At 70.3% G+C, this 111896-nt stretch carries 117 protein-coding genes and 1 tRNA gene (2 of these 118 cut by a window edge); 76 read left to right on the forward strand and 42 right to left on the reverse strand.

Annotated elements, in window-relative coordinates:
- Positions 1–223, forward strand: partial view of a ferritin-like domain-containing protein gene (locus tag ACI2L3_RS22970; protein WP_404754243.1) — the end only. The gene continues 884 nt to the left of window position 1, outside the view; 223 of the gene's 1107 nt are visible here — the last part of the coding sequence; the start codon falls outside the window, past its left edge; the stop codon is at positions 221–223.
- A 14-nt stretch (positions 224–237) separates the two neighbouring features.
- On the opposite strand, the gene ACI2L3_RS22975 is transcribed toward ACI2L3_RS22970, so the two are convergent.
- From ACI2L3_RS22975 to ACI2L3_RS23005, 7 genes are all read right to left on the reverse strand, one after another.
- Complete coding sequence (locus ACI2L3_RS22975; protein ID WP_404754244.1) at positions 238–1698, reverse strand: penicillin-binding transpeptidase domain-containing protein; 1461 nt, start codon at positions 1696–1698, stop codon at positions 238–240.
- The gene (locus ACI2L3_RS22980; RefSeq protein ID WP_404754245.1) at positions 1695–3068 is read right to left on the reverse strand and encodes an FtsW/RodA/SpoVE family cell cycle protein; all 1374 of its coding nucleotides are present in this window, start codon (positions 3066–3068) and stop codon (positions 1695–1697) included. The genes ACI2L3_RS22975 and ACI2L3_RS22980 overlap by 4 nt, the downstream gene beginning before the upstream one ends.
- Positions 3069–3142: 74 nt before the next feature.
- On the reverse strand, positions 3143–3628 hold the full coding sequence (locus tag ACI2L3_RS22985; protein ID WP_404754246.1) for an SH3 domain-containing protein: 486 nt from the start codon (positions 3626–3628) through the stop codon (positions 3143–3145).
- A 131-nt stretch (positions 3629–3759) separates the two neighbouring features.
- Positions 3760–5067: an ATP-binding protein gene (locus tag ACI2L3_RS22990; RefSeq protein ID WP_404754247.1), complete on the reverse strand. Its 1308-nt coding sequence runs from the start codon at positions 5065–5067 to the stop codon at positions 3760–3762.
- Complete coding sequence (locus tag ACI2L3_RS22995) at positions 5064–5846, reverse strand: hypothetical protein (protein WP_404754248.1); 783 nt, start codon at positions 5844–5846, stop codon at positions 5064–5066. Before ACI2L3_RS22995 ends, ACI2L3_RS22990 begins: the two co-directional genes overlap by 4 nt.
- On the reverse strand, positions 5843–6019 hold the full coding sequence (locus tag ACI2L3_RS23000) for a hypothetical protein (RefSeq protein WP_404754249.1): 177 nt from the start codon (positions 6017–6019) through the stop codon (positions 5843–5845). The genes ACI2L3_RS22995 and ACI2L3_RS23000 overlap by 4 nt, the downstream gene beginning before the upstream one ends.
- Before the next feature lie 35 nt (positions 6020–6054).
- Positions 6055–6585 carry a hypothetical protein gene (locus ACI2L3_RS23005; protein ID WP_404754250.1) on the reverse strand — a complete coding sequence of 177 codons (531 nt, stop codon included), beginning with the start codon at positions 6583–6585 and terminating at the stop codon, positions 6055–6057.
- 291 nt (positions 6586–6876) lie between these two features.
- On the opposite strand from ACI2L3_RS23005, the gene ACI2L3_RS23010 reads away from it, so the two are divergent.
- On the forward strand, positions 6877–7686 hold the full coding sequence (locus ACI2L3_RS23010; RefSeq protein WP_404754251.1) for a nuclease-related domain-containing protein: 810 nt from the start codon (positions 6877–6879) through the stop codon (positions 7684–7686).
- Positions 7687–7710: 24 nt separating this feature from the next.
- On the opposite strand, the gene ACI2L3_RS23015 is transcribed toward ACI2L3_RS23010, so the two are convergent.
- Both ACI2L3_RS23015 and ligD read right to left on the reverse strand, forming a co-directional pair.
- Positions 7711–8139, reverse strand: coding sequence for a nuclear transport factor 2 family protein (locus tag ACI2L3_RS23015; protein WP_404754252.1), 429 nt, complete (start codon positions 8137–8139; stop codon positions 7711–7713).
- Positions 8140–8261: 122 nt separating this feature from the next.
- A complete protein-coding gene (gene ligD / locus ACI2L3_RS23020) occupies positions 8262–9149 on the reverse strand; it encodes a non-homologous end-joining DNA ligase (RefSeq protein WP_404754253.1) in 888 nt (295 codons plus the stop codon).
- A gap of 100 nt (positions 9150–9249) precedes the next feature.
- On the opposite strand from ligD, the gene ACI2L3_RS23025 reads away from it, so the two are divergent.
- On the forward strand, positions 9250–10377 hold the full coding sequence (locus ACI2L3_RS23025; protein WP_404754254.1) for a Ku protein: 1128 nt from the start codon (positions 9250–9252) through the stop codon (positions 10375–10377).
- A 13-nt stretch (positions 10378–10390) separates the two neighbouring features.
- Here ACI2L3_RS23025 and ACI2L3_RS23030 read toward each other — a convergent pair whose 3' ends face one another.
- The 5 genes from ACI2L3_RS23030 to ACI2L3_RS23050 all read right to left on the reverse strand — a co-directional run bounded on the left by ACI2L3_RS23030 (position 10391) and on the right by ACI2L3_RS23050 (position 13674).
- Positions 10391–11152 carry a thioesterase II family protein gene (locus ACI2L3_RS23030; protein ID WP_404754255.1) on the reverse strand — a complete coding sequence of 254 codons (762 nt, stop codon included), beginning with the start codon at positions 11150–11152 and terminating at the stop codon, positions 10391–10393.
- A gap of 94 nt (positions 11153–11246) precedes the next feature.
- Entirely contained in the window at positions 11247–11870 is a 624-nt protein-coding gene (locus tag ACI2L3_RS23035; protein WP_404754256.1) for a YceI family protein, read from the reverse strand.
- Positions 11871–12226: 356 nt separating this feature from the next.
- Positions 12227–12901 (reverse strand): hypothetical protein, encoded by a 675-nt coding sequence (locus ACI2L3_RS23040; RefSeq protein ID WP_404754257.1) that lies wholly within the window; start codon positions 12899–12901, stop codon positions 12227–12229.
- Between the two features lie 99 nt (positions 12902–13000).
- Positions 13001–13414 (reverse strand): type II toxin-antitoxin system VapC family toxin, encoded by a 414-nt coding sequence (locus ACI2L3_RS23045; RefSeq protein WP_404754258.1) that lies wholly within the window; start codon positions 13412–13414, stop codon positions 13001–13003.
- Positions 13411–13674, reverse strand: coding sequence for a CopG family transcriptional regulator (locus ACI2L3_RS23050; RefSeq protein WP_404754259.1), 264 nt, complete (start codon positions 13672–13674; stop codon positions 13411–13413). The genes ACI2L3_RS23045 and ACI2L3_RS23050 overlap by 4 nt, the downstream gene beginning before the upstream one ends.
- Before the next feature lie 710 nt (positions 13675–14384).
- Between ACI2L3_RS23050 and ACI2L3_RS23055 the strand changes: the two genes are divergently transcribed.
- The 3 genes from ACI2L3_RS23055 (at position 14385) to ACI2L3_RS23065 (ending at position 16545) form a co-directional block, all read left to right on the forward strand.
- Positions 14385–14837 (forward strand): GntR family transcriptional regulator, encoded by a 453-nt coding sequence (locus ACI2L3_RS23055; RefSeq protein ID WP_404754260.1) that lies wholly within the window; start codon positions 14385–14387, stop codon positions 14835–14837.
- Positions 14834–15736 (forward strand): phosphotransferase family protein, encoded by a 903-nt coding sequence (locus ACI2L3_RS23060; RefSeq protein ID WP_404754261.1) that lies wholly within the window; start codon positions 14834–14836, stop codon positions 15734–15736. Before ACI2L3_RS23055 ends, ACI2L3_RS23060 begins: the two co-directional genes overlap by 4 nt.
- Before the next feature lie 323 nt (positions 15737–16059).
- Complete coding sequence (locus ACI2L3_RS23065) at positions 16060–16545, forward strand: hypothetical protein (protein ID WP_404754262.1); 486 nt, start codon at positions 16060–16062, stop codon at positions 16543–16545.
- Positions 16546–16550: 5 nt separating this feature from the next.
- Here the strand turns inward: ACI2L3_RS23065 and ACI2L3_RS23070 are convergent, their stop codons facing one another.
- Positions 16551–17930, reverse strand: coding sequence for a hypothetical protein (locus ACI2L3_RS23070; protein WP_404754263.1), 1380 nt, complete (start codon positions 17928–17930; stop codon positions 16551–16553).
- Positions 17931–18568: 638 nt separating this feature from the next.
- Between ACI2L3_RS23070 and ACI2L3_RS23075 the strand changes: the two genes are divergently transcribed.
- The 21 genes from ACI2L3_RS23075 to ACI2L3_RS23175 all read left to right on the forward strand — a co-directional run bounded on the left by ACI2L3_RS23075 (position 18569) and on the right by ACI2L3_RS23175 (position 32818).
- Complete coding sequence (locus ACI2L3_RS23075; protein WP_404754264.1) at positions 18569–19333, forward strand: DUF4097 family beta strand repeat-containing protein; 765 nt, start codon at positions 18569–18571, stop codon at positions 19331–19333.
- A 106-nt stretch (positions 19334–19439) separates the two neighbouring features.
- On the forward strand, positions 19440–19562 hold the full coding sequence (locus tag ACI2L3_RS23080; RefSeq protein WP_404754265.1) for a hypothetical protein: 123 nt from the start codon (positions 19440–19442) through the stop codon (positions 19560–19562).
- 92 nt (positions 19563–19654) lie between these two features.
- On the forward strand, positions 19655–19885 hold the full coding sequence (locus tag ACI2L3_RS23085; RefSeq protein WP_404754266.1) for a hypothetical protein: 231 nt from the start codon (positions 19655–19657) through the stop codon (positions 19883–19885).
- Positions 19886–20042: 157 nt separating this feature from the next.
- Positions 20043–20336 (forward strand): hypothetical protein, encoded by a 294-nt coding sequence (locus ACI2L3_RS23090; protein WP_404754267.1) that lies wholly within the window; start codon positions 20043–20045, stop codon positions 20334–20336.
- Positions 20333–20533 carry a hypothetical protein gene (locus ACI2L3_RS23095; RefSeq protein ID WP_404754268.1) on the forward strand — a complete coding sequence of 67 codons (201 nt, stop codon included), beginning with the start codon at positions 20333–20335 and terminating at the stop codon, positions 20531–20533. Before ACI2L3_RS23090 ends, ACI2L3_RS23095 begins: the two co-directional genes overlap by 4 nt.
- Positions 20530–21531 (forward strand): DUF2637 domain-containing protein, encoded by a 1002-nt coding sequence (locus ACI2L3_RS23100; protein ID WP_404754269.1) that lies wholly within the window; start codon positions 20530–20532, stop codon positions 21529–21531. The genes ACI2L3_RS23095 and ACI2L3_RS23100 overlap by 4 nt, the downstream gene beginning before the upstream one ends.
- Positions 21528–22181, forward strand: coding sequence for a GGDEF domain-containing protein (locus ACI2L3_RS23105; protein WP_404754270.1), 654 nt, complete (start codon positions 21528–21530; stop codon positions 22179–22181). The genes ACI2L3_RS23100 and ACI2L3_RS23105 overlap by 4 nt, the downstream gene beginning before the upstream one ends.
- Positions 22178–22510 carry a hypothetical protein gene (locus ACI2L3_RS23110; protein WP_404754271.1) on the forward strand — a complete coding sequence of 111 codons (333 nt, stop codon included), beginning with the start codon at positions 22178–22180 and terminating at the stop codon, positions 22508–22510. Before ACI2L3_RS23105 ends, ACI2L3_RS23110 begins: the two co-directional genes overlap by 4 nt.
- A 29-nt stretch (positions 22511–22539) precedes the next feature.
- Positions 22540–24027 carry a DNA cytosine methyltransferase gene (locus ACI2L3_RS23115; RefSeq protein WP_404754272.1) on the forward strand — a complete coding sequence of 496 codons (1488 nt, stop codon included), beginning with the start codon at positions 22540–22542 and terminating at the stop codon, positions 24025–24027.
- Positions 24028–24196: 169 nt separating this feature from the next.
- The gene (locus tag ACI2L3_RS23120) at positions 24197–26452 is read left to right on the forward strand and encodes a cell division protein FtsK (RefSeq protein WP_404754273.1); all 2256 of its coding nucleotides are present in this window, start codon (positions 24197–24199) and stop codon (positions 26450–26452) included.
- A 141-nt stretch (positions 26453–26593) separates the two neighbouring features.
- Positions 26594–26845, forward strand: a complete 252-nt coding sequence (locus ACI2L3_RS23125; RefSeq protein WP_404754274.1) for a hypothetical protein — start codon at positions 26594–26596, stop codon at positions 26843–26845.
- Positions 26846–27007: 162 nt separating this feature from the next.
- The gene (locus ACI2L3_RS23130; RefSeq protein ID WP_404754275.1) at positions 27008–27196 is read left to right on the forward strand and encodes a hypothetical protein; all 189 of its coding nucleotides are present in this window, start codon (positions 27008–27010) and stop codon (positions 27194–27196) included.
- Positions 27197–27213: 17 nt separating this feature from the next.
- Positions 27214–27414, forward strand: a complete 201-nt coding sequence (locus ACI2L3_RS23135; protein ID WP_404754276.1) for a hypothetical protein — start codon at positions 27214–27216, stop codon at positions 27412–27414.
- Positions 27411–27689, forward strand: coding sequence for a hypothetical protein (locus ACI2L3_RS23140; protein ID WP_404754277.1), 279 nt, complete (start codon positions 27411–27413; stop codon positions 27687–27689). The genes ACI2L3_RS23135 and ACI2L3_RS23140 overlap by 4 nt, the downstream gene beginning before the upstream one ends.
- Positions 27686–28015, forward strand: a complete 330-nt coding sequence (locus ACI2L3_RS23145) for a MazG-like family protein (RefSeq protein ID WP_404754278.1) — start codon at positions 27686–27688, stop codon at positions 28013–28015. Before ACI2L3_RS23140 ends, ACI2L3_RS23145 begins: the two co-directional genes overlap by 4 nt.
- Positions 28016–28018: 3 nt before the next feature.
- Complete coding sequence (locus tag ACI2L3_RS23150) at positions 28019–28528, forward strand: hypothetical protein (protein ID WP_404754279.1); 510 nt, start codon at positions 28019–28021, stop codon at positions 28526–28528.
- A 5-nt stretch (positions 28529–28533) separates the two neighbouring features.
- Positions 28534–29031: a single-stranded DNA-binding protein gene (locus ACI2L3_RS23155; protein ID WP_404754280.1), complete on the forward strand. Its 498-nt coding sequence runs from the start codon at positions 28534–28536 to the stop codon at positions 29029–29031.
- Positions 29032–29117: 86 nt separating this feature from the next.
- The gene (locus tag ACI2L3_RS23160; protein ID WP_404754281.1) at positions 29118–30017 is read left to right on the forward strand and encodes a bifunctional DNA primase/polymerase; all 900 of its coding nucleotides are present in this window, start codon (positions 29118–29120) and stop codon (positions 30015–30017) included.
- Positions 30014–31180, forward strand: a complete 1167-nt coding sequence (locus tag ACI2L3_RS23165) for an AAA family ATPase (RefSeq protein ID WP_404754282.1) — start codon at positions 30014–30016, stop codon at positions 31178–31180. Before ACI2L3_RS23160 ends, ACI2L3_RS23165 begins: the two co-directional genes overlap by 4 nt.
- Positions 31164–31355 (forward strand): helix-turn-helix transcriptional regulator, encoded by a 192-nt coding sequence (locus tag ACI2L3_RS23170; protein ID WP_404754388.1) that lies wholly within the window; start codon positions 31164–31166, stop codon positions 31353–31355. The genes ACI2L3_RS23165 and ACI2L3_RS23170 overlap by 17 nt, the downstream gene beginning before the upstream one ends.
- The gene (locus tag ACI2L3_RS23175; RefSeq protein WP_404754283.1) at positions 31352–32818 is read left to right on the forward strand and encodes a tyrosine-type recombinase/integrase; all 1467 of its coding nucleotides are present in this window, start codon (positions 31352–31354) and stop codon (positions 32816–32818) included. Before ACI2L3_RS23170 ends, ACI2L3_RS23175 begins: the two co-directional genes overlap by 4 nt.
- 40 nt (positions 32819–32858) lie before the next feature.
- Here the strand turns inward: ACI2L3_RS23175 and ACI2L3_RS23180 are convergent, their stop codons facing one another.
- Positions 32859–33941 carry a hypothetical protein gene (locus ACI2L3_RS23180; RefSeq protein ID WP_404754284.1) on the reverse strand — a complete coding sequence of 361 codons (1083 nt, stop codon included), beginning with the start codon at positions 33939–33941 and terminating at the stop codon, positions 32859–32861.
- A gap of 225 nt (positions 33942–34166) precedes the next feature.
- Positions 34167–34238: transfer RNA gene (locus ACI2L3_RS23185), tRNA-Arg, on the reverse strand.
- A gap of 201 nt (positions 34239–34439) precedes the next feature.
- Here ACI2L3_RS23185 and ACI2L3_RS23190 point away from each other — a divergent pair.
- From ACI2L3_RS23190 to ACI2L3_RS23310, 25 genes are all read left to right on the forward strand, one after another.
- The gene (locus ACI2L3_RS23190) at positions 34440–34982 is read left to right on the forward strand and encodes a response regulator (RefSeq protein ID WP_404754285.1); all 543 of its coding nucleotides are present in this window, start codon (positions 34440–34442) and stop codon (positions 34980–34982) included.
- A gap of 328 nt (positions 34983–35310) precedes the next feature.
- Positions 35311–36501 carry an ArgS-related anticodon-binding protein NrtL gene (nrtL, locus tag ACI2L3_RS23195; protein WP_404754286.1) on the forward strand — a complete coding sequence of 397 codons (1191 nt, stop codon included), beginning with the start codon at positions 35311–35313 and terminating at the stop codon, positions 36499–36501.
- A gap of 26 nt (positions 36502–36527) precedes the next feature.
- Complete coding sequence (gene lysA, locus ACI2L3_RS23200; protein WP_404754287.1) at positions 36528–37919, forward strand: diaminopimelate decarboxylase; 1392 nt, start codon at positions 36528–36530, stop codon at positions 37917–37919.
- A gap of 103 nt (positions 37920–38022) precedes the next feature.
- Positions 38023–39315, forward strand: coding sequence for a homoserine dehydrogenase (locus ACI2L3_RS23205; protein ID WP_404754288.1), 1293 nt, complete (start codon positions 38023–38025; stop codon positions 39313–39315).
- Positions 39316–39321: 6 nt separating this feature from the next.
- Entirely contained in the window at positions 39322–40380 is a 1059-nt protein-coding gene (gene thrC, locus ACI2L3_RS23210) for a threonine synthase (RefSeq protein WP_404754289.1), read from the forward strand.
- Between the two features lie 249 nt (positions 40381–40629).
- The gene (gene thrB / locus ACI2L3_RS23215; RefSeq protein ID WP_404754290.1) at positions 40630–41547 is read left to right on the forward strand and encodes a homoserine kinase; all 918 of its coding nucleotides are present in this window, start codon (positions 40630–40632) and stop codon (positions 41545–41547) included.
- 395 nt (positions 41548–41942) lie between these two features.
- Complete coding sequence (rho, locus tag ACI2L3_RS23220) at positions 41943–44021, forward strand: transcription termination factor Rho (protein WP_404754291.1); 2079 nt, start codon at positions 41943–41945, stop codon at positions 44019–44021.
- Positions 44022–44342: 321 nt separating this feature from the next.
- Positions 44343–45455, forward strand: coding sequence for an LCP family protein (locus ACI2L3_RS23225; protein ID WP_404754292.1), 1113 nt, complete (start codon positions 44343–44345; stop codon positions 45453–45455).
- A gap of 157 nt (positions 45456–45612) precedes the next feature.
- Complete coding sequence (gene rpmE / locus ACI2L3_RS23230) at positions 45613–45834, forward strand: 50S ribosomal protein L31 (RefSeq protein WP_404754293.1); 222 nt, start codon at positions 45613–45615, stop codon at positions 45832–45834.
- A 128-nt stretch (positions 45835–45962) separates the two neighbouring features.
- Complete coding sequence (prfA, locus tag ACI2L3_RS23235) at positions 45963–47039, forward strand: peptide chain release factor 1 (RefSeq protein WP_404754294.1); 1077 nt, start codon at positions 45963–45965, stop codon at positions 47037–47039.
- Positions 47040–47074: 35 nt separating this feature from the next.
- Entirely contained in the window at positions 47075–47920 is an 846-nt protein-coding gene (gene prmC, locus ACI2L3_RS23240) for a peptide chain release factor N(5)-glutamine methyltransferase (RefSeq protein WP_404754295.1), read from the forward strand.
- A gap of 46 nt (positions 47921–47966) precedes the next feature.
- Positions 47967–48614: an L-threonylcarbamoyladenylate synthase gene (locus ACI2L3_RS23245; RefSeq protein ID WP_362990246.1), complete on the forward strand. Its 648-nt coding sequence runs from the start codon at positions 47967–47969 to the stop codon at positions 48612–48614.
- A complete protein-coding gene (locus tag ACI2L3_RS23250; protein WP_404754296.1) occupies positions 48611–49264 on the forward strand; it encodes a protein-tyrosine-phosphatase in 654 nt (217 codons plus the stop codon). The genes ACI2L3_RS23245 and ACI2L3_RS23250 overlap by 4 nt, the downstream gene beginning before the upstream one ends.
- 50 nt (positions 49265–49314) lie before the next feature.
- Positions 49315–50595 carry a serine hydroxymethyltransferase gene (gene glyA, locus ACI2L3_RS23255; RefSeq protein ID WP_404754297.1) on the forward strand — a complete coding sequence of 427 codons (1281 nt, stop codon included), beginning with the start codon at positions 49315–49317 and terminating at the stop codon, positions 50593–50595.
- A 127-nt stretch (positions 50596–50722) separates the two neighbouring features.
- Positions 50723–52033, forward strand: coding sequence for an MraY family glycosyltransferase (locus ACI2L3_RS23260; RefSeq protein ID WP_404754298.1), 1311 nt, complete (start codon positions 50723–50725; stop codon positions 52031–52033).
- 261 nt (positions 52034–52294) lie between these two features.
- Positions 52295–52744, forward strand: a complete 450-nt coding sequence (locus tag ACI2L3_RS23265; protein WP_404754299.1) for a hypothetical protein — start codon at positions 52295–52297, stop codon at positions 52742–52744.
- A gap of 276 nt (positions 52745–53020) precedes the next feature.
- Positions 53021–53791 carry a F0F1 ATP synthase subunit A gene (atpB, locus tag ACI2L3_RS23270; RefSeq protein ID WP_404754389.1) on the forward strand — a complete coding sequence of 257 codons (771 nt, stop codon included), beginning with the start codon at positions 53021–53023 and terminating at the stop codon, positions 53789–53791.
- A gap of 74 nt (positions 53792–53865) precedes the next feature.
- Positions 53866–54105, forward strand: coding sequence for an ATP synthase F0 subunit C (gene atpE / locus ACI2L3_RS23275; protein WP_055564408.1), 240 nt, complete (start codon positions 53866–53868; stop codon positions 54103–54105).
- A 38-nt stretch (positions 54106–54143) separates the two neighbouring features.
- Complete coding sequence (locus ACI2L3_RS23280) at positions 54144–54692, forward strand: F0F1 ATP synthase subunit B (RefSeq protein WP_404754300.1); 549 nt, start codon at positions 54144–54146, stop codon at positions 54690–54692.
- Positions 54689–55513 carry a F0F1 ATP synthase subunit delta gene (locus tag ACI2L3_RS23285; RefSeq protein WP_404754301.1) on the forward strand — a complete coding sequence of 275 codons (825 nt, stop codon included), beginning with the start codon at positions 54689–54691 and terminating at the stop codon, positions 55511–55513. The genes ACI2L3_RS23280 and ACI2L3_RS23285 overlap by 4 nt, the downstream gene beginning before the upstream one ends.
- A gap of 111 nt (positions 55514–55624) precedes the next feature.
- On the forward strand, positions 55625–57217 hold the full coding sequence (gene atpA, locus ACI2L3_RS23290; RefSeq protein ID WP_404754302.1) for a F0F1 ATP synthase subunit alpha: 1593 nt from the start codon (positions 55625–55627) through the stop codon (positions 57215–57217).
- A 20-nt stretch (positions 57218–57237) separates the two neighbouring features.
- Positions 57238–58158 carry a F0F1 ATP synthase subunit gamma gene (locus tag ACI2L3_RS23295; protein WP_362990264.1) on the forward strand — a complete coding sequence of 307 codons (921 nt, stop codon included), beginning with the start codon at positions 57238–57240 and terminating at the stop codon, positions 58156–58158.
- Entirely contained in the window at positions 58158–59600 is a 1443-nt protein-coding gene (atpD, locus tag ACI2L3_RS23300) for a F0F1 ATP synthase subunit beta (RefSeq protein ID WP_362990266.1), read from the forward strand. The genes ACI2L3_RS23295 and atpD overlap by 1 nt, the downstream gene beginning before the upstream one ends.
- Positions 59601–59730: 130 nt before the next feature.
- Positions 59731–60105, forward strand: a complete 375-nt coding sequence (locus ACI2L3_RS23305; protein WP_150172272.1) for a F0F1 ATP synthase subunit epsilon — start codon at positions 59731–59733, stop codon at positions 60103–60105.
- A gap of 144 nt (positions 60106–60249) precedes the next feature.
- Positions 60250–60699 (forward strand): DUF2550 domain-containing protein, encoded by a 450-nt coding sequence (locus ACI2L3_RS23310; RefSeq protein ID WP_398301239.1) that lies wholly within the window; start codon positions 60250–60252, stop codon positions 60697–60699.
- A gap of 72 nt (positions 60700–60771) precedes the next feature.
- On the opposite strand, the gene ACI2L3_RS23315 is transcribed toward ACI2L3_RS23310, so the two are convergent.
- The 3 genes from ACI2L3_RS23315 to ACI2L3_RS23325 all read right to left on the reverse strand — a co-directional run bounded on the left by ACI2L3_RS23315 (position 60772) and on the right by ACI2L3_RS23325 (position 64682).
- Positions 60772–62631 carry a glycosyl hydrolase family 18 protein gene (locus tag ACI2L3_RS23315; RefSeq protein WP_404754390.1) on the reverse strand — a complete coding sequence of 620 codons (1860 nt, stop codon included), beginning with the start codon at positions 62629–62631 and terminating at the stop codon, positions 60772–60774.
- A 213-nt stretch (positions 62632–62844) separates the two neighbouring features.
- A complete protein-coding gene (locus ACI2L3_RS23320) occupies positions 62845–63495 on the reverse strand; it encodes a response regulator (protein WP_404754303.1) in 651 nt (216 codons plus the stop codon).
- A complete protein-coding gene (locus ACI2L3_RS23325; RefSeq protein ID WP_404754304.1) occupies positions 63492–64682 on the reverse strand; it encodes a sensor histidine kinase in 1191 nt (396 codons plus the stop codon). Before ACI2L3_RS23325 ends, ACI2L3_RS23320 begins: the two co-directional genes overlap by 4 nt.
- A 165-nt stretch (positions 64683–64847) precedes the next feature.
- Between ACI2L3_RS23325 and ACI2L3_RS23330 the strand changes: the two genes are divergently transcribed.
- Entirely contained in the window at positions 64848–65426 is a 579-nt protein-coding gene (locus ACI2L3_RS23330; protein WP_404754305.1) for a hypothetical protein, read from the forward strand.
- 268 nt (positions 65427–65694) lie between these two features.
- Here ACI2L3_RS23330 and ACI2L3_RS23335 read toward each other — a convergent pair whose 3' ends face one another.
- From ACI2L3_RS23335 to ACI2L3_RS23345, 3 genes are read right to left on the reverse strand one after another with little or no spacing between them, the layout of a single operon-like run.
- Positions 65695–66267 (reverse strand): cob(I)yrinic acid a,c-diamide adenosyltransferase, encoded by a 573-nt coding sequence (locus ACI2L3_RS23335; RefSeq protein ID WP_404754306.1) that lies wholly within the window; start codon positions 66265–66267, stop codon positions 65695–65697.
- Positions 66268–66280: 13 nt separating this feature from the next.
- Positions 66281–67036, reverse strand: coding sequence for an ABC transporter permease (locus ACI2L3_RS23340; protein WP_404754307.1), 756 nt, complete (start codon positions 67034–67036; stop codon positions 66281–66283).
- A 27-nt stretch (positions 67037–67063) separates the two neighbouring features.
- A complete protein-coding gene (locus ACI2L3_RS23345; RefSeq protein WP_404754308.1) occupies positions 67064–67846 on the reverse strand; it encodes an ATP-binding cassette domain-containing protein in 783 nt (260 codons plus the stop codon).
- Positions 67847–67934: 88 nt separating this feature from the next.
- Here ACI2L3_RS23345 and ACI2L3_RS23350 point away from each other — a divergent pair, with 88 nt between their 5' ends.
- The 4 genes from ACI2L3_RS23350 (at position 67935) to ACI2L3_RS23365 (ending at position 72828) form a co-directional block, all read left to right on the forward strand.
- Complete coding sequence (locus tag ACI2L3_RS23350; protein ID WP_404754309.1) at positions 67935–68576, forward strand: TetR/AcrR family transcriptional regulator; 642 nt, start codon at positions 67935–67937, stop codon at positions 68574–68576.
- Positions 68577–68790: 214 nt separating this feature from the next.
- Entirely contained in the window at positions 68791–69639 is an 849-nt protein-coding gene (locus tag ACI2L3_RS23355) for a 3-hydroxyacyl-CoA dehydrogenase family protein (protein ID WP_404754310.1), read from the forward strand.
- A gap of 196 nt (positions 69640–69835) precedes the next feature.
- A complete protein-coding gene (locus ACI2L3_RS23360; RefSeq protein ID WP_030792181.1) occupies positions 69836–70159 on the forward strand; it encodes an STAS domain-containing protein in 324 nt (107 codons plus the stop codon).
- Positions 70160–70377: 218 nt separating this feature from the next.
- Positions 70378–72828 (forward strand): ATP-binding protein, encoded by a 2451-nt coding sequence (locus tag ACI2L3_RS23365; protein ID WP_404754311.1) that lies wholly within the window; start codon positions 70378–70380, stop codon positions 72826–72828.
- 13 nt (positions 72829–72841) lie between these two features.
- Here the strand turns inward: ACI2L3_RS23365 and nucS are convergent, their stop codons facing one another.
- Complete coding sequence (gene nucS / locus ACI2L3_RS23370; RefSeq protein ID WP_362990291.1) at positions 72842–73513, reverse strand: endonuclease NucS; 672 nt, start codon at positions 73511–73513, stop codon at positions 72842–72844.
- Between the two features lie 242 nt (positions 73514–73755).
- On the opposite strand from nucS, the gene ACI2L3_RS23375 reads away from it, so the two are divergent.
- Positions 73756–74148 (forward strand): SCO5389 family protein, encoded by a 393-nt coding sequence (locus tag ACI2L3_RS23375; RefSeq protein ID WP_355802756.1) that lies wholly within the window; start codon positions 73756–73758, stop codon positions 74146–74148.
- A 73-nt stretch (positions 74149–74221) separates the two neighbouring features.
- Here the strand turns inward: ACI2L3_RS23375 and ACI2L3_RS23380 are convergent, their stop codons facing one another.
- The gene (locus ACI2L3_RS23380; protein WP_404754312.1) at positions 74222–75259 is read right to left on the reverse strand and encodes an LLM class flavin-dependent oxidoreductase; all 1038 of its coding nucleotides are present in this window, start codon (positions 75257–75259) and stop codon (positions 74222–74224) included.
- Positions 75260–75468: 209 nt separating this feature from the next.
- Between ACI2L3_RS23380 and ACI2L3_RS23385 the strand changes: the two genes are divergently transcribed.
- A complete protein-coding gene (locus tag ACI2L3_RS23385) occupies positions 75469–75801 on the forward strand; it encodes an ATP/GTP-binding protein (protein WP_404754313.1) in 333 nt (110 codons plus the stop codon).
- Between the two features lie 25 nt (positions 75802–75826).
- On the opposite strand, the gene ACI2L3_RS23390 is transcribed toward ACI2L3_RS23385, so the two are convergent.
- From ACI2L3_RS23390 to mce, 8 genes are all read right to left on the reverse strand, one after another.
- Positions 75827–76669 (reverse strand): ABC transporter permease, encoded by an 843-nt coding sequence (locus tag ACI2L3_RS23390; protein WP_404754391.1) that lies wholly within the window; start codon positions 76667–76669, stop codon positions 75827–75829.
- 110 nt (positions 76670–76779) lie between these two features.
- Positions 76780–77943 carry an ABC transporter ATP-binding protein gene (locus tag ACI2L3_RS23395; RefSeq protein WP_404754314.1) on the reverse strand — a complete coding sequence of 388 codons (1164 nt, stop codon included), beginning with the start codon at positions 77941–77943 and terminating at the stop codon, positions 76780–76782.
- A 105-nt stretch (positions 77944–78048) separates the two neighbouring features.
- Positions 78049–78876, reverse strand: a complete 828-nt coding sequence (locus tag ACI2L3_RS23400) for a hypothetical protein (RefSeq protein WP_404754315.1) — start codon at positions 78874–78876, stop codon at positions 78049–78051.
- A gap of 47 nt (positions 78877–78923) precedes the next feature.
- Positions 78924–79694, reverse strand: coding sequence for an ABC transporter permease (locus ACI2L3_RS23405; RefSeq protein ID WP_404754316.1), 771 nt, complete (start codon positions 79692–79694; stop codon positions 78924–78926).
- 3 nt (positions 79695–79697) lie between these two features.
- Positions 79698–80648 carry an ABC transporter ATP-binding protein gene (locus ACI2L3_RS23410; RefSeq protein WP_404754317.1) on the reverse strand — a complete coding sequence of 317 codons (951 nt, stop codon included), beginning with the start codon at positions 80646–80648 and terminating at the stop codon, positions 79698–79700.
- Between the two features lie 75 nt (positions 80649–80723).
- Positions 80724–81659, reverse strand: coding sequence for a cellulose-binding protein (locus tag ACI2L3_RS23415; protein ID WP_150216158.1), 936 nt, complete (start codon positions 81657–81659; stop codon positions 80724–80726).
- A 182-nt stretch (positions 81660–81841) separates the two neighbouring features.
- Positions 81842–85912, reverse strand: a complete 4071-nt coding sequence (gene scy / locus ACI2L3_RS23420) for a polarized growth protein Scy (protein WP_404754318.1) — start codon at positions 85910–85912, stop codon at positions 81842–81844.
- A 206-nt stretch (positions 85913–86118) separates the two neighbouring features.
- On the reverse strand, positions 86119–86559 hold the full coding sequence (gene mce, locus ACI2L3_RS23425; protein ID WP_404754319.1) for a methylmalonyl-CoA epimerase: 441 nt from the start codon (positions 86557–86559) through the stop codon (positions 86119–86121).
- 138 nt (positions 86560–86697) lie between these two features.
- Between mce and ACI2L3_RS23430 the strand changes: the two genes are divergently transcribed.
- Positions 86698–87900 (forward strand): acetyl-CoA C-acetyltransferase, encoded by a 1203-nt coding sequence (locus ACI2L3_RS23430; protein WP_404754320.1) that lies wholly within the window; start codon positions 86698–86700, stop codon positions 87898–87900.
- Positions 87901–87949: 49 nt separating this feature from the next.
- Positions 87950–88906, forward strand: coding sequence for a methylmalonyl Co-A mutase-associated GTPase MeaB (meaB, locus tag ACI2L3_RS23435; protein WP_404754321.1), 957 nt, complete (start codon positions 87950–87952; stop codon positions 88904–88906).
- Between the two features lie 53 nt (positions 88907–88959).
- Here the strand turns inward: meaB and ACI2L3_RS23440 are convergent, their stop codons facing one another.
- Positions 88960–89652, reverse strand: coding sequence for a PepSY domain-containing protein (locus ACI2L3_RS23440; RefSeq protein WP_404754322.1), 693 nt, complete (start codon positions 89650–89652; stop codon positions 88960–88962).
- 150 nt (positions 89653–89802) lie between these two features.
- Here ACI2L3_RS23440 and ACI2L3_RS23445 point away from each other — a divergent pair, with 150 nt between their 5' ends.
- Entirely contained in the window at positions 89803–90468 is a 666-nt protein-coding gene (locus tag ACI2L3_RS23445; protein WP_404754323.1) for a response regulator transcription factor, read from the forward strand.
- Positions 90465–91904, forward strand: a complete 1440-nt coding sequence (locus ACI2L3_RS23450) for an ATP-binding protein (protein ID WP_404754324.1) — start codon at positions 90465–90467, stop codon at positions 91902–91904. The genes ACI2L3_RS23445 and ACI2L3_RS23450 overlap by 4 nt, the downstream gene beginning before the upstream one ends.
- 31 nt (positions 91905–91935) lie before the next feature.
- On the opposite strand, the gene ACI2L3_RS23455 is transcribed toward ACI2L3_RS23450, so the two are convergent.
- The 4 genes from ACI2L3_RS23455 to ACI2L3_RS23470 all read right to left on the reverse strand — a co-directional run bounded on the left by ACI2L3_RS23455 (position 91936) and on the right by ACI2L3_RS23470 (position 94624).
- Positions 91936–92412, reverse strand: coding sequence for a MarR family winged helix-turn-helix transcriptional regulator (locus ACI2L3_RS23455; RefSeq protein ID WP_404754325.1), 477 nt, complete (start codon positions 92410–92412; stop codon positions 91936–91938).
- A gap of 118 nt (positions 92413–92530) precedes the next feature.
- Complete coding sequence (locus tag ACI2L3_RS23460; protein WP_404754392.1) at positions 92531–93286, reverse strand: AIM24 family protein; 756 nt, start codon at positions 93284–93286, stop codon at positions 92531–92533.
- Between the two features lie 47 nt (positions 93287–93333).
- Positions 93334–93984, reverse strand: coding sequence for an AIM24 family protein (locus ACI2L3_RS23465; protein WP_404754326.1), 651 nt, complete (start codon positions 93982–93984; stop codon positions 93334–93336).
- A gap of 1 nt (position 93985) precedes the next feature.
- The gene (locus ACI2L3_RS23470; RefSeq protein ID WP_404754327.1) at positions 93986–94624 is read right to left on the reverse strand and encodes an AIM24 family protein; all 639 of its coding nucleotides are present in this window, start codon (positions 94622–94624) and stop codon (positions 93986–93988) included.
- A 167-nt stretch (positions 94625–94791) separates the two neighbouring features.
- Between ACI2L3_RS23470 and ACI2L3_RS23475 the strand changes: the two genes are divergently transcribed.
- The 7 genes from ACI2L3_RS23475 to ACI2L3_RS23505 all read left to right on the forward strand — a co-directional run bounded on the left by ACI2L3_RS23475 (position 94792) and on the right by ACI2L3_RS23505 (position 101641).
- A complete protein-coding gene (locus ACI2L3_RS23475) occupies positions 94792–95142 on the forward strand; it encodes a DUF3817 domain-containing protein (RefSeq protein WP_404754328.1) in 351 nt (116 codons plus the stop codon).
- On the forward strand, positions 95139–95432 hold the full coding sequence (locus ACI2L3_RS23480) for an MTH1187 family thiamine-binding protein (protein WP_362990328.1): 294 nt from the start codon (positions 95139–95141) through the stop codon (positions 95430–95432). Before ACI2L3_RS23475 ends, ACI2L3_RS23480 begins: the two co-directional genes overlap by 4 nt.
- A gap of 166 nt (positions 95433–95598) precedes the next feature.
- Positions 95599–96306, forward strand: a complete 708-nt coding sequence (locus tag ACI2L3_RS23485) for a hypothetical protein (RefSeq protein ID WP_404754329.1) — start codon at positions 95599–95601, stop codon at positions 96304–96306.
- Positions 96303–96992 (forward strand): DUF4166 domain-containing protein, encoded by a 690-nt coding sequence (locus ACI2L3_RS23490; protein WP_404754330.1) that lies wholly within the window; start codon positions 96303–96305, stop codon positions 96990–96992. Before ACI2L3_RS23485 ends, ACI2L3_RS23490 begins: the two co-directional genes overlap by 4 nt.
- Positions 96989–97642, forward strand: coding sequence for a TetR/AcrR family transcriptional regulator (locus ACI2L3_RS23495; protein ID WP_404754331.1), 654 nt, complete (start codon positions 96989–96991; stop codon positions 97640–97642). Before ACI2L3_RS23490 ends, ACI2L3_RS23495 begins: the two co-directional genes overlap by 4 nt.
- Positions 97643–97813: 171 nt before the next feature.
- Complete coding sequence (locus tag ACI2L3_RS23500; RefSeq protein ID WP_404754332.1) at positions 97814–99652, forward strand: glycosyltransferase family 2 protein; 1839 nt, start codon at positions 97814–97816, stop codon at positions 99650–99652.
- A 3-nt stretch (positions 99653–99655) separates the two neighbouring features.
- The gene (locus tag ACI2L3_RS23505) at positions 99656–101641 is read left to right on the forward strand and encodes a galactose oxidase-like domain-containing protein (protein WP_404754333.1); all 1986 of its coding nucleotides are present in this window, start codon (positions 99656–99658) and stop codon (positions 101639–101641) included.
- Between the two features lie 7 nt (positions 101642–101648).
- Here the strand turns inward: ACI2L3_RS23505 and ACI2L3_RS23510 are convergent, their stop codons facing one another.
- Together ACI2L3_RS23510 and ACI2L3_RS23515 are read right to left on the reverse strand one after the other, a co-directional pair.
- The gene (locus tag ACI2L3_RS23510; protein ID WP_404754334.1) at positions 101649–102689 is read right to left on the reverse strand and encodes a glycoside hydrolase family 6 protein; all 1041 of its coding nucleotides are present in this window, start codon (positions 102687–102689) and stop codon (positions 101649–101651) included.
- A gap of 74 nt (positions 102690–102763) precedes the next feature.
- The gene (locus tag ACI2L3_RS23515) at positions 102764–103765 is read right to left on the reverse strand and encodes a DUF5937 family protein (RefSeq protein ID WP_404754335.1); all 1002 of its coding nucleotides are present in this window, start codon (positions 103763–103765) and stop codon (positions 102764–102766) included.
- Here ACI2L3_RS23515 and ACI2L3_RS23520 point away from each other — a divergent pair.
- The 5 genes from ACI2L3_RS23520 (at position 103752) to ACI2L3_RS23540 (ending at position 109306) form a co-directional block, all read left to right on the forward strand.
- A complete protein-coding gene (locus tag ACI2L3_RS23520; protein ID WP_404754336.1) occupies positions 103752–105095 on the forward strand; it encodes an MFS transporter in 1344 nt (447 codons plus the stop codon). The genes ACI2L3_RS23515 and ACI2L3_RS23520 overlap by 14 nt on opposite strands.
- A 10-nt stretch (positions 105096–105105) precedes the next feature.
- The gene (locus ACI2L3_RS23525) at positions 105106–105615 is read left to right on the forward strand and encodes a MarR family winged helix-turn-helix transcriptional regulator (RefSeq protein WP_404754337.1); all 510 of its coding nucleotides are present in this window, start codon (positions 105106–105108) and stop codon (positions 105613–105615) included.
- A gap of 87 nt (positions 105616–105702) precedes the next feature.
- Entirely contained in the window at positions 105703–106035 is a 333-nt protein-coding gene (locus ACI2L3_RS23530; protein WP_398301307.1) for a DUF3817 domain-containing protein, read from the forward strand.
- A 74-nt stretch (positions 106036–106109) separates the two neighbouring features.
- Positions 106110–107810 (forward strand): methylmalonyl-CoA mutase, encoded by a 1701-nt coding sequence (locus ACI2L3_RS23535; protein ID WP_404754338.1) that lies wholly within the window; start codon positions 106110–106112, stop codon positions 107808–107810.
- Positions 107811–108205: 395 nt separating this feature from the next.
- On the forward strand, positions 108206–109306 hold the full coding sequence (locus ACI2L3_RS23540; RefSeq protein WP_404754339.1) for an alpha/beta fold hydrolase: 1101 nt from the start codon (positions 108206–108208) through the stop codon (positions 109304–109306).
- Between the two features lie 12 nt (positions 109307–109318).
- On the opposite strand, the gene ACI2L3_RS23545 is transcribed toward ACI2L3_RS23540, so the two are convergent.
- Both ACI2L3_RS23545 and ACI2L3_RS23550 read right to left on the reverse strand, forming a co-directional pair.
- Positions 109319–110734, reverse strand: a complete 1416-nt coding sequence (locus ACI2L3_RS23545) for a sensor histidine kinase (protein WP_404754340.1) — start codon at positions 110732–110734, stop codon at positions 109319–109321.
- Complete coding sequence (locus ACI2L3_RS23550) at positions 110731–111474, reverse strand: response regulator transcription factor (protein ID WP_404754341.1); 744 nt, start codon at positions 111472–111474, stop codon at positions 110731–110733. Before ACI2L3_RS23550 ends, ACI2L3_RS23545 begins: the two co-directional genes overlap by 4 nt.
- A gap of 64 nt (positions 111475–111538) precedes the next feature.
- Here ACI2L3_RS23550 and ACI2L3_RS23555 point away from each other — a divergent pair, with 64 nt between their 5' ends.
- Positions 111539–111896 carry the start of a UDP-N-acetylglucosamine--N-acetylmuramyl-(pentapeptide) pyrophosphoryl-undecaprenol N-acetylglucosamine transferase gene (locus ACI2L3_RS23555; protein ID WP_404754342.1) on the forward strand. The gene runs 788 nt beyond the window's last position, so only the first 358 of its 1146 coding nucleotides appear in the window; it begins with the start codon at positions 111539–111541; the stop codon falls past the right edge of the window.

Consider the following 111896-nt stretch of genomic DNA (forward strand, 5'->3'; position numbering starts at 1 on the left):
CCGCATCGTGCCGTGCGTCAAGGACATCGGCCTGTGGGGCAAGCGCCTCCAGGAGGCGTACGTCGACATGGGCGTCTTCGAGATGGGCGACGCCAACCTCGACCAGCTCATGGCGCAGGACGAGGAGATCGCCGAGAAGCTGGACGCGGAGCGCTTCGCGGCCGAGGAGCACGAGCGCGTGGCGGAGGTGCGGGACGCGATCGCGTCGGGCGAAGCGGGCTGACCCCACCGGGGAAGTCAGCCGGCGCGGATCGCCGCCTCCATCACCGCTTTCGCGATCGGCGCCGCACTGCCGCCCCCGCTGATGTCCCCGCGGTCCGCCGACGCGTCCTCGACGACGACGGCGACCGCCACCGAGGGCTCCGGGTCGTCGGCCGCCTGCGCCCAGGAGACGAACCAGGCGTACGGCGTACCGGAGTTGTCGATGCCGTGCTGCGCGGTGCCCGTCTTGCCGCCGACCGTCACGCCGGGGATCGCGGCGTTCGTGCCGGTGCCCTCCTCGACGACCTGCGTCATCATCTCCCGCAGCCGCGCCGCGGTCCCCGGGTTCATCGCCTGCCGCAGCGTCCTGGTGCCGGTGGTCTCGATCACGTCGCCGTCGTCGGTCGTCGTACGGTCCACCAAGTGCGGGGACTTGACCGATCCGCCGTTCGCCACGGCCGCCGCGACCATCGCCATCTGCAGCGGTGTCGCCCGGGTGTCGTACTGCCCGATGGCGGAGAGCGCGAGCTGCGCCTTGTCCATCGACGTGTCGAAGTTGCTGGCGGCGACGGACGACGGGATCCGCAGCCCGCCGTCGTTGAAGCCGAAGCCGCGCGCCGTCTCCGTCATCGCGCGAAGGCCCGTGTCGACGCCCAGCTTCGCGAACATCGTGTTGCAGGACCACTGGAAGGCGTACCGCAGGCTCGCGTTCTTGCAGCCCTCGACCTCGTTGGTCAGCTGCGTGCTGGTGCCGGGCAGGGTGTACGGGCTCGGGGACTTGGTCGGCGCGTCCAGGTCCGTCACCTCTCCCGAGTCGAGCGCCGCCGCGGCCGTCACCACCTTGAACGTCGAACCGGGCGGATAGGTCTGGCGGATCGCCCGGTTCAGCATCGGCTTGTCGGCGGCGCCGTTCAGCTCCGCCCAGCCGGCCGTGACGGAACGGCGGGTCCCGGAGAGCCGTTCGGGATCGTACGAGGGGGTGCTGACCAGCGCCAGGATCTTCCCCGTGGCCGGCTCGACCGCGACGACCGCCCCGCGCTTGCCGCCGAGCCCCGCGTACGCGGCCTGCTGCACCGGCGCCTCGATGGTGGTCTCGACCTTGCCGCCGGGGTTCTGCGTGCGCGTGATGTCGTTCCACAGCGGGAGCGGGGCGAGCATCGGGTCGGTGCCGGAGAGGATGTCGTCCTCGGAGTGCTCCAGGAAGGTCGTGCCGTACACCTGCGAGGCGTAGCCGGTCACGGGCGCGTACAACGGCCCGTTCCGGTACGTCCGTTCGTAGCGGAGCTGTTCGCCGGTGTCCCGGGAGCCGGTGACCGGCCGCCCGTCGACGAGGATGTCGCCGCGCGGCTGGCCGAAGCGGGCGATGGCGTTGCGGCGGTTGGCCGGGTTGTCGTCGAGCGCGTCGGACTGGACGACTTGGACGCGGGTGGCGTTGACGAGCAGGGCGACGAGCAGCAGCGCGCAGAACGCGGCGGCGTGCCGGATATACCTGGTCACGCGGTGTCCTCCGGGACGGGCTGGCTGCGCGCCGAGTCGCTGACCCGGATCAGCAGCGCCACGATGATCCAGTTGGTGACGACCGACGAACCGCCCTGCGCGAGGAACGGCATCGCCATGCCCGTCAGCGGGATGAGCCCCATGACGCCGCCCGCGATCACGAACACCTGGAGCGCGACGATCGACGCGAGCCCGATCGCGAGCAGCCGCCCGAACGGGTCGCGCAGGGCGAGCCCCGCGCGGAAGCCGCGCTCCACGAGCAGGGCGTAGAGCAGGAAGATCGCACAGAGGCCCGCGAGCCCCAGCTCCTCGCCCGCCGTCGCCAGGATGAAGTCGGACTTCGCGGCGAAGCCGATGAGGATGGAGTGGCCGAGGCCGAGCCCGGTGCCGAGCATCCCTCCCGCCGCGAACGCGAAGAGGGACTGGGCGAGTTGGTTCGGCCCTTGCCCAGCGTCGATGGAGGCGAAGGGGTGCAGCCAGTCCTCCACGCGGCTGTGGACGTGCGGCTCCAGCGAGCCGACCGTGTACGCGCCGAACGCGGCCAGCAGCAGGCCGACCGCGATCCAGCCGATGCGGCCCGTGGCGACGTACAGCAGGATCACGAAGAGCCCGAAGAAGAGCAGCGAGGTGCCGAGATCCCGCTCCAGGACGAGGACGCCGACGCTCAGCAGCCAGATCGCGACGATGGGGCCGAGGACACGCCCGGTGGGCAGCTGGAGGCGCTTGAACCGCCAGATGGTGCGGCCGGTGTAGGCGAGGGCGGTGCGGTTGGCGGCGAGGTAGCTGGCGAAGAAGACCGCGAGCAGGATCTTCGCGAACTCGCCGGGCTGGATGGAGAAGCCGCCGATCCTGATCCAGATCCGGGCGCCGTTCACGGCGGGGAAGAAGATCGGCACGAGCATCAGGATCAGCGCGGTGACGACGGAGAGGTAGGCGTAGCGCTGCAGCAGGCGGTGGTCGCGCAGGAAGAGGACGGCGAGGGTGAAGAGGGCCACGCCGACCGTCGACCAGATGAGCTGGGCGGGCGCCGCCTCGTCGTTCGGGGTCTCCAGGTCGAGCCGGTAGATGAGGACCAGGCCCAGGCCGTTGAGGAGCACCGCGATGGGCAGCAGCAGCGGATCGGCGTACGGGGCGCGGAAGCGGACGGCGAGGTGCGCGAGGAGGGCGAGCACGCCGAGCCCGGCGCCGTAACCGGCGGCGCCGGGCGGGACGGTGCCGTTCCTGGCGAGGCCGACGTCGCAGTAGCCGTACACGGAGAGCAGGACGGCGACGACGAGCAGGGCGAGTTCGGTGCCGCGGCGCCGCGGGACGCGGCCGGCCCGGACAGCGGGAACCGCTGGGGGTGCGGAGTCCGCGCTGGTTCCGGCCATGCCCGGAACGTAGCAAGCAATCGCCCTGAAGTCCGCTTATGTCGACTATGTCGGCCGGGCGGTGTGCGAGGGCGTCAGCACCAGCGCGGGAGCTTCCCGATGTTGGTGATGTAGTGCGCGGCGCCCCAGGCCCAGGACCCGTCGGTGAGCAGATACCAGACGTTGTTCTTGCCGACGCGGTCGCCCTTGCTCTTGCAGAAGATGGTGACGACCTTGCCGTAGGGCACGCTGCGGACGACCTTGCTGCCGCGGGTCGGGGAGGTGCGGAGCAGCAGCCCGGTCTTGGCGTTGACGCGCCCCTTGTAGACGGGCGGCTTGCTCTCGGCCTCGGCCGGTCTGTCGACCTTGTTTGGCTTCTGAGCCGTGCTGGGCTTCTCGGCCTTGCTGGTCTTCTCGGCCTTCTCTGTCTTCTCTGCCTTCTCGACCGTCTCGGTCTTGCCGGTCTTGCCGGTCTTGTCGGGGTCGTCCAGGGCCGCGGCCGGACCGGTGACGGTGAGCGCGGCGAGGGCGCAGCCGGCGGCGACCGTGCCGAGCCGGACGGTGGTGGTCCGCAGGGACATGAGGACTCCTCAGGTGAGGGGGCGGGACGGCCGGGCGATTGCGCGAAGGCCGCGATTCTCACTAGATGTGTCACCGTGTGGGCGCACAACCTCACCCACAACCCCAAGAAGCCCACGGGTGGCGCAAGCGCCTAACGCCGCTCGTCCCCGTCGCCGCACTCCGGATCCTCCTCGAACGGCAGCCGCAGGGTCGCCACCGCCCCGCCGTCCGCCGCGTTGGAGAACCTCAGCCGCGCGCCGAGCACCGCCGCCTGCCCGAGCGCGATGGTCAGGCCGAGCCCGTGCCCCTTGGTCGTCCCCTCGGTGCGGAACCGCTGCGGTCCGTGCTCCACCAGGTAGTCCGGGTATCCGTCGCCGTGGTCCCGCACGCAGACGACGGGACCGTCGACGGTCACCACGACCGGCGCCCGCCCGTGCTTCAGCGCGTTGGCGACGAGGTTGTTGAGGACCCGCTCAAGGCGCCGCCGGTCGGTCTCCACGCACACGTCGCGTACGACGACGAGCTCCGTGCCCCCGCCCGAAGAGCGCACCACGCGCTCCGCCAGTGGAGCGAGCTGATGGGCGTCCAGGTCCACCCGCTCGCTCTTCGCGTCGAGCCGGGAGATCTCCAGCAGGTCCTCGGTCAGCGTGCGCAGCGCGGCGACCCGGTCCCGCACCAGCTCGGTCGGCCGGCCCGGCGGCAGCAGCTCGGCCGCCGCGTGCAGCCCGGTCAGCGGGGTGCGCAGCTCGTGCGCGACGTCCGCGGTGAACCGCTGCTCGCTCAGGAGCTTGCCCTGCAGCGTCGCCGCCATCGTGTCCAGCGCCCCGGCGACCGCGGCCACCTCGTCCTGGTGGCGCGGGACCCCGGTGGCGTCCGGGCCGGAGTGCGGGTCCTTGACGCGCGCGTCCAGGTCGCCCGCGCTGATCCGCCGCGCCACCTGCGCCGTCTGGTGCAGCCGCCGCGTCACCCGCGTCACGGCGAACGCGCCGACGAGGAGCGTCGCGCCGATGGCGAGCACCGACGAGCCGAGGATCGCCCGGTCGAGCCCGTCGATGGTGCGGGCGCCCTGCGCGTAGTCGACCTGGACGGCGATGGCCCGCTGCCCGTCGGCGGGCCCCGCGGCCCACATCGTCGGCCGGGACTCGTGGGCGGCGACCATCGTGCCGCGCTCGCCGCTCAGTGCGAGGTCGCGCAGGCTGCCGGGCAGGCCGGGCGGGTCGACGCCCGCGCCGGGCCCGAGCCGGTCGCCCGCCTCGTACCGCTCGGTGACCTCGGCGAGCCGGACGAGGGCGCGCTCACGGGCTTGGCCCACGGTCTGGTTGGTGACCGAGACGTGCACGAGCGCGCCGAGCAGCGCGGCGAGCGCGCAGCACATGACGGTGATGAAGACGGCGGCCTTCCAGGTGAGGGTCGCCGTCCAGGCGGGAAGCCGCGGCCCGCTCGGCTGCCGGCGGCTCATCGCCCGCCGCCCGCGGAGGACGAGGCACCGTCCGAAGGCGTGGCGCCTCCCGAGGGCGTGCCGCTCGCCGAGGGGCGCACGGGGGAGGGGCGGGGCGACTTGGGCCGGGGCGCGTTCGAGGCCCGGACGATCTCGTCGCTCGTCGGCAGCATCGCCTTCTGGTGCGAGTCCCAGGACCAGACGGTGTGGTACTCGTACCCGGCGAGGCTGGAGACGGCCCGGATGATCAGGTCGCGCCCGGCCAGCTCGACGCCGAGCACGGCGTCACTCATCTCCATGATCTGCGTCAACTGCCGCTCCTTCTCGGCGTAGACGCGAATGTCGAGGTTGGCCTCGGGGGTCGAGACGCCGACGATCAGATCCTCCTTGCCGTCACCGGTCAGATCCCGGTAGTACGCCTTGAGGACGGGGCACCGCCCCTTCTCGCCGGAACCGTCCTCGGCGCAGTCCTCGAGCCGCTCGACGGTCTCCTGGTACGCGGAGTCGGAACGCTCGTACGTCCCCGGGTTCTCCGCGAAGTCCGCGCGCACGACGTCGACCGGGTCCACCTTGCGCAGGTCGCCCTTGGGCACCTCGACGCCCTCGACCTTGACGCTCTCTATGGCGCCGTAGTCCTCCGCGGGCACCGAAGGGGACGGCAGGTCGGGCCAGAGGTGGGTGGGGCCCTGGGCGGTCGGCGTCGCGCCGGCGCCCCGCAGCCCGCCCGGATCGCCGCAGCCGCCCACCGCCAGTACGGCGAGGGCGGCGAAGGCGGCGGCCGCGAGCCGGCTGCGGTTCACTGCACTCCTGCCTGCCGCGACACGAGGTCGGCGTAGAGAATGACGCTGTCCGAGCGGTGACCGCCCACGAGCGGCCCGCCGCAGGTCAGCAGGCGCAGCTCGGGTCGGTCGGCCGCCCCGTACACCTTATTGGTGGGGAAGTCCTTCTTGTCGACCCACTGGATCTCCCACACCTCGCAGACCGCCGTGCGGCCGTCCGCGGTGGAGGTCAGGCGTCCGTGCGGCCGCGGCGCAGCATCGCGAAGCCGAGCCCTGCCGCACCGGCCGCCGCCATGCCGCCCCCGGCGACGAGGAAGGCGGGGTCTCCGGCGTCCCGGACACCTCGGGCACCGGTGGCGACACCGCCCTCGGGGTTGCCGACGCGGGGCTGCGGCACGGGGTCGCTCTGGCCACCCCCGCCGTTCTGGCCCTTACGGTGGTCCACATACGTGATGCCGACGTGCCCGTCGGTCCGCTGCAGCTCGTACTTCACGCCGCCCCGCGTGACGGCCGGCCGCGTGGCGGAGAGGGCCGCGACCTCCTTGCCGTCGAGGGAGACCGTCGCCGCGTACGAGCCGCCGCGGTTCTGGACCTTCGCCTTCGCGCCGTTGCCGAGGGTGACCACGAAGGCCTCGCCCCGCGGCGTCGGCGACTCCGCGAAGGCGCCCTCGGCCGGGACGACCAGCGCTCCGCCGACGAGGACGGAGACCGCGGCGGCACGCAGGAGAGGGCGGCGGGCGAGACGGCGGTCGGTGCTCACGGGACGTTCCTTACGGTCGCTCGGCTGCTCGCCCGGCTCGGCACTGGGCTGATCGCTCCGGTGGGACAGGGACGACGTTAGATGCCCGCCGTTGCGGCGATTCAACGGCTACGTAACAGCAGGCCATAGCTGTGCGGGCAGTGCCGTTACGGGACCGGAGGGACTTCACGAGGACTTCACGCCCGGACCGGCCGTACCCGGCGCAAAGACGCCCCAACTTCCGTGGCCCGCCGCCGGGTTCTTGCCGCGGGAGCGTGCGGGCTGGTCCCATGGTCCAGGGGGTGATGGCGCATGACGAAACTGCGCGTCGTACCGGCCTGGCGGCACGGACAGGAACGGTTGTACGTGTGTCTCGCGGACGGCAGGAACGTCGCTTGGTACGACCGTGAGTCGTCCCGCGTCAACCTGCTCAGCGAGGACCGCGAGCGGGACGTCCTGGACGTCCTCGCACCCTTCCTGACCGGTCAGGTCACGGTGGGCCCGCCGCCCGTGCCCACCCCCGGCGAGCTGGCCCGCCTCGCCCTCCACCCCGACGACGACCTCGCGCCCAACCGCCCCGGCGAGGCCCTGCAGATCTCCCTCGACCGCGACCCGGCGCCCGCCCGCAGGCTGCGCGCCGACCCCCGGCACCGCGCGCTCGCCGCCGAGCAGGCGGTCGGTGAGGCCCTGGACGCCCTCGAAGGCGCGGGCTGGCGCGTGCTGCACTCCCTGCCGCTGCCCGGCGGTGCCCGCATCCACCATCTGCTGATCGGTCCCGGCGGCCTGTTCTGCGTGACCACCCTCGGCGTCCGCAAGCAGCGGGTGCGCATCGCCGACCCGTTGGTCACGGTCGGCCGCGCCGAGCCGTTCCCGCTGCTCCGCACGGTCCGCTCGGACGCCGGCCGGGCCTCCTTCGCGCTGACGGCCGAGGTCCGCCCCGTCCTGGCGCTGGCCGGGACCGGCGCCGCCGACCTGGACGTGGCGGCGCCGCCGCGCGACGTGCGGGTGGTGCGTGAGGCGGACCTGCCGGCGCTGGCCCGCCTCGGCGGGGTGCTGAAACCGGCCGATGTGGAGGCGCTGCACGCGCTGGCCAGGGACCGCCACACGTGGGAGCGGGTCTGACGGCCCGCTCCGGCCGGACGGGGATTACAGGTTGTCCCCCCAGCCGCCCTGGATCATGGTCTGGAAGGCCCAGGCTCCGCCGCGCCTGATCAGGATGTCGGCATAGCGCAGCTGCTGCGTCTCGCCGTTCGCCGTCATCACCGAGTCGGTGAAGACGACGGCCATCGCGGGGGAGAGGAAGACGGGCGTACGCGTGGACTCGAAGGTGATGTCCGCGCTGCCGTCGCCCATGACGTGCGTCATGGTCCCTATGAACTGCTCCCGGTCCCACTGCGCCGCCCGGCCGTCGCCCGCGGAGTCGTCGCTGACCAGGTTGAGCGGGAAGACGGCCAGGTCGGCCATGCGCTCCACGTCGCGCTTCGCGCTGTGCGCGTCGTACTCGGCGAACCAGGCGTCCAGGCTCGCGCGGTCCTCGGCGGTCGGGACGTATCCGGTCTCGGGAAGAAGGGTCACGCGGTCTCCTCATCAAGTTTGACTAGTGATGTAGAAGGTATGCCGCGAAGTGCTGCTAGTCAAACTTGATTAGGCGTGACGCCGGTCACAGGTCGGCCCTGCGTCGGTGGGCCGCCGGCGGGTCAGGGGAGCGGGCGCGCCAGGTCGGGATCGGCGAGGGGCCCGAACAGGTCGCCGAGCCGCCGCAGCCGGGGCCCGACGTCGTCCGCGGCGAAGGCCAACTGCCCCGGCTCCTCGCACGCCTCGACCTCGTCCCAGGTCACGGGGGCGGAGACGGTCGGCTCCGGGCGGGCCCGCAGGGTGTAGGGGGCGGCGGTGGTCTTGGCGGCGGCGTTCTGGCTGAAGTCGACGAAGACCTTGCCGGGGCGCAGGCTCCGCGTCATGCGGTGCACGACGAGCTCGGGAAGCTCGCGCTCCGCCTCGACGGCCAGCCCTTTGGCGTACGCGGTGACCCGTTCGGAGGGGGTCGGCTCCAGCGGTACGAGCAGGTGCAGCCCCTTGCTCCCGGACGTCTTCGCGTACACGTGGAAGCCGTCGGCGGTCAGCCGCTCCCGCAGCCAGAGCGCCGCCCGGCAGCACTCGACGACCGAGGCGGGCGGGCCGGGGTCCAGGTCGAAGACCATCCGGTCGGCCCGCGCCGGGGCGGCGGCCCGCCACTGCGGCACGTGGAACTCGGTGACCAGGTTGGCCGCCCACATCAGCGTGGCCAGGTCCTGGACGAGGACCTGCCGCGCCTTCCCCTCGGAGCGGGAGCGCGGCACCTCGGCGGTGTGCACCCAGTCCGGGGTGCCCGGTGGCACGTTCTTCGAGAAGAACCGCTGCCCGTCGGGCCCGTCCGGGTAGCGCAGGAAGGAGACGGGCCGGTCGCGGAGGTGGGGGAGGAGGGCGTCGGCGGTGCTCGCGTAGTAGTGCAGGACCTCGCCCTTGGTGAAGCCGCTCGCGGGATACAGGACCTTGTCGAGATTGCTGAGCGCGAGCCGTCGCCCCTCCACCTCTGTGATCGGCGTCATAGGATGAGAGTCCCACAAAACGCCCATAACGCCACAAAGCCTTAAATCTTCTGCTCGAATCTGCCCAAATCAGCCCGAATCTGCCAGTGAGGTGCCGGACGTGCGATCCATATGGAACGGTGCGATCTCCTTCGGACTGGTCAGCATCCCGATCAAGCTCGTGAACGCCACGGAGAACCACTCCATCTCCTTCCGGCAGATCCACACCGAGGACGGCGGCCGCATCCGCTACCGCAAGGTCTGCGAGCTGGAGGAGCGCGAGGTGCCGACGGCGGAGATCGGCAAAGGGTACGAGGACGCGGACGGCTCGATCATCCCGATCACCGACGAGGACCTGGCGGCGCTGCCCATCCCGACGGCCAGGACGATCGAGATCGTCGCCTTCGTCCCCGCGGACCGCATCGACCCGCTCCAGATGGGCGCGGCGTACTACCTCTCGGCGAACGGCGTCCCCGCCGCCAAGCCGTACACGCTGCTGCGCGAGGCGCTGAAGCGGAGCCGGCGGGTGGCCATCGCCAAGTACGCGCTCCGGGGCCGGGAGCGGCTCGGCATGCTCCGTGTGGTCGACGACGTGATCGCCATGCACGGGCTGCTGTGGCCGGACGAGATCCGTACGCCGGAAGGGGTGGCCCCCGACGAGCACGTGACCGTCCGCGACGCCGAACTCGACCTGGCCGACGCCCTGATGGACACCCTCGGCGAGGTCGACCTCGAAACCCTCCACGACGACTACCGCGAGGCGGTCGAGGAGCTCATCGCCGCGAAGGCCGACGGCGCGACCCCGGCGAGGAAGGCCCCGGCGGGGGAGGGCGGCGGCAAGGTGATCGACCTGCTGGCGGCGCTGGAGAACAGTGTCCGCCAGGCGCGTTCGGCACGGGGGGAGCCGGGGTCCCCGACCGGCGACTCCGGGAGCGGCTCCGAGAGCGACTCCGGGAGCGGCTCCGGGAGCGATTCGATGGCTGAGGTGAGACACATCTCGCCGCGCAAGTCGTCGCGGGCCACACCCAAGCAGGTGGGTGGCAAGAAGTCGAAGTCGACGTCCTCCAAGGCGGCGACAAAGACGACGGCTCGCAAGCCCGCCGCCAAGGCCACCGCGAAGGCCGGCGCCGCCAACAAGCCGGCGGAGAAGAAGACCACCAAGACCACCAAGACCACCAAGACCGCCAAGAGCACCAAGAGCACCACGGCGAAAAAGACGACGGCGGGACGGCGCAGAGCATCCGCCTGAGCCGGCGCCTCGGTCACCGGGCCGACGCGCTCCGGCCCGCCAGCGTCGAGGCGATGACGTCGGTGACGTACGCGTGATGACGGTCGAGGAAGAAGTGCCCCCCGGAGAGCACGTGACAGGAGAAGTCACCGCGCGTCTCGTTCTCCCAGACCCGCACGCTCTCGACCGGGACGCGGGGATCGGCGTCACCGGTCAGGGCGACGACGGGACAGTCGAGCGGGGGACCGTCGCGGTGGACGTGGTTGTCCAGGAGCCGGTAGTCGGCACGCACCGGCGGCAGGATGATCGGCAGGAGTTCGGGCGAGGCGAGCAGCTCGTTCGCGGTTCCGGAGAGGTTGCGCATCTCCTCCACGAGCTCGGCGTCGGACATCTCGGCCACCGGCCGCACCGTCGCGGGCCGCGGGGGCAGCGAGGGGGCCCGCCGCCCCGAGACGAACAGAGCCGCGGGCGGATGCCCCGCCGCGGTCATGCGCCGCGCGGTCTCGAATGCGAGGAGCGCGCCCATGCTGTGCCCGAACAGCGCCGTCGGCACGCCGTCGTCCCACCGGGGAAGCGCGGCGAGCACGGCGTCGACGACGTCCTCCGCCCGCTCGGCGAACGGCTCACCGAACCGCTCCTGCCGCCCCGGGTACTGCACGACGTGCGGGTCGACGACTCCGCTGGCGGCGGCCGACAGCGGATGGTAGGCGCTGGCGGAACCACCCGCGTGCGGGAAAAAGAGCAGACGGGTCCCGGCATCGGGTGCGGGGTGGAAGCAACGTATCCAGTCGCCCACGAGCGCGCCCTCCTTTCGCAGGCCGCGCAGGGCGGCGATGTTTTCACATCAGCATGCCCGAAGCGGCCGCGTCGGCGCAGACCAGGGGGTGTGGCTACGTGACCCGGATCGCCGAGATATCGAACTGCAGCCGTACCTTCTCACTCACCATCGTGCCGCCCGCCGCGAGCCGCTGGTTGTAGACGAGCCCCCAGTCGGTGCGGTCGATGGTGGTGGTGCCGTCGAAGCCGGCCCGCTCGAAACCGAAGGGGTCAACGACCGAGCCCAGGTAGTCGAGTTGCAGGTCGACGGGGTGGGTGACGTCCCGGATGGTCAGATCCCCGTACATACGGAAGCTCTCCCCGCCCTCATGGACGGTGGCGGTGCTGCGGAACACCATCTCCGGGTAGCGGCGCGCGTCGAAGAAGTCGGTACCGACGAGATGCGCGTCCCGCTGCTCGACGCCGGTGTCGACGCTGTCCACCCGGATGACGATCTCGGCACGCGACTCGGAGGGCCGGTCACCGTCGAAGTACAACGTGCTGTCGTAGTCGGCGAAGGCACCCCGGACGGTGGTGACCATCGCGTGCCGCACGGAGAACCCGACCCGGCTGTGCGGCCGGTCGATGGTCCACTGCCCCGTCAGCTCCCGCAACGAGGAGTCGAGCGCGACACCGCCGGCCGGCGGCGGCTCGACGGTGGCGGTGGCGCCGGTCTGGCGACGGCTGAAGATGCCCACGAGGTCGTCCCCTCCTTCGAATTCGATCACCCCGTGCTATCACGGCATTCGAAGGAGCCCCCCAGCAAGATGAGCCGCCTCGTCCGGCTTCCATGGTGCCGACGGCAAAGATGCACAGGATCGACATGATGTGGATGCACGGACGGCCGAACGAGAATCACCCAGCGTCACGAAGCTCCCCGCTCCTCCTCGGGCGTACGCCCCTGCGCCGTCCCCGTTCCATGGGCACAGCGGGCGAACACCCGACGGCGACCCCCGCTCCCGATTGACGAGCACCCGGCGAAGCGGCCTGAGCCCACCCCACCACGCGAACCGCTCCCCAGGAGGAACCCCTCCACTACTCAAACAAGCCCGAATCACCCCAACCCCTTCCCATTGGCGGGCCTGGCCGCCAGTTCGCTCGTCCGGGTCCGGGCCCCTTCTGCGACCAGGAGACGCGCGAGGTCGTCCCGTGCGCTGTCGAGCGCGGCGAGTATCTGCGCACGGGTCTCTTCGAAACCGGGATCGGCCTCGACTCCCAGGTCATGCCGCAGCGCGACCCGTAGCAGGTATACGCCGTCGGACAACGGGCCACCGAACCACGTATCGGCCCGCTGATACGCCCCGTCGAGGTCAAGGTCAGGACTGCTCGGCAGGTGCTTGACCACCGCATACCCGATCCCAAGAGACCTGTTGAGCGCCGAAGCCACGTCCAGGACATCCTTGGCCAGCGCCATCTGCGCCTGGGAGTACTCGTCCGCCCAGGCCTCCTTCGCGCTTTCGAGCAGAGCCGGGTCGACGCTTTCGCCGCGCTTCGCCGCCAAGACGGCGTCCCGGGCGGCGACTCGGTAAGCGCGGGCGGTGGTGTTCAGACGGGCATAGAGATCCCGCCGGGCTTGCACCACCTGCTCGCACCGCTCCTGCTCACGTTCGCGGTCGGCCCGCTCGTTCTGCTCCCGATTGGCGCGCTGACTGAGCACCGCCCCACCGAGGGTTCCCCCCAGCGTCCCTCCGACGCTGATGAGCGCGACGGCAAGCGTGGTCACATCCACGAAATCCTCCAACTCGTCCGGTCGTCCGGTCGTCCGACGGCAGCCGACGGCGGATGGCCGCGCAGTCTTCACAAAATTTGGTTCATCCCAAATTGGGCGTCAGACCTTGATGACGGTGGCGCGCGTTCCGCATAGGGCCGTGACATCTTCCGGGTCAGAGGTGAGCACGGTGACGGGCCCAGGGGCGGCAAGGGCGGTCGCGCTGAGCATGGCGTCGATGGCGTACTTGTGGCCGTGCAGGCCGGCCTCGGTGAGCAGGGCGGCGGCGTGGCGTGCGACTGCGTCGGTGACCGGCTCCACAACGAGGCGGGAGAGTGTCCACTCCAGGGCCGGGCGGTTGATGCGTGGGTGGACGACTTCCACCAGAGTGGCCGCTGACGTGATCACACGCAGGTCATCGGCGCGCGCCAGGGTGAGCCAGGCGGTGACGGTACGGTCGCGCAGCACGGCCTTGGCCAGCCCCTCGCTGTCGAGCACCAGCGTGCCGCCCGGGGTGGCGGGGGACCCTGTCACGCCGCGCTTGCCTCGTCGCCGGTCTGCTGTGCGCGCGCCTGGTGGAGCTGGTCGCGCAGGGCCTGCACCTCATCATCAGTGATGGGGCCGTGCTGTGCCTCGGCGACCTGGATGAGTTCGTTGAGGTTGTCGCGCTCGATCTGACGGGCGACGGCGGCGGCGACATAGGCAGACAGACCGGAGGGGCCACTGCGGGCGCGGGCAGCTTCGGCGACGTCCCGGGGCATAGTGATCGAGAACTTCTGGGTAGGCTCGCTCATGCTCTCCATGCTACTTCGGATGCTACCGCCGTGTAGTCGGTAAGGGCTGAGCTGCCCTGGTACTACGGATCAAGATCCAGGCGGCGCGGTCGTAGTGGGGGAACGTGTACCGGCAGGAAGAAGTCGTCTCGGCGTTGGATGCTTGGGTGGCCCATGAGGGCGTGTCGGCCGGTGAGTCACGGTGGCACCCTCTCGGGCGGGCGGTGCGGGCCGCCCCGGGCTGCACATACGCGAAGACCCCGGCCTCAGCGTTTCCGCTGGTGACGGGGTCTTTGGGCACCTTCTGCAAGGTGCCCCCGGCAGGATTCGAACCTGCGCACACGGCTCCGGAGAGCATGCTCATGACATGCTTGATTATGGCTCTGACCTGTGAGGGAGCCTGTGGGCCGCGTCATCTCGTCTCGCTCACACGCTCCTCACACGAACGCAGGGGGAAGCGGCGTGGGTCACCTCCGGCTGCTGAGGTTCGACGGAAGGCGACGACGTGATGGGCTGCAACACCCCGCGGGTGTTGCAGCCCCGTACTCAGGTCGGACAGGTGGGACACCGACGAATCCCGCTGTCCCACCTATTTGTGCAGGTCAGCGCTCTAACCGGACAGTCGGACACGTGGGACACTTCCTTTGGCGCCCTACGTCGACCGTGGGCCACCGTGGGAAGCTGGAAGCAGTGAGCCGCCTATCAAGCGAGATCATCGAAGGGGAGGCTAGGTGCCGCCGGCCAGTCCGCGAGACACGTACCTAGAGGTCTCGGATTCTCTACGTCAGAAGATCGAGAAGAGCAAGATCTCTGAGAAGCTGCCGTCTCAGGCGAAGCTGATGGAGATCTACGGCGTGAGCCGCAGCACCATCGAGCGTGCGTTGGGTGACCTGAAGAGCAAGGGCGTTATCGAATCCGTCCAGGGCGCTGGCTGGTACGTGGTGGGGACGGGCGACCGGCGCCCGCTCGTCGAGAAGGTGACGGACCTCTTGCGGACTGACGGAGTCAAGGTTGGGGACCCCTTCCCCACCGAGAAGGAGCTGTGCGAGCGGTTCGAGGCTTCCCGGACGGCGATCCGCTCTGCCATTGCGCAGATGGAAGGACAAGGGCTCATCGGCAAAGGAGCGACCCGCGGGCGGGAAGTCCGCGCGCTTCCCATCGGACAGGGGGACCGCAAGGTATGACGGCGGGCGAGCGCACCGAATTCGACGCGGCCTCGGCCGAGAGCATCTTGCGGAAGGCGTGCGATGTCGCCCACGTAGATCCGGACGGTATCGCGATGCAGCGGTTCGGCGACCACGCTGTCTTTCGCATCGATTACGGCCGGATTATTTCGCGCGTCGGTCGGAGCCCTGACCGACTGCCATCCGTCCGCCGAGAAGTAGCCGTAGCTCAGTGGCTCGCAGCCGAGCGATACCCGGCTGCCCGGCTTGTCACAGAAGCTGAACAACCCGTCGTCGTCGATGGCCATCCAGTGACCTTCTGGGAGGGGTTGGCCGATGGCGACACGTACGCGAGTACGCGAGAGATGGGCGAATTGCTTCGGCGGCTCCACGAATTGGAGCTGCCGACTTTTTCGCTCCCCGAACTCCGACCCTTCGACAAGGTGAATCAGCGCTTGCAGCGCGCCGCGATCCCGTCGAGCACCCGAGCCTATCTCGCCTCTCTGGCAGATGAGTTGGCGAGCGAGTACGACCGGCTATCGTTCGCCCTGCCGACCGGTCACCTGCACGGAGACTTCAATGTTGGCAACGTCCTGCGTGATGCTGTGAGACGCCCGAAGGTTATCGACCTGGACGGCTTCGCGATCGGTCCGCGTGAGTGGGACCTCATGCAGACAGCCATGTACTACGACAGCTTCGGCTGGCACACAGAATCCGAATACGCCGACTTTGTGGACGGCTACGGCTTCGACGTCCGGAAATGGTCCGGGTATGCCGTCCTACGCAGGGTGCGCGAACTGCTGATGGTCACATGGCTTTCCCAGAACGCTGGCACGAATCCGCGCGCTGCCGAGGAAGTTGAGAAGCGTGTCGAGACGCTACGCTCGGGAGGATCGCGCCGCGACTGGGCGCCGTTCTAGGATCTTTCGGGCACGCAGCTTACGAACTAAGCTGCGGCTTGAGGAAGTTGAAGCTGAGAGCTTACAAGGGTGGGGGCGTGGCAGGTCGACCACGGACACGTCAACAGGGGATGCGCACCCGTGCGTACCACAGCCCGCGGAGCCTTCGGGGGATTCCATCGGCTCCGCGAGAACCTGAGAGGCAAGATCGAGCGTCCCGGATCTCGCTCTGGCTGACGTCTTGGGGAACCTTTATCTCCGCTATTGCAGCCGCAGCCGGATTGATTGTGAGCGGAGTCGCTTCGTATGCTGCATTGCAGGCCGCGCGAGACACGCGAACCTCGGTGGAGCAAGAACAAGAACAGCGGAAAGCAGAGCAAGCTTCCCGGATCACTTATTGGGAGGAAGAGACGGCGTATCTGGAAGAAGAAGGTGACCTGCGCAAGACTAAAATTCATGTGCTCAACCGGTCGCTGGATCCTGTTCCGCGATGGAGCTTGGAGTACTGGGGGCCAGGGTTCGGGTTTACAGACTCCATGGAACAGCGAATTGCTTTCGGTGCGCTGCCGCCATGCACAGAGCTTGTAATTAACTCGCCAGTCGTCTTTTACGAGCTGGAATGGCGCCTAGGGGGCGCGGGGCAAAGCATGGCGAGTTTCCAGAAACTTACTTTTACAGACACGCACGGGAATACATGGACCCGCAACGTCGATGGCGCATTGTTCGGCGAATCTGAATTCGGTGCAAACTCCTTTCGTGACCTGAATAAGACTCTGAAGGACTCAAAATCCACCATGCGCCCGGCTGAGGAGTGCGGAAGTGGGGGTTGAGCTGGTTACTGCTTGTCGACCCGTTGCCAGAGGCGGAAGGTCCGGGCCTGTTCCGCAAAAATCCGGAACTCCGCAGCCTGCTTCACTCTGTCTGTGACGCGCCACTGAAATTCCTGTACGTATTGGACGCAACGTGCGGACTTCAACCCTTCGCCAAGCTGCAGTGCGCTGAGCGCAATTTCGAAGCCCCGCCCGGTTTCGCCCTGACCGAGGTACGCCTCTGCCTGCACCATGGTCGCGAAGAAGTCGCTCCGGTTGTTCAGGCCGTCCCCAAAGATGGAACCCGCGCCCCGCTCCGTCGCCTGCACGGAGCGCCCCAAGTCGCGGAAGCAATGCCCGAACTCGGCTGCCAACTCCACCTCATCGAAGTACGCGATGTACGCCGGATCGCTATCGGCCGTGCGTCGGCTCAGGTGTCGTTCCGCCTCGGACAGCGCGAGATCACACCCGCGTTCGTCTCCCAGGCGTGCCAGCGCTCGCGCTTCCATCGCGCGGAACTGTGCGGCCAGCGTTGGCGTGAGGCTGCCGGCCGGGCCCGTGAGTGCGGCACGCGCCAAGGTCGCGGCTTCGCGGTATCGGCCGACGAACGTGGCCTGATGGCTCATTGCGGAAAGGATGCTGCCTCCGAGCAGCCGGTCACCGGCTGCCTGCGTCATGCGAAGGGCCTGGATGAAGTACCGCTGTGCGATGCCATGTAGGCCGCTGTCGTACGACATCCACCCCGCGAGCAAGAGCGCTTCGGCCACAGCTGAGTGGAGCTCCCTCCCGACGGCGTCGGAGTACTTGCCATCGAGCATGGGCCGAACGTCGGTGTGCAGGTACTGAATCAGCGCCCGCCGAGCGTGGCCACCGCCGAACTTGCCGTCAAGCATGCTGAACGCGTCAGCAGTCGAGCGAATCATCTCCACGTCTACGGCGCCGACGGAGCGGTTTCCGGTCCGCGTGAGTTCACCGTCGGGCGGGGATACGAGCCACCTCACGGAAGCCTCGTTCCAAGCCGCGGAGTCCGGCAGTGCGCGAACCAGCGGCTCAGCGTCGGCAAGGTCGGCACGCCACAGGTCGGCCACGGTGGTGGTCGCAGTCTCGGGACGGTCCGCGAAGTCGAGACCGAGGTTGGGCTGTATCGCTGAGACCGCCGCGTCGCCCATCCCGATGTCGTCAATCGTGAGTTGGCGTCCCAGCTTGCGCCCGATGGCGTCTGCGATGAAGCGCGGCATGTCGCCCCGCGGGATGGCCCCCTTGAGCCACCGACTGACGTAGGTGTGATCACAGGTGATGTCCTGGCCTGCGCGTGCGGCAGCGACGACTACCGCGCGGGCCAGCGACTTGTGAGAGAAGCCGCCTTCATCCATCAGCGCGGCCAGCCTGGCGTTCCGGTCTGCCATCGAACCCCCATGAGCGGCCGAAGTCCCAGCTTGACTCAACGTCACTCTACGCAGGTCAGCCCTGGGGTGCAGGGGGTTTGCACGTCGGAGTGCACGAGTGCACCCCCAAGTGCACGCTCCCGAAGTGCCCTCCGGTTGGCGACAGTTGAGTCACCACCGCGAAGCAGGCGGTTCCGAGATCGAAAAAGCCAGAGCGCTTGACGACCCGGAATCGATCTGTCAGCGTGAGTGGTAGGTAATACACACCACGCATTGAGGGAGGTGTGCAGCACCGATGTACGTCCGGCGGGTCCTGTGGCTTTGCGGCCAGGGGAGCCCCTTCCAGGGGTTACCGCGCTCGTCGGAAGCGTTCGTTCCTTGACAACTGAATGGGGATCACGCCGCCTCTCCTCGGCCAAGTAGGCGGCCACGCGGGCTCCGGTCCGCGTGAGGTACAGCGCAACCCAACCTCTCGCAGCGCTCTGACGCTGCGGCCCCGGACAGCTGTGATGGCGGCAGATCAAATCTGCCTCCGGGGCGCTGCCCCGCCGCGTACGCGGCACACGGGCCTGCGGGGCGACCGCCTCTCACCACCTCACGACCACGGTCGCCCCGCCCATCGCACGTTCCCTGTCTCTTCACCTTCCTGGAGTTCGACCATGACCGAGCGCACCTTTGACTCCGCCACCTCCGGCCCGATCGTGCTGGGCCTGTCGCTGCCGGTCGGCAGCGTCCGTGTCCAGGTCATCGAAAGCCTGATCAGCGCCCGCGTGGTGCTGCGCACCGACGACAGCACCGGGCCCGCGGCCGACGCGGTCAACCGGGCCCGCAGCGAGCAGAACGGCCAGGTGCTCGGCATCGAGGTGCCGGACATGCCGGACGGCGTGATCGTGCGAGGCAACCGCGGCACCGTGATCCAGAGCGTCAGCAACATGAGCATCGTCGGCGGTACGGTCCGCATCAACGGCCGCGTGGTCTCCGGCGGCATGGGCAACATGCCGACCGTCAGCCCCATCGAAGCCGTCGTCTCGCTGCCCGCCGGATCATCCTTCGGACTCGCCGGCACGTCCGCGGACGCCGAGGTGTTCGGCTACGTCGACCGGATGGAGTTCCGCTCCGTCTCCGGCGACCTGGACGCCGACGGCGTCCGGCAGCTCACCGCCAGCACCACCTCAGGCGACATCAACATCGGCCGCGTCACCGAGCAGATCACCGCACACTCGGTCTCCGGCGACATCGAGGTGCGCCTGTACGACGGCACCGCAGGCAGCCTGAACACCACCTCGGGGGACATCGAGGTTCAGGCCACCGGCGCCGCCTCCGGGCACGTGAGCGCCCACAGCATCTCCGGCGACATCCGGCTCTCCGGCGCCCGCCACCTGAGTGTGTCTGCCGAGAGCGTCTCCGGCCGCGTCCGCCGCTGAGCTCCTGTACTACCGCCCCGATGGTCGCTGGCCGGGTTCGACTCCCGGCCGGGGCACGGCGGTCAGTCGACCGACCTCACATCCATGGCACCCACAGGAGCCCGCTATGCCGAAGGACATCTACCACTGCGCTCAGTGTGAGCAGCACACCCACCTGCACCGCGGGGGCGCGAACTTGCCCTGCAAGTGGTGCGAGGAGCACGCCAAGACGATCCCGTTCTGGCGCTGACTGACTGGTTGCCTGTGGTCCCGGACCTGGTTCCGGGGCTGCGGGGAGCACGGGACAGACCCGCTCCATGCTGACCCGAGAGGACACCCATCGTGGCTCAGAACCAGCTGGACGACGTCGCCGCCCGCATCGTCTCTGCTGCGGCGCAGTTCGCCCCCAGTCACCGCCCGACCGCGGCGCAGAAGGCCGATGCGGCGGCGGTGTTGAGCGAAATGCTTCAGGCGACCGCGATCTACGGCCTGACCTTCGCCGATTTCGACGGTGTCGCCGACTTCCCCCGGATGGCTATTCAGCTCGTCCAGCACCGCGACGCACAGCGCTGATCAACCGCCCCGATGGTCGCAGGCCGGGTTCGACTCCCGGCCGGGGCACCGCCCCGCCGCTCCTGCGGCATGGGGTTGCACATCCCGGACGGTCGCCTCTCACCACCAGGCCACGACCGCCCGGCACGCCCTTTCCCTTCGACATCAGGAGCGCTGCATGCGTGCCTACATCGGCGGTCATCAGGCCGTCTCCATCGACGACTTCATTGAACTGGCCCTCGGCACCCCCGTTGAGCTGTGGCTCGGGGAGGAGGGCGAGACCGAGGAAGAGCGCGCGGCGCGTTTGGACGCGGCGCGCGACATCCTCGCCGACAACCCGGGCATGGCCGACGGCACGGCCCGCGTCGCCGCCGAGGTGATCGAGGCTTACGCGTCGGACCTGTTCAACATCACCCCGCTGTGCCGCCCGGCCTCGCGTCGTGAGGATGCCCGTAAGGCGGCGGCAGCATGAGCACGCTGCCCGCACGTGAGCGGGTCATCGTGTCGTTCCTGGTGGTCGGGGCGCTCGTCATGATGGGCGCGGCAACCGTCTACCTCGTCACCGGTGAACCGGTGTGGCGGTTCCTGGTCGGCGTCGGCGGTGTCCTCCACTTCACCGGTTGGGTGCTGGACATCCGCCCGGGCCGTCAGAGGGGCGGTGCGCGATGACCGCCACCACCGAGCGTGCGGCGGTGCCGCCGCTGACGCGCCCGGAGCTGGGTCTGGCCGGGATCGGCGCGACGGCTGCGGCCGGGGTCGGTTCGCTCGGCTTCATCGCCTCGTTCGACGCGGTGTCGGCCGCCGCGCTGCGCTGGGGCTTCGCCTCCCCGTGGATGCTGCCGGTCGGTATTGACGTGGCCATCCCGGTGTTCACCGTCGCCAACCTGCTTCTGATCCGTATGGATATGGCGCTGGCCTGGGTGCGCTTCGTGCCCTGGGCGCTCACGCTGATCACGTGCGGGCTGAACGTGGCCGCTGGGAACGGCCTGTGGGCCAAGGTCGCGCACGGCACCATGCCGCTGCTGTGGGTGGTGTTTTCCGAGATCGGCGCGCACATCTACGCCGTCCGCATCGGCGCGGTGACCGGCCGTCGGATGGACAAGATCCGGGCCAGCAGGTGGCTGCTCGCCCCGCTGACCACGTTCGCGCTGTGGCGTCGCATGACGCTGTGGGAGATCACCTCCTATGCCGACGCGCTGGCCCGTGAGCGGGAACGCCAGCTGGCCCGCGCGGAGCTGCGCGAGCAGCACGGGCGGCGCTGGCGCTCGAAGACACCACGGCGCTCGCGCGTCCTGCTCAAACTCGGAGAACTCGCCCCGCAGAGCGAGGAGCAGCCGTGCGACGAGCGGCAGGAGCCGGACCCGTCCCACGGCGGCAAGCCCGACCCGCAGCCCCGGCGCAAGCCGCCGGCCACCGCGCGCCGCCGCCCGAACAAGACGGTGCGGCGGGGCCTGGACGAACTGCTGTCTGAGGCTCGCGAGTTGACGGCCGCCTGGTCGGACGCTGAGGTCGACAACGGTGAGGCGCTGCGCAAAGCACTGCGCTGCGGCGCCAAGCCCGCCCGCCAGGTACGCGACGTGCTCACCGCGGAGCGTGCCAGCAAGCCGCTGCACGCCGTCGACACCCCCGCCAGCACGCCGGAGACCGGTGAGGGGGCGGCGGCATGAGCACGCTCTTAGCGGCCCTCACCGCATGCGCTCCGCTCGCCTGCGGGTGGACGGTCCACGTGGCGTGGCTGCGCCGTCGCCTGCACGTGGCGCGGCGCGACCCGCTCACCGGCCTGCGCACCCGTGACGCGTTCACCCACCGCGCCACGAACCTGCTGAAGGATGGGCGGGCCATCGTGGTGCTGGCCGATGTCGACCACTTCAAGCAGATCAACGACCGGCACGGGCACGCCGCCGGTGACGCGCTGCTGAAGGCGACCGCCGATCGGCTGGCCCGCCACGTCGGCCCGTCCGGCGTGGTCGGGCGGCTCGGGGGCGATGAGTTCGCCGCCGTCCTCACCGACCGGCACGGCGCCGCCGCCGATCTCCTCGCCCACCTGCACACCACCCTCGCGGGCCCCGTCGACGGCCTGGACCCGGCGGTGCGCACCACGGTGTCGCTCGGCTGGGCCCGCGCCGCCGACTTCCCCGGCGAGGACCTGTCCGCACTCCTGCGGCGCGCGGATGAGGCCATGTACGCAGCCAAGCAGGAAGCCCGCTCCGGGCTGCGGCGGGCCGGTCTGGGCCGTCTGTTCGCCACGGTCGCCGGACGCCGTTCCGGGCGCCGCGGGGCCCGCACCGATCTGCCCGTGATGGGGGTGGCGGCATGAAGTCACAGCCCCTCGTCGGCGCCGCCATCTTCAACACCGTGATGGAGGCCGCCGGCCACCGCTGCCAGTGCACCGGAGCGTGCGGCAACCCGCACACCAAGGGCCAGGGCCGGTGCCCGCGCGAGCACGACCACTACACCCGCGAGCACCAGGGCCACCGGGTGCGGCTCATCGCCGCGCCCGCCGACCCGCTCACCACGGCCGTGGCCGCCGCCGCGCTGCCCGCCGCCGACCTGGTGGCGTGGTGCCCGGAGTGCCACACCGCCGCCGCGCGCGCGCGCAAGGCCGCCGCCCCGCCCGTCGAGGCGCCGGGCCTGTTCGAGCTGTGACCACCTCCGTAGTGCAAGGGAGATCAGGCATGAGCCTGACGTTCACCGATCTGTTCTGCGGCGCGGGCGGCTCCTCCACGGGCCTGGTCGCCGCCGGATACGAACTGAAGCTCGCCGCCAACCACTGGCAGCGGGCCATCGAGACCCACGCGGCCAACCACCCCGACGCCGACCACCTCATCGCCGACATCAACAACTACGACATGCGCCGCCTGCCCAGGACGGACGTGCTGTGGGCCTCGCCCATCTGCACCGAGATCTCCCCGGCCGGCGGCCGCAAGCGCACCCACGGCCAGCTCGCCCTGGACCTGGAGGAGCACGGCAGCGTCGCGGACGCGGCCTGGGAGCGCACCCGGGCCACCGCCTACGACGTCATCCGCGCCACCGAAGTCCATCGCTACCAGGCCGTGCTGTGTGAGAACGTCCTGGAGTTCGTCGTCGACTGGGAGCTGTTCGACTGGTGGCGCAAGGGAATGGAACTGCTCGGCTACCGCTCCCAGGTCGTGTCCGTCTCCTCCGCCCACATCAGCGGCACCGGCAACCCGGCCGCACCCCAGTGGCGCGACCGGATCTACGTCGTCTTCACCCGCACCGACATCCCGGCGCCCGACCTGCGACCCACCCCGCTCGCCTGGTGCCCCGAGTGCGGGCAGGACGTACGGGCCGTGCAGTCCTGGCGCAACGGCCGACGGGTGGGCAAGTACAAGCAGCAATACGACTACCGCTGCCCGAACACCGCCTGCCGCCACGCCCTGGTGGAGCCCTACGTCCGTCCGGCCGCCTCCATCATCGACTGGACGAACCTAGGGGTGCGCATCGGCGACCGGCCCGCGCACAAGCTGCGCCCGCTCGCCGCGAACACCGTCAAGCGCATCCGCGCCGGCCTGTCCCTGCTCGGAGAACAGCGCATGGTGCTCACCGTCAACCACGGCGGCCACGACGGCCGGGCCACGCCCGCCGACACCGCCCCGCTGGCCGCCCGCACCGTCAAAATCGGCGACGCGGTCCTGGTCCCGGCAGGCGGCACCTGGAACACCACCTCCACCACGACCGCAGAGCCGATGCGCACCCGCCTGGCCAACCCCAAGGGCTTCGAGGCGCTGCTCACCCCGCCGCAGGCCGATGACTCCTTCATCGTCACCCTGCGCCGCAACGCCACCACCCGCCCGGTCTCACAGCCGGTGGACACCGTCACCGGGCAGGGACGGCATCACTGGCTGGTCATCCCCTACCGCAACGCGGCGGCCAAGTCGGCCGCCGAACCGCTGCACACCCTGGGCACGGTCGACTCGGCCGCGCTGCTGGGCCCCGCGCCCGTGCTGGAGGACTGCCATTACCGCATGATCCAGCCGCGCGAACAGCTCCTCGCACAGCGCTTCCCCGACGACTACGTCGTCCACGGCAACAAGGGCGAACAGACCATGCAGGCCGGGAACGCCGTCTCCTGCAACGTCGCCCAATGGGTCGGCGCCCGCGTCGCCGCAGCTCTCGCCCGCACCGCCGCCCACGCCGCCTGATCTCGTACCACAGCCCGCGCGAGCAGCCCATCTCCACAGAGATATCTCTTCGGAGATCGGTTGCGCGCGCGTCCGGCACGAGTATTCAGCGCACGGGCCCGGCCGCCCACCTCTCACAGCACACGGCCGGGCCCGGCATCCCTCACACCCGAAGTGGAAGGGCTCACCAGTGAAACACCCCGACGACGAGAACAAGGAACTGTTCGACTGGCTCGAAGGCGAGTTGGCCCCCGACCCCGACGCCGACCCGGGCGGCAGGGTGGTCGACTTGGAGTCGGCCCGCGCCGCCCGTACCGGGTCGGCCGACCCGTCCCCCGACTCGGGTGCCGACTCGACTGCGGCAGAGTCGACCGACCCTAGGCCGCCCGAGCCGGGGACAGAGTCGGCCGACCCCGACCCCGACAAGGTCGTGATGGTTGACCAGCCCACCCGCGCGACCGGACCGGGCTACCTGGGCCGCCTCATGGGAGCCAAGCGCCGTGAGGTCATCCCCGTCTGGCTGCGCTCCTGGGCAGAGCTGAAGACGGCTACCAGCTGGGTGGCACGCCACTACGCGCACGCTGCCGGGTATCACGCGCTGCGTTCCCCGGTCTACGCCCTGCGCCTGGCCCTTCAGGCCCCGGCCGGGGCAGCGAAGTTCGTCGGCTCCACGATGCGGTGGGTTGCCGACCGTGAGGGCGAACCGGTGCGCCTGGCCGCCGTGCGGCGCGAGAACGCGGGCGAGTACCTGACGCTCTCCCGCCAGCGGGACGGCCGGGTCCGGCTGCGCACGCTGATCACCGTGGTTGGCATGTTCGTCGGGGTCGCCACGGCGCTGGCGATGTACGTGCTGGCTCCGGCGTGGCTTCAGGCCGTGTCGGTGTCGGCTCTGGTCATGGCGCTCGGCTTCAACGGCCGGCGCGCCGATGACCCGGTCATCCACCGCGCGGTGGAGATGCCCAAGGCCGCCAAGCTCACCTCCGACATCGTGCTGCGGGCGCTGGGCTCGCTCGGCATCCCCGCCATCAACCAGGCGCAGGCCAAGGGCCGGGACGGCTTCGAGTTCACCGCCCCGATCACCCGCGACGGGCCCGGCTGGCGCGCGGAGGGCAACCTTCCCTTCGGCGTCACGGTCACCGACATCATTGACAAGCGCGACCGTCTCGCCTCCGGGCTGCGCCGCCCGCTGGGCTGCGTGTGGCCCGAGGCGGTGCCGGATGAGCACACCGGGCACCTGGTGCTGTGGGTCGGTGATCAGGACATGTCCAAGGCCAAACAGCCCGCGTGGCCGCTGGCCAAGTCCGGCACGGTCGACCTGTTCAAGCCGGTCGCCTACGCCACTGACCAGCGCGGACGCTGGACCGAGCTGACGCTGATGTACATCGCCGGGATCATCGGCGCGATCCCGCGCATGGGCAAGACGTTCCTGCTGCGTCTGCTGCTGCTCATCGCCGCCCTGGACCCGCGCGCGGAGCTGCACACCTACGACATGAAGGGCACCGGCGACCTGGACCCGGTGGGCCACGCTGTCTCGCACCGCCACGGCGCGGGCGATGACGACGAGGTCATCGAGTACGCCATCAACGACGCCCGCGCGCTGCGCGAGGAACTGCGCCGCCGCACCAAGGTGATCCGCTCCCTGCCCCGGGACATCTGCCCCGAGTCCAAGGTGACCAGCGAACTCGCCTCCAAGCGCTCTTTGGGCCTGCACCCCATCGTGGTCGCGGCGGATGAGTGCCAAGTCCTCTTCGAGCACCCCAAGTACGGCAAGGAGTTCGAGGAGATCTTCACCGACCTGGTCAAGCGCGGCCCGGCCACCGGCATCGTGGTGCTGCTGGCCACACAGCGCCCGGACGCCAAGTCGCTGCCCACCGGGATCAGCGCGAACGCCTCGCTGCGGCTGTGCCTGAAGGTCATGGGCCAGCTGGAGAACGACATGGTGCTGGGCACCTCCGCCTACAAGCGCGGCGTGCGCGCGACCATGTTCGCCTGGGCCGACAAGGGCATTCACTACCTCGTCGGCGAGGGATCGGACGCGAGCATCGTGCGCTCGGTCTACATCGACGGCCAGGACGCCGAACGCATCGCCGCCCGCGCCCGCGCCGTGCGCGAGAAGGCCGGGCTGCTCACCGGGCACGCGCTCGGGGAGGAGCCGGAGGTGACCGCGAGCGGCTACGACCTGCTCGCCGACATCCTCGCCGTCGTGCCCGCCAAGGAAGCCAAGGTGTGGTCCGAGACCGTCGTGTCCCGCCTCGCCGAACTGCGGCCCGAGGTCTACGAGGGATGGGATCCCGAAGCACTGGCCGCCGCCCTCAAACCGCACGACATCGCCACCATCCAGGTGGGCCGCCGGGTGGACGGCAAGGTCGTCAACCGGCGCGGTATCGACCGCTCCCACCTCACCGCAGCGATTGCGGAGCGTGACGGAAAGCGGGACGCGGGCTGACCCTCCGGGGCCGCTAGCGCTAGCGGCACAGCCCGCTAACGTTAGCGGCCCCGCTAGCGCCCCAAACGGCCACTGATCAGGCCGCTAGCGGATAGCGGCCCACCTGCGGAAACCCCTGAAACCCGCTCGGGAGGCCCCTTGATGACCCCTGCGCTGCTCGCTATCACCCTCGCCGTCGGCGTCACGCTGTGTTACGCGGTGGTGTGTGCATCCTCGCCCTTCGGCAACTGCCGCAAGTGCTCCGGACTCGGCTTCCGGCTGAAGACCGGACGCAACGGCAGGCCCAAGCGCGGCAAGCACTGCCGCCGCTGCAAGGGCCACGGCAAGCGCATCCGCTTCGGCCGCCACCTCTACAACCTGTGCGCCCGCACCTACCGCGCCGGCACCCGCTGACGCCCTCAACGCGAAGTGGCCGACGGTGCCCGTCATGAGACGTACCCCGCTCCGTGCAGGAGCTAGGCGGGCGCAACCGTCGGCCGCCGCCCGAGCTTGCCAGCACCCGGGCGCCTGCCCGTATCCAACCGGCCCACCGACCCACCGTCAAAGGAGATTCCCGTGGCCGTGACCGTCTCGCTGGTCCTGCTCTACGGACTGGTCCTGTTCTTCCTGCTGCGCGGCAAGTCCCTCGGCTACGGATCGGCGTTCGTCGCCGTGATGTTCGGGTTCTTCCTCGCCTCCACCGGCGCCGCCGGACCCATCAACGAACTCACCACCGCCGTCATCGGCGCCATCCCCGACCTGTGAACCCGAAGGGAGCCGCTATGCCTCAGGCCCCGACCCTGATGGCCGCGGGCGAACTGCGTACCGCGCTCGAAGCGCACGCCCGCGGCGACCTGCCCGCCGCCATCGGTGCGCTGATGAGCATCGACGCCACCTCGTGGCAGGCCATCGAACACCGCCTGACCGCCCTGGGAGGCGCCCTGCCGCACCTCCTGAACTCCCTGCGGCAGGAGACCCGGTGAACGGCGACCTGCTCGCGGCCGCCGTACTGGCCACCCCCGGCCTTGTGTTCGGCGCGATCACCCTCACCGGACACGCCGTGGCCCGCCGCCGGGACGCCACGCTCGCCGCCGTGGCGGCCGGCGCGCGCGGCGGGCCCCGGCCGCCCGGAGACCCGCAGCCCGCCCCCGAGCACGGTGAGCCGCCCGGGCCCCTGGCCGCGGTCATCGAGCTGGATCAACACCGCCGCACCCCCACCCACCACACCCCGACACGCACCGGAAAGGAAGCCGCATGAGCGCTGCCCTGTGGCCCGTCGTCGCCCGCATCACCGCCGCTTTGGACAAGGCCAACGGCCGTGACGAACACGAGCTGGCCATGCGCCTGCTGAAGGTCGGCGAGGAGGCCGGAGAGGTCGCCGCCGCCTACATCGGCGCCACCGGCCAAAACCCCCGCAAGGGCACGACGCACGGCCCCGGTGACGTCGCGCGGGAACTGGCCGACGTCATCATCGCCGCCGCCGTCGCCCTGCACACGATCACCGACCACGCCCCGAGCGTCCTGGACGCCAAGCTGCACGCCGCCGCCCGGCACCTCGCGGTCCCCAACCCGAAGGGGCAGTAGGCCATGTTCGAGATCCGCATTATCTGCCGCGAGGCGGAGACCGACACCGTCATCTCGGCACTGGGCAAGGCCTTCAGCTTCGACGGCTACGCCCAACGCCCCGCCCGCGGGTCTGGCCGCGTCCGGCTGTACCTCCAGGCGGTACCGCACGCCCGGCCGGGTGCGCACTGGCCGACGCCGGAGCAGGCGTACAAAAACGCCCCCAGCACCATCTGCGAGATCGGGTGGACCTGCCAGCGAGCCCGCAGCTACGCCCACCAGACCGGGGTCGACCGTGAGTTCTGGCTTCGTAAGGCCGCGGTACTCGACCGCGTCGCGCTCGCCGACGGGATCAACGACGCCGACGAACTGGCCCTCAAAGCCGCCAGGCGCCTGCTCTCCATCGACACCAAGTACGAGGGAGTACCCGGCGCCCCCGACTACGAGAGCCCCGAGAACCTGCGCGGCTACGTCCGCCAGGAATACGCCTACTGGGCCCATACCCACACCACCCACATCCGAGAAGGTGAGTGATCCACATGTCCGCAGGAGAGACCCCGTTGACCGTCATCGGCAACCTGACCGACGACCCCGAACTCCGCTTCACCCCCAACGGCGCGCCGATGGTGAAGTTCACCGTCGCCTCCACCCCGCGCACCTACGACAAGGCCGCCAACCAGTGGCGCGACGGCACGGCAATGTTCCTGCGCTGCACCGCCTGGCGCGACCTTGCCGAGCACGTCGCCGACAGCCTCACCAAGGGCATGCGCGTGATCGTGTCCGGCCGTCTGCGCCAGCACAACTGGCAGACCCCCGAAGGGGACAACCGGTCCATGCTCGGCCTGGAGATCGACGAGATCGGTCCCTCGCTGCGCTTCGCCACCGCCAAGGTCGAACGCGTTCAGCGCAGTGCCCCCGCGCCGTCTGCGGCCGCCGATGCCTGGAACACCGGCACCCCGGCCAACGGCGGTTGGGGCAGCCCCGCCGCAGCCAGCACGGGCTCCGAGCCGAAGTACAGCGAAGAACCGCCGTTCTAGATACGCCCGGGGCGACCGTCTCTCACCACAAGACCACGGCCGCCCCGGCTCCCCTTGTCCCTTCGACAGAACAGGAGACCTCCAGCATGCCCGAACTGGACGGCTCTGCCCAGCTCGCCGCAGCGCTTGACGCAGCGTCGCGCGGCTGGCACGTCTTCCCCCTCATCCCCAACGACAAGCGCCCCTGCATCCGCGACTGGGAGACCCGCGCCACCACCGACCATGAGCGCATCGTCCGGTGCTGGACGCACGCCCCGTACAACGTCGGCATCGCGGCCGGTCCCTCCCGTCTGGTCATCGTCGACCTGGACCGGCCCAAGCACCCGCAGGACACCCCGCCGGCCGATTGGGCGGCGCACGGCGTCAGGGACGGCACCGATGTGCTCGCGGTGCTCTGCGAGCGCCACGGCCAGCCGTTGCCCGCCGACACGTACACGGTGCGCACTTGGAGCGGCGGCATCCACCTGTACTTCGCCGCACCCGAGGGTGAGCCGCTGCGCAACACGGCCGGGGACAGCGCCCGCGGGCTCGGCTGGAAGGTCGATACCCGCGCCGTCGGCGGACTCGTGGTCGGCGCGGGCAGCACTTTCACCGGGCGCCCCTACACGGTCGCCCGTGACGCTGCGGTGGCTGCGCTGCCCAGCTGGCTGACCGAACTGCTGCGCCCCGCCCCGCTGCCCCCGCAGCGCCCGGTCACGGTGCCGCTGACCGCCCGCGACCGGCGCGGCAGGTTCCTGACCGCCGCGCTCAACGGCGAGTTGGCCCGTGTCATCGGCTCCGGCGAGCACGAGCACAACACCGCCCTCTACATCGCGTCTGTCGCCCTCGGGCAGCTGGTCGCGGGGGGCGAGCTGGATGAGCACGACGTGACCGAGCAGCTCGTTGCGGCCGGACTCAGCGTCGGCCAGGGCGAGCGCGAGGCACGCCGCACCATCGCTTCTGGCCTGCGGGCCGGAGCCAACCGCCCCCGAAGGGTCGCGGCATGAGCACCAACCCGATTCCCCCGCTGCACCTGTACTCCGTGCCTAGCGACCCCGCCGCGGCCCCGCGCGAGTTGCCCAAGCGGGAGCGCCCGCGCACCGCGTGGACCGCGGATCAGCTCATGGCCGCGGACTTCCCGGAGCCGAAGTGGGCTGTGCCGGGCATCCTCGCCGAGGGTGTCAATCTGCTCGCCGGCCCGCCGAAGGTGGGCAAGTCCTGGCTCTCCCTCGGGCTGGCTCTCGCGGTCGCCTCCGGCGGGCAAGCCTTCGACACATTGCCGGTTGACGGCGGACCGGTGCTCTACCTCGCTTTGGAGGACACCCCGCGCCGTTTGCAGACCCGTATGGGCAAGATGCTCGGAGGGCAACCGGCCCCGGCTGGGCTGACGCTGGTCACCGAATGCCCGCCCTTCCCGCAGGGTGGCAGCGAGGCCATCGCCAACTGGCTGGAGCGCAACCCGGACGCCCGCATGGTCGTCATCGACGTGTTCGCCAAGATGCGCGGGCAGTCCCCGCAGGGCGTGTCCGCTTACGACGCGGATTATGTGGCCGTCGGCTACGCGAAGCGGATCGCCGATCACTACGGCGTCGCTGTGGTGCTCGTCCACCACGTCCGTAAGGCAGGCTCGGACGACTTTCTGACCGAGGTGTCCGGTACCAACGGGATCGCCGGAGCTGCGGACGCCACGCTCGTGCTGAAGCGGGCACGCGGACAGGCGGACGGCATCCTGCACGTGACCGGACGCGACGTCGACGAAGCCGAGTACGCGCTTCAGTTCCAAGCCGCCTCCGGTTCCTGGCAGATGCTCGATGGGCCGGTCACCGACCACACCATTGGCGACACCCGCGCGGCCATCCTGCGGCACGTCCGGGAGAACCCCGGCGCCCGACCCAAGGACGTCGTGGCCGCGCTGCCGCAGCTCGATGCCGAGAACGTCCGCCGCACCTGCTCGCGCATGGCCGCGGACGGACAGCTGACCAAGGACGCCGGGGGCCGGTACTACCCGGACACCGAGACCCGGACACAAGGCACACCGGGGGTGTCCCAGCTGTCCGACTGTCCCAGTACCCCCACTGACCTGCACGAAGAGGTGGGACAGCCCAGATCGGGACTGTCCCACCTGTCCGACTCCGCCGCGCGATCGGAGGGTACTGGCCGTGGCGCGTGACGAGATGCTCACGATTTCCCAGGTCATCGCGGAAATCGGAGTACCGCTGTCGACCTTCTATCGCTGGCGACAGCAGAGGAAAGGGCCGAAAGCGATCAAGCTCCCGAACGGTGCCGTGCGGATTCGCCGCTCGGAATTGGAGCGCTGGATTGCCGCTCTGGAGGAAGCCGCGTGACCCACCGCAAGACCAGCGCAGCGCAGGGCGCCCGCAATAGCGAGCGCCCTGCCGCACCTGAAGAGCTTACCCTTTCCACTGACGTCCGCATCTGGAAGATCAGCAAGATTTCCAGTAAATCGGCTCCCTATCAACTGCGTTGGGTGGTCGCTGGGAAGGTTTGCCATGCAACCTTCGCCACGACAGCGCTAGCGGAAAGTCGTCGGTCGGATCTTTGGAAAGCCATGCGCAAAGGCGAGGCTTTCGACGTGAAGTCCGGTCTCCCTGAGTCCGAGATACGGCAAGCGCAAGCGACCGAAGCGGCAAAGGCTGAGGCAAAGTCCGATCCCACGTGGTGGGAGTTCTCACGCGAGTTCATGAAGCGTCGATGGCGGACTGCGGCAGCAAAGACGCGGGAAGGGTTCGCAGACAGCCTTGCCGCGGCAGCGCTGGGCATGCTCGCCGATAGGCCTGATGCGCCGGAACTTAGGGCGGTCCGGAGGGCCGTGCGATGGGTTGTCGTACCGGTCCACGCGGACCAGGAGCCCCCGCCGGACCTTGAAAAGGTCTGCTCATGGCTCGGGGAGAACTCCCTTCGTCTGTCCTCGCTGAAGGGGTCTGCCATCGCTGAGGACGTCCATTACCGGCTCGCCTACAAGCTTGACGGAAAGTTGGCAGCCAAGGACACCTATAAGCGCCGCCGTCGCTGCTTCAACTCGGCCATGGCGTACGCGATCCAGAAGGGGTATCTGGACGAAAACCCGATTGCTGGATTGGAACGCCCGGCCACTGCCGCAAGCGGACCGATCGACCCGCGAATCCTCATGAATGCCGTACAGGGGTGCGAATTCCTGACGGCAGTCTCATACGTGGGATCGGTCCACCGCAACCGGGGGAGACGCCTGGTCGCGTTCTTCGGCTGCATCCTCTACGCGGCGATGCGCCCGGCGGAAGTCGTGGCATTGCGGATAGATGATTGCCACCTGCCGGAGACGGGATGGGGCGTGCTCACCCTTCGGGAAACACGTCCGGTATCGGGCAAGAAATGGACCGACTCCGGCCAGCGTCACGACAAGCGCGGACTGAAGATGCGGGACCCCGAGGCGGACCGGCCGGTGCCGATCCCGCCCATTCTGGTGGCGATGCTCCGGGCGCACGTGAAGGAGTTCGGGACAGCGGCGGACGGCCGGGTGTTCCAGAACGAGCGGGGCGGTCTGGTGGGCACGTCCAGCTACTGGCGCGTGTGGGAGGAAGCTCGCCCCCTGGCGTTCCCGCCCCACAAGGTGGCCTCACCGCTCGCTGGGAAGCCGTACGACGGCCGGGCGACGTGCATCACGGACTGGCTCCGCTCAGGCCTCCCAGTGGCAGAGGTGGCCAGACGCGCCGGCACTTCGCCGGAGGTCATTGACCGCCACTACGCGGGCTGTCTCGACAACAGCGAGGAGGAGGACAACAAGAAGATCGAAAGGACCATGGGCTGGTAGGGAACTCTTCGCATGAGTGTGCGGCCCGGAAGCCGCACACTCACTGGCGATCCAGCCATTCCGTTAGGTCCTTCAGCCTGGGGAATACATCGGTTTTCATTCCTTGTGGGAGGTGGGCGGCACCGAGGACATGAGACGCATAGCGTTCGGTTACGACGACGTCGCAGTACGGTACCGCGATGCTCAATGCGTCGATGTCGAAGATGTCGTTGGACTCCCATGACCTTTGGCGGTTACGGTGCGCCGCTTCCACGAGAGTTGCATGGACGTCGGCGCTTGGCATGGAGTCTGCGAAGGCTCTCATCGATTCCCTGCTCGTGGCTACTTCGTCAAGGTCTCTGCCGCGGTCAATGAGTGCCTGCACGAGCGTGTCTATGATTTCGTTGGTAATGTATCGGACCCGTACGACGTCGCGCAGGCGGTGCCAATACTGCGGATCATTGTCGAGACGTTCGGCTTGCTGGCGCTCTGCTTCTGCTCGCTTTTCAGCGATTCTCTTAGCGACTGTCGGGTCCCACCCGTTTGCCTGGAGGTCTGACACTTCTGCGTCAGTGGGCCCTCGTAGCACGGAGCGCTCAAGATGGGCATTGGCATTTGCCAGCATCAGATCAAAAGCTGCGGGCCCCTCTGGCCACGCTTCGCGGGTTCTGTCGGTGACATCAACAGAACCTGAACGAATATGCAGACCTCCGCGCTTACCCATGGCATGGCCAATTCCGTGTCCCAGCAGCTCGATGTCTGCAATGTGGGGTGACCCAGTGGCGAACATCTGGTCAAGTGCTGCCTCCACCTCCAGTCGCGCGATGTGCGAGTGGGGCAGCAGGGTCGTGAAACCGGAGACTTCTTCCATGACCTTGGCGATGTCGGCTCGCTGGCGAGGGGCCTGGATCCCCGACATCTCCATGTAGTGAGTCAGAGACAGGGGGAAAATGTACAGCCCCGAACGGGCCGCATCTCGCACAGCCGTCAGCGCTGACTGGTAGGGCCCTCCGGTCGGATGTCCTGTATCGGCCTTGGCCAGACTGATCCAATGGTTGAGGTCTAGATAGACGAGGCGCTGTCCCGTCTGAGGTCGAACCAGGTGAACGGGCCAGGCGTATGCGGGGGTTTGCCGTCGTGCCATGGCGGCCATTCTGGCAACTCCAAGGCCGCGCCCGCCGCCAAATATGAGCGGGCGGGTCCTGGCTCGCGACGAAGCAGGCCTGCCGTCCGCGTGTGGCTCACACGCCCCTCACACACAAACCGTGAGAGACAGTGAGAAAGGGCGGGAGTCAGTGAGACTGGCTCCCGCCCTCTTCTGTCAGCATCCGCCCTGGTCAGGCCACAACTTCAACTTTTGACCGGCGAGTGCCCCCGGCAGGATTCGAACCTGCGCACACGGCTCCGGAGGCCGTTGCTCTATCCCCTGAGCTACGGGGGCGTATCGGCGCGGGTTGCGCGGCGACGGGTAGAACCCTACCAGCTCTTCGGGGCTCCCTATGAACAGGTATTTCCGTGCTCACGGGGCGGCCCGGGAAGTGCCTCCCGTCGTGGCGGGCGGTGGGCGCCGCCGGCTTGCTCGTGCGCGGTGGAAGTGGGGAAAACCGGGACGCGGTGGCGGGGTCGGACCTACTCTCGAGTTGTGCCAGGCGTGCCCGGCCGCGTGCTTGTTGTGGACGACAACAAGGTCATCCGGCAGCTGATCAGGGTCAACCTCGAGCTGGAGGGCTTCGAGGTCGTGACCGCGGCCGATGGTGTCGAATGCCTGGACATCGTGCAGCAGGTTCAGCCCGATGTGATCACCCTCGATGTCGTGATGCCCCGGCTCGACGGACTGCGGACCGCCGCCCGGCTCCGTGCCGATGCGCGTACGCGTGATCTGCCCATCGTCGTCGTCAGCGCCTGCACGCAGTACGAGGTCGAGAGCGGCCTGGAGGTCGGGGTCGACGCCTTCCTCGCCAAGCCCTTCGAGCCGAACGAACTGGTCGATGTCATACGGCAGTTGGTGTTTGGGGGGCGGGGGATGGAGAGGGGCGAGGACGGAGGGCCGGGTCGGCTTGACTCTGGCTGTGGGGTCCTGGAGGCGGTCGAGTACCGGGGCAGTGGTTGTGGCGGTGGCGTTGGTGGTGGGGGCGGAGGCGGCGGTGTCGGCGAGACCGAGCGCGCCGCGCAGTCCGGAGGCTGACTCTCCGCGCGGCCCGGGGGCTCACTCTCTGCGCAGCCCGGAGGCTCACTCCCCCGCGCAGTCCGGGGAGCTCCCTCCTCGCGCAGTCCGGTGGCTCCCTCCTCGCGCAGTCCGGAGGCTGATTCGTCCTCGTACCTGTTTGCGTTCTGTCCCGTGCCTGTTCCGCCTCAGCCCTGGACGTGACCCGCCCCCCCACAACCTCACCCCAACAGAGCCCCTCCCATAAGCAGCCCGAACCCCACCCCACGCGACCGCCCCCGTCCACATCCCGGACCATCCGAGAAACCGACTCGCGTCCCCACCCCCCTCCTCCCATACGCTTGTCCCCGTGACCCCCGTCGAGCTTTCCCGCACCGTCCTGCGCGCCATGCGCCAGGCCGTCGATGCCGGTGAGCTCCGCGTGGACGTGGACGTGGACGCGGAAGCGGGGCACGGCGTACGAGGCGTACGAGTAGAGCGGCCCCGCCCCGGCGGGCGCGGCGACTACGCCACCAACGTCGCCCTCCAGATCGCCCGCTCCGCCGGCCGGCCCCCACGGCAAGTGGCCGAGGTGCTGTCGCCGCGGCTCGCCGCCGAGCCCGGGATCGCCCGGGTCGACATCACCGGGCCCGGGTTCCTCAACATCACCCTCGCGGGCGCCCGCGACGAAGCCCTCGTGGCGCTCGTGCGCGAGATCCTGGAGCGCGGCCACTGCTACGGGCACGTGCACCCCGACACCGGCGCCCTCGCCCAGATCCACGTGCCCCGTGAGATCCGGGCCGTCGTCGTCGCCGACAGCGCCCGCCGCATCCTGCGCTCCCAGGGCGTCCTCGTCCGCGTCACCTGTGACGACGCGCCCGACCCCGCCTGGACGGACGCTCTCGACGTACTCGACGTGCGCGTCGACGCCCACGGACGGCCACCCCAGCCCCTCCCGACCCTGCGCCCCGTCCCCGCGGAGGGTGCACGAGAGCCCCACCCCGTCCTCCGCCTCGGCCGCGACGCCGCCCGCTGGGCCCTGCTCCACCCCGCCCCCCACGACCACCCCCGCATCACCCCCGAGCAGGGCGGCGACCAGCACCTCGTGCAGCGGGAGAGCAACCCCCTCTTCCGCGTCCGGTACGCCCACGCCCGATCCCGCGCCCTGACGCGCAACGCCGCCGACCTGGGCTTCACCGCCGCTCCCGGCAACCTCGCCGCCCCCGGCGACACGGACGCCCCCCACCACTGCACCACCCCCCGCAACACCACCCCCCACAACACCACCCCCACCCCCCTCCTCGACGCCCTCGCGGCTCACCCCGCCGTTCTCGCCTCTGCCGCGCGCCACCGCGCCCCGGACCGCCTCGCCCGGCACCTCGTCGTCACCGCCGACGCCTTTCTCGCCTTCCAGAGCGCCCCACAAGGGCAGGTACTCCCCGTCGGCGACGAGAAACCCTTGGCCGCCCACCGCGCCCGGCTCGCGCTCGCTGAAGCTGCCGGGACGGTGCTTGCCGGTGGCCTGGCCCTGCTCGGTATCAGCGCACCCGACCATCTGTGACATGTGAAAGACGAGACGACACAGCCATGAGCCGTTCCGCACATCCCGCCGGACCCCGCCACGCCGACGTACTGCCCGAGGGTCACTACAGCGCTCCGCCCGCCGACCTCAACGCCCTCGATCCGAAGGTCTGGGCCCGCACCGTCACCCGTACGCCCGAAGGCGTCGTCAGCGTCGGCGGCATCGAAGTGACGCGGCTCGCCGAGGAGTTCGGCACGCCCGCGTACTTCATCGACGAAGCCGACTTCCGCGCCCGCTGCCAGGCCTGGCGTGACGCGTTCGGCGACGACGCCGACGTGTTCTACGCGGGCAAGGCGTTCCTGTCCCGCGCCGTCGTGCGGTGGCTGCACGAGGAAGGGCTGAACCTCGACGTGTGCAGCGGGGGCGAGCTCGTCACCGCGCTCGACGCCGGGATGCCCGCCGAGCGCATCGCCTTCCACGGGAACAACAAGACCCCGGACGAGATCGAGCGGGCGATCGACGCCGGCGTCGGTCGCATCGTGCTCGACTCCTTCCAGGAGATCGTGCGCGTCGCGCACATCGCCGAGCGGCTCGGCAAGCGGCAGCGCGTGCAGATCCGCGTGACCGTGGGTGTGGAAGCGCACACCCATGAGTTCATCGCCACCGCACACGAGGACCAGAAGTTCGGCATCGCGCTCGCGGGCGGGCAGGCCGCCGAGGCCGTGCGGCGTGCGCTCAAGCTCGATGGGCTCGAGCTCATCGGCATTCATTCCCACATCGGGTCGCAGATCTTCGACATGGCCGGGTTCGAGGTGTCCGCACGGCGTGTCGTGCAGCTGCTCGCCGAGGTGCGGGACGAGCACGGCATCGAACTGCCCGAGATCGATCTCGGGGGCGGGCTCGGCATCGCGTACACCTCGGACGACGACCCCCGCGAGCCGCACGAGATCGCCAAGGCGCTCAACGAGATCGTCACGCGGGAGTGTGCGGCCGCGAAGCTCGCCACCCCCCGCATCTCTGTCGAGCCGGGGCGCGCCATCGTCGGGCCCACCGCCTTCACGCTCTACGAGGTCGGCACCATCAAGCCGCTCGAAGGGCTGCGTACGTACGTGTCCGTGGACGGCGGCATGTCCGACAACATCCGCACCGCGCTCTACGACGCCGAGTACACCGTCGCCCTCGTCTCCCGCTCCTCCGACGCCGAGCCCGTCCTTGTGCGCGTCGTCGGCAAGCACTGCGAGAGCGGGGACATCGTCGTGCGGGATGCTTTCCTCCCGGCGGATCTCGCGCCCGGGGACCTGATCGCCGTACCCGCGACCGGTGCGTACTGCCGCTCGATGGCGAGCAACTACAACCACGCGCTCCGTCCGCCCGTCGTCGCCGTCAGGGACGGCGGGGCGCGGGTGATCGTGCGGCGTGAGACGGAGGAAGATCTCCTGCGCCTCGACGTCGGATGACGGAAAAAATGAAATACATGTCTCAGGATCCGGACAATGGACAGAAAGTCTGTTCCGGTGGGTGAGACTGGTTCCACCGTAGATGTATGAGAAGTGAGGTCGGATGATGCGTACGCGTCCGCTGAAGGTGGCGCTGCTGGGCTGTGGAGTTGTCGGCTCAGAGGTGGCGCGCATCATGACGACGCACGCCGACGACCTCACAGCGAGGATCGGCGCCCCGGTGGAGCTCGCCGGGGTCGCCGTCCGACGGCCCTCCAAGGTCCGTGAGGGAATCGACCCGGAGCTCATCACCACCGACGCGACCGCGCTGGTCAAGCGGGGTGACATCGATGTGATCGTCGAGGTGATCGGGGGGATCGAGCCCGCGCGGACCCTCATCACCACCGCCTTCGAGCACGGTGCCTCGGTCGTCTCCGCGAACAAGGCGCTCATCGCCCAGGACGGTGCCGCGCTGCACGAGGCCGCCGTCGAGCACGGGCGGGATCTGTACTACGAAGCCGCCGTCGCCGGTGCCATTCCGCTCATCCGGCCGCTGCGCGAGTCCCTCGCCGGTGACAAGGTCAACCGCGTCCTCGGCATCGTGAACGGGACCACCAACTTCATCCTCGATGCCATGGACACGACGGGGGCGGGCTACCAGGAGGCCCTCGACGAGGCCACCGCGCTGGGGTATGCGGAAGCCGATCCGACTGCCGATGTCGAGGGCTTCGATGCGGCCGCCAAGGCTGCCATTCTGGCCGGGATCGCGTTCCACACGCGCGTGCGGCTCGACGACGTGTACCGCGAGGGCATGACCGAGGTGACCGCCGCCGACTTCGCCTCCGCGAAACGGATGGGGTGCACCATCAAGCTGCTCGCCATCTGTGAGCGGGCGGCCGACGGCGGGTCCGTCACCGCGCGCGTGCATCCCGCGATGATCCCGCTCAGCCACCCGCTGGCGTCGGTGCGGGGCGCGTACAACGCCGTCTTCGTGGAAGCGGAGGCCGCCGGGCAGCTCATGTTCTACGGCCCCGGCGCGGGCGGCTCGCCCACCGCGTCCGCCGTCCTCGGCGACCTCGTCGCCGTCTGCCGCAACAAGCTCGCCGAGGCCACCGGACCCGGCGACTCCGCGTACACGCAGCTGCCCGTGAGCTCCATGGGCGAGGTCGTCACGCGCTACCACATCAGCCTCGACGTGGCCGACAAGCCGGGCGTCCTCGCCCAGGTCGCGACGGTCTTCGCCGAACACGGCGTATCGATCGATACGGTCCGTCAGACGGGCAAGGACGGCGAGGCCTCCCTCGTCGTCGTCACCCACCGCGCGCCCGACGCCGCCCTCAGCGGCACCGTCGAGGCGCTGCGCAATCTCGACACCGTGCGTGGTGTCGCCAGCATCATGCGGGTTGAAGGGGAGTAAGCAGCAATGACCCACCAGTGGCGCGGAATCATCGAGGAGTACCGGGACCGTCTTCCGGTCTCCGGCACCACGCCGGTCGTGACGCTCGGCGAGGGTGGCACGCCGCTCGTGCCCGCACAGGTGCTCTCCGAGCGCACGGGCTGCGAGGTCCACCTCAAGGTCGAGGGTGCCAACCCCACCGGGTCCTTCAAGGACCGCGGCATGACCATGGCGATCACCAAGGCCAAGGAGGAGGGCGCGAAGGCCGTCATCTGCGCCTCCACCGGCAACACGTCGGCGTCCGCCGCCGCCTATGCCGTACGCGCCGGAATGGTCTGCGCGGTCCTCGTGCCGCAGGGCAAGATCGCCCTCGGCAAGATGGGCCAGGCGCTCGTCTACGGCTCGAAGATCCTCCAGGTCGACGGAAACTTCGACGACTGCTTGAACCTCGCTCGAGGACTGTCGGACAACTACCCGGTGGCGCTGGTCAATTCGGTCAACCCGTTCCGCATCGAGGGGCAGAAGACCGCCTCGTTCGAGATCGTGGACGCGCTCGGCGACGCCCCCGACATCCACGTCCTTCCCGTCGGCAACGCCGGCAACATCACCGCCTACTGGAAGGGCTACAAGGAGTACGCCGCCGACGCGGTGTCGACCCGTACGCCCCGGATGTGGGGCTTCCAGGCCTCCGGCTCCGCGCCCATCGTGCGCGGCGAGGTCGTCAAGGACCCGTCGACGATCGCCACCGCGATTCGCATCGGCAACCCCGCGTCGTGGCAGTACGCGCTCGACGCGCGCGAGGAGTCCGGCGGCTTCATCGACGAGGTGACGGACCGTGAGATCCTGCGCGCCTACAAGCTGTTGGCGTCCCAGGAGGGTGTCTTCGTGGAGCCCGCGTCGGCCGCTTCGGTCGCCGGTCTGCTGAAGGCCGCCGAGCAGGGCAAGGTCGACAAGGGGCAGAAGATCGTCTGCACCGTGACCGGGAACGGCCTCAAGGACCCGGACTGGGCCGTCGCCGGCGCCCCGCAGCCGGTCACCGTCCCGGTCGACGCGGCCGCCGCGGCCGAGCGCCTCGGTCTCGCGTAACCACGTGGGCTGACGAAACCCGCGACTCTGTACAGGGGGTGGCACGGGGGGCTTACGACACGCATCGTGCGCCTCCTGTGCGCCCTATGTCGCCACAGAACCTTCCTTCGATAGGCTGTACCGAACCCGCCCCGCCGCATATGCCGCGGTGCCGCCGTTGTTCGCGGCCTTCGGGTGTTCCGTACATGTGGCACGTACCGAAAAATACGCAGCCTCGAAAACACGCAGCTCAAGGAGAGTCATCGAGCGATGGCCGGTCCCGCGTTCCGCGCCGCCGCCGTCCGGGTGCGCACCCCAGCCACCAGCGCCAACCTCGGCCCGGGCTTCGACGCCCTCGGCCTGTCGCTGGGGCTGTACGACGACATCGTCGTCCGGGTGGCCGACTCCGGCCTGCACATCGACATCGCCGGCGAGGGCAGTGAAACCCTCCCGCGCGACGAGTCGCATCTGCTGGTACGTTCCCTGCGCACCGCCTTCGACCTGCTCGGCGGACAGCCGCGCGGCCTCGAGATCGTCTGCGCCAACCGCATCCCGCACGGCCGGGGCCTCGGCTCGTCGTCCGCCGCCATCTGCGCGGGCATCGTCGCCGCGCGCGCCGTGACGATAGGCGGCGAGGCCCGCCTCGACGACGCCGCGCTGCTCGATCTGGCCACCGAGATCGAGGGCCACCCCGACAACGTCGCCGCCTGCCTGCTCGGCGGCTTCACGCTCTCCTGGATGGACGGGGGGACGGCCCGGGCGATCAGCATGGAACCGGCCGATTCCATCGTTCCGGTGGTTTTCGTACCGGAAAAGCCTCTCCTCACCGAGACGGCGCGCGGCCTGCTCCCGCGCACCGTCCCGCACGTCGACGCGGCCGCCAACGCGGGCCGGGCGGCCCTGCTCGTCGAGGCCCTGACCAGGCGCCCCGAGCTGCTGCTCGCCGCCACGGAGGACCGGCTGCACCAGGAGTACCGCGCCCCGGCCATGCCGGAGAGCGCCGCCCTGGTGGAGCGGCTGCGCGCCGACGGCGTGCCCGCGGTGATCTCCGGCGCGGGCCCCACGGTCCTCGCGCTGGTCGAAGACAGTGCGGCCGACAAGGTCGCACGCCTGGCGGGGGAGGGCTGGGCGGCCAACCGCCTGGCGCTCGACGCCACGGGCACGAGCGTATTGCCGCTCGCGCCCTGACGGCAGTGAACGAAGGGATTTCGGGGTGTCCCGATCCTGAGAGGGGGAATGTTTGTTGGATCCGGTAGTGTTAATCTCAAGTCCGCACCCGACCTCACCATGGCGAGGTGCTTTGTGTCCCCGTCCGGGACAACCATTCTTCCGGGAGCCTCCCAAACTGCTTCGTGCCTTGCACTGAGCGGTCCTGAGCACGCTCCGGAACCGGCGTGACCGAGCCGGGTGACACCGCACATCAGTGGCACCGCACCGGGAATCGCCATCACCAATGAATTCTTCCGCCGCGTTGGCGGACCACCGCCCCGGCACGGTCCACGGAAATGCAGGACCGATCGCCGGACAGCACAACCGGTCGCCGAGCCAGACAGGCCGACGTCCGCTCCAGGGAAGGACCCTTCGTGAGCGACACCACCGATCTGATGGGCGTGACTGCCGACACGCCCGCCACGGACGCCTCCGCGGCGCCTGCCACCGGTGCTTCGGCCGGGTCCCGGCGGCGCCGCGGCACCGGCCTTGAGGGCATGGTGCTGGCGGAACTGCAGCAGGTCGCATCGGGCCTTGGAATCAAGGGCACCGGGCGCATGCGCAAGAGCCAGCTGATCGAGGTCATCAAGGAGGCGCAGGCAGGGGGCGGAGCCCCGGCGAAGAGCGCCGCGGCTTCCGGTGAGACCACCGAGACCAAGCCCAAGCGCCGGGCCACCTCGAAGGCCCGTACGGGCGAGGAGGCCGCCGAGCCCGCCGCCAAGGCGGCCAAGGCCGATGACGCCAAGGGTGCCAAGGCCGAGAAGGCCGCCACCCAGCAGCAGATCGACATCCCCGGCCAGCCCGCCGGCGGACCCGCCCGCGCGAGCGAGGAGCGCGGGGGCGACGACCAGCCGGCCGGCGAGCGCCGCCGGCGCCGCGCCACCGCCGACGCGGGCAGCCCGGAGACCGTCACCGCCGAGGCGAAGGCCGAGGCCAAGGGCGACGCGTCCGAGCCCAAGGGCGACAAGGGCGGCGACAGCTCCGGTGACACCGCCGAGGGCCGCCGCGACCGCCGGGACCGGCAGGGACGCGGCCGCGACCGCGACCGCCGCGGCAACAAGGGCGACGAGCAGCAGGGCCAGCAGGGCGGCGGCCGTCAGGACCGCCAGGACCGGCAGGACCGTCAGCAGCAGGGCGGCGGCCGTCAGGACCGGCAGGACCGTCAGGACCGTCAGCGTGACAACGGTCCGCAGGATGACGACGATTTCGAGGGTGGCCGTCGCGGCCGCCGCGGCCGTTACCGGGACCGCCGTGGCCGTCGTGGCCGCGACGAGCAGGGCTTCGGCAACGAGCCGCAGGTCTCCGACGACGACGTCCTGATCCCCGTCGCGGGCATCCTGGACATCCTCGACAACTACGCGTTCATCCGTACGTCGGGCTACCTCCCGGGCCCCAACGACGTGTACGTCTCGCTGGCCCAGGTCCGCAAGAACGGCCTGCGCAAGGGCGACCACGTCACCGGCGCGGTCCGCCAGCCCAAGGACGGCGAGCGCCGCGAGAAGTTCAACGCGCTCGTGCGCCTCGACTCCGTCAACGGCATGGCGCCCGAATCCGGGCGCGGGCGACCGGAGTTCAACAAGCTGACGCCCCTTTACCCGCAGGACCGGCTCCGTCTGGAGACCGACCCGGGCGTGCTGACGACCCGCATCATCGACCTCGTCGCGCCCATCGGCAAGGGCCAGCGCGGTCTGATCGTGGCCCCGCCGAAGACCGGCAAGACCATGATCATGCAGGCGATCGCCAACGCGATCACGCACAACAACCCCGAGTGCCACCTGATGGTCGTCCTGGTCGACGAGCGTCCGGAAGAGGTCACCGACATGCAGCGGTCGGTGAAGGGCGAGGTCATCTCCTCGACCTTCGACCGTCCCGCCGAGGACCACACCACGGTCGCCGAGCTCGCCATCGAGCGCGCCAAGCGTCTGGTGGAGCTGGGCCACGACGTCGTCGTACTGCTCGACTCGATTACCCGTCTGGGCCGTGCGTACAACCTCGCCGCCCCGGCCTCCGGCCGCATCCTGTCCGGTGGTGTCGACTCGACGGCCCTCTACCCGCCGAAGCGCTTCTTCGGTGCCGCGCGCAACATCGAGGACGGCGGCTCGCTGACCATCATGGCCACCGCGCTCGTCGACACCGGCTCGCGCATGGACGAGGTGATCTTCGAGGAGTTCAAGGGCACCGGCAACCTGGAGCTCAAGCTCGACCGCAAGCTCTCCGACAAGCGGATCTTCCCGGCGGTGGACGTCGACTCGTCCAGCACCCGCAAGGAAGAGATCCTGCTCGGCAGCGACGAGCTCGCCATCACCTGGAAGCTGCGCCGTGTGCTGCACGCGCTCGACCAGCAGCAGGCGATCGAGCTGCTCCTCGACAAGATGAAGCAGACGAAGTCGAACGCCGAGTTCCTGCTGCAGATCCAGAAGACGACGCCGACGCCGGGCAACGGCAACGACTAGTCGTCCTCAGTGGTCCGAAGAGCCGCCCCGTCACTTCTGTGACGGGGCGGCTTTTCTGTTGCCCTGCGTGACTGGAGCGAGACCTTGGCCACACGCCTAAGAGATTCTCACCGTCACCGCGGGTAGCGCCGAGTCCCAAGAAAGCGCAGGTGACAGGCGAAATAGGCGGGTGTATCAGCCACAGTCCGTAGCGGTCGGAACCCGGGGCGCACACAGGGTGCCGTGCAACCCTTCTTTCGGTTTTGCCGTCTGACAAGTGACGGAAAGCCACGCCTGGCCCTGAAAGCAGGGGGTAACCGACCGACGAGGACTGAGGAGCGCATGACTGACGAGAGCAGGGCCGCCGACGCGCCGAGGCGCGGCAAACGCGGTCGTCGTCGCAAGCCGCGCAGCACGCGCAGGAAGATCCTCGTCGTCACGGCCTGGACCGCCGCGGGTGTCGCCGTCCTCGGAGGCACCGGCCTCGGCTACGTCTACTTCAAGCTCAACGGCAACATCAAGGGCGTCGACATCAACGCCGCGCTCGGCACCGACCGCCCCATGGACGTCGACAACGGCTCCCAGGACATCCTCGTCCTCGGCTCCGACTCGCGCTCCGGCGACAACGCCAAGTACGGCAAGGACGAGGGCGCGGCCCGCTCGGACACCGCGATGATCGTGCACGTCTACAAGGGCCACAAGAAGGCCAGCGTCGTCTCCATACCCCGCGACACCCTCATATCCCGGCCCGAGTGCGCGACGGACGACGGTAAGACGGACCCCGGCGGGCAGCGGCAGATGTTCAACACGGCGTACGAGGTCGGCGGCCCCGCCTGCGCAGTCAAGACCGTCGAGAAGATGTCCGGCATCCGGATGGACCACTACGTAGAGGTCGATTTCACGGGCTTCAAGAAGCTCATAGACACCCTCGGCGGCGTCGACATCACCACCAAGAAGGACATCCGCGACAAGGACAGCCACCTGAACCTGGACGCGGGCACCCACACGCTCAACGGCGAGCAGGCGCTCGGCCTGGTCCGCACCCGGCACGGCGTCGGCGACGGCAGCGACCTCGGCCGCATCCAGCTCCAGCAGGCCTTCATCAAGGCCCTCCTCGACCAGGTCAAGGAAGTCGGCGTCTTCAGCAGCCCCAAGAAGCTGTTCGACCTGGCGGACGACGCGACGAGCGCCGTCACCACCGACTCCGACCTGAACGACGTCAAGAGCCTGGCGAGCTTCGCGAACGGCCTCAAGGGCATCGGCGCGGGCGACATGAAGATGGTCACGCTGCCCATCCAGTACGACCCCGCCGACCCCAACCGCGTCCTGCCCCTCGAAGAGGCCGACCAGCAGGTCTGGGACGCGCTGCGGGCCGACAGGCCCATCCCGAAGTCCGCCACCGAGAAGTCCGCGGGCGACAAGGGCGACGTGGGCTCCGTGGTCGCCGGCCACTGAGCCGGTCGCGGCCCCGCGGGAAGAGCGCGGAATAGATCGGCACCTACCCCGGTTTTGGGAGATACGGCCGGTCCTGGCAGACTGGTACGTCGGCCCCGGTTCACGTACGAGCAATCCGCGCGTACGACCCGGCGCCCTCCCGAAACTAGGAGACACCTTGAAGCGCGACATCCACCCCGAGTACTTCGAGACCCAGGTCAGCTGCACCTGTGGCGCCGAGTTCACCACCCGTAGCACGATCCCCAGCGGCCGCGTCCGTGCCGAGGTCTGCTCCGAGTGCCACCCGTTCTACACGGGCAAGCAGAAGATCCTCGACACCGGTGGCCGCGTGGCCCGCTTCGAGGCCCGCTTCGGCAAGGCTGCTGGCGCCAACAAGTAGCGAGCCACTGCGCCGGTCGTCGGCCGCCCTCGGGAGGGGGTGGCCGGGACCGGCGCTTTTGCCGTCCCGCAGCCGATTCGCGTAGAACGCTCGCGTAGAACCTTCGCGTAGAAAACCAGGAGCCCCCGATGTTCGAGGCGGTCGAGGAACTGATCGGCGAACACGCCGATCTCGAGAAGAAGCTCGCCGACCCGGCGGTCCACGCCGACCAGGCCAACGCGCGCAAGCTCAACAAGCGCTACGCCGAGCTGACCCCGATCGTGGCGACATACCGCTCCTGGAAGCAGACCGGGGACGACATCGAGACCGCGCGCGAGTACGCGGCCGACGACCCCGATTTCGCCGCCGAGGTCAAGGAGCTGGAGCGGGAGCGCGAGGCGCTCACCGAGAAGCTCCGGCTGCTGCTCGTGCCCCGGGACCCGTCCGACGACAAGGACGTCATCCTGGAGATCAAGGCGGGCGCGGGCGGCGACGAGTCGGCGCTGTTCGCCGGCGACCTGCTGCGCATGTACCTGCGGTACGCCGAGCGCGTCGGCTGGAAGACCGAGATCATCGACTCCACCGAGTCCGAGCTCGGCGGGTACAAGGACGTCCAGGTCGCGGTGAAGACCAAGGGCGGCCAGGGCGCCACCGAACCGGGCCAGGGCGTCTGGGCGCGGCTGAAGTACGAGGGCGGCGTGCACCGCGTGCAGCGCGTGCCCTCCACCGAGTCCCAGGGCCGCATCCACACCTCCGCCGCCGGTGTCCTGGTGACGCCCGAGGCCGAGGAGATCGACGTCGAGATCCACGCGAACGACCTGCGGATCGACGTCTACCGCTCCTCCGGGCCCGGCGGCCAGTCCGTCAACACCACCGACTCCGCGGTGCGCATCACGCACCTGCCCACCGGCGTCGTCGCCTCCTGCCAGAACGAGAAGAGCCAGCTGCAGAACAAGGAGCAGGCGATGCGTATTCTGCGCTCCAGGCTCCTCGCGGCGGCCCAGGAAGAGGCGGAGAGCAAGGCCGCGGACGCCCGCCGCAGCCAGGTCCGCACCGTCGACCGCTCCGAGAAGATCCGGACGTACAACTTCCCGGAAAACCGGATCTCGGACCACCGCGTCGGCTTCAAGGCGTACAACTTGGACCAGGTGCTCGACGGAGACCTCGACCCGGTCATCCAGGCCTGCGTCGACGCGGACTCCGCGGCCAAGCTCGCCGCAGCCTGACGCCCCATCCCGTACGACGCCCCCGGAGGACCAGCGTGAACCTGCTGCTCGCGGAAGTGGCCCAGGCCACCCAGCGGCTGGCCGACGCCGGCGTGCCCTCGCCGCGCAACGACGCGGAGGAGCTCGCCGCCTTCGTGCACGGCGTGAAGCGGGGCGAGCTGCACTCCGTCAAGGACTCGGACTTCGACGCCCGCTACTGGGAGACGATCGCGCGCCGTGAGGCCCGCGAACCGCTCCAGCACATCACCGGGCGCGCCTTCTTCCGCTACCTGGAGCTGCAGGTCGGCCCCGGCGTCTTCGTGCCCCGCCCGGAGACCGAGTCCGTCGTCGGCTGGGCCATAGACGCCGTCCGCGCGATGGACGTCGTCGAACCGCTCATCGTCGACCTGTGCACCGGCTCCGGCGCCATCGCGCTCGCCATGGCACAGGAGGTCCCGCGCTCGCGGGTGCACGCCGTGGAGCTGTCCGAGGACGCCCTCAAATGGACGCGGAAGAACGTCGAGGGGTCCAGGGTCGACCTCCGCCGCGGAGACGCCAGGGACGCCTTCCCGGAGCTCGACGGGCAGGTCGACCTCGTCATCTCCAACCCGCCGTACATCCCGCTCACCGAATGGGAGTACGTCGCCCCGGAGGCCCGCGACTACGACCCCGAACTCGCCCTCTTCTCCGGCGAGGACGGCCTCGACCTGATCCGCGGCATCGAGCGCACCGCCCACCGGCTCCTCCGCCCCGGCGGAGTCGTCGTCATCGAGCACGCGGACACCCAGGGCGGCCAGGTCCCGTGGATCTTCACCGAGGAACGGGGCTGGGCCGACGCGGCCGACCACCCCGACCTGAACAACCGCCCGCGCTTCGCGACCGCCCGCAAGGCGATGCCGTGACGACCCAGATCATCAGTGTCAGCTTTTCAGTGAGGAGTCCGGACTAATGGCACGGCGATACGACACCAACGACGCGACCGACCGTACGACCGGTCTGCGCGAGGCCGCGTCCGCCGTCCGCCGTGGCGAGCTGGTCGTGCTGCCCACCGACACCGTCTACGGCATCGGCGCCGACGCCTTCACCCCGGAGGCGTGCTCGGACCTGCTGGACGCCAAGGGCCGCGGCCGCAACATGCCCACGCCCGTCCTGATCGGCTCCCCGAACACCCTGCACGGCCTGGTCACCGACTTCTCCGAGATGGCCTGGGAGCTCGTCGACGCCTTCTGGCCCGGCGCCCTCACCCTGGTCGCCAAGCAGCAGCCGTCCCTCCAGTGGGACCTCGGCGACACCCGCGGCACGGTCGCCATCCGCATGCCGCTGCACCCCGTCGCCATCGAACTGCTCACCGAGGTCGGCCCCATGGCCGTCTCCTCGGCCAACCTCACCGGGCACCCCGCCCCCGAGAACTGCGACGCCGCGCAGGAGATGCTCGGCGACTCCGTCTCCGTGTACCTGGACGGCGGCCCGACCCCCGGCATCGTCCCGTCGTCGATCGTCGACGTCACGGGCAAGGTGCCGGTGCTGCTCCGCGCGGGCGCGCTGACCGCCGACGAGCTGCGCAAGGTGGTACCCGACCTCGAGGTGGCGAATTGACAGCCCCTGAGACGGGGCGTGGCATAGCGGGATTCCCGGGCTCTGCGGGCGCCTTCCGCATCCTCCACGTCAGCACCGGCAACGTATGCCGCTCGCCGATCACCGAGCGGCTGACCAGGCATGCCCTGGCCGACCGCCTCGGCGACCCCCTCACCGGCGGCCTCATCGTGGAGAGCGCGGGCACCTGGGGCCACGAGGGCGCCCCCATGGAGACCAACGCAGAGACGGTCCTCGCCGACTTCGGCGCGGACGCCAGCGGCTTCATGGGGCGCGAGCTCCTCGACGACCACGTCATCCGCGCCGACCTGGTCCTGACCGCCACCCGGGATCACCGGGCGCAGGTCATCTCCATGGGTCACTCGGCGGGCCTGCGCACCTTCACGCTCAAGGAGTTCACCCGGCTCGTGCGGGCCATAGACCCCACGACCCTGCCCGAGCCCGACGGCAACGGCGTGGTCGAGCGGGCGCGGGCGCTGGTCCGGGCCGCCGCCGCGCTGCGCGGCTGGCTCCTCGCGCCGAGCGTGGAGGCCGACGAGGTGTACGACCCGTACGGTGCGCCCCTGCCGTTCTTCCGTTCCGTGGGCGACGAGATCAACCAGGCACTCGACCCGGTGGTGACGGCGCTGACCGGGGTGCCCGCGCACATGTAGCGGCCTACATTGGATCTGAGGTCACCCCCCGCACGGCCCCGGAGCCCACGATGTCGCTCAGCACGGTCAGCACGGTCAGCACCGCACCCGCCACCCCCACCGCTTCCGCCGCGTACACGGATCTCGAAGGGCTGCGCCGGCAGGACCCCGAACTCGCCGATGTCCTCATCGGCGAGGCCGCCCGGCAGTCCGACGCGCTCCAGCTGATCGCCGCCGAGAACTTCACGTCGACCGCCGTCCTCACCGCCCTCGGCTCGCCGCTCGCCAACAAGTACGCCGAGGGCTACCCCGGCGCCCGCCACCACGGCGGCTGCGAACTGGTCGACATCGCCGAGCGGATCGCCGTCGACCGCGCCAAGGCCCTGTTCGGCGCCGAGCACGCCAACGTGCAGGCGCACTCCGGCTCCTCCGCCGTCCTCGCCGCGTACGCCGCGCTGCTGCGGCCCGGCGACACGGTCCTGGCGATGGGACTCCCGTACGGCGGACACCTCACGCACGGCTCACCCACCAACTTCTCCGGCAGATGGTTCGACTTCGTCGGCTACGGAGTGGACCCCGAGAGCGGCCTGCTCGACTACGACCAGGTGCACGCCATCGCCCGCTCGCACCACCCCAAGGCCATCGTCTGCGGCTCCATCTCCTATCCCCGGCACATCGACTACGCGGCCTTCCGGGAGATCGCCGACGACGTGGGCGCCTACCTCATCGCCGACGTCGCGCACCCCATGGGCCTGATCGCCGGGGGAGCGGCGCCCAGCCCGGTGCCGTACGCCGACGTCGTCTGCGCGACCACCCACAAGGTCCTGCGCGGCCCGCGGGGCGGCCTCCTGCTGTGCGGCGCCGGCCTCGCCGAACGGATCGACAGGGCCGTCTTCCCGTTCACGCAGGGCGGCGCCCAGATGCACACGATCGCCGCCAAGGCCGTCGCCTTCGGAGAGGCGGCGACACCCGCCTACACGGCGTACGCCCATCAGGTGGTCGACAACGCGCGCATGCTGGCACAGGCGCTGGCCGCCGGAGGGCTCGCGATCACCACCGGCGGTACGGACACCCACCTGGTGCTGGCCGACCCCGCACCCCTGGGAGTGGACGCGCGGACCGCCCGCGGCAGGCTCGCGGCGGCCGGCATCTACCTCGACACCTGCGCCCTGCCGCACGGCGAGGCGCGCGGCCTGCGCCTCGGCACCGCGGCCGTCACGACCCAGGGCATGGGCGGCCAGGACATGGCGCGCGTCGCGGGCCTGCTGCTCGCAGCGGTGCGCGAGGAGTCGAACGTACGAGAAGAGGTACGCGAACTGGTGGGAAGATTTCCGCCGTACCCGGCCCGGTGAGGGACGGCCGCGTCAGGGGCTCGTGGGACCTCGTGCAACCATCGTCGCTACCCGGAAGTCCCCAACCGTATGCGCGCAAAGCTAGGGTGTGGGGCTGTGACGGCCAGCGAAACCTGTGGGGAAGCCCGTGCGTGAATACCTGCTGACGCTCTGCATCACGGCTGCGGTGACCTACCTGCTGACCGGCCCGGTGCGGAAGTTCGCGATCGTGGCCGGTGCCATGCCGGAGATCCGCGCTCGTGACGTGCACCGGGAGCCCACGCCCCGGCTCGGCGGGATCGCGATGTTCTTCGGCCTGTGCGCGGGCCTCCTGGTCGCCGACCACCTGCCGAACCTGAACACGGTCTTCGAGAACTCCAACGAACCGCGCGCGCTGCTCTCCGGAGCGGCGCTGATCTGGCTGATCGGCGTCCTGGACGACAAGTTCGAGATCGACGCGCTGATCAAGCTCGGCGGCCAGATGATCGCCGCCGGCGTCATGGTCATGCAGGGTCTGACGATCCTGTGGATCCCCGTCCCCGGCGTCGGCACGGTCTCGCTCACCTCCGGGCAGGGCACCCTGCTCACGGTCGCGCTCGTCGTCATCACCATCAACGCCGTCAACTTCGTCGACGGCCTCGACGGCCTCGCGGCGGGCATGGTCTGCATCGCCTCGGCGGCGTCCTTCATGTACGCCTACCGCATCTGGTACGGCTACGGCATCGAGGCCGCGGCCCCCGCCACCCTCTTCGCCGCCATCCTCATGGGCATGTGCCTGGGCTTCCTGCCGCACAACATGCACCCGGCCCGGATCTTCATGGGCGACTCGGGCTCGATGCTCATCGGGCTCGTCCTCGCGGCGGGCGCGATCTCCGTCACCGGACAGGTCGACCCGGCCGCGATGAAGCTGAACTTCGGCGGCGGCCGCGATGCCACGCACGCGATGCTGCCGGTCTTCATCCCGCTCCTGATGCCGCTCACGATCATCGCGATCCCCTTCGCGGACCTGGTCCTCGCCATCGTCCGGCGCACCTGGAACGGCAAGTCCCCGTTCGCCGCCGACCGCGGCCACCTCCACCACCGGCTCCTGGAGATCGGCCACTCGCACAGCCGCGCGGTGCTGATCATGTACTTCTGGTCGGCGCTCATCGCCTTCGGCACCGTCGCGTACTCGGTGCACTCGACGAGCATGTGGATCCTGCTGCTGATCGTCGCCCTCAGCGCGCTCGGGCTCGTGCTGCTCCTGCTGCCGCGCTTCACGCCGCGCACGCCGCGCTGGGCGGAGGCCTTCGTGCCGCCGCGCTACCGGCGTCGCGCCGCTGCCGCCGCCGAACCGGCCGCCCACGACGCGATGCCGGCGGAGGAGGAGGCTCCGGTCCCCGTGGGCGTCAACGGAGCGACCGCGATCGGCGCCCGCTCTCGCTTCGAGGAGCGACGGGAAGCGGAGACGTCACGTTGACGCCCGTCTCGAAATCGCCCCATTACCAGACAAGTTGCCCCGCTGGGTGCACATGCGCGCGGATTACTTCTCATGTGTGACAGTGGGCACACCAAGCAGGTAAAGACCTCATCAAATAGTTTGTGATACGGTTCACGAGATCCCGGGATAGAGCCGAAGGACCGTAGTGCGACGGTCCAGCGGCCCGAGGCCCCCTCTCGACCCGGGTCTACGCTCGTCCATGACGACACCCTGCCCCCATCAGTAAGCGGAGCTGCCGCCATGCCGTCTCAAGACACCCGAAATCTCCTCCAGTCCGCTGTGCCCACAGCTGCCGTCGGCGCGATCGTCGCCGCGGTCAGTGCCGTGGTGGCCGGCGGAAAGGGGGCCATCGGAGCTGTCGTCGGCACCGTGGTCGTCATCGCCTTCATGGGGCTCGGTCTCTTCGTCCTTCAGCGGACGGCAAAATCGCTTCCGCAGCTGTTTCAGGCGATGGGCATGATGCTTTATGTCGCCCAGCTGTTGCTGTTGCTCTTCTTCGTGGCCCTGTTCAAGGACACGACTCTGTTCAACCCGAAGGCGTTCGCCGTCGGACTTGTGGTGGCCACCGTCGCGTGGATGGCCTCGCAGGCCCGCGCGCACATGAAAGCCAAGATCCTTTACGTCGATCCCGACTCCTACAGCGACTCCGAGAAGAAGGACAAGCCGGAGAAGTCGGGGTCGTCGACGTGATGGGTAGGGGCGGGATAAATGGCCGTTCGAGATGCTGCTATCGTCCGGTGCCAACTGCGGCACTGCTGGCGCGGGCATCTGAGCTGACGCCTGCACGATCGCGAGGCTCGATGCCTGAACGCCGCTCACACTTCCGAAACACCAGTCCGGTGCCGAACCGCGGCCGCGTGCCGCGCCGACACGACAACGAGGTTGCCGTACCTATGCGTCACGCCGAAGGAGCCCGCGGTGAGTGCTGACCAAACTGAGCTCGCCTTTGACTGGAGCTGTCGGATCATGTCCGACAACGGCTGTGGCTTCCCGGCTCCGGGTCTGCACTCGTTCCTCTTCAAGCCGATCTTCACCGTCGGCGGGTTCGAGTTCAACAAGGTCATGCTGCTCGCCCTGCTGACCACGCTCGTCGTCGTCACCTTCTTCTACGTGGCGTTCGGCAAGGCCAAGCTGGTCCCGGGCAAGCTGCAGATGATCGGTGAGGCCGGATACGACTTCGTACGACGCGGAATCGTCTACGAGACCCTCGGCAAGAAGGAGGGCGAGAAGTACGTCCCCCTGATGGTCTCGATCTTCTTCTTCGTATGGATCATGAACATCTGGTCCGTGATTCCGCTGGCCCAGTTCCCGGTCTCGTCGGTCATCGCGTACCCGATCGTTCTCGCGCTCCTGGTCTACGTGCTCTGGGTGTCCCTGACCTTCAAGCGCCACGGTTTCGTGGGCGGTTGGAAGAACATCACGGGCTACGACAACTCGCTCGGCCCGATCAAGTGGCTCGTGTCGTTCATCGAGTTCTTCTCGAACCTGCTCGTGCGCCCCTTCACGCACGCGGTGCGACTCTTCGCCAACATGTTCGCCGGTCACCTGATGCTGGTGATGTTCACCGTCGCCTCCTGGTACCTGCTGAACAGCTACATGATCCCGGCCGCGGGCGTCTCCTTCGTGATGACCATGGTCATGATCCTCTTCGAGCTTTTCGTGCAGGCCGTCCAGGCGTACGTCTTCGTACTCCTCGCCTGCACGTACATCCAGGGCGCTCTCGCCGAGCATCACTGAGCCCCTGCTCCCCAACCCCCAGATCGCCCGGTGGCCAACCCCCACCGGCCCATGAAAGAGAAGGAAGTAACGGCATGTCCGCGACCCTCGAACTCGCCGCTGGCGTCTCCGGCTCCCTCGGTTCCATCGGCTACGGCCTCGCGGCCATCGGCCCCGGCATCGGCGTCGGCATCGTCTTCGGTAACGGCACGCAGGCTCTCGCCCGTCAGCCCGAGGCTGCCGGCCTGATCCGCGCCAACCAGATCCTCGGCTTCGCCTTCTGTGAGGCGCTCGCCCTCATCGGCATCGTTATGCCGTTCGTGTTCGGTAAGTAAGCACTTCTTACTGACACTTTTCGACGAAAGGCACTGATGTGATCGCCAACCTGGTTCAGCTGGCGGCCGAGGAAGAGCAGAGCCCGCTCGTCCCGCCGGGTCCTGAGCTGCTCGTCGGCGCCATCGCCTTCGCCATCGTCTTCTTCTTCTTCTGGAAGAAGCTCCTCCCGAACATCAACAAGGTTCTGGAAGAGCGACGGGAGGCGATCGAAGGCGGTATCGAGAAGGCCGAGGCCGCTCAGACCGAGGCCCAGAGCGTTCTTGAGCAGTACAAGGCTCAGCTCGCCGAGGCCCGGCACGAGGCCGCGCGTCTGCGCCAGGAGGCGCAGGAGCAGGGCGCCACGCTCATCGCCGAGATGCGGGCCGAGGGCCAGCGTCAGCGCGAGGAGATCGTCGCCGCCGGTCACGCCCAGATCGAGGCCGACCGCAAGGCCGCCGCGCAGTCGCTGCGTCAGGACGTGGGCCAGCTGGCCACCGACCTGGCCGGCAAGCTCGTCGGTGAGTCCCTCGAGGACTCCGCCCGCCAGAGCCGCACCATCGACCGCTTCCTCGACGAGCTCGAGGAGAAGGCCGAGGCAGCTCGATGACAGCGCACGGAGCGAGCCGCGAGGCACTGGCCGCCGCGCGCGAGCGTCTCGACGCGCTGACGGACAGCACCTCGGTCGACGCCAAGCAGCTCGCGGACGAGCTGGCCGCCGTCACGGCGCTGTTCGCCCGCGAGGTCTCGCTGCGCCGGGTCCTCACCGACCCGTCGCAGTCCGGTGAGGCCAAGGCCGAGCTGGCGGGACGCCTGCTGTCCGGCCAGGTGGGCGGCGAGACCGCCGACCTGGTGGCCGGCATGGTCCGCTCGCGCTGGTCGCAGTCGCGTGACCTGGTGGACGCCATCGAGGAGCTCGCCAACCTCGCCGACCTGACCGGCGCGCAGAAGGCCGGCGCCCTGGACAACGTCGAGGACGAGCTCTTCCGGTTCGGCCGGATCGTCTCTTCCAGCACCGAGCTGCGGGCCGCGCTGACCGACCGCGCCGCGACGGGCACGGCCAAGAGCGAGCTGCTGCGCAGCCTGCTCGGGGGCCGCGCCGAGGACGTCACGGAGCGTCTCGTCGAGCGCCTCGTCACCGCGCCGCGTGGACGTAGCCTGGAAGACGGACTGGAGTCCCTCGCCAAGCTGGCCGCGGACCGCCGCAACCGCATGGTCGCCGTCGTCACTTCCGCCGTTCCGCTCTCGGACCGGCAGAAGGAGCGCCTCGGCGCCGTCCTGGCGAAGGTGTACGGACGCCCGATGCACCTCAACCTCGACGTGGACCCCACGGTCCTCGGCGGGATCAGGGTCCAGGTGGGCGACGAGGTCATCAACGGCTCCATCGCGGACCGCATCGAGGAAGCCGGCCGCCGCGTGGCCGGTCAGTAAGACAAGAAGCACGACCTACGGCCCTAGTTGGGCCGTGCAGAGGATTCCTGGGGGCTGACCCCAGACCCCCCAAGAAAACTTCGGGCCCAACAAGGAGAGCAGGGAACCCAGATGGCGGAGCTCACGATCCGGCCGGAGGAGATCCGGGACGCGCTGGAGAACTTTGTCCAGGCGTACAAGCCGGACGCGGCCTCGCGCGAGGAGGTCGGTACGGTCACCGTCGCCGGCGACGGTATTGCCAAGGTCGAGGGCCTGCCCTCGGCGATGGCGAACGAACTGCTGAAGTTCGAGGACGGAACCCTCGGTCTCGCGCTGAACCTGGAAGAGCGCGAGATCGGCGCCGTCATCCTCGGCGAGTTCAGCGGTATCGAGGAGGGCCAGCCGGTGCAGCGCACCGGTGAGGTGCTCTCCGTCGCCGTGGGCGAGGGTTACCTCGGCCGCGTCGTCGACCCCCTCGGCACCCCGATCGACGGCCTCGGCGAGATCGAGACCAGCGGACGTCGCGCCCTCGAGCTGCAGGCCCCCACGGTCATGCAGCGCAAGTCGGTGCACGAGCCGATGGAGACCGGCTACAAGGCCGTCGACGCGATGACCCCGATCGGCCGTGGCCAGCGTCAGCTGATCATTGGTGACCGCCAGACCGGCAAGACCGCCCTGGCCGTCGACACGATCATCAACCAGCGCGACAACTGGCGCACGGGCGACGTGAACAAGCAGGTGCGCTGCATCTACGTCGCCATCGGTCAGAAGGGCTCCACCATCGCCTCCGTGCGCGGTGCCCTCGAAGAGGCCGGCGCGCTGGAGTACACGACCATCGTCGCCGCCCCGGCGTCCGACCCGGCGGGCTTCAAGTACCTGGCGCCCTACACCGGTTCGGCCATCGGCCAGCAGTGGATGTACGAGGGCAAGCACGTCCTCATCATCTTCGACGACCTCTCGAAGCAGGCCGACGCCTACCGCGCCGTGTCCCTGCTGCTCCGCCGCCCGCCGGGGCGCGAGGCCTACCCGGGTGACGTCTTCTACCTGCACTCGCGTCTGCTCGAGCGCTGCGCGAAGCTCTCGGACGAGCTGGGCAAGGGCTCGATGACGGGTCTCCCGATCGTCGAGACCAAGGCGAACGACGTGTCGGCGTTCATCCCGACCAACGTCATCTCCATCACCGATGGCCAGTGCTTCCTGGAGTCGGACCTCTTCAACGCCGGTCAGCGCCCCGCGCTGAACGTCGGTATCTCCGTCTCCCGAGTCGGTGGTTCCGCGCAGCACAAGGCGATGAAGCAGGTCTCCGGCCGTCTGCGCGTGGACCTCGCCCAGTTCCGTGAGCTGGAGGCGTTCGCCGCCTTCGGTTCCGACCTGGACGCCGCGTCGAAGGCGCAGCTGGAGCGCGGTCAGCGCATGGTCGAGCTGCTCAAGCAGCCGCAGTACGAGCCGATGGCGACCGAGGACCAGGTCGTCTCCGTGTGGGCCGGTACCACCGGTCGCATGGACGACGTGCCGGTCAACGACATCCGCCGCTTCGAGCGTGAGCTCCTCGCCTACCTGCACCGGCAGGAGCAGGGCCTCATGACCTCCATCAAGGAGGGCGGCAAGATGTCGGACGACACGCTGCAGGCCGTCGGCGACGCGATCGCGGCGTTCAAGAAGCAGTTCGAGACCTCGGACGGGAAGCTTCTCGGCGAGGACGCTCCGGCCGCCGCCGGCAAGTGACGACGGAAGGGACCTGACTCATGGGAGCCCAGCTCCGGGTCTATAAGCGTCGTATCAAATCCGTCACCGCGACCAAGAAGATCACCAAGGCGATGGAGATGATCGCCGCCTCGCGCGTGGTCAAGGCCCAGCGCAAGGTGACGGCGTCCACGCCGTACGCGACCGAGCTCACCCGCGCGGTCACGGCGGTCGGCACCGGCTCGAACACGAAGCACCCGCTGACGACCGAGCCGGAGACGGCGACCCGTTCCGCGGTGCTGCTCCTCACGAGCGACCGCGGACTGGCCGGCGCCTTCAACTCGAACGCCATCAAGGCCGCGGAGCAGCTGACCGCGCGCCTGGAGGCCGAGGGCAAGGAGGTCGACACGTACATCGTCGGCCGCCGCGGTCTGTCCCACTACAACTTCCGCGAGCGCAAGGTCGTGGAGTCGTGGTCGGGCTTCACCGACGAGCCCACGTACGCGGACGCCAAGAAGGTCGCGGTGCCGCTGATCGAGGCGATCGAGAAGGAGACGGCGGAGGGCGGCGTGGACGAACTCCACATCGTCTACACCGAGTTCATCTCGATGATGACGCAGACGGCCATCGACGGCCGCCTGCTGCCGCTCAGCCTCGAAGAGGTCGCGGAGGAGTCGAAGTCCGGCAAGGACGAGATCCTTCCGCTGTACGACTTCGAGCCGTCGGCGGAGGACGTCCTCGACGCCCTGCTGCCGCGGTACGTCGAGAGCCGTATCTACAACGCGATGCTCCAGTCGGCTGCCTCCAAGCACGCCGCCACGCGCCGCGCGATGAAGTCGGCGACCGACAACGCCGGGGATCTGATCAACAGCCTCTCCCGGCTTGCCAACGCGGCCCGCCAGGCCGAAATCACCCAGGAAATCAGCGAGATCGTCGGCGGCACAGCAGCGCTGGCCGACGCGACCGCGGGGAGTGACAAGTAATGACGACCACTGTTGAGACGGCCGTTGCCACGGGCCGCGTCGCCCGGGTGATCGGCCCGGTCGTCGACGTGGAGTTCCCCGTCGACGCGATGCCGGAGATCTACAACGCCCTGCACGTCCAGGTCGACGACCCGTCGACCGAGGGCGCGAAGAAGACGCTGACCCTCGAGGTCGCCCAGCACCTGGGTGACGGCGTGGTCCGCGCGATCTCGATGCAGCCCACCGACGGCCTGGTCCGCCAGGCCCCGGTCACCAACACCGGCAAGGGCATCTCGGTGCCGGTCGGCGACGTGACCAAGGGCCGTGTGTTCAACACGCTCGGCGAGGTCCTGAACGACGACCCGTCGACGGTCGCCGACGCCGAGCGCTGGACGATCCACCGCAAGGCCCCGGCCTTCGACCAGCTCGAGTCGAAGACCGAGATGTTCGAGACCGGCCTGAAGGTCGTCGACCTCCTCACCCCGTACGTCAAGGGTGGAAAGATCGGTCTGTTCGGTGGTGCCGGTGTCGGCAAGACCGTGCTGATCCAGGAAATGATCGTCCGTGTGGCCAAGCTGCACGACGGTGTCTCCGTCTTCGCCGGTGTCGGCGAGCGCACCCGTGAGGGCAACGACCTCATGGTCGAGATGGAGGAGGCCGGCGTTCTCGACAAGACCGCGCTGGTCTTCGGCCAGATGGACGAGCCGCCGGGCACGCGTCTCCGTGTCGCCCTGGCCGGTCTGACCATGGCGGAGTACTTCCGCGATGTGCAGAAGCAGGACGTGCTGTTCTTCATCGACAACATCTTCCGCTTCACCCAGGCCGGTTCCGAGGTCTCGACCCTGCTCGGCCGCATGCCGTCCGCGGTGGGTTACCAGCCGAACCTGGCCGACGAGATGGGTCTCCTCCAGGAGCGCATCACGTCGACCCGTGGTCACTCGATCACCTCGATGCAGGCGATCTACGTCCCCGCGGACGACCTGACCGACCCGGCCCCGGCCACCACGTTCGCCCACCTCGACGCGACGACGGTGCTCTCCCGTCCGATCTCGGAGAAGGGCATCTACCCGGCCGTGGACCCGCTGGACTCCACGTCCCGCATCCTGGACCCGCGCTACATCGCGCAGGACCACTACGACTGCGCCATGCGCGTCAAGGGGATCCTGCAGAAGTACAAGGACCTCCAGGACATCATCGCGATCCTCGGTATCGACGAGCTCAGCGAGGAAGACAAGCTCGTCGTCGCCCGCGCCCGTCGCGTGGAGCGCTTCCTGTCGCAGAACACCCACGCCGCCAAGCAGTTCACCGGCGTGGACGGCTCGGACGTGTCCCTCGAGGAGTCGATCGCGGCGTTCAACGCGATCTGCGACGGCGAGTACGACCACTTCCCCGAGCAGGCCTTCTTCATGTGCGGTGGTCTCGAGGACCTCAAGAAGAACGCCAAGGAGCTCGGCGTCTCCTGAGCTCTGTAGCTCATGACGGTGAGGGACGGGTCACCCCCGCGGGGGCCGTGTCCCGTCCCTCCCCGTACGCCCACTAGAATTTGACCCAACACCCGGCTGAACCGCCGGGTGGTGACCCGAGGAGCCACCCTTGGCTGCTGAGCTGCATGTCGAGCTGGTCGCAGCGGACCGCAGTGTCTGGTCCGGTGAGGCCACCCTGGTCGTCGCGCGCACCACGTCCGGCGACATCGGCGTCATGCCCGGTCACCAGCCGCTGCTCGGTGTGCTGGAGTCGGGCCCGGTGACCATTCGTACGAGCGACGGCGGCACGGTCGTGGCCGCCGTCCACGGAGGATTCATCTCCTTCGCGGACGACAAGCTGTCGCTCCTGGCCGAGATCGCGGAGCTGTCCGACGAGATCGACGTCAAGCGTGCGGAGCGGGCGCTGGAGCGCGCGAAGTCGGAGGCCGACGCCTCCGCCGAGCGGCGCGCCGACGTCCGTCTGCGTGCGGTGGCGACGCGCTGACCCCAGCGCGCGGCGTAACGTGACTCAGCCGCGGCCAGGTCCGGGAACATTCCGGACCGGGTCGCGGCTGAGGCAATGCGGGTGCAATGTATTGGTCCGTTGCCGGCCTGTAGGCCGACAGTAGAGGCGAGGAGGTCGGTGCCGATGATCCTCACTCTGCTCGTGTGCGGACTTGCTTTGATCGTGCTGGTTCTGGTGGGGCTCTTCGTCTTCGGACTGCGGCGCCGGCTGATCCAGCGCTCCGGCGGCACCTTCGACTGCAGCCTGCGCTGGGACGCCCCCGAGAAGGGCGACACGTCCGGCAAGGGCTGGGGGTACGGGGTAGCCCGCTACAACGGTGACCGCGTCGAATGGTTCCGCGTCTTCTCGTACGCTCCCCGGCCGCGCCGTGTCCTGGAGCGCTCCGCCATCGAGGTAGTCGACCGCCGCGCCCCCGACGGCGAGGAAGAGCTGGCCCTGCTCTCCGACGCGATCGTCCTCGGCTGCCTGCACCGCGGCGTCCGCCTGGAACTGGCGATGAGCGAGGACGCGCTGACGGGTTTCCTGGCTTGGCTGGAGGCGGCGCCGCCCGGCCAGCGGGTGAATGTGGCGTAGTACCTCGTACGGCATGGAGAAGCCGGGAAGACAGGGGGCGATCCTGTCTTCCCGGCTTCGTTTCAGGGACGGCTACTTCAGGCCGTCATTGATGGCGGTCACCAACTCACCGTTGCTGGTGTCCCCACTGAACTCCCAGAAGAACGCCCCACCAAGCCCCTGCTCCTTGGCCCAGGCCATCTTGGAGCGGACGGTGGACGGCGTGTCGTAGGACCACCAGTTGCTGCCGCAGTGGGCGTACGCCGTACCGGCGATCGTGCCGTTCGAGGGGCAGGAGTTCTTGAGGACCTTGTAGTCCTCGATGCCCGCCTCATAGGTGCCCGGCGCGGCGCCCGTGGCCGTGCCGCCCGGCTCCTTCTGGGTGACACCGGTCCAGCCGCGGCCGTAGAAGCCGATGCCGAGCAGCAGCTTCGCGGACGGGACCCCCTTGGCCTTCAGCTTGGCGATCGCGGCCGCGCTGTTGAAGCCCTCCTGCGGGATGCCGGCGTACGACGTGAGCGGGGAGTGCGGGGCCGTCGGGCCCTTGGCCGCCCACGCGCCGAAGAAGTCGTACGTCATCACGTTGTACCAGTCGCTGTACTGCGCCGCGCCGCCGTAGTCGGCGGCGTCGATCTTGCCGCCGCTGGAGCCGTCCGCGGTGATGGCGGCCGTGACGAGGTTCTTCGCGCCGAACTCGGTGCGGAAGGCCTGCATCATGTTCTTGAAGACGGCCGGTCCCGACGTGTCGCAGGACAGGCCGCAGGCGTTCGGGTACTCCCAGTCCAGGTCGATGCCGTCGAAGACGTCGGCCCAGCGCGGGTCCTCGACGAGGTCGTGGCAGGACTTGGCGAAGGCCGCCGGGTTCTTCATGGCGTCGGTGAAGCCGCCGGACCAGGTCCAGCCGCCGAAGGACCAGAGGATCTTGATGTTCGGGTACTTGGCCTTCAGCTTGCGCAGCTGGTTGAAGTTGCCGCGCAGCGGCTGGTCCCACGTGTCGGCGACGCCGTCGACGGACTGGTCGGCGGTGTAGGCCTTGTCGATCGCCGCGTAGGAGTCGCCCATGGTGCACTTGCCGCCCTGGACGTTGCCGAAGCTGTAGTTGATGTGCGTGATCTTGTCGGCCGAGCCGGAGGTCGCGATGTTCTTCGCGTGGTAGTTGCGCTGGTAGACGCCCCACTCGGTGAAGTAGCCGAGCTTGACCTTGTCACCGGGTCCTGGACCCGGGTCGCCGCCGCCGGTGGTGCGGACCTTGACGGCGCCGCTGGCGGGTCCGGTCTGGCCGGCGGTGTCGCGGGCCTGGACGGTGTACGAGTAGTCGGTGCCCTTGGTCAGCCCGGTGTCGGAGTACGAGGTGTCCGTCACCGTCGCGACCGTGGCGCCGTCGCGCAGGACGTCGTAGTTCTTGACGCCCTTGTCGTCGGTGGCGGCCTTCCAGTCGAGTTTCACCGAGGTGTCGGTGATGCCGGAGGCGGTCGGGGTGCCGGGGGCGCTCGGCGGGTTGTCGCCGGGGACGCCGCCGCCGTCACAACTGGCGCCGTTCAGCTCGCACTTGGAGGGTGCGCCGGAGCCGGTGCCGTTGAAGCCGAAGGAGACCGAGGCGCCGGGGGCGAGCGTCCCGTTCCAGCCGAGGTTCTTGGCGGTCCAGCGGTTGCCGGAGTTGGTGACGGTGGCGTCCCAGGCCGAGGTCACCCTGGTGCCGGTGGGGAAGTCCCAGGCGACGTTCCAGGAGTTGATGCTGGTGGTGCCGGTGTTCTTGATGGTCCACTTGCCCTCGAAGCCGCTGCCCCAGTCCTGGGTCTTGGCGTACGTGGCGGTGGCCTCGGGGGCGGCGTCGGGTGCCGCCTCGGCGGAGGAGCCGAGGGCGACCAGGGTGGCGAGCGGAAGCAGCAGCGTGGTGACTCCCGCCACGGCTTTGTGTCTGAATTTGAGTCTCGAGCGGTTGGTGCTCTTCATGAAGCGCACGAGGTGCTCCTCGGGTGAGATCCGGGGGGTCTTAGGGGTTGGGACCCTGCGCCGCCCGTGAGCACGTGGACACGTGGGGGAGTGCTCACCGCAGTGCGGTGAGAATAGAAAGGTCTGGACCAACGGTCAAGAGGTCTGAACCATTGGCCCGATCGTGACGTACCGTCACCGAGGCGCCCGGATCAGACGAGGATCAGGCGAGGATCAGACGCCCAACTCCTGCGCGAGTACGGCCGCTTGCACCCGGCTGCGCAGCTCCAGCTTCCCGAGCAGCCGGCTGACGTGCGTCTTCACCGTCGCCTCCGCCATGGAGAGACGGGTCGCGATCTCCGCGTTCGACAGGCCCTCTCCGATGCAGGACAGCACCTCGCGCTCCCGGCGCGTGAGACTGTCGAGGACGGCCGGGTCCGGCGCGTTCGCACCGCGTACCGCCTGCGAAGGGGCGGCGAACTCGGCGATCAGCCGGCGGGTGACGGCCGGCGCGATCAGGCCCTCGCCGCGCGCGACCGTACGGACCCCTTCGAGGAGGTCCTTCGCCTCGGTGTTCTTCAGCATGAACCCGGAGGCGCCCGCGCGCAGCGCCCCGAACACGTACTCGTCTAGGTCGAAGGTGGTCAGGACCAGGACGTCCGCGAGCCCCTCGGCGACGACCTGCCGGGTCGCCGACACCCCGTCCAAACGCGGCATCTGTATGTCCATCAGGACCAGGTCGGGACGGAGTTCGCGGGCGAGCGCGACGGCCTCCTCGCCGTCCGCCGCCTCGCCGACGACCTCGATGTCGGACGCGCTGCGCAGGATCAGGACGAGTCCCGCGCGCACGGCAGACTGGTCTTCGGCGACCAGCACCCGGATCATTCCTTGGCTCCTTCGTCGGCGGGGTCGACGGGCAGGGTCGCGAAGACGTTCCAGACCTTGCCGTCGGGGTTGCTCTCGGGGCCCGATTCGAAGGTGCCGCCGAGCAGTTCGGTGCGCTCGCGCATGCCGACGAGGCCGGCGCCCGAGCCGGGGGCGCGGGGCCCCGAGGGGTCTCCGTAGGGGCTGGTGACGCGGACGGTGAGGGCGCGAGGTTCTTGGACGAGCGCCACGGTGACGCGGCCGGGTGACGCGTGCTTCAGGGCGTTCGTCAGGGACTCCTGCACGATCCGGTACGCGGCGAGCTCCACCGGTGTGGGCAGCTTCGGGCCCTCCGGGGTGCGGGCGTCGTCGAGGGTGACGTCGAGTCCGTTCGTACGGGCGTTGGTGACGAGGGCGCCCAGGCCGTCCAGGGTGGGGGCGGCCGCGGGCTCCAGGTCGCCGGTGTGGTCGCGCAGGATGCCGATGAGGCGGCGCATCTCGGCCAGCCCCTCGACGCTGTTCTCCCGGATGACGGCGAGCGCGTCCTTGCTGGTCCCCGGGTCGTCCAGGGAGAGCGCGGCCGTGGAGTGGATGGCGATCGCCGAGAGGTGGTTGGCGACCATGTCGTGCAGTTCGCGGGCCATCCTGGCGCGCTCGGCGCCGACGGCCTGGGCCCGGTCCATCTCCGCCAGGAGCGCGGTCTGCTCGGCCCGCAGCTTCGCCGCCTCGGCGGCCTCGCGGTGGTTGCGCACGAGGACGCCCGTGGTGGCGGGCGCGAAGGAGACCACGCCGGTGACGAAGCCGATGAGGATGGCCTCCGCCTCCTGGAACCAGGCGAGGAAGCCGACGGTGACCGCCACCGTCACCAGGCCCGTGGTGACGGGGATGCGCCGGGCGGCGGCCGGGGTGCCGTACACGACGGCCGCGTAGACGATGTCCGTGAACATCAGGATCGACGCGAGGTTGCCCGACGTGAACTGGTCGGCCACCAGCGCGAGCGTGCCGCCCACCAGGGCGAACTGCGGCCTGCTGCTGCGCAGCAGTTCCAGCCCCGCCAGGACGAGGAGCGGCAGCAGCGACCAGTGGCCACCGAACGGCCGGTACGCCTGGGAGTGCAGCCCGAGCGCCTCCAGCGTCAGCCCGCAGAGCAGGCTGGCCGCGGCGATCTGCACGTCGACGCGCTGCGGGCGGGGCAGGGACAGGGCCATGGGTCCATCCAACACGGAGGGGCGGCCCCCTGCCTGATCCTGAGGGAGGAACCGTCCGCTACATCGAAGGATGCAGTGCCGGTTCGTCACTGACGACGACGATCAGCGGCCTTCGGAACGCGAACCTTGAGAGGTGACCGGGGAAGCGAACGTAAGGAGAGCGCCGTGATCGTCGCGCTGATCGTCATCTGCGAGGTCGGCTTCTGGGTGCTGCTGGCGGCGGGCCTCGCCGTCCGCTACCCGCTGCGCATGCCGCGCCTCGGCATCGCGATCCTCCTGTGCGAGCCGCTGCTCGAAGTCCTGCTGCTCGTCGTGACCGCCGTCGACCTGAAGAACGGCGCGGAGCCGAGCTGGAAGCACGGCCTCGCCGCGCTCTACATCGGCTTCACCGTGGGCCATGGCCACCGCACGGTGAAGTGGCTCGACGGCCACGCGGCGCACCGCTTCGACGGCACGCCCGTGCCGCGCCCGCCGCGCCACGGCAGGGCGAGGGCCCTGCACGAGGCGAAGGTCTGGCTCGGCACCGTTGTCGCGGCGGCCGTCGCGAGCGGGCTGCTGCTGGTCGCCATGTGGTACGTCGACGACCCCGGCCGCACTTCGTCGCTGGAGTCGTGGATGCACACGGCCTGGCGCACGGCGGGCATCCACGGCCTGATCGCCCTCAGCTACGCGCTGTTCCCGAAGAAGGGCCCGGCACCGGCCCCGCGCGACCGGGACGAGGACCGGCCCCTGACGAAGGCGTGAGCGCTGGGGCCTGTCCGGCGGATCAGGTCGCGGTGGGGTGGCGGCCACCCGTCGGTGCAGGTGAGCGGGGTCTGGTGCGTCGAGATGCAAGGCGGAGGAGGGCGGCAACGTGATGGGGGTGCCCCCTGCTCGAGCGGAGCCGAGAGCTTGGGGGAGTTGACAACCGACGACAACGCCGCAGGGTTGGGGTCTCCCCTGCTCGAGCGAAGCCGAGAGCTTGGGGAAGTGCCAGACCCCGCGGCCCGCGGCATGATCCGCCGGACAGGCCCTAGCGCTCGCCCCCCGGCACCCACAGCACGTCCCCGACCTCCTTGTTGGCCGCGCGGGCCAGGATGAAGAGGAGGTCGGAGAGGCGGTTGAGGTAGGTGGCGGTCAGGGGGTTCATGATCTCGCCGTGGACCTCGAACGCCGCCCACGTCGACCGCTCCGCCCGCCGCACCACCGTGCACGCCTGGTGCAGCAGTGCCGCGCCCGGTGTGCCGCCCGGCAGGATGAAGCTGCGGAGCTTCTCCAGTTCCTCCAGGAAGCGGTCGCAGTCCGCCTCCAGCTTGTCGATGTACGTCTGCTCGACGCGCAGCGGCGGGTACTTCGGGTCCTCGACGACGGGGGTGGAGAGGTCGGCGCCCACGTCGAAGAGGTCGTTCTGGACCCGGACCAGGACCTTGACGACCTCCTCGTCGAGGCTGCCGAGCGCGATCGCCGTGCCGATGGCCGCGTTGGCCTCGTTGGCGTCGGCGTACGCGGCGATCCGCAGATCGGTCTTGGCGGTGCGGCTCATGTCCCCGAGGGCCGTCGTGCCCCGGTCGCCGGTCCTGGTGTAGATGCGCGTCAGATTGACCATGCGGCCAGCGTAGTTACGCTCCGGCCCTCTTGTAGACGCGTGTGCCCACCGTCACGGACAGCAGGACGAAGGCGAGCGCCATCAGGACGCCGTACAGCATCGTCGTGGTCGCGTAGTCGCCGACGTACCCCGCCCGCACCGCGTCGACGAGGTAGCGGAACGGCATGAAGTGGGAGAGCACGTCCAGCCAGGCCGGCGCGAGCGCCATCGGCAGCATCAGGCCGGACAGCAGCATCGAGGGCATGCTGATGGCGTTCACCGCGGGCCCGAACTCGTGCGCCTTGGAAACCTTCATGGCCAGCGCGTACGAGAGCGAGGCGAGCCCCGCGGTCAGCAGCGCCACGAACGCGAAGCCGATGAGGATGCCGCCGAGCGGCGCCCTGAGCCCCATCACGAGCGCGGCGAGCACGAGCAGCACCGCCTGGAAGACGAAGAGCGCGGCGTCGCGAAGGATGCGGCCGAGGAGCAGCGCGAGGCGGCTGACGGGCGTCACCCGCATCCGCTCCACCACCCCGAACTGCTTCTCGATGATGAGCGCGAAGCCGCTGAACGTGGCGCCGAACAGGCCGAGTTGGAGCAGCAGTCCGGGCACGAGCACCTGCCAGGAGTCGCCCCGCGAGCCGAGCGGCAGATCGGTGAGCAGCGGGCCGAAGAAGAGCAGGTAGAGCAGGGGAGTGAGGACGCCGAAGAGGATCTGGAACTTGGAGCGGAGGGTCTGCCGGGCGTACCGCCCGAAGATCAGCGCGGTGTCGGAGAGCAGTGCAGGCATGGTGGGTCCCGGATCGGTTCGTGAAGGTCAGACGGCGACGGGGGTCGTGTCCGCCGGGGCGACGTCGCGCCCGGTGATGGCAAGGAAGGTGTCCTGCAGGGTGGCGTCGATCGAGCCGCCGTACTGGAGCTTGAGGGCGCTCGGTGTGCCCTCGGCGACGACGACGCCCTTGTCGACGACGACCAGGCGGTCGGAGAGCGCGTCGGCCTCGTCGAGGTAGTGCGTGGTGAGGAAGACCGTGGTGCCGTGGTCGTCGCGCAGCTTGCGCACCAGCTTCCACAGGTCGGCCCGGCTGCCCGGGTCGAGGCCGGTGGTGGGCTCGTCGAGGAAGAGCACCTCGGGCCGGTGGGTGAGCCCCATGGCGATGTCGAGCCGCCTGCGCTGGCCGCCGGAGAGCGCCGCGCAGGGGCGTTCCATCAGCTCGGTGAGGCCGAGGTCGTGCGCCAGCTCCTCGGCGCGGGTCTCGGCGCGGGACTTCGACAGGCGGTAGAGCCGGCCCTGGGTGACGAGCTCCTCGCGTACGGAGACGCTCAGGTCGACGCCGCCGGACTGGGCCACGTACCCGATCCTGCTCCGGACGCCGGCCGGGTCCCGGGCCAGGTCGCAGCCCGCGACGGTGGCGGCGCCGCCGGTGGGCGGGAGCAGCGTGGTCAGCATGCGCAGCGTGGTGGTCTTGCCCGCGCCGTTCGGCCCGAGGAAGCCGAGGATCTCGCCCGGCTGTACGCGCAGGTCGATGCCGCGCACGGCTTCGACGGGGCCGCCCTTGGTCTGGAAGGTCCGGGCAAGACCGGAGGTGCTGATGATTGCCATGCCGTCAACAAAAACAGACTCCCTGAAATTTTGCAATCGCCCCAAGTTTCTGTCCGCCCCAACTTTTCAGAGTCTCTAGGATGGGGCCATGAGTGAGGGACTGAGGGAGCGCAAGAAGCGGCAGACGAAGCAGCGGATCTCGGACGTCGCGACCGGGCTCTTCCTGGAGCACGGCTTCGTCACCGTGACCATCGCGGAGATCGCGGAGGCCGCCGACGTCTCGGTCAACACCGTCTACAACTACTTCCCGGCCAAGGAGGACCTCTTCCTCGACCGGGGCGAGGCCGTCGTCGACCGGCTCTCCGGCTATGTGCGCGGCCGCCGGGCGGGCGAGTCCGCGGCCGCCGCCGTCCTGCGCGAGCTGCGCGCGGACGTGGAGGGCCTCTCGCCCGGCATCGGCCTCTTCCCCGGCTGGGCCGACTTCATGAAGGTCATCACCGAGGCCCACGCCCTGCGCTCACGGCTCTGGGAGATCCAGCAGGAAGCGCTGGCACACCTCACCAGGACCCTCGCGGAGGACACCGGCGCCGCCGAGGGCGACCCCATGCCCGGACTGATCGCCGGTCAGCTCTCCTGGCTCCACGGCACGCTCATGGCCTGGATCGGCGACGAGATGTCCAAGCGCCGCGAACCCGCCGAGGTCTCCCGCGAAGCCCTCGTACTGCTCGACGAGATGGAGGAGCTGCTCGGCGAGAAGGTCCTCAACTACGCGGTGCGCGCCGCCGGATGAGGCGTGGCGAAGACGTATCAGTGTGATGTCCGTCATTGGAAAGGGGCGCTGCGGCCTGAAAGGCCTCGTTGAGGGGCGGTGGTCGGGCGACGGGTGGGCGTGACGCGCATCTCTTCACGGCCACAGGCGCGCTCACGAACGCTAACGTGCGCCGGAGAGGCATACGTAAACAGCGTGTAAGCCAAGCGTGATAAGCGGTAGGGGAGTCGGAACAGTGGCACGGAAGCTCGCCGTCATCGGAGCCGGACTCATGGGGTCCGGCATCGCTCAGGTCTCCGCCCAGGCGGGCTGGGACGTCGTCCTGCGCGACGTCACCGACGAGGCCCTGACCCGGGGCACCGACGGGATCAAGGCGTCCTACGACAAGTTCGTGAGCAAGGGCAAGCTCGCCGCCGACGACGCCGAGGCCGCGCTCGCGCGCATCACGACCACCACCGACCTGGACGCCGTCGCCGACGCGGACATCGTCGTCGAGGCCGTCTTCGAGAAGCTCGAGATCAAGCACGAGATCTTCCGCACGCTCGACAAGCTCGTGCGCGACGACGCCGTGCTCGCCTCCAACACCTCCGCCATCCCGATCACGAAGATCGCGGCCGTCACGGAGCGCCCGGAGCGCGTCGTCGGCGCCCACTTCTTCTCGCCGGTCCCGATGATGCAGCTCTGCGAGCTGGTGCGCGGCTACAAGACGAGCGACGAAACCCTCGCCCGCACCCGGGAGTTCGCCGAGTCGGTCGGCAAGACCTGCATCGTCGTCAACCGCGACGTCGCCGGCTTCGTGACGACCCGGCTGATCTCCGCGCTCGTCGTCGAGGCCGCCAAGCTCTACGAGTCGGGCGTCGCCACCGCCGAGGACATCGACATCGCCTGCAAGCTCGGCTTCGGCCACGCCATGGGCCCGCTCGCCACCGCCGACCTCACCGGCGTCGACATCCTGCTGCACGCCACCAGCAACGTCTACACGGAATCCCAGGACGAGAAGTTCGCGCCGCCGGAGCTGATGCGCCGGATGGTTGACGCCGGTGACATCGGGCGCAAGAGCGGGCAAGGGTTCTACAAGCACTGAACCAGCACTGACGTACGCCGTCTGACGCTCCGTCGGGCGCTTCGGCGCCCGGCGGGTCACCCCTCGGAGTGAATTCGGTATCGGTTCGCTTACAGACGGCAACTTCCTCGCCCAAGCGGCAGTCAGTTGCAGTGACATACGCAGACGCCCTACGTATCGGGCGTCACAGCAGACACAGCACTCTCGGGGAGCGCATATGCACATCAGGGGCGACCAGGCCCAGCTGGTCGTCGGGGGACGCCTCGACGTACGCAGCGCGGCGGACGCCCGCACGGTCCTGCACTCAGCCGTCGACGACGGCGCCGGCGACCTGGTGCTGGACCTCTCCGAACTCGACTCGTGGGACGCCACGGGACTCGGCGTCATCATGGGCGCGCACCGCCGCGCCGGACGGTGCGGCCGCAGACTCGTCCTGCGCCACGTGCCACCGCAGATGCAGCGCCTCCTCGTGGCGACCCGGCTCCACCGGATCCTCGCCATCGAAGGCGGCATCGGTGTCGAATCGCTCCCCAGAGCCTGAACGTTCCTGAACCCGCACCTCACGCACAATCCTCACGAGACTGTGACGTCTCGGGCGGGGCGGTACCCCGCCCACTCATAGATACTGAGCGAAGGTCTAGGGTTCGGTCGCCCACCGATAGACGGACCCGCACGGGGGCGCCGGACCAGAAGCGACAGCGCAGTGTGCACGAAGGCCGGAGGGGGCTCTGCACACGACGCATCTGGGGGGCTGAGACCATGGACCCGATGAACCGGGGACCCGAAGAGTACGGCCGCGACGGCATCGACGACGGCATCGACGACGACGGACCGGCGCGCCCGGGGCGGCCGCCGCGCGATCCCCTGACCCCTGACTTCGGTCAGCCCGCGCCCGCGCTGGCCCGCACCGTCCAGCTCGTCTCCGGTGACTTCCTGCTCACCGTGAACCCCGTCGACGGCAGTGAGATCGAACCCTGCCCGCCCGGGGAGCGGCCGGCGCGGCCCGCCAAGCGCACCGCCGCCGAGCGCGCCGAACTGCGCCGGGCCGCGATGCCGCCCGTGCCGCCGGGCCCCGCGTTGCCCAGGCTGCCGCTCCTGGAGCGCCAGGAGGAGCGTGAGCGCCTCGTACGGCTCCTCGCGCGCGGCCGCTCCGTACGGCTCACCGGGCCCGCCGGATCGGGCCGCACGGCGCTCCTCGACGCCGTCGCCGACGACTGCGCGGACCTCGCCCCCGACGGCGTCGTCCGCCTCTCCGGCTACCGCAGGACACCCACAGAGCTGCTCCACGACCTCTTCGCCGCCGTCCACGACGCGCCGCTGCACCGCCCCGACCGCGCCCTGCTCCTCGAACTCGTCCACGACATCGGCGCCGTCGTCGTCCTCGACGACCTGGAGTTCGGCGGCGCGGGCCTCGACGAGCTGCTCGACGCGACCCCCGAGTGCGCCTTCCTCATCGCCACCACGCCCGACGTGGCGGCACCCTCCCCCGACTCCCACCTCGAAGAGGTCTTCCTCGGCGGCCTCGGCCGGGGCGGCGGCCTGGAACTCCTGGAGCGTGCCGTCGGCCGCGTCCTCGACGACGAGGAGGCCAACTGGGCGGGCGACCTCTGGTTCGAGTCCGAGGGGCTCCCGCTGCGCTTCGTCCAGGCGGGCGCCCTGCTCCGCCAGCGCGACCAGCTCCGCGCCGACCCGCACGTCTTCGAGGAGCACGGCTACTTCGCGGAGACCCCCGTCGACGCGCCCTTCGACGCCGGCCTCGACGGCGACGCCGAGATCCCGCTGCCCTCGCTCGCCGACGGCGCCGCGCCCGCGGCCCTGCTCGCCGCACGGCTCAGCCCGTCCGCCCGCGCCACCCTGAAGTTCGCCGTCGCGCTCGGCGGCGAACTGCCCCACCAGGCCCACCTGCCCGCCCTCGTCGGCGACACCCACGCCGACGCGGCCCTCGCCGAACTGGTGAGCTGCGCCCTGGTCACCCCGGTCGGCGCCCACTACCGCCTCGCCGCGGGCGTGCGCGCCCAGCTGGAGTCCGCCGGATACGCCGACGAGGCGGCCCAGCACGCACTGACCGCGGCCCAGCACTACGCCTGGTGGGCCGGACACCCCTCCGTCACCCCGGAGCGCGTCGCCGCCGAGGCGGACGCCGTGCAGGCCGCGCTCGGCGCGCTGGTCGCCAGCGAGGCGGGCGCGGCCGTGCTGCTCGCCCGCACCGCCGCGCCCGCCTTCGCCGGCGGACTCGACTGGGGCGCCTGGGAGCGGGCCCTGCGGTCCGGCCAGGAAGCGGCGCGGAACGCGGGCGAGGTCGCCGAAGAGGCGTATTTCCACCACGAGTTGGGCATCCTCGCGCTCTGCGGCGGGCAGCTGGACCGGGCCCGCGCCGAGCTGGAGGCGTCCATCGGGCTGCGCGGCGCGCTCGCCGACAAGCGCGGCATGATCTCCGGACGCAGGGCCCTCGCCCTGGTCGCCGACCGCTCGGGCGGCGCGCTGCCCGGCGGGCGCACGGGCGAAGAGGTGCCCGACGCCCGCTACGAGGAATCGGCGTCGCCCCCCGGCGGCATACCCGCCGCCTTCGGGCTGCCCGCACCGCCCCCGGAGCCGGACACACTCGTCACCAGCAAGCTGACGCCCTCCGTGGGGTCGGGCCCCGCGCCCAGCCGCCGCTCCATCATCAGCGGCACCCGGCGCAACCTCGTCGCCGCCGGCGCCGGAGCCCTGCTCGCCGCCGTCCTCGGCACCGTCGTCACGCTCGGCGCCACGTCCGACAACAACGACCCGCCCGGCGACAAGGTCAAGACCGAGCAGTCCGCGAAGGAGGGCGGCGAGGGCGACGGCCTGACCGCCGACGAGCCGCAGAAGGGCTCCACGAGCCGCGGGGACACCCCGGGCACCGCCGGCACTTCGGACGGCCCGACACCGAGCGGCAGCGGGAAGCCCTCGGGCACGCCGAGCGACAGCGGCAAGCCGTCCGGCAAGCCTTCGGACAAGCCGTCCGACGAGCCCACGAAGCCGTCCGACAAGCCGACCAAGCCCTCGGACAAGCCGACCAAGCCGTCCGACAAGCCGACGGACCCGCCGACCACTCCGCCCACGACCCCGCCGACCACACCCCCCACCACCCCGCCGACGACGCCGCCCACGACGGACGACCCGCCCACCTCGCCCGACCAGTCGGACTCGGCGGGCGACTCCGGCGGGACGACGCCCGGCGCCTGAGCCGGCGGGCGGGTCAGAACAGCCGCAGCTTGTCGTCCTCGATGCCCCGCAGCGCGTTGTAGTCCAGGACGGTGCAGCCGATGCCGCGGTCCGTGGCGAGGACGCGGGCCTGCGGCTTGATCTCCTGGGCGGCGAAGATGCCCCTGACGGGCGCCAGGTGCGGGTCGCGGTTCAACAGCTCGAGGTAACGGGTGAGTTGTTCCACACCGTCGATCTCGCCGCGCCGCTTGATCTCGACGGCGACGGTCTGCCCGTCGGCGTCGCGGCAGAGGATGTCCACCGGGCCGATCGCCGTCATGTACTCGCGACGAATGAGTGAGTATCCCTCGCCGAGTGTCTCGATCCGGTCGGCGAGCAGCTCCTGAAGGTGTGCTTCCACGCCGTCCTTGATGAGGCCGGGATCCACGCCCAGCTCGTGCGAGGAGTCGTGCAGGACTTCCTCCATCGTGATGATGAGCTTCTCGCCCGCCTTGTTCACGACGGTCCACACACCGGCGTCGTCCCCCGTCCCCTCCTTCAATGTGCAGGGCGGAGACATCCAGTTGAGCGGTTTGTAAGCCCTGTCGTCCGCGTGGATCGAGACGCTGCCGTCCGCCTTCACGAGGATCAGGCGGGGCGCCGACGGGAGATGGGCGGTGAGCCGGCCCGCGTAGTCCACGGAGCATCGGGCAATGACGAGACGCATGGGGCGCAACGCTACTCGACCGGGGCCGGTGCGCGCGATTCGCCCACCCCGCAGCCCCGCGCGAGCGACTTGTCCGGCGATGAACCTGTTCGATCCTGGCCGGTTATGCGCCCAATCTTCTGGTGCGGGCACCGCCCGGTGCCTACCGTAGAAGCAAGAGGTCGTCATCCGTGCACGCTGCGTAGGCGGGCTCCATCCCTGTCCGTTGGCCCCCGCTCCCCGGGGGTGCGAGAGGAGAACCCATGTCGCTCGACGTCTCACCGGCACTGTTGGAACAGGCCGAGCGAGGCGAGGTCGACGAAGCAGAATTCGTCGACTGCGTCCGGACCTCCCTGCCTTACGCATGGGAGATGATCAGCTCCCTGGTGGCCCAGCTCAAGGTCGACGGCGGCGAGTTCGCCGACAACCAGACTCCGCCGCCGGACGAGCAGGCACGCGGGCAGCTGCTGCGCGCGCTCGCGAGTGACGCGATTCGTGGTGCCCTGCAGCGGCACTTCGGAGTGCGTCTGGCATTCCAGAACTGCCACCGCGTAGCGGTGTTCCCGCTGGATCCTTCGGTGGACGACCGGCTCGCCCGTTTCACTTCGATCCGGGGGCAGCTGCTCAACCAGTCGCCTGAACTGCGGGACTGCTGAAGTCTGTTGCTGCCGCTCCGTACGCGGGAGGTGTTTCAGTCCGGAGCGGCAGCTCCTCGGCGGACGGCAGATCTCAGCCGAGCTGAGGCAGTACTTCGGCGCCCAGCCGCCGCACGTTCTCCTCCGTGGCCGCGAGGTCGCCCGAGCCTTCCACGAGGAGGGCGAAGCGCGTGATGCCGGTGCGCTCCGATGTGGCGGCGATCCGGTCGGCGCACACCTGCGGGGTGCCCACGGGATGCAGCCCGCAGAGCAGCTCGGTGTAGGCCGCCGGGTCCCGCATGGCGCGGTGCCTGCCGTCCACGGTCACATGGGCGTCCAGACCCTGCTTCAGCCAGCCGGGCATCGCCTTCTGTAAAGTCTCGGCCGCCTCCACGCGCCGGTCCGCGATCTGTGCGACTCCGGCGGAGACGTGCTCTGCCGCGGCGATTTTTTCGTGGGTGTGGCCGGAAGCACGCGCGTGCCGGTTCCACAAGGCCACCATTTCGGCCTTCTCGTCGTCGCCCACGTGCATGCCGAGCAGCATGGGAAGGCAGCGCTGTGCCGCGAGCCGCACGCTGGACGGGGAGGTGCAGGCGACGATGACCTCGGGGCCGCCGCTGTCGCCCTGGCCGGGCAGCGCCTCCTGCGGGCGCGGCACGACGGCCACCTCGCGGAAGGCGAACCGGCCGCCGCTGCCCTCCACCCGGGGCTCGCTCAGCCACCGGAGCAGCAGGTCGAGCGATTCCGGGAACCCTTTCTCGTACGCCTCCAGGCCGGCCCCGAAGACCTCCAGGTCCACCCACGGGCCGCCACGTCCGACGCCGAGCGAGAACCGGCCGCCGGACGTCATGTGCAGCAGGGCCGCCTGCTCGCCGAGCGCCACGGGGTGGACGGTCGGGAGTACGCTCACGGCCGTGCCGACGCGGATCCGCCGCGTCCGCCCGAGCAGCAGGGCCGCGAGGGTCACCGCGGACGGGCACGTGCCGTACGGCACGAAGTGGTGCTCGGCGAGCCAGACGGAGTCGAGCCCCGCCTCCTCGGCCACCTCGGCGGACCGCACCGCTCGGTGCAGTGCCTCCCCCTGCCCCTGTCCGGGGAACTGGGCGGCCAGAACAAAACTACCTACACGCATGGAACTCCTGCCTCCTTGGCGCCGACGCAGGCACTCCCCCTACGGGCAACAACGCATGACACGTGCCAAAGGCACGGCCTGGCGTGAAGATTGTTGGATTTTCCGTGCAGCGAAGGGTCCGGCGGCCTCCGGCGCGGCACGGGTACCCCCCGGCGCGGCGCGTAGGCTGGTCACACCCCTGACCGCCGTACAGCCCGTGAGGTGTTTCCGTGTCCCCGCGTCGCAACCGCCCCAAGGGCGCCGGTGAGCCGAAGGCGTCCATGGACGCGGAACCGCCGGGCCGCTTCGGCGGCTTCCAGTCCACCGAGAGCTGGCAGGGCGAGGAGTGGAGCGTGCGCCACGTCGCGGGCGCGAGCGCGGCGGGCAAGCGGTACCGGTGCCCGGGCTGCGACCAGGAGATCCCGTCGGCCCTCGCGCACGTGGTGGCCTGGCCCGAGCACTCCGGCGTCGACGAGCGCAGGCACTGGCACAAGGCGTGCTGGAACGCGAAGGACCGCCGCACCACGCGGGTGCAGCGGTCCCGTAACGCGCCGAGGTACTGAGGCCCCGTAGGGCTGTCCCGTACGGCTATACGTCGCGCTTCTCCAGCAGGGCGAACGCGCCGGCGAGGGCGGCCACCGTGACGACGACGAGCAGCGTCAGCTGCGAGCCGCCGCCGGGGCCGTCCGCGGTGTCCGCGCCGAAGATCTTGGCGAGCGCCGTGATGGCGTTGTAGTCGTTCATCTTCTCGCCGAGCGACTGCGTGCTCTCCCAGATCATCAGGAACGCGGGCATGATCGCCGGGACCAGGACGACACCGAGCATGGCGGTGATGGCGCCCGCGGAGTGCCGCAGCATCGAGCCGACGGCGAGCGCGAGGACGCCGAGCAGCGAGACGTACAGACCGCCCTTGAAGACCGTGCCCGCCCACGGCAGGTCACCCGCCTCGGGGCCGCTGTGGGCGGCGGAGGCCGCCAGGCCCACCAGGAGGATGGAGCCGGCGGAGACCACGAAGGCGACCACGAAGTAGATGATGACCTTCGCGGCGAGGACGCGGTAGCGCTGCGGGGACGCGGTGAACGTCGTACGGATCATGCCCGTGCCGTACTCGGACGAGGTGACGAGCACACCCAGCGTGATCAGGCAGATCTGACCGAGCATCAGACCGAAGAAGGCCGGCACGGTGAACGGCATGTCCGCGTAGTCGGTCGCATCGGTGTTCGCCACGGCGAGCAGGCCGATGCCGACGACCAGGAGCAGGAAGATGCCCAGGGTCCACATCGTGGAGCGGACCGACTTGATCTTCGTCCACTCGGAGGCCAGGGCGTTGCCGAGGTGGGTCTGCTTGACCGGGATCGGCGAGGTGTAGGCGTTGGCCATCGCCTGCTGCCAGGCGGAGGGCGGCGCGGGCGCGGCGGGCGGCGGAGCCATGGGGGCACCCTGCGGCACCGGAGCCCCCTGCGGCGCCGGGGCACCGGCCGGGGCGTACATCTGCTGGGGCTGCTGCGCCTGCGGCTGCTGCTGCGGAGTCGGAGGCGTGGTCATCGGGCATCCTCGTTGTCGGTCGCGCGCTTGGTCATGTCGGGGGCGGGGGCCTGCTGCGGCGCCGCGGCGTAGGGGTTCTGCCCCTCCTGCGGCTGCTGCGGCATCGCGAAGGGCTGACCGCCCTGCTGGGGCGGCGGCGGCGCGTACCAGCCCGGCTGGCCCTGGCCCGGCATCGGCATCGGAGGCTGCCCCTGCGGGACGGCGCCGGGCGGCATCTCCTGCTGGAGGCCCGCGCGCTGGTCGACCGTCGAGCGGTAGTCGACGGCGCCCTGCGTCATCCGCATGTACGCCTCTTCCAGCGAGGCCTGGTGCGGGGAGAGCTCCCACAGGCGGACGTCCGCGCCGTGCGCGAGGTCGCTGATGCGGGGGAGCGGCAGACCGGTGACGCGCAGCGCGCCGTCCTGCTCGGGCAGCACCTGGCCGCCCGCCTCGGTCAGCGCGGCCGTCAGCTTCTCGCGGTGCTCGGGCTCGCTGTCCGGCGTACGCACCCGCGCGAAGTCCGCGGAGTTGTGCGAGATGAAGTCCCTGACGCTCATGTCGGCGAGCAGCTGGCCGCGGCCGATCACGATCAGGTGCTCGGCGGTGAGCGCCATCTCACTCATCAGGTGGGACGACACGAAGACCGTGCGGCCCTCGGCGGCGAGCGACTTCATCAGGTTGCGGACCCAGAGGATGCCCTCCGGGTCGAGGCCGTTGACCGGCTCGTCGAAGAGCAGCACCTGCGGGTCGCCGAGGAGCGCCGCCGCGATGCCGAGCCGCTGCCCCATGCCGAGCGAGAAGCCCTTGGAGCGCTTCCTCGCCACGTCTTGCAGGCCCACGACGCCGAGCACCTCGTCGACCCGGCGGGCCGGGATGCCGGAGAGCTGCGCGAGGCAGAGCAGGTGGTTGCGGGCGTGCCGGCCGCCGTGCACGGCCTTGGCGTCGAGCAGCGCACCGACCTGGCGCGGGGCGTTCGGGAGCTTGCGGTACGGATAGCCGCCGATCGTCACCTGCCCGGTGGTGGGCGCGTCGAGCCCGAGGATCATGCGCATCGTCGTCGACTTGCCGGAGCCGTTCGGCCCGAGGAAGCCGGTGACGGTTCCGGGCCGCACCTGGAAGGAAAGGTTGTACACGGCTGTCTTGGCGCCGTAGCGCTTCGTCAGGCCGACTGCCTCGATCATTCTCCGCACCCATCGAATGGTTCAGGACGTCGGGGCACACGCCCCCGTAAGGGTTAGGAGGATAACGGGGAGCTGACGGTTCCAGCCAAGAGCAGGTAAAAGCGATTACGCCGCCGGGAGCTCCGTCCACGGCAGCACCCAGCCCTCCTCGGCGAAGAGGAGCGTGCCCCGCGCGCGGAGCTCGGGGTCGGCGGCCGCCCGCCGTACCCAGGACGCCGCGTCGGGCCCGAGCAGTTCCCGCAGGCGCGGCGACGCGTCGAGGAGCGCGTCGAGCAGCGCGGCCTGGTCGCCGCCGCCGGGCCTTGGCAGGCCGGTGACCGGGTCGGCGAGGACGCCGCGCACGCTGACGTAGACGTACGCCCCGTCGAGCCGCTCGCCCGACGGCAGGGTCATCCCGTACGCGTCCCCCGGCAGCAGGACCCTCCGGTAGTTGGGGAGTTCGGTGGCGTCGACCGCGGACAGCTGCGCCGCGTCCAGCCAGGACACGACGAGGGTGGTGCGTGCGGTGCGGGCTCCGTAGGGGGCGGCCGCCACGTACCCGGCCCGGCCGATGTGGGCGGAGCAGCCCACGGCGAGGCCGCGCAGCCGCACGGGCACCATCGGCACGGCGCCGGGGATGCCGCGCCGGGTGAGCTTGTGGGAGAGCTGGCCGGGGGAGGCGTTGGAGCCGACGGCGATGACGGGGCGGCGGCCCGCGACGGGGGTCTGGCCGAGGGCGGCGAGGACGTCGTCCAGGGAGGGGCGCGGGCCTTCGCCGGTGCCTTCGACGGTCCACTGGCCGGGCCCGCCGCCGGGGCCGGGGCGCAGCTCAAGGAGTTCGGCGCCGGTCAGCAGGGAGGGGACCGTGACCGGCAGGCCCGGATAGGTGAGGGGCTGCAGCGCGGGCACGCCGTCGAGGCCGAGCGCCGCGAGCCCGCGGTCCTGCGTGGTCACATGTCCCTCCGGGGCACGGTGGCCGTACGTCCCTGTGGACGCCGAGGTCACGCGTCCCGCTTCTTCAGCAGTACGTACCCACCGAGCAGCGCGAGCACCACCCACGCCACCATGATCGCGAGACCGCCCCACGGCCCGTACGGGGTGTCGTCGTCGAACGGCGACTTGACCTGCATGATCTTGCTGCCGGCCTGGTCGGGCAGGAAGCGGCCGATCTTCTCCGTCGCCGACACGTTGCCGAGGATGCTGGAGATGAGGAAGAAGAACGGCATCAGGATGCCGAGGGAGAGCATCGGGCTGCGCAGCATCGCCGCGACGCCCATCGAGAACATCGCGATGAGCGTCATGTAGAGCGCGCCGCCGATGACGGCGCGCAGCACTCCGGGGTCACCGAGCTGCGCCCGGTACTCGCCGAGCATCGCCTGCCCCACGAAGAACGTGAGGAAGCTGGTGGCCAGGCCCACCACGAAGGCGAGCAGCGTCGCGACGGCGATCTTGCCGAAGAGGAACGTGGCGCGCTGCGGGACCGCGGCGAGCGAGGTGCGGATCATGCCGGTGCTGTACTCGTTGGAGACGACGAGCACCCCGAAGACGATCATCGCGAGCTGGCCGAGGGACATCCCGGCGAAGCTGATGAAGGTCGGGTCGAAGGTCAGCCTGTCCCTGGCGTCCAGGCTGTCGTAGTCGTTCTTGGACAGGATGCTGATCACCATGCCGAGCGCGACCGTGACGACGAGGGCGAGCCCGAGCGTCCAGACGGTCGACGAGACCGAGCGGATCTTGGTCCACTCCGACTTCAGTACCTGCGTCGCGGCCATCGCTCAGGCCCCCTTCCGCGGCTGCCAGCCCTGGCCGGGGCCCGGGCGGTCGGCGTGCGCGTGGTACTCGACCGACTCCGCGGTGAGCTGCATGAAGGCCTCTTCCAGGGACGCCTGCTGGGGGCTCAGTTCGTGGAGGACGAGCTGGTTCCGCGCGGCGAGCTCGCCGAGCTCCTCGGCCGGGGTGCCGTCCACTTCGAGGGTTCCGTCACCCGCCTCGACCGGCGTGATGCCGGCCCCGCTCAGGACGTCGAGGAGGCGTTCGCGCTGCGGGGAGCGGAGTCTGACGTACGACCGGGAGTTCTGCCGGATGAAGTCGGACATCGACAGGTCGGCGAGGAGACGGCCCTGGCCGATGACGACGAGGTGGTCGGCGGTGAGCGCCATCTCGCTCATCAGGTGCGAGGAGACGAAGACCGTACGCCCTTGTGCGGCAAGGGACTTCATCAGGTTCCGGATCCAGTGGATGCCCTCGGGGTCGAGGCCGTTGACCGGCTCGTCGAACATCAGGATCTCGGGGTCGCCGAGCAGGGCGCCCGCGATGCCGAGCCGCTGGCCCATGCCGAGCGAGAAGCCCTTGGCCTTCTTCTTGGCGACGGCGGTCAGTCCGACGGTGTCGAGGACCTCGGCGACGCGGCCGCGCGGGATGCCGTTGCTCTGCGCGAGGCAGAGCAGGTGGTTGTAGGCGCTGCGGCCGCCGTGCATCGCCTTGGCGTCGAGCAGGGCGCCGATGTACGTGAGGGGGTCCTTCAGCTGCGAGTAGTGCCGGCCGTCGATGCGGACGGCGCCGGCCGACGGGTTGTCGAGCCCGAGCAGCATGCGCATGGTGGTGGACTTGCCCGCGCCGTTCGGCCCGAGGAAGCCGGTGACCATGCCGGGGCGGACGGTGAAGGTCAGATTGTTGACGGCCACCTTCTCGCCGTACCGCTTGGTCAGCCCCTCGAGCTCGATCATGCGGCAACGCTAAAACGGCACGGAGCCCCCTGCCACTTGGGCAGAGGGCCCTGCAAGTGCCTCGGGAAGGCGACCTCAGCGGGTCTGCTGCGCCGGGACCCCCCGGGAGACGGGCTCGTCATCGGCGGGCGTACCGGCGGCAGCCACAGCCGCCCCGGTGAGCGTAGCCAGCATCTCCCGCACATTGGTGAGCTGCGCGTTGATGGAGTCGCGACGGTTCGTCAGCGCGGCGAGCTCGCGCTCGGACTCCGAACGGATCCGGTCCGCCTTCGCGTTCGCGTCGGCCACGATGTCCTCGGCCTGGCGCTGAGCGGTCTCGACGGTCTGCCGGGCGCGGCGCTCCGCGTCGGTCCGCAGCTTCTCCGCCTCCAGACGCAGCTGCTCCGCACGGTGCTCGATCTCCGCGAGACGCTTCTCCGCCTTGGCCTGACGGGAGGCCAGGTCGCGCTCGGACTGCTCGCGGCGCTTGGCGAGGTTCGTCTCGAAGTCCGCGGCGGCCTGGGCGGCCTTGGCGCGGGTCTCCTCGAAGAGGGCGTCCGCCTCCTCACGCTTGGACTGCGCGTCCTTCTGGGCCTCGGCCCGCAGCGCGCTCGCCTCGCCCTTGGCCTTCTCGACGATCCGGACGCCCTCGTCCTCGGCCTTGGCCTTGCGCTCGGCGGCGAACGACTCGGCGTCGTTGCGCACCTGCTGGGCGGCGGACTCGGCGAGCTCACGGTGCTGCTCGGCCGCGCGACGGGCCTCCTCGCGCAGGTCCTTCGCCTCCTCCTCGGCGAGGCGGAGGATCTTCTCGACGCGGGCACCGAGACCGGCGTACGACGGCTCGGCGTCGGCGACCTGGGCCTGGGCGTTCTGCGTCTCGAGGTGCAGCTCCTCGATGCGCTTTTCCAGAGCAGTGATACGGGCAAGAGCGCTGTCACGGTCGGAGACGAGCTTGGAGATACGTTCGTCCACCTGAGCGCGGTCGTACCCACGCCGCACAAGCTCGAAGCCGTAGGGGGAAGTGTCGCTCATGGGGTTCCTGTCGAATGAGACCGGTGAGGTGATAGAGGGAATCCTAGGGGTCCGAGCGGCGTGTCATCGAGCAGATGCCCGTTTGATCTGGAGAATGACACCCCTTTTGAGTGGCTAACCGCCAGAGCACTTGCCAGCAACAGAGCCAAAGGTCCTTTCAGAGCACGAGAGATGCTCTTTGACTACCCCTCTGACTGCTTGCCACTCGAACGAGTCGATCCCGCCGCCGCCCCCGCCTTGACACCGCCCGCACCCGAACCGCCGCCGGACCCGGACTTCGCACCGCTCGACGGGGCCTCGAAAGACTCCAACGCCTCCAGCACGTCCTGGACACGGGAGATCTCCGCATTGATGTCCGCGCGGCGCCGGACCAGAACCTCCAGCTCCTGCTTGCCCTCCTCGACCATGCGGGTCGCCTCCGCCTCGGCCTCGGCCTTGATCCGCTCGGCCTCGCGGGTCAGCGCGGCCTTCTTCGTCTCGGCCTCCTTCAGGAGCGCCTCGGCCTTCTTCACGGCGGAGATACGGACCTTGCCCGCCTCGGTGTTGGCGTCCGAGACCAGCTCCTTCGCCTTCGCCTCGGCCTCGGCCAGCTGCTCCTCCGCGGCCTTGACCAGCGCGTCGCACCGCTCGCCCGCGGACTTCATCGCCTCGGCGGACTCGCGGCGGGCGCGGTCGTGCAGCTCCTCGATCTCGGCGGTGAGACGGTCGCGCTGCTCCTCCGAGCGCTCCCTTATGGCCGTCGCGTCGCGGCGGGCGCCGATGAGCAGCTCGTCCGCGTCCGTACGGGCCTTCTCCACCAGCGTGTTGCCCTCGACCGTCGCCGCGGCGACGAGACGCTCGGCCTCCTTGCGGGCCGCGCCGACCATCGTGTCGGCCTGCGCCTCGGCGTCCGTGGTCGCCTTCAGCGCCTTCTCCTGGGCGTCCGTCGTCAGCTTCTCGGCCTCGGCCGCGGCCTCCGTGATGAGCGTGTCGACCTGCTCGGCGGCTTCCTGACGGCGCTTGTTGGCCTCCTTGCGGGCCTCGTCGAGCGTGCGCTCGGCCTCCTCGCGCGCCTGGGACGTGAGCTGCTCGGCCTCGCTCGCGGCCGCCGCCTTGACGCGCTCGGCCTCGCTGCGGATCCGCTCGGCGTGCTGCTGCGCGGAGTTGACCGTCTCGGCGGCCTCGGCGCGCAGCCGCTCGGCGTCCCCGGAGGCGTCCGAGATGAGCTTCTCGGCCTTCGCCACGGACTCCGAACGGACCCGCTCCGCCTCGGCGGTGGACTCGGCACGCAGCCGCTCGGCCTGCTCCACGGCCTCCTTGCGGACGCGCTCGGCCTCGGTGGCGGTCTCGGCCGTGAGCCGCTCCGCCTGCTCGACGGCCTCCGCACGGACGCGCTCGGCCTCCGTGGTGGACTCGGTCTTGAGCCGCTCGGCCTCCGCCGTCGACTCGGCACGCAGCCGCTCGGCCGCCGCGGCCGTCTCGTTCTGCAGCAGCTCCGCCTCGCTGCGGGCCTCGCCGATCAGCGTGTCGGCCTGGCCCGCCGCGTCGTTGCGGATGCGGTTGGCGTCCTCGCGGGCGTCGGCACGCGTGCGTGCGGCGTCCTGCTCGGCCTGCGCGATGGTGTCCGACGCCTCCGTGCGCACCCGCTGGGCGTGCTCCGAGGCGTCCGAGCGCATCCGCTCGGCCTCCGCGATGGCGTCCGAAACCGTACGCTCCGCGAGCTCCTTGGCGGCCTCCGAGGCCTCCGCGGCCTCGCGCCGGGTGCGGTTGGCGTCCTCGGTGGCGCGCTCCCGCTCGGCGTAGGCGTCGGCGCGGACGCGGTCCGCCTCCTCCTGCGCCTCCGTCCTCGTACGCTCGGCGGCGTGCTCGGCGGCCGAGCGCAGCCCCGCGACCTCCTCCTGCGCCGCCTCGTGCAGGCCGGCCACGGAGTCCCGTACCGACTGGGCGTGCTGCTCGGCGGCCGAGACCATCTCGGCCGCGCGGCGGTCGGCCTCCTCGACGAGACGGATCGCCTCGGCCTGCGCCTCCTCGACGCGCTTGCGGGCGGAGGCGAGGAGCTCCTCGCTCTGCTCGCGGGCCCGCTCACGCTCCTGGTCGGCCTCGGCACGCGCGGAGTTGAGGGTCTCCTCGGCCTCGCGGCGGCGGCGGGCCGCCTCCTCCTGGGCGGCGGCGAGCGCCTCGGCGGCCTCCGTGCCGACACGCTCGGCGGCGGCCGCGGCCTCCGCGCGGACCCGGTCGGCGGATTCCTGTGCCTCCGTCTTGAGCCGCTCGGCCTCGGCGGCGGCCTCCGAACGCAGCCGTACGGCGATGTTCTCGCCCTCGGCGCGGGCCTGTGAGGCATCGGCGGCCGCTTCGTCGCGCAGCCGCTCCGCCTCGGCCTCGGCCTGCGCCTGGAGCGTGCGGATCCGCTCGGCGGACTCCGTGCGCAGCCGGTCCGTCTCGTCCGTGGCCTCCTTGCGCATCCGCTCGGCCTCGGCGCGGGCGTCGGTCAGCGCCTGCTCGGCGGCGGAGAGCCGGTCCTCGGCCTCCGTGTGCAGCCGCGTCAGCTCTTCGGCGGCCTCGGCCTGCCGTGCCGCTATGGCCCGCTCGGTGTCCTCGCGCAGCGCCCGCGCGGCCTCCTCGGCCTCGGACTTCGTGGTCTCGGCCTGCTCGGCGGCCTCCTCGCGGTGCCGCTCGGCCTCCGCGCGGGTGCGCTCCAGGGTCTCCTCGGCCTGCGTGCGCAGCGTCGTGGCGCGCTCGACGGCCTCGGTGCGGACCCGGTCGCTCTCGGTCGCCGCGGCCGTGCGCAGCTCCTCGGCGTCGGCCTTCGCCTTGGCGAGGAGCTCCTCGGCGGACTTGGCCGCCTCCTCGATCTCCTTGACCGCCTCGCGCCGCGCCTCGCCCCGGATGCGCTCGCCCTCGGAGACCGCGTCGGCCCGCAGCTGCTCGGCCTCGCCGCGCAGCCGGCGCGCCTCCTCCTGGAGCTCGACCGTCTTGGCGCGGTACTCCTTGGTGTCGTCCTTCGCCGCGCCCTTGAGCTCCTCGGCGATGTCGTGCGCCTCGGCGCGCAGCCGGTCCGCCTCGGCCTCCGCCTCGGAGCGGATCCGCTCGGCCTCCTCGGTGGCGGCCTTCGTCGTCTCCTTGGCGTTCTTCGAAGCCTTGTCGAGGACTTCCTCGGCGGTCCGGGCGGCCTTCGCGAGCTGGCTCGCGGTCTCCTCGGCGGTGATCGTGCGCGCCTTCTCGGCGGCGTCCGCGATCAGCTTCTCGGCCTCCGCGCGGGCGTCGGCGACCAGCTGCTCGGCCTCGGACCTGGTGGACTCGGCCTCCTTGGTGGCCTCGCCGACAAGGCGGGCGACCTGCTCCTTCGCGGTCCTGGTGCGCTGCTCGTTCGCCGCCTCGGCGGCCGACAGCTGCTTGGCCGCGGCGTCCTTGGCCTCGGCGAGCACCTTCTCGGCCTCGCCGCGCGCCGCACGCAGCGCCGTCTCGGCCTCGGCCATGCGCTGCTCGGCGGCGCGGCTCGCCTCGGCGGCCTGCCGGCGGGCCTGCTCGGACTCGGTGGCCGTGGTGGTGCGCAGCTGCTCCGCGTGGTCGGTGGCCTCCTGGGCCTGCGTCGACGCGGCGTTCAGGAGGCGCTCGGCGTCGGTGCGGGCGCGGCGCAGGATCGCCTCGGCCTCGGCGCGGGCGGCCTCGGCGTCACCGGCGAGGCGCTGGCGGGCCTCCTCGGCGATCCGGGCGGCCTCCGCGCGGGCGGCGGCCAGAGCCTGGTCGGCCTCGGCGCGCGACTCGTCGAGGAGGCGGCGGGCCTGCTGTTCCGTGCGGGCCCTGAGCTGCTCGGCCCATGCCACGTTCTCGTTGACGTGGGACTCGACGGTCCGGCGGCGCTCGGCGAGCTCCTGGTCGAGCTGCTGGCGGCGCGAGACGGCCTCGGCGTGCAGCTCGGACTGGAGGCGTGCCTGCTGCTCGGCGTGCTCCTGGAGGATGCGCTGGGTCTGCGCGCGGGCGTCGCGGAGCTCGCGCTCGGCGTCGGCGCGCAGCTGCTCGGCCTGGATCTGGGCATTGCGGAGCAGCTGCTCGGCCTGATACCCGATGTCCGCGCTGTCGTAGGCAGGCCGGGACGCGAGGTTGCGGCGCGCCTCGTGCAGCTTGGCGCGCAACACCTCGACCTGGTAGCCGAGGTCCTCGGCGTGCTGGACGGCTTTCTCCCGCTCGGTCTTCAGCCGGTCCATCTCGGCCTCGAACCGCGACAGACTGTCGGTCTCAGCCCGCGAGTTCTCTTGGCGTTCGTAGCCCCGCACTGCGCGGTCCCATCCGTCCCCTGGTCGCAAGTAACTCCAACGAGCCCGTCCATCCGCCGAACGGGCCCCCGGGGGAATGGTGTCAGATCAACAGCGGAGCATGAGCTGCTGCCCCGACGCACGTCCCCCGAAACCCGGACCCCGGTACGTGGCCGCCCAAAGTTCGGACGGCCGCGGCTAACCCTACCGGCCCAGATATACGGAGGTCAGTGCTCCGGTGACTCGGAGGGCGCCGAAGTGACAAGTTCCGTAAGGACTCCGTGGCAGTCCTTCGGGTGCAGGAACGTGATGCGTGACCCCATGGAGCCGATTCGGGGCTCTTCGTAGAGGACGCGTACGCCCTTGTCCTTGATGGCCGCGGCGTCGCCGTCCACGTCCGCGGTGCCGAAGGCGATGTGGTGCACGCCCTCACCGTTCTTGGCCAGCCACTTGCCGACCGCGGAGTCGTCCCTGGTCGGCTCCAGGAGCTGGAGGTAGGAGGCGCCCCCGTCACTCGTCTCGTTGATTTTGAGCATGGCCTCACGCACGCCCTGCTCCTCGTTGACCTCGGTGTGGAACACCTCGAATCCGTACGTCGCACGGTAGAACTCGACGGTCTTGTCGAGGTCGAAACAGGCGATCCCGATGTGATCGATTCGCGTCAGCATGGTTCAAGTGCAGCGCTAGATGCAGTGATTACGCAACGTGCGCGCGATCACAGTCGCCGCCCGGTGACGGCGGGGGTACTGCTCAGTACATTCAGATAAACCCTCGTTAACTCCTCTCCTCCCAAGGGGTCGTCGCACATGGCAGGAACGACCGGCACCACCTCAGTGATCGTCTCGGGCGCACGCACGCCCATGGGCCGTCTCCTCGGCTCCCTGAAGTCCTTCTCGGGTGCGGATCTGGGGGGATTCGCGATCAAGGCCGCGCTGGAACGCGCGGGAATCGGCGGCGACCAGGTCCAGTACGTGATCATGGGCCAGGTGCTCCAGGCCGGGGCAGGGCAGATCCCGGCACGCCAGGCCGCCGTCAAGGCGGGCATTCCCATGAGCGTCCCCGCGCTGACCGTCAACAAGGTCTGTCTCTCGGGCCTCGATGCCATCGCGCTCGCCGACCAGCTGATCCGCGCCGGCGAGTTCGACATCGTGGTGGCCGGCGGTCAGGAGTCCATGACCAACGCGCCCCACCTGCTCCCCAAGTCCCGCGAGGGCCACAAGTACGGCGCCATCGAAATGCTCGACTCCATGGCGCACGACGGCCTGACCGACTCCTTCGACGGCGTCGCGATGGGCGAGTCCACGGAGAAGCACAACACCCGGCTCGGCATCCGCCGCCCGGAGCAGGACGAGGTGGCCGCCCTCTCGCACCAGCGCGCCGCCGCCGCCCAGAAGAACGGCCTGTTCGAGGCCGAGATCACGCCGGTCGAGATCCCGCAGCGCAAGGGCGACCCGGTGCTCTTCGCCAAGGACGAGGGCATCCGCCCCGAGACCACCGTCGAGTCCCTCGGCAAGCTCCGCCCCGCCTTCGCCAAGGACGGCACGATCACCGCGGGCTCCGCCTCGCAGATCTCCGACGGCGCCGCCGCGGTCGTCGTCATGTCCAAGGCCAAGGCCGAGGAGCTCGGCCTCGACTGGCTCGCGGAGATCGGCGCCCACGGCAATGTGGCGGGACCCGACAACTCGCTCCAGTCGCAGCCGTCCAACGCCATCCGGCACGCGCTGAAGAAGGAGGGCCTGGAGGCGTCGGACCTCGACCTGATCGAGATCAACGAAGCCTTCGCCGCCGTCGCGGTGCAGTCAATGAACGACCTCGGAGTTTCCTCGGAAAAGGTGAACGTCAACGGCGGAGCCATCGCGCTTGGTCACCCGATCGGCATGTCGGGCGCACGCCTCGTCCTGCACCTCGCCCTCGAGCTGAAGCGGCGGGGCGGCGGCGTGGGCGCGGCCGCGCTGTGCGGTGGCGGCGGTCAGGGCGACGCCCTGATCGTGAAGGTGACCAAGGGCTGACACGGCGGCACCCGCCGTCCCGTACGCCCACGTAGTGAACGGAGCTGTGATGCAGGACGTCCCCTCCCTGGTGGCGCAGGCCCGCGAGGGCAGGCCACGGGCCGTGGCCCGGCTGATCTCACTGGTCGAGGGGGCGTCACCGCAGCTCCGTGAAGTGATGGCGGCGCTGGCGCCGCTCGCCGGACAGGCGTACGTGGTCGGTCTCACGGGATCGCCCGGTGTCGGCAAGTCGACATCGACGTCCGCGCTTGTGAGCGCCTACCGGCGGGCGGGGAAACGGGTCGGCGTCCTCGCCGTGGACCCGTCGTCCCCCTTCTCCGGCGGCGCGCTCCTCGGCGACCGGGTGCGGATGTCGGACCACGCGTCCGACCCCGGCGTCTACATCCGCTCCATGGCCACGCGCGGCCACCTCGGCGGCCTCGCGTGGGCCGCGCCGCAGGCCATCCGCGTCCTGGACGCGGCGGGCTGCGACGTGATCCTCGTCGAGACCGTCGGCGTCGGCCAGTCCGAGGTGGAGATCGCCTCCCAGGCGGACACGTCGGTCGTGCTCCTCGCGCCCGGCATGGGCGACGGCATCCAGGCGGCCAAGGCCGGCATCCTGGAGATCGGCGACGTATACGTCGTCAACAAGGCGGACCGCGACGGCGCCGACGCGACCGCGCGTGAGCTGAACCACATGCTGGGCCTCGGTGAGTCCCGCGGCCCCGGGGACTGGCGCCCGCCCATCGTGAAGACGGTCGCGGCGCGCGGCGAGGGAATCGACGAGGTCGTGGAGGCGCTGGAGAAGCACCGGGCGTGGATGGAGGAGCGCGGGGTCCTCGCGGAGCGGCGGGCCGCCCGCGCCTCCCGGGAGGTCGAGACGATCGCCGTCACGACGCTGCGGGAGCGGATCGGTTCCCTGCACGGCGACCTCAGGCTCTCCGCGCTCGCGGAGCGCATCGTGGCGGGCGAGCTGGATCCGTACACGGCCGCGGACGAGCTGGTCGAGGGGCTCACGGAGAGCTAGGCGCACGGGAACGGCCCGGACCTGGGGTCCGGGCCGCGATGGTGTTCCGTACGTCAGTCGTCGGAGCCGTCGTTGTCGTTGTCGTTGTCGTCCTGGTCGTCCGAGTGGTCCGCCGTGACCTTGCCGGTCTTCAGGTCGACGTTGTACTCGGACTCGGCGCCCTTCGCGCCGGTCGTCTCCACGTTCCAGGCGGTCGCCGTGCCGTCGTCGTCCAGGTCCACGGAGGTCACGGTGCCCTTGTCGGCGCCGGCCTTCGCGGCGTCCGCGGCGCTGATGGTCGCGCCCTTCAGCGCCGAGTTCACGCGGGCGGCGTCGGCGGCGTCGTCACCGTCATCATCCTTCTCCGTCCAGGAGCCGAGGACCTTGCCGGTGCCCGGGTCGACCTCGACGCTGTGCCACGTCTTGCCGTTCAGGATGTCGACGTCCCAGACCAGGCCGCCGTCCTCGTCGTCGAGCTCGGCGGAGACCGCGGTGCCCTTGGTGTCCGCGAGGGCGGCCTTGATGGCGTCCGCGGCGGTCACCTTGGCGGCCTTCGCCTCGGCGGTGTTCTCCGCGGCGTCGTCGCGGTCGTCGTCCTTGCCGTCGTCGTCACCGCGGTCGTCGTCCTTGCGGTCGTGGTCCTTGAGCTGGACGCTCGAACGGCTGGCTGCGCTGTCGTCGTCACCGCCGACCGCGAAGGCGGTGGCGGTGCCGCCTCCGATCAGGGCCGCGGCGGCGACGGTGGCGATCACGATGTTGCGCTTCATGAGTGTTCCTCCGAGACGGTGTGCGAGTTCGCTGCGGCCGGTGGGCCGCTGCCGTTCGCTTTCGACGAGGACCAATCTGGCGGAGCGATCCTGAACGCACGCTGAAGCCGCCTGAAGAACTCTTCAGCTTCGCTCTGCCACCCTGAGCGCATGCGTTTGTTGATCGTGGAGGACGAGAAGCGGCTGGCCCTGTCGCTCGCCAAGGGGCTGACCGCCGAGGGCTACGCCGTCGACGTCGTCCACGACGGCGTCGACGGGCTGCACCGGGCGAGCGAGGGCACGTACGACCTGGTCATCCTCGACATCATGCTGCCCGGCATGAACGGCTACCGCGTCTGCTCGACGCTGCGCGCGGCGGGCAACGAGGTGCCGATCCTGATGCTCACCGCCAAGGACGGCGAGTACGACGAGGCCGAGGGCCTCGACACGGGCGCGGACGACTACCTCACCAAGCCCTTCTCATACGTCGTGCTCGTCGCCCGCGTGAAGGCGCTGCTGCGGCGGCGCGGCGGCGCGGGCCCGTCCCCGGTCCACATCCTGGGCGACCTCAAGGTCGACACGGCCGCGCGCCGCGTCTTCCGCGGCGAGGACGAGGTCACCCTCACCGCCAAGGAGTTCGCCGTCCTGGAGCAGCTGGTCCTGCGGGCCGGTGAGGTGGTGTCCAAGGGCGACATCCTGGAGCACGTCTGGGACTTCGCGTACGAGGGCGATCCCAACATCGTCGAGGTGTACGTGAGCACGCTGCGGCGCAAGCTCGGCGCGGCCCTCATCAAGACCGTGCGCGGCGCCGGATACCGTCTGGAGGCCCCCCGATGAGCAGGCTGTTCGGATCGGTGCGGGCCAGGGCCACGCTCGGCGCGAGCCTCGTCGTCGCCCTCGCCCTGGTCGCCGCGGGCGCCGCCGTGCTGCTCGCGCTGCGGGCCAACCTCACCGACCAGGCGGACGGCCGCGCCGACTCCGCGGCCCGCGATGTCGCCTCGCAGCTGGTGGCGGGCCGGCCGTTCGACGACCTCGACCTGCCGGACGAGGACGACAGCCCGGTGCAGATCGTCGACGAGAACGGCAGGCTGGTCGCCGCCAGCGACGACCTGGAGCGGATCAGCGGCACCGGGACCGGCGCGGTGAAGCCCGTCGGGGCCGCCCCGCGCTCCGGCGCCGGGAACCAGGGCGACGAGGACGACAAGGGTGAAGCGCCCGAGCGCGGTGAGGTCGACGAGGACGCCGAGTACAGCTCCGGGTCCGCCACCGTCGACGGCGAGAGCGCCGACTACCGGTTCGCCGCCGTCGAGGCGAGCACGGAGGACAGGGGCGACTTCACGGTCTACGCGGGCGGTTCGCTCGCCGACGAACAGAGCGCCACGTCCACGGCGCTGACGTCCATGCTGATCGGCTTTCCGCTGCTCCTCGCCGTCGTCGCCGGGGTCACCTGGCTGGTGACGCGGCGCGCGCTGCGCCCGGTGGCGGCGATCACCGCGGAGATGTCCGCGATCACCGCGTCGGAGGACCTCGCGCGCCGCGTGCCCGAGCCGGACACGCACGACGAGATCGCCCGCCTCGCCCGCACCACCAACGAGACGCTGACCGCCTTGCAGACCTCGGTGGAGCGCCAGCGCCGGTTCGTGGCGGACGCCTCGCACGAGCTGCGCAGCCCCATCGCGTCGCTCCGCACCCAGCTCGAAGTGGGCGCGGCTCACCCGGAGTTGCTGGATGTGGACGGCGCCGTCGAGGACACCGTGCGGCTGCAGGAGCTCGCCGCCGACCTGCTGCTCCTGGCGCGCCTCGACGCGGGGGAGAAGCCGGGGGAGGGGCGGGTCGACCTGGCGGCGTTCGTCCGCGAGGAGCTGTCGCAGCGCACCAGGGACCGGGTCGACGTGCACACGGACCTGAAGAGCGTGGAAGTCGCGGGCTCCCGCGGCCAGTTGGCGCGGGTGCTCGGCAACCTGCTGAACAACGCCCAGCGGCACGCGCGCTCCCGCGTCACGGTCACCACCCGGAGCGATGGCGCCTGGGCGGTCCTTGAGGTGGCCGATGACGGGAGCGGCGTGCCTTCGAGCGAGCGGGAGCGGATCTTCGAGCGGTTCGTACGGCTCGACGACGCGCGGACCCGCGACGAGGGCGGGGCCGGTCTTGGCCTCGCCATCGCGCGGGACGTGGCGGTGCGGCACGGCGGCACGCTCGTGGTGTGTGAGGCGCCGTCCGGTGGTGCGCTGTTCGAGCTCCGGCTGCCCAGCCCTCAGTCGTCGGCGGAGTGAGGGTCGGCGAGGCCGGCCGTGACGGAGCGGATCAGGGCTTCCCGCGCTGGGAGCGCAGGTGTTCCGCGATCGGGGTCAGTGCCTTGCGCAGCTCGTCGAGTGCCTCGGCGGAGATGAGGTCGACGAAGTGCCGCCGGACGGAGGCGACATGGTGCGGAGCCACTTTCTGCATGGTCTCCATGCCTTCCTCGGTGAGGACGGTGTAGAGCCCTCGCCGGTCGGACTCGCAGTTCTCGCGGCGCACCAGGCCCGCGTTCTCCATGCGGGTGATCTGGTGGGACAGGCGACTCTTTGACTGCAGGGTGGCTGCGGCAAGATCACTCATGCGCATCCGCAGCTCTTCCGATTCGGAGAGGTAAACGAGAATGTCGTAGTCGTTCATGGTCAGGTTGAACGGCTGGAGGTCCTTTTCGAGCTGATACGTCAGCATCCTGTTGACCTCCACGTGAGTACGCCAGGCGCACTGTTCCTCGTCGGTCAGCCACTGCGGGGCCGTCTCGGTCTCCATGGAATCGATTCTACCTAAGAAGTTGAAAGGTGAACGAATGGTGGGATGTGACGCGCCTCGCACCACCTGCCTCTCGGAGGGGCACAGGCGTTCGCCGTCACACTCCGCAGACTACCGCTCACAGCCCGAAGCGACGCTGGAGGTCCCCCAGTTGTCCGGGAAGGCGCGGTGTCCCGGGCTGCTGACCCGGTTGTCCCGGAGTGCCCCGTCCGCCGGGTACGCCCCCCTGGTGCGGGACCTCGCCCGTGGCCTGCTCGGGCAGCAGCGCCTCGGTGGACTGGAGCAGCACCGTGCCGGCTCCCACGAACTCGAACTGGTGCTCCTCGCCGGAGGTGCCGCCGATGCCGGTCAGCGCCCGCACGCCCCCGATCACGCCGGTGAGGTACCCGTGGTCGTAGTGGTGGCACGGTGAAGGGCAGTCCGCCCAGCCCACGAGCGCCTGCGGATCGACGCGGACCGGCGGCTCCATGAAGACCACCGGGCCGTTCGAGGCGGCGACGAACTTGCCGGTGCCGATGAGTGTCAGAAAACCCGGAACGATCGACTGTTTGAGCGCGAGAGTTGGCTGAAAAGCGAGGAGGTTGCCCGAGCGAATGGTCAGGTTGCCCTCTTCCAAGTCATACGAATTCACGTCGAAGGCCCGGTCGGCGAGGAGCATCTTGCCCTGCCCGTCCGCCACGACCCAGTCGCTCGCGTGCAGCGGCGAATGGAAACTCGTCCGGACCAGACGGTCGAGACGGCCGTGCCCGATGCCGTTGAACTCGATCCGTCCGTAGTAGGCGATCATCTTCCCCTTCTGCAGGAACCACTGGCTTCCCTCGAGCTCCACGCAGAAGGTGTACGGATTGACGCTGTCGTCGCTCGGCAGCGTCATGGGGTCGAAGACGACGGGCGCGCCCGCGGGCGTCGAGACGTTCGGATTCACAGCTTCTCCTCCGAAGCCTGGACATACACCGAGCCGGTCCCCGACAGCTCCAGCTGGAAGGCCTCGCCGGAGCCGCGGCCCACCATGTCCCGCCAGCCGAGCGCGGTGGAGAGCTTGTTGCGCACGTCACCGTGGTGTGCGACATACGCCTGGGGGTCGACGTGGACGGGACTCTGCGGGGTGATCGGCACCTCGATGACGCCGCCGTGCGCCATGACGGCGACCGCGCCGTGGCCCTTCAGGGTCGTGGTGAACAGGCCCTGACCACTGACCTGGCCGCGCACCATGCCCATGACGCCGCCCTGCGAGCCCATGAACATCGTGCCCTGCTGGAGCGTGCCGTCGAAGGCGAGCAGGCGGTCCGCCTCCACGTACAGGGTGTCTCCGGAGAGGCCGATCACCTGGATGTGGTGACCGCCGTGCCCGAACAGGACCGTGCCGCTGCCCTCCACGGTCATCAGCGGGGTGGCCTCGCCCGCGACCCGGCGGCCGATCATCGACGCCAGACCGCCCTGCCCGCCCTGGAGGTTCGGGGTGAAGGAGACATCTCCCTTGTAGGCGAGCATGGCGCCGCGCTGGCTGAAGATCTTGGCGCCCGGCCGCACCGCGGCCTCGACCATCTTCGAATTGATCTCACGGAAGGGCATGTCACACATCCCCGGCGATCGTGGCGCGCTCGCTGGGCTGGACGTAGACGAGGCCGTCGCCCTCGAAGCGGATCTGGAAGGCCTCGCCGCCGCCCTCGCCCATGAAGGTGCGGAAGGTGACACCGGACTGGAAGCTCTGCCGGACGTCGCCCTGGTGCGCGATGTACGCCCCCGGGTCGACCGTCAGCGGGTACTCCCGGGAGACGCGCAGGACCACCGCGGGGCCGTCGGAGACGATCGCCGCCTGGCCGGTGCCCTCCACGGTCGTCGTGAAGAGGCCGTTCCCCTGGCTCGCGCCGCGCAGGCCCGTGAAGCTGGTGCCGGTGCGCAGGCCGGCGTCGGTGCAGAGCAGATTGCCCGCCTCGACGTACAGCTTCTCGCCGCTCAGCCGCACCAGGTTGATCTCCGTGGCGCGGTCGGCGAACCAGCAGGTGCCGTGCCCCTTCACCTCCATCACCGTCATCTGCTCACCGGTGACGCGGCGGGTCACCATGCCGCGGATGCCCTCGCCGCCGCCGGACATCTTCTTGAAGGCCATCCGGCCCTCGTACGCCACCATCGAGCCGTTCTTCGCCTTGACGGCGTCGCCGGTCATGTCGACGGCGAGCACTCTGCTCCCTTGGAGCCGGAACGTAGCCACGAATCGACGGTAGCCGCCGCGTACCCACCCAGAACAGGGTGAAGAGCCCTGAGGGAACCCGGAGAACACCCCGATGTCACAATGGGGGTCGCTTGTGCGTCCGTTCACAAGATCGGCGACGCCGAGCTCCCGCCCTTGCCTGCCGTCCGTCCCACCGAAGGTGACCCGTGGACATCAAAACCGCTTCCGCACTCCGCCGCCTCCGCCTGGTCTCCGTGCCCGAGGGAATCTCCTGGATCGTGCTGTTGGTCTGCACGATCATCAAGTACACGGTCGCGGAGAGCTTCAACGTCGCGCCGGTGCTCGGCCCGATCCACGGTGTGCTCTTCATCCTGTACGTGCTCTTCTGGCTCGACGCCTGGAACCGCACCAAGTGGGACGTCAAGACCGGCATCCTGTACTTCGCGTTCTCGATCATCCCCGGCGGCGGGTTCATGGCCGAGCGCAAGCTGAAGCGTGAGGCCGAGGCCGCGGTGATCGCCTCCCGCGCCCGCAAGGAAGGCGTCGTCAACGCATGATCGTCGCCTTCTCCGTGACCCCGCTCGGGGTCGGCGAGGACGTCGGTGAGTACGTCGCCGACGCGGTCCGCGTGGTCCGCGAGTCGGGGCTGCCGCACCGGACCGACGCCATGTTCACGTCCGTCGAGGGTGAGTGGGACGAGGTGATGGACGTCGTGAAGCGCGCCGTCGCCGCGGTCGAGGCGCGTGCGCCGCGCGTCTCCGTCGTCATGAAGGCGGACATCCGCCCCGGCGTGACGGACGGCCTCACCTCCAAGGTGGAGACGGTGGAGCGCCACCTGTCCGCCTAGCCCCTCGCGCCGCCGGTCCCGCGCGCTCTGGGAAGCCCCCGCCCTATGGGCGGGGGCTTTTCTGTGCCCGCATCTCCACTTGAGCGACTGCTCAAACTCCCGTACTTTGTGTTTGAGTAATCGATTTGAGCAGTCGCTCAAACAGCCGTTGACGTGGGGGTTTGCCGTGAGTCTGTACATCGAGGCACGGATACGCGCCGAACTGGACGACCTCTGGGCACGCACCCAGGAACCCGGCTCGCACCAGCGCTGGGACCTGCGCTTCACCGAGATCGACTACCTGCCGTGCGAGGAGGGCGAGCCGCAGCACTTCCGGTACGCCACGCGCGTGCTGCCCTTCCTGACCATCGCCGGCACCGGGGTCTCCGCGGGCGAGAAGCGGCGCCCCGACGGCACCCGGACGTCCGCCCTGCGCTTTGCCTCCCCGCATCCGCTCTCCCTCCTCGAAGAGGGCAGCGGCTACTGGCGCTACGTACCGACGCCGGACGGCGACATCCGCTTCCTCACCGGCTACGACTACCGCCCGCGCTGGGGCCGGTTCGGGAAGATCGCCGACCGCGTCGCCTTCCGCCCCCTCATGGGCTGGGCGACGGCCTGGTCCTTCGACCGCCTCAGGCTCTGGCTGGAGCGGGGCATCACACCGGAACGGGCCCTGCTGCACGCCGTCGCGGAGTTCACCGCCCGCGTCCTCCTCGTCGTGGCCGCGATTCTCTTCGCCCCGATGACGGCCCTCGCCACGGCGGCCCTCATGCTGATGCTGCCGCCGCTGCCCACGACGCCGGCGGCCCGCCGCTGTCTGCGTACGCCACCGGTACGGGCCCGTGACCCGCGCGTCCTCGCCACTCTCGCAGCAGTCAAGGGGCAGCACTCATGAAGCACCCCGAGTCCGTCTTCCGCACCGTGATGGGGTCCGACTTCGACCGGCTGCACCCGCAGCTCCGGCGCCGCTTCTCCGTCGGTCTCGCGAGCGGCGAGGCCTGCACCGGGCGGGGCGTCATGGACCGCATCTGGCACGGCCGGGGCTTCGTGAAGCCGTTCCTCGCGCTCGGCGGCACCCGCAACATCCTTGTCCCGCGCGAGGGCAGGAACGTGCCCTTCGTCATCGAGAACGTGCCGTACACCGACACGTACGGCCGTGAGACGGTGACCTTCGTGCGCACCTTCGACCTGCCCGGCGGCCCCCGCCGCTTCGACGCCCAGATGGTCCTCGGCCCCAAGGGCGACCGCGTGCTCGACTACCTCGGCACGCACCAGCACCTCGCCAGCGACCTGCACTTCCGGGCGGAGCCCGACGGTTCGCTGCTGATCCGCTCCGGAGAGCACCGTTTCCGTGAGGGGCCGGTGGACTGCCGTGTGCCGTCCCTCATCGGCGGTGACGCGGAGGTCCGCGAGTCGTACGACGACGCGACCGGGCGCTTCCGTATCCGGGTCCGGGTGGTGAACCGGTACGTGGGGCCGCTCTTCGGCTACGAGGGGTCCTTCGAGGCCACGTACACCGACGTCCGTACGTGCGGGGTGCGGGCCGGGCTGCGGCCCGTCCGCGAGGAGGCGCGGGCGTGAGCGCCGCGAAGGACCCCGCCAAGGCTCAGGAGACCCGGAGCAAGCTCCTCGACGGCGCCCTGCGGACGCTCACCGAGCAGGGCATCGCCAAGACGTCCGCGCGGAGCATCGCGGCGGCGGCCGGGGTCAACCAGGCGCTCGTCTTCTACCACTTCGGCTCCGTCGACGAGCTTCTCTCGGCGGCCTGCCGGTACGGCACGGAACAGCGGGTTTCCCGCTACCGGGAACGCCTCGCCGGGATCGGCTCCCTCTCCGAACTGCTCGCCTTCGGGCGGGAGATGCACGAGGAGGAGCGCGAGGCGGGGCACGTCGCCGTCCTCGGTCAGCTGCTCGCCGGGGCGCAGACCCAGCCGCGGCTGGCCGCCGCCACGGCGGCGGGGCTGGCCCTCTGGATCGAGGAGATCGAGAAGGTCCTCGTCCGGGTGCTCTCCGCGTCCCCGCTCGGGGAGTTCGTCGATCCGGTGGGGCTGGCGCGGGCGGTGGCCGCGTCGTTCGTGGGGATGGAGTTGTACGAGGGGGTCGACGCGGAGGGTACGGAGCGGGCCCTGGACTCCCTGGACCAGCTGTCCGTCCTCGTGACGGCCGTCGAGGACCTCGGGCCGCTCGCGCAGCGGGCCGTTCGTCACCGGTTGCGTCGTACGCGCAACTAGGCACCGGGCGAGGTGGGTGAGGACGCCCACAAACCACCCCCCGCCGCAACCCCTCCAAAACCGTCCACCCTAAAACCGCTCGCACGGGCGAACCCCGTTCGACACGCCAGGGAAACTCCCCTTTTGTGAGGGTATCGGCTCGTTTGGATTTCCCAGAACCTGGAGGGCGCTGTGCGGCAGCCGGAGGGCTACGACTACGAGACCCACAGCACGCTCGCCGGACCGCTCACGGAGCCGGACGGCGCAGGCGGCACGGAAGGCGAGGGGGCGTACCGGGTTCAGTACCGGAAGCTGCTGGCCAGCGAGCCGCACCGAATACGTGCCGTCCTGCTCATGACCCTCGCCCCCGTCCTCACCGGGCTCCTCCTCGTCTACCTCGTCTGGCCCACCCACTGGACCGAGCGCGAGGGCGCGGACAGCTGGCTGATCGGGCTGGACGTCACGATGCTCGTGGCGATCGCACTGATCGAGCTCTTCATGCTCGTGAACGTCGTCTCGATCGCGCACGCCACGATGGTGGCGAGGGACCCGATACCCGTCCGTCCGGAGGCCGGCACCCGCGTCGCCTTCCTCACCACGTACGTGCCGGGGAAGGAACCGCTCTCGATGGTGCGGGCGACCCTCGAGGGCGCGGTGCGGATACATCACCCCGGGCCCCTCGACGTATGGCTGCTGGACGAGGGGGACACCCCGGAGGCCAAGGCCCTCTGCGAGGAGCTGGGGGTGCGCCACTTCACGCGGCGCGGCGTGCCGGAGTGGAACCGGAAGAAGGGCCCGCACAAGGCCCGCACGAAGCACGGCAACTACAACGCCTGGCTGGCGATGCACCGGGCCGAGTACGACTTCTTCGCCTCCGTTGACACGGACCACGTCCCGCTCCCCAACTTCCTGGAGCGGATGATGGGCTACTTCCGCGATCCGGACGTCGCCTTCGTCGTGGGGCCGCAGGTGTACGGGAACTACGAGACGCCCGTCACCAAGGCCGCCGAGTCCCAGCAGTTCCTCTTCCACGCGCTGATCCAGCGCGCGGGCAACCGCTACCGCGCCCCCATGTTCGTCGGCACCAACAACGTCGTACGCATCAGCGCGCTCACCCAGGTCGGCGGCCTGCACGACTCGATCACGGAGGACATGGCGACCGGCTTCGAGCTGCACCGTCACCGCAACCCGGTCACCAAGAAGCACTGGCGCTCCGTCTACACCCCGGACGTGCTGGCCGTCGGCGAGGGTCCTGCCTCCTGGACGGACTTCTTCACCCAGCAGATGCGGTGGTCGCGGGGCACGTACGAGACGTTGTTCAAGCAGTACTGGAAGGCCCCGTTCACGATGCCGCCCGGGCGTCTCTTCTCGTACTCGCTGATGCTCGTGTACTACCCGATGACGGCGGTCAACTGGCTGCTCGGCGTGCTGAGTTGTGTGCTGTTCCTGTGGTTCGGGGCCAGCGGCACCCAGGTCGCCGCGTCCGTCTGGCTGATGCTCTACAGCGACGCGGCGGCCCTCCAGATCGGCCTCTACCTCTGGAACCGCAGGCACAACGTGTCCCCGCACGAGCCCGAAGGCTCCGGAGGCCTCGCCGGCATGGCGATGTCGGCGCTCTCCGCACCCATCTACGCCAAGTCGCTCGGCGCGGCCGTCCTGCGCCGCCCCAGCCGCTTCGTCGTCACCCCCAAGGGCGACGGCACGAGCCCCGACCGGCTCCTCACCTTCCGTATCCACCTCTTCTGGGCAGTGGTGCTCGCCACGTCGCTGGCCGCCTCCTTCGTGCTGGACCACACCCACGTGGCGATGCGCACGTGGACGGTGCTCGCGATGGCCATCTCGCTGGCGCCGGTCAGCGTCTGGGCCTTCGGTCTCGCCAAGGAGCGCAGAGCGGCCCGGCAGCAGCGGGAGCAGCGGGAGCCGGAGAAGCCGGGCCTGCGCGCCGAGAGCGAGCCGGCCCTGCGGGCCGAGAACGCGGAGGGCGAGCCGGAGCCGGCGTTCGCCACCGGCACGACGACAGGAGGGAACTGACCCATGGCCTACCGGCCCTCGAAGCGCACGAGAAAGACCGCCATCGGAGTCGGCGCGGGCGCGCTGCTCGTCGGGCTGAACGCTCCTGCCGCGCTCTCCTTCGCCGAGGAGCAGTACTACGAGTACAAGATCGCGCAGCCCGGCTACAAGAAGAAGTACGGCTCCTGGAAGCAGGTCGCCATCCCCAAGGAGTACCGCACCAACGCCATCCACGCCGCGCTGCTCCACACGGGCAAGGTGCTGATCGTCGCGGGGTCCGGCAACGAGCAGAAGAAGTTCGACTCGGGTTCGTTCGACACCGTCCTGTGGGATCCGAAGAACGACACGTTCAAGAAGATCCCCACGCCCGAGGACTTCTTCTGTTCCGGGCATGCCCAACTGCCCGACGGCCGGCTGCTGGTGGCGGGCGGCACCGCGCGTTACGAGCAGCTCGACGGGGAGGTGGAGCGGGCCGGCGGCGGTATGCGCGTGAAGAACGAGAACCCGGACAAGCCGGTGGTCCTGAAGAAGGGCACCAAGTTCCGCTCGCCGTCCGGCGTCGAGTACGTCAGCAGGTTCGACGTCGAGGTGCCGAAGGCGAAGCGGGACTACGAGATCACGTACTCCAAGTCCGGTGTGATGCAGCCCTGGAAGACGAAGGTCAAGGCGAGCGAGGCGCGGGTCTTCGTCGAGGCGGTCCAGGAGGGCGAGCAGGCGGTCACCGAGAAGTCCGCGCAGTACGAGATCGAGGGCCTGACCGGCGACGAGGCCGACAACACGTACGGCATCGCCGAGAAGATCGACATGGAGAAGCAGGACTTCCAGGGGATCAAGGCGGCGTACGAGTTCGACCCCAAGGCCGAGCGGTACATCCCGGTGGACCCGATGGACAAGGCCCGCTGGTACCCGACGCTCGTCGGCCTGGAGAACGGCAAGGTGCTCGCGGTCTCCGGACTCGACGACGTGGGCGTCGTCGACCCGGGCGACAACGAGATCTACGACCCGAAGACGAAGAAGTGGTCGGACGGTCCCAAGCGGTACTTCCCGACGTACCCCGCGCTCTTCCTCACCAAGGGCGGCAAGCTCTTCTACCCGGCGTCCAACGCGGGGTACGGACCCGCGGACAAGGGCCGCGAGCCGGGCCTGTGGGACCTGGAGACGAACAAGTTCGAGAAGGTCCCGGGACTGGAGGACCTCGACCAGACCGAGACCTCGGCGTCCGTGCTGCTGCCGCCCGCGCAGGACCAGAAGGTGATGATCATGGGCGGCGGGGGAGTGGGCGAGTCGGACAAGGCGACGCGGCGCACGGCGGTGATCGACCTCAAGGAGGAGGACCCGTCCTTCCGCACCGGCCCTCAACTGCCGCAGGGCACCCGCTACCTGAACAGCGTGCTCATGCCGGACGACTCGGTCTTCACGACGAACGGCTCCGAGGACTACCGGGGGCGCAGCGCAAGCAACATCTACAAGGCGCAGTTCTACGACCCCAAGGCGAACGAGTTCCGCGAGGCCGCGGCGCCCAAGGTGGGCCGGAACTACCACTCGGAGGCGCTGCTGCTGCCCGACGGCCGGGTCGCCACGTTCGGCTCCGACCCGCTCTACGACAACGAGCAGAACACCAAGCTCGGCCACTTCGAGCAGCGCATGGAGATCTTCACGCCGCCCGCGCTGCACCGGGGCGGCAAGAACCGCCCGGTGCTCGGCGAGGGCCCGCAGGAGCTGGCGGCGGACGGCCGGGCGACGTTCCGCACCGACCGTCCCGAGAACATCGTGTCGGCCCGTCTGATGCGCCCGAGCGCGGTGACGCACACGACGGACGTCGAGCAGCGCTCGATCGCGCTCGGCCTCACCAAGGGCAAGGGCTCGGTGACGGTGGACGTGCCGCGCGAGGACCCGGCGCTGGTGCCGCCGGGCTGGTACATGCTGTTCGTGGCCGACGAGGACGGCACGTCGTCCGAGGCGAAGTGGATCCACGTCGGCACGGACGACCGGGCGCCGCGTGACCCGTGACCCGTGATCAGGCGGCCTTGGCGTTGCGCGCGAGGCCCAGCGCGTAGTCCGGCCACCACTGCCCCGCCGCGGGGCCGCCGCGGCACGGGCCGTCCGAGTCCCCGGGCCGCTTGATCCACAGGACGGCGTCGAGCAGCGGGTCGCCCGTGCGGTCGGTCGGCGGGGTGCCGAGGCCGCGGCCCGGCGGGTTGCACCAGGCGTCCTCGCGGTCGCCGGACAGGGGGCCCTTGCCGTTGCGGCTGGTGTCCATGACGAAGTGCTTGCCGCCGACGGTCGCCGAGAGGGTGCGGCCGTACGACTTGATCGTCTCGTCGGTCTGGAAGTTGGAGACGTTCAGCGAGAAGCCGTCGGCCTGCGCGATGCCCGCCTGCCGGAGCGGCTCGGTGAGCTTGTGCGGCTCGCTGATCCAGCCGGGGTTGCCCGCGTCGAGGTAGACCTTGACCTTCGGCTGCCGCTTGAGGCGCTGGATCGCCTCGGAGAGCAGCTGGTAGCGGTCCGCGTGGTACTCGGCGGGGGTGCAGCCGTCCACGATGTGCGGGATCGCGTCGGGCTCCAGGACGACCAGGGCGGGCGCGTCGCCGATCGCGTCGGCGAAGGTGTCCACCCAGCTCCGGTAGGCGTCGGCGCCGGCCGCGCCGCCCGCGGAGTGCTGGCCGCAGTCGCGGTGCGGGATGTTGTACGCGACGAGCACGGCGGTGCGGCCCTCCTGCGCCGCGCCCCGCGTCGCCTCCGCGATGTCGGTCGCCGGATCGTCCCCGGCAGGCCACACGGCCATGGGCCGCTCGGAGATGCGCCGGAGCGCCTCGGCGTCGTGGTCGCGGCCCTGCTCCTCCCACTGTCTGACCTGACGTGCGGCGGGGCTGTCCGGGTCGACCCAGAAGGTCCCCGCGGCAGGCGTGGCGCTCGCGGCCGCGGGCTTGCGCGCGGCCGCCTCCTTCTTCCCGCCGGAGCCGGGGCCGGAGTCCGGGTCCGAGGAGGAGCAGCCTGCCGGGAGCCCGAGGGCGGCGAGGGCCGCGAGTGCCGTGAACGTGCGGAGCAGCCGGTGCATCCAGCCCCCTTGGGCGATGGTGACGGTGACAGTGACGTGACGGTCAGTCAGCCCGGCAATCGTTACATAGAGGACTAATCAAGCTCTTGTGCCACACCGCCCCCGGTGCCGAGCGCGCTGCCGAGCGGCGTGCACTCGTAGAACACATGGTGCCCGTACCGCCGCGACACCAGGAGCCCGGCGCCCCGCAGCGCCGCCAGGTGCGCCGACACGGACGACGGCGCGAGCCCGAGCCGGTGCGCGAGCCCGGTCGTGGTGTCCGGCGTGTCCAGCGCGGCGAGCACCGCGGCCCGGCCGCGGCCGAGGAGCCGTACGAGCGATTCGGGCGTACGCTCCGCCGGCTCGGCCCACAGCCCCGCGATGCCCCGCACCGGATAGGCGACCGTCGGCTGCCACGGAGCGTCGAAACCGCTGATCACGTCCGGCCAGGAGAAGACGCTCGGGATCAGCACGAGGCCTTCCCCCGACAGCCGCCGCACGTGCTCGCCGCGCCACTCGACGGTGAGCGTCCCCGCGTCCCACGACAGCCGCCGGTCCAGCTCCGGCAGCAGCCCGCCGAGACCGACCTCCGCGAGCCGCCGCGAGTGGAACGCGACATCGGCCTCCAGGAGCGCCCGCAGACGCGGCCAGTCCGGCTCGATCAGCGCGTGCCAGGCGGCCTCGAGGGTGTCCGCGAGCTCGCGCACCGCAGCCGCCGGATCGGCGAGCAGGGCGCGCCCCTTCGGGGACTCGGCGGCGCCAGGGGTGCAGGCCAGCGCCCGCGCCATGTCGTCCCGCGCCGCCACGGGATCGGAGGCGCGCACCCCGGCGATCTCCTCCTCGAAGCGGGCCGCGGGCCCGATCGGCGGCGGCCCGAGGAAGTCGGGTGAGTGTCCGCGCTGCGGCATCAGGAACCACAGCGCGGAGAGGTCGAGCCCCCGTCCTGCCTCCCGGATCCGGCGCAGCCACTGCGGGTGGTAGGTGTGCCGGTCGGGACGCCTGAGAGTGCGTACCGCCTCCTGCGTCTCCCACAGCGGCGACACCGCGAACCGGCAGCGCAGCAGGTCGTCCTGGCCGAAGTGGATGCGGAACGGCACGAAACCAGCCCCCTCGCCGAGCCCCGAAGATTCGCCCGAGCCCGAAACTCTAAGTCAGCGGCCCCGCCCGCGTGAGGCTGCGGCCATGCCCGCCAACGCCACCGAACCCACCGGCTACACCCGCGTCTTCGCCGTCCGCGAGTTCCGCGCCGTCTTCGCCGCGCACGCGCTCTCCCTGCTCGGCGTCGTCGTCAGCGAGATCGCGCTGACCGTGCTGGTCTACGACCTCACCGGATCGCCGCTGCTCGGCGCGCTCACCTTCGCGCTCGGCATGCTGCCGTACGTGGTGGGCGGCACCCTGCTCTCCGGCGTCGCCGACCGGTACCCGCCCCGCCGGGTGCTCGTCGTGTGCGACGCGGTGTGCGCCGGCTGCGCGGCCCTCATGGCGCTGCCCGCGACACCCGTAGCCGGACTGCTCGCCCTGCGCTGCGTCATCGCCCTCGTCGCGCCCGTCTTCAACGGCACGCGGATGGCGACCCTCACCGACATCCTGGGCGACGGCGACCTCTTCGTCCTCGGCCGCTCCCTGCTGCGGATCGTCTCGCAGAGCTCCGTCCTGGTCGGCTTCGGGCTCGGCGGCGTACTGCTCACCGTCGTGACGCCGCGCGGGGCGCTCGCCATCACCGTCTGCACGTTCGCGGCGTCGGCGCTGCTGCTGCGGTGCGGGACGCGGCGGCGGCCCGCGCGGGGCAGCGGTGACGCCGCGCTCGTGCGCCACTCGCTGGGCGGCGCCCGGCAGGTCCTCGGCGACCGCCGGGTGCGGGCCCTGCTGCTGCTCTTCTGGGTGCCACCGATGTTCCTGGTCGTCCCGGAGGCGCTCGCCGCCCCCTACGCGGACGAGATCGGCGTCGGCGTCACGGGCGTCGGACTGCTCATGTGCGCGATGCCGGTGGGCACCATCGCGGGCGAGCTGTACGCCGGGTCCGCGCTGTCCGCGTCCGCCCGCGCCCGCATCGTGCTGCCGCTCGCCTCGCTCACCCTGGCGCCCCTCACCGTGTACGCGGTCACGCCCGGCCTCGTCCCCGCGCTGGCCGCCCTCGCGCTCGCCGGGGCCGGCTCCGCGTACACCCTGGGCCTGGACCGCTGGTTCGTCGACGCGGTGCCGGAGGGGCTGCGGGGACGCGCGATGACGGTGCACACGGCGGGGCTGATGACGATCCAGGGCGTCGGCATGGCGCTCGCGGGTCTTGCCGCCGAGTTCTGCGCGGTGAGCACGGTCGTCACGGCGGCGGGCGTCATCGGCACGGTCTGCTGCCTGCTCCTGGTGGCGGAGGTGCGGCGTACGACCGAATCGCGAGACGGGGCTGACCAGCATGTGACCGGCGGGTAAGGTCGATGCCGTGCCGAAGCCGCTCAGCCTCCCCTTCGATCCCATCGCCCGCGCCGACGAGCTCTGGAAGCAGCGCTGGGGATCGGTCCCGGCCATGGGCGCGATCACCTCGATCATGCGGGCGCACCAGATCCTGCTCGCCGAGGTCGACGCGGTCGTCAAGCCGTACGGACTGACCTTCGCGCGCTACGAGGCGCTGGTGCTGCTCACCTTCTCGCAGGCCGGCGAGTTGCCGATGTCGAAGATCGGCGAGCGGCTGATGGTGCATCCGACGTCCGTGACGAACACGGTCGACCGGCTCGTGAAGTCCGGGCTCGTCGACAAGCGCCCGAACCCCAACGACGGCCGCGGCACGCTCGCCTCCATCACCGAGAAGGGCCGCGAGGTCGTCGAGGCGGCCACGCGCGAGCTGATGGCGATGGACTTCGGGCTCGGGGTGTACGACGCGGAGGAGTGCGGGGAGATCTTCGCGATGCTGCGGCCGCTGCGGGTGGCCGCGCGGGATTTCGAGGAGAAGTAGGCCCGGTCGCCGGGCGACGGGCCCGCTCGTTCCGGTCGGGGCGGGGGCGGCGAAGATCGCGCGAAAAGGACGGTTACGCTCGTAGCCATGAAACGCAGCGTGCTGACCCGCTACCGGGTGATGGCCTACGTCACCGCCGTCATGCTCCTCATCCTGTGCGCCTGCATGGTGGCCAAGTACGGCTTCGACAAGGGCGAGGGTCTGACGCTCGTCGTGTCGCAGGTGCACGGCGTGCTCTACATCATCTACCTGATCTTCGCCTTCGACCTGGGCTCCAAGGCGAAGTGGCCGTTCGGGAAGCTGCTGTGGGTGCTGGTCTCCGGCACGATCCCGACGGCCGCGTTCTTCGTCGAGCGCAAGGTCGCCCGTGACGTCGAGCCGCTGATCGCCGACGGTTCGCCGGTCACCGCGAAGGCGTAACCCGCACCGTCACGGACAGGTCCGTGGCGGTTGCCCATCGACTTTTACTAGGACGTCCTAGTAAATTCAATGGTATGGACGCTGACGCGATCGAGGAAGGCCGCCGACGCTGGCAGGCCCGTTACGACAAGGCCCGCAAGCGCGACGCGGACTTCACCACGCTCTCCGGGGACCCCGTCGACCCGGTCTACGGGCCGCGGCCCGGGGACACGTACGACGGGTTCGAGCGGATCGGCTGGCCGGGGGAGTACCCCTTCACGCGCGGGCTCTACCCGACCGGGTACCGCGGCCGGACCTGGACCATCCGCCAGTTCGCGGGCTTCGGCAACGCCGAGCAGACGAACGAGCGCTACAAGATGATCCTCGCCAACGGCGGAGGCGGCCTCTCCGTCGCCTTCGACATGCCGACCCTCATGGGGCGCGACTCCGACGACCCGCGCTCGCTCGGCGAGGTCGGCCACTGCGGTGTCGCCATCGACTCCGCCGCCGACATGGAGGTCCTCTTCAAGGACATCCCGCTCGGCGACGTCACGACGTCCATGACGATCAGCGGGCCCGCCGTGCCCGTCTTCTGCATGTACCTCGTCGCGGCCGAGCGCCAGGGCGTCGACCCGGCCGTCCTCAACGGCACACTGCAGACCGACATCTTCAAGGAGTACATCGCCCAGAAGGAGTGGCTCTTCCAGCCCGAGCCGCACCTGCGCCTCATCGGCGACCTGATGGAGCACTGCGCGCGCGACATCCCCGCGTACAAGCCGCTCTCGGTCTCCGGCTACCACATCCGCGAGGCCGGGGCGACGGCCGCGCAGGAGCTCGCGTACACCCTCGCGGACGGTTTCGGGTACGTGGAGCTGGGCCTCTCGCGCGGACTCGACGTGGACGTCTTCGCGCCCGGCCTCTCCTTCTTCTTCGACGCGCACGTCGATTTCTTCGAGGAGATCGCCAAGTTCCGCGCTGCACGCAGGATCTGGGCCCGCTGGCTGCGCGACGAGTACGGCGCCAAGACCGACAAGGCCCAGTGGCTGCGCTTCCACACGCAGACGGCGGGTGTCTCGCTCACGGCGCAGCAGCCGTACAACAACGTGGTGCGTACGGCCGTGGAGGCGCTGGCGGCGGTGCTGGGAGGGACCAACTCCCTGCACACCAACGCCCTCGACGAGACCCTCGCGCTGCCCAGCGAGCAGGCCGCGGAGATCGCGCTGCGTACGCAGCAGGTGCTCATGGAGGAGACGGGCGTCGCGAACGTCGCCGATCCGCTGGGCGGCTCCTGGTACATCGAGCAGCTCACCGACCGCATCGAGGCCGACGCGGAGAAGATCTTCGAGCAGATCAGGGAGCGGGGGCGGCGGGCCTGCCCCGACGGGCAGCACCCCATCGGGCCGATCACCTCCGGCATCCTGCGCGGCATCGAGGACGGCTGGTTCACCGGCGAGATCGCCGAGTCCGCGTTCCAGTACCAGCGGTCCCTGGAGAAGGGCGACAAGCGGGTCGTCGGCGTCAACTGCCTTGAGGGCTCCGTCACGGGTGACCTGGAGATCCTGCGGGTCAGCCATGAGGTCGAGCGCGAGCAGGTGCGGGAGCTCGCGGCGCGCAAGGGGCGGCGGGACGACGCGCGTGTCCGGGCCTCGCTCGACGCGATGCTTGCCGCTGCGCGGGGCGGGGCGAACATGATTGCTCCCATGCTGGAGGCGGTGCGGGCGGAGGCAACCCTCGGGGAGATCTGCGGGGTGCTTCGCGATGAGTGGGGCGTGTATGTGGAGCCGCCGGGGTTCTAGGCCTCGTCGCCGGCTGCGGGCGGGTGGGGGCTGGCCGCGCAGTTCCCCGCGCCCCTGGAGGGGCCTGTCGTGCGTGGTTGGCTGCGGGTGGGTGGGGGTTGTTCGCGCAGTTCCCCGCGCCCCTGGAGGGGCCCGTCGTGCGTTGTCGTCTGCGGGCTGTGGGGGTTGAGCGCGCAGTTCCCCGCGCCCCTGGTGGGGCGCCTGCGCGTTGCCGGGTGCGGGGGTGTTTTTAGGGGCGCGGGGAACTGCGCGACCAGCCCCCACCCACCCGCAGATGTGGACGAAAGAGGCAAAGTGCCCCCGCCCCGGCCGGGCGGCGAGAATTCGTAGGTTTGAGGCCCAGGGGCCAGGGCAGGCGCACGCGCGGTCAACCACCCCCCGCCCCAGGAGCCCCCGTGACCTCGACCGGCCCGACCGGCCACGCCCGCACCGCCGCCATCGCCATCGGAGCCGCGACCGCCACCGTTCTCGGTGCGCTGCTCATCGGCGGTTCCGGTGAGGTGAGTGCGAGCCCGCCGCCCGAGCCGAAGGTTCAGGACGACTTCGACTCGCTCGGCCCCGAGGTGCGTGCCGCGAAGCTCTCCGACGGGCGGACGGCCCACTACTCGGACACGGGCAACAAGGACGGCAAGCCCGTCCTCTTCATCGGCGGCACCGGCACCAGCGCCCGCGCCTCGCACATGACGGACTTCTTCCGCTCGACGCGCGAGGACCTGGGCCTGCGCCTCATCTCCGTGGAGCGCAACGGCTTCGGCGACACCGCGTTCGACAAGAAGCTGGGCGCCGCCGACTTCGCGAAGGACGCCCTCGAAGTCCTCGACAAGCTGGGCGTGGACGACGTGTCCGTCGTCGCGATATCCGGCGGCGGCCCCTACGCCGCCGAGCTCGCCGAGCGCGCCCCCGGGCGGATCTCTCAGCTGCACCTCGCGGCCGCGCTGCCGCCGTTCGGCGCGAAGCCCGCGTACTGCGATCTCTCCGACGACGCGCTCACCGACGCCGTGAAGGACCAGATCAAGGACCCCCGCAAGTGGTGGGCGTTCCCCGACGACAGCCCCGTGAAGTCGATCCCGGGCTTCGCCGACACGGCGTACGAGGAAGGCGCGCGCACCTACAACCAGCGCGGCCAGCAGGCCGACCCGGCGCCCCAGGTGCACGAGCAGAAGCTGTACTGCGAGCGCCCGGGACCCGACCTGTCGAAGCTGGACGCACCCGTCTACCTCTACGGCGGCAAGAAGGACACCACCGTGCCGCCCGCCACGCTGAAGACCTGGCAGGAGGCGCTGCCGGGCGAGGCGAAGGTGCGCTCGTACGCGGACTCCGGGCACGACGTGCAGTACCGCCACTGGGACCAGATCCTCGTCGACCTGGCCGGGCACGGGGACCGCACCGTGGTGTGCAAGGGCGACCACACCCGCGTACTGATGGCCCGCGACGCCGACCGGCTCCTCGGCAAGGGCAAGGCCACGCTGGGCAGCTGCGCCTGGAACGAGAAGTAGCCCGGCGGAGTCTCAGGACGCGGGCAGGGTGAGGCGGAACAGTGCGCCGCCGCCCGGCGCCCGTTCCGCCGTCAGCTCCGCTCCGTGCGCGTGCGCGATCTGCCGGGCCATCGCGAGGCCGAGGCCCGAGCCCGGCAGTGCGCGGGCCTTCTCCGCGCGGTAGAAGCGGTCGAAGACGTACGGCAGGTCCTCCTCCGCGATGCCGGGGCCGTGGTCGCGGACGGTCAGCTCCGCCGTGGTCCGCTCCGTGGTGGTCAGCGTGACTTCTACCGGTGCGCCGGGCGGGCTGAACTTCGCCGCGTTGTCGACGAGGTTGGTGAGCAGCCGGGACAGCCGCGCCGGTACGCCGGGCACGCTGAGCTCCGCCGCCTCCGGCGCCACCTGGAGCGTGAACGGGATGGCGGGCCAGTGGCCGCGCGCCGCGTCCACCGCGTGGGCGGCCAGCGGGGCGAGCCGTACCTCTTCGAGCAGCGGCTGCGGCTCCGCGTCCCTGGCCAGCTCGATCAGGTCGTTCACCAGGCCGGTGACCTCGCGCAGCTGGCGGCCGAGCGCGCCGGACGCCCGGTCGCGCTGGGCGTCCGTCAACCGGTCCGCCTTCGCGAGCAGCTCGGCGTTCGTGCGCAGCGCGGTCAGCGGGGTGCGCAGCTCGTGCGAGGCGTCGGCGACCAGTCGGCGGCGCGCGGCCACGGACTCCTCCAGCTCGGCGAGCATCGTGTTGAAGGTGGCGGCAAGGCGGGTCACCTCGTCCTCGTGCCCGTCACGGCCCGGCGGTCCCGGCGGCAGCTCGATGCGGTGCCGGGCGTCCCGCGTCGCCGCGATGCGCTCGGCCGTGGCGGTGAGGCGGGTGATCGGCGCAAGGCCGGTGCGCGAGACCCAGTAGCCGCCGGCCGCGGAGAGCAGCACGCCCGCGCCGCCCACCGCGGCCAGCAGCCCCGCGGCCTGCCGCACGCCGCGCTCCGCGATGTCCGCGCGCAGCGCGACCTGCACCGCCTCGCCCTGCTTGCCGAAGGTGGTGGTGTAGAGGCGTCCCGGCTTGCCGCCCGGCAACGTGAAGTTCGAGTAGTACGGGGTGCGGCGGCCTGCCGCGACGTCCCGGGCCGGCCCGTCCACCGGCAGCAGGTACGGCTCCGCCGGGTCGTCCGCCGCGTCCGCCGGGACGATCTGCGAGCAGGCGGGCGCGCCCAGGAACCGGCACTCGCCCGTCATGACGCCGGGCCCCTCGGAGCGGTGCTGCTGGGCGATGAGCGTCGCCGACTGGGCGAGGTTCTGGTCGAGCTGCTGGTACAGCTTGTAGCGGATCACGAAGAACGCCGCGGCGCACACCCCGATCGCCACCACCGCCACGGCCGCGGCGGCCATCACCGCGAGGCGGGTCCGCAGCGGCCTGCGGCGCCGCCAGCGGGCGCCGAGCCTGCGCCGCGCGCTCACGGGGAGCCCAGCCGGTAGCCGACGCCGTGCACGGTGTGGACGAGGCGGGGCTCGCCGCCCGACTCCAGTTTGCGGCGCAGGTAACCGACGTACACGGCGAGGGAGTTGGAGTCCGGCCCGAAGTCGCGGCCCCACACGGCCTGCTGGATCAGGTCGCGCGGCAGGACCTGGCCCGCGTTGCGCAGGAGCAGCTCCAGCAGGACGGCCTCCGTACGGCTGAACTCGACGCGGCGCCCGCCGCGGCTGCCGGTGCGCGTCGCGGGATCGAGGACGAGATCGCCGTACGAGAGGTCGTCGCCGTCGTCCGCGGCCCGCTCCGGCGTCGCCCGCCGCAGCAGCGCCCGCACCCGGGCCACCAGCTCGTCCAGGGCGAACGGCTTGACCAGGTAGTCATCGGCGCCCGCGTCCAGACCGTCCACGCGCTCGCTCACCGAGTCCAGCGCGGTCAGCACGAGGACCGGGGTGCGGTCGCCCGCGGCGCGCAGCTGGCGGCAGACCGCGAGGCCGTCCATGACCGGCATCAGGACGTCCAGGACCACCAGGTCCGGCTGCCAGCGGGCCACCGCCGTGAGCGCGCGATGACCGTCCGCCGCGCCCCGCACGTGGTGACCCTCGACCGTCAGGGCGTCCTCGACGGCGGCCCGTACCTCGGGGTCGTCGTCGACGACGAGGATCCGGTGCGGTGCCGTCCCGCCCGCGCCCGGCGGGCCGCCCTTGCTGGTCACGCTCGCGAAACTCATGCACCAAAGGTGCCAAACGCGGCTCTTAAAACCCTCTTAGACCCTCGCGTGAGGCTCCACTGCCATGCGAACCTCTCTCTCCGTCGTGATCGGCGCGGGCGGCACCGGCGGGCACATCTACCCCGGCCTCGCCCTCGCCGACGCGCTGCGCCGGGCCGTGCCGGACGCGGTGATCTCCTTCGTCGGCACCGAACGGGGCCTGGAGACCCGGCTCATACCCGACGCCGGGTACCGCCTCCACACCGTCGACATGATCCCCTTCGACCCGTCGCTCGGTGCCCGCCGCTATCTGCTGCCGGCCGCACTCCTGAAGTCCGGCGCCCAGTGCCGGGCCATCCTGCGCGAGCAGGGCGCGCAGGCCGCCGTCGGCATGGGCGGCTACCCCAGCGCCCCCGTCATCGTCGGCGCCCGCATGGCCGGAC

Origin of the sequence: Streptomyces sp. NPDC029674 (assembly GCF_044903205.1) — a bacterium.
Taxonomy (GTDB): Bacteria; Actinomycetota; Actinomycetes; order Streptomycetales; family Streptomycetaceae; genus Streptomyces.

Bases quoted from the DNA above. Each gene is read 5' to 3' on its own strand.
- ACI2L3_RS23150 (WP_404754279.1), top strand. From the start codon at position 28,019: ATGTTCGAGATCCGCATTATCTGCCGCGAGGCGGAGACCGACACCGTC.
- ACI2L3_RS23145 (WP_404754278.1), top strand. From the start codon at position 27,686: ATGAGCGCTGCCCTGTGGCCCGTCGTCGCCCGCATCACCGCCGCTTTG.
- ACI2L3_RS23445 (WP_404754323.1), top strand. From the start codon at position 89,803: ATGCGTTTGTTGATCGTGGAGGACGAGAAGCGGCTGGCCCTGTCGCTC.
- ACI2L3_RS23505 (WP_404754333.1), top strand. From the start codon at position 99,656: ATGGCCTACCGGCCCTCGAAGCGCACGAGAAAGACCGCCATCGGAGTC.
- atpE (WP_055564408.1), top strand. From the start codon at position 53,866: ATGTCCGCGACCCTCGAACTCGCCGCTGGCGTCTCCGGCTCCCTCGGT.
- ACI2L3_RS23205 (WP_404754288.1), top strand. From the start codon at position 38,023: ATGATGCGTACGCGTCCGCTGAAGGTGGCGCTGCTGGGCTGTGGAGTT.
- ACI2L3_RS23285 (WP_404754301.1), top strand. From the start codon at position 54,689: ATGACAGCGCACGGAGCGAGCCGCGAGGCACTGGCCGCCGCGCGCGAG.
- glyA (WP_404754297.1), top strand. From the start codon at position 49,315: ATGTCGCTCAGCACGGTCAGCACGGTCAGCACCGCACCCGCCACCCCC.
- lysA (WP_404754287.1), top strand. From the start codon at position 36,528: ATGAGCCGTTCCGCACATCCCGCCGGACCCCGCCACGCCGACGTACTG.
- ACI2L3_RS23315 (WP_404754390.1), bottom strand. From the start codon at position 62,631: ATGAAGAGCACCAACCGCTCGAGACTCAAATTCAGACACAAAGCCGTG.
- ACI2L3_RS23325 (WP_404754304.1), bottom strand. From the start codon at position 64,682: ATGGCCCTGTCCCTGCCCCGCCCGCAGCGCGTCGACGTGCAGATCGCC.
- ACI2L3_RS23080 (WP_404754265.1), top strand. From the start codon at position 19,440: ATGCCGAAGGACATCTACCACTGCGCTCAGTGTGAGCAGCACACCCAC.
- meaB (WP_404754321.1), top strand. From the start codon at position 87,950: ATGCAGGACGTCCCCTCCCTGGTGGCGCAGGCCCGCGAGGGCAGGCCA.
- ACI2L3_RS23245 (WP_362990246.1), top strand. From the start codon at position 47,967: ATGGCACGGCGATACGACACCAACGACGCGACCGACCGTACGACCGGT.
- ACI2L3_RS22980 (WP_404754245.1), bottom strand. From the start codon at position 3,068: ATGGCCGGAACCAGCGCGGACTCCGCACCCCCAGCGGTTCCCGCTGTC.
- ACI2L3_RS23415 (WP_150216158.1), bottom strand. From the start codon at position 81,659: ATGAGCGACACTTCCCCCTACGGCTTCGAGCTTGTGCGGCGTGGGTAC.
- thrC (WP_404754289.1), top strand. From the start codon at position 39,322: ATGACCCACCAGTGGCGCGGAATCATCGAGGAGTACCGGGACCGTCTT.
- ACI2L3_RS23105 (WP_404754270.1), top strand. From the start codon at position 21,528: ATGAGCACGCTCTTAGCGGCCCTCACCGCATGCGCTCCGCTCGCCTGC.
- ACI2L3_RS23360 (WP_030792181.1), top strand. From the start codon at position 69,836: ATGCACATCAGGGGCGACCAGGCCCAGCTGGTCGTCGGGGGACGCCTC.
- ACI2L3_RS23465 (WP_404754326.1), bottom strand. From the start codon at position 93,984: ATGCCCTTCCGTGAGATCAATTCGAAGATGGTCGAGGCCGCGGTGCGG.
- ACI2L3_RS23265 (WP_404754299.1), top strand. From the start codon at position 52,295: ATGCCGTCTCAAGACACCCGAAATCTCCTCCAGTCCGCTGTGCCCACA.
- ACI2L3_RS23135 (WP_404754276.1), top strand. From the start codon at position 27,214: ATGCCTCAGGCCCCGACCCTGATGGCCGCGGGCGAACTGCGTACCGCG.
- atpD (WP_362990266.1), top strand. From the start codon at position 58,158: ATGACGACCACTGTTGAGACGGCCGTTGCCACGGGCCGCGTCGCCCGG.
- ACI2L3_RS23075 (WP_404754264.1), top strand. From the start codon at position 18,569: ATGACCGAGCGCACCTTTGACTCCGCCACCTCCGGCCCGATCGTGCTG.
- ACI2L3_RS23095 (WP_404754268.1), top strand. From the start codon at position 20,333: ATGAGCACGCTGCCCGCACGTGAGCGGGTCATCGTGTCGTTCCTGGTG.
- ACI2L3_RS23060 (WP_404754261.1), top strand. From the start codon at position 14,834: ATGACGGCGGGCGAGCGCACCGAATTCGACGCGGCCTCGGCCGAGAGC.
- ACI2L3_RS23535 (WP_404754338.1), top strand. From the start codon at position 106,110: ATGGACGCTGACGCGATCGAGGAAGGCCGCCGACGCTGGCAGGCCCGT.
- ACI2L3_RS23090 (WP_404754267.1), top strand. From the start codon at position 20,043: ATGCGTGCCTACATCGGCGGTCATCAGGCCGTCTCCATCGACGACTTC.
- ACI2L3_RS23450 (WP_404754324.1), top strand. From the start codon at position 90,465: ATGAGCAGGCTGTTCGGATCGGTGCGGGCCAGGGCCACGCTCGGCGCG.
- ACI2L3_RS23430 (WP_404754320.1), top strand. From the start codon at position 86,698: ATGGCAGGAACGACCGGCACCACCTCAGTGATCGTCTCGGGCGCACGC.
- ACI2L3_RS23335 (WP_404754306.1), bottom strand. From the start codon at position 66,267: ATGGTCAATCTGACGCGCATCTACACCAGGACCGGCGACCGGGGCACG.
- ACI2L3_RS23455 (WP_404754325.1), bottom strand. From the start codon at position 92,412: ATGGAGACCGAGACGGCCCCGCAGTGGCTGACCGACGAGGAACAGTGC.
- ACI2L3_RS23365 (WP_404754311.1), top strand. From the start codon at position 70,378: ATGGACCCGATGAACCGGGGACCCGAAGAGTACGGCCGCGACGGCATC.
- thrB (WP_404754290.1), top strand. From the start codon at position 40,630: ATGGCCGGTCCCGCGTTCCGCGCCGCCGCCGTCCGGGTGCGCACCCCA.
- mce (WP_404754319.1), bottom strand. From the start codon at position 86,559: ATGCTGACGCGAATCGATCACATCGGGATCGCCTGTTTCGACCTCGAC.
- atpA (WP_404754302.1), top strand. From the start codon at position 55,625: ATGGCGGAGCTCACGATCCGGCCGGAGGAGATCCGGGACGCGCTGGAG.
- ACI2L3_RS23310 (WP_398301239.1), top strand. From the start codon at position 60,250: ATGATCCTCACTCTGCTCGTGTGCGGACTTGCTTTGATCGTGCTGGTT.
- ACI2L3_RS23550 (WP_404754341.1), bottom strand. From the start codon at position 111,474: ATGAGTTTCGCGAGCGTGACCAGCAAGGGCGGCCCGCCGGGCGCGGGC.
- ACI2L3_RS23340 (WP_404754307.1), bottom strand. From the start codon at position 67,036: ATGCCTGCACTGCTCTCCGACACCGCGCTGATCTTCGGGCGGTACGCC.
- nucS (WP_362990291.1), bottom strand. From the start codon at position 73,513: ATGCGTCTCGTCATTGCCCGATGCTCCGTGGACTACGCGGGCCGGCTC.
- ACI2L3_RS23110 (WP_404754271.1), top strand. From the start codon at position 22,178: ATGAAGTCACAGCCCCTCGTCGGCGCCGCCATCTTCAACACCGTGATG.
- ACI2L3_RS23180 (WP_404754284.1), bottom strand. From the start codon at position 33,941: ATGGCACGACGGCAAACCCCCGCATACGCCTGGCCCGTTCACCTGGTT.
- ACI2L3_RS23350 (WP_404754309.1), top strand. From the start codon at position 67,935: ATGAGTGAGGGACTGAGGGAGCGCAAGAAGCGGCAGACGAAGCAGCGG.
- ACI2L3_RS23405 (WP_404754316.1), bottom strand. From the start codon at position 79,694: ATGGCCGCGACGCAGGTACTGAAGTCGGAGTGGACCAAGATCCGCTCG.
- ACI2L3_RS23295 (WP_362990264.1), top strand. From the start codon at position 57,238: ATGGGAGCCCAGCTCCGGGTCTATAAGCGTCGTATCAAATCCGTCACC.
- ACI2L3_RS23010 (WP_404754251.1), top strand. From the start codon at position 6,877: ATGACGAAACTGCGCGTCGTACCGGCCTGGCGGCACGGACAGGAACGG.
- ACI2L3_RS23225 (WP_404754292.1), top strand. From the start codon at position 44,343: ATGACTGACGAGAGCAGGGCCGCCGACGCGCCGAGGCGCGGCAAACGC.
- ACI2L3_RS23390 (WP_404754391.1), bottom strand. From the start codon at position 76,669: ATGGCTCCGCCGCCCGCCGCGCCCGCGCCGCCCTCCGCCTGGCAGCAG.
- ACI2L3_RS23440 (WP_404754322.1), bottom strand. From the start codon at position 89,652: ATGAAGCGCAACATCGTGATCGCCACCGTCGCCGCCGCGGCCCTGATC.
- ACI2L3_RS23165 (WP_404754282.1), top strand. From the start codon at position 30,014: ATGAGCACCAACCCGATTCCCCCGCTGCACCTGTACTCCGTGCCTAGC.
- prfA (WP_404754294.1), top strand. From the start codon at position 45,963: ATGTTCGAGGCGGTCGAGGAACTGATCGGCGAACACGCCGATCTCGAG.
- atpB (WP_404754389.1), top strand. From the start codon at position 53,021: ATGTCCGACAACGGCTGTGGCTTCCCGGCTCCGGGTCTGCACTCGTTC.
- ACI2L3_RS23380 (WP_404754312.1), bottom strand. From the start codon at position 75,259: ATGCGTGTAGGTAGTTTTGTTCTGGCCGCCCAGTTCCCCGGACAGGGG.
- ACI2L3_RS23510 (WP_404754334.1), bottom strand. From the start codon at position 102,689: ATGCACCGGCTGCTCCGCACGTTCACGGCACTCGCGGCCCTCGCCGCC.
- ACI2L3_RS23115 (WP_404754272.1), top strand. From the start codon at position 22,540: ATGAGCCTGACGTTCACCGATCTGTTCTGCGGCGCGGGCGGCTCCTCC.
- ACI2L3_RS23050 (WP_404754259.1), bottom strand. From the start codon at position 13,674: ATGAGCGAGCCTACCCAGAAGTTCTCGATCACTATGCCCCGGGACGTC.
- ACI2L3_RS23160 (WP_404754281.1), top strand. From the start codon at position 29,118: ATGCCCGAACTGGACGGCTCTGCCCAGCTCGCCGCAGCGCTTGACGCA.
- ACI2L3_RS23155 (WP_404754280.1), top strand. From the start codon at position 28,534: ATGTCCGCAGGAGAGACCCCGTTGACCGTCATCGGCAACCTGACCGAC.
- ACI2L3_RS23395 (WP_404754314.1), bottom strand. From the start codon at position 77,943: ATGATCGAGGCAGTCGGCCTGACGAAGCGCTACGGCGCCAAGACAGCC.
- ACI2L3_RS23480 (WP_362990328.1), top strand. From the start codon at position 95,139: ATGATCGTCGCCTTCTCCGTGACCCCGCTCGGGGTCGGCGAGGACGTC.
- ACI2L3_RS23320 (WP_404754303.1), bottom strand. From the start codon at position 63,495: ATGATCCGGGTGCTGGTCGCCGAAGACCAGTCTGCCGTGCGCGCGGGA.
- ACI2L3_RS23410 (WP_404754317.1), bottom strand. From the start codon at position 80,648: ATGATCGAGCTCGAGGGGCTGACCAAGCGGTACGGCGAGAAGGTGGCC.
- ACI2L3_RS22985 (WP_404754246.1), bottom strand. From the start codon at position 3,628: ATGTCCCTGCGGACCACCACCGTCCGGCTCGGCACGGTCGCCGCCGGC.
- ACI2L3_RS23125 (WP_404754274.1), top strand. From the start codon at position 26,594: ATGACCCCTGCGCTGCTCGCTATCACCCTCGCCGTCGGCGTCACGCTG.
- ACI2L3_RS23520 (WP_404754336.1), top strand. From the start codon at position 103,752: ATGCGGAACGGCACGAAACCAGCCCCCTCGCCGAGCCCCGAAGATTCG.
- ACI2L3_RS23375 (WP_355802756.1), top strand. From the start codon at position 73,756: ATGTCGCTCGACGTCTCACCGGCACTGTTGGAACAGGCCGAGCGAGGC.
- ACI2L3_RS23490 (WP_404754330.1), top strand. From the start codon at position 96,303: ATGAAGCACCCCGAGTCCGTCTTCCGCACCGTGATGGGGTCCGACTTC.
- ACI2L3_RS23460 (WP_404754392.1), bottom strand. From the start codon at position 93,286: ATGACGCTGCCGAGCGACGACAGCGTCAATCCGTACACCTTCTGCGTG.
- ACI2L3_RS23530 (WP_398301307.1), top strand. From the start codon at position 105,703: ATGAAACGCAGCGTGCTGACCCGCTACCGGGTGATGGCCTACGTCACC.
- ACI2L3_RS23070 (WP_404754263.1), bottom strand. From the start codon at position 17,930: ATGGCAGACCGGAACGCCAGGCTGGCCGCGCTGATGGATGAAGGCGGC.
- ligD (WP_404754253.1), bottom strand. From the start codon at position 9,149: ATGACGCCGATCACAGAGGTGGAGGGGCGACGGCTCGCGCTCAGCAAT.
- ACI2L3_RS23345 (WP_404754308.1), bottom strand. From the start codon at position 67,846: ATGGCAATCATCAGCACCTCCGGTCTTGCCCGGACCTTCCAGACCAAG.
- ACI2L3_RS23100 (WP_404754269.1), top strand. From the start codon at position 20,530: ATGACCGCCACCACCGAGCGTGCGGCGGTGCCGCCGCTGACGCGCCCG.
- ACI2L3_RS22990 (WP_404754247.1), bottom strand. From the start codon at position 5,067: ATGAGCCGCCGGCAGCCGAGCGGGCCGCGGCTTCCCGCCTGGACGGCG.